Origin of the sequence: Actinoplanes subglobosus, assembly GCF_042650585.1 — a bacterium.
Lineage (GTDB): Bacteria > Actinomycetota > Actinomycetes > Mycobacteriales > Micromonosporaceae > Actinoplanes > Actinoplanes subglobosus.
The window spans coordinates 1-114,041 of record NZ_JBHSBL010000010.1 but is presented as its reverse complement, the minus strand read 5'-3'; the positions used below and the strand labels follow the sequence as shown (position 1 = coordinate 114,041).

102 protein-coding genes, 2 pseudogenes and 1 riboswitch (1 of these 105 running past the window's edge) are annotated in these 114,041 nt (G+C 71.4%); of the genes and pseudogenes, 37 read left to right on the top strand and 67 right to left on the bottom strand.

The window, feature by feature from the left end:
- Positions 1–769 carry the 5' portion of an ATP-binding protein gene (locus ACFO0C_RS10900; protein WP_378066460.1) on the bottom strand. It extends 65 nt beyond the left edge of the window, so 769 of the gene's 834 nt are visible here — the first part of the coding sequence; it begins with the start codon at positions 767–769; its stop codon lies beyond the left edge, outside the window.
- Positions 770–897: 128 nt separating this feature from the next.
- Positions 898–3,651, bottom strand: a complete 2,754-nt coding sequence (locus ACFO0C_RS10895; RefSeq protein WP_378066459.1) for a DEAD/DEAH box helicase — start codon at positions 3,649–3,651, stop codon at positions 898–900.
- Positions 3,652–3,695: 44 nt separating this feature from the next.
- On the opposite strand from ACFO0C_RS10895, the gene ACFO0C_RS10890 reads away from it, so the two are divergent.
- Entirely contained in the window at positions 3,696–4,475 is a 780-nt protein-coding gene (locus ACFO0C_RS10890) for an HAD family hydrolase (protein ID WP_378066458.1), read from the top strand.
- Here ACFO0C_RS10890 and ACFO0C_RS10885 read toward each other — a convergent pair.
- From ACFO0C_RS10885 to ACFO0C_RS10855, 7 genes are all read right to left on the bottom strand, one after another.
- Entirely contained in the window at positions 4,466–4,678 is a 213-nt protein-coding gene (locus ACFO0C_RS10885) for a hypothetical protein (RefSeq protein ID WP_378066457.1), read from the bottom strand. The two genes, ACFO0C_RS10890 and ACFO0C_RS10885, sit on opposite strands and share 10 nt — an antisense overlap.
- 41 nt (positions 4,679–4,719) lie before the next feature.
- Entirely contained in the window at positions 4,720–5,619 is a 900-nt protein-coding gene (locus ACFO0C_RS10880) for a diacylglycerol kinase family protein (protein ID WP_378066488.1), read from the bottom strand.
- Positions 5,620–5,630: 11 nt separating this feature from the next.
- Positions 5,631–6,596 (bottom strand): twin-arginine translocase subunit TatC, encoded by a 966-nt coding sequence (tatC, locus tag ACFO0C_RS10875; protein ID WP_378066456.1) that lies wholly within the window; start codon positions 6,594–6,596, stop codon positions 5,631–5,633.
- A gap of 9 nt (positions 6,597–6,605) precedes the next feature.
- Positions 6,606–6,953 carry a Sec-independent protein translocase subunit TatA gene (gene tatA, locus ACFO0C_RS10870; protein ID WP_378066455.1) on the bottom strand — a complete coding sequence of 116 codons (348 nt, stop codon included), beginning with the start codon at positions 6,951–6,953 and terminating at the stop codon, positions 6,606–6,608.
- Between the two features lie 132 nt (positions 6,954–7,085).
- The gene (locus ACFO0C_RS10865) at positions 7,086–7,328 is read right to left on the bottom strand and encodes a hypothetical protein (RefSeq protein WP_378066487.1); all 243 of its coding nucleotides are present in this window, start codon (positions 7,326–7,328) and stop codon (positions 7,086–7,088) included.
- A 16-nt stretch (positions 7,329–7,344) separates the two neighbouring features.
- The gene (locus tag ACFO0C_RS10860) at positions 7,345–8,334 is read right to left on the bottom strand and encodes a helix-turn-helix transcriptional regulator (protein WP_378066454.1); all 990 of its coding nucleotides are present in this window, start codon (positions 8,332–8,334) and stop codon (positions 7,345–7,347) included.
- Positions 8,331–9,320 (bottom strand): helix-turn-helix transcriptional regulator, encoded by a 990-nt coding sequence (locus ACFO0C_RS10855; protein ID WP_378066453.1) that lies wholly within the window; start codon positions 9,318–9,320, stop codon positions 8,331–8,333. Before ACFO0C_RS10855 ends, ACFO0C_RS10860 begins: the two co-directional genes overlap by 4 nt.
- Before the next feature lie 68 nt (positions 9,321–9,388).
- On the opposite strand from ACFO0C_RS10855, the gene ACFO0C_RS10850 reads away from it, so the two are divergent.
- Both ACFO0C_RS10850 and ACFO0C_RS10845 read left to right on the top strand, forming a co-directional pair.
- Positions 9,389–10,333: a cation diffusion facilitator family transporter gene (locus ACFO0C_RS10850; RefSeq protein ID WP_378066452.1), complete on the top strand. Its 945-nt coding sequence runs from the start codon at positions 9,389–9,391 to the stop codon at positions 10,331–10,333.
- A gap of 10 nt (positions 10,334–10,343) precedes the next feature.
- Complete coding sequence (locus ACFO0C_RS10845) at positions 10,344–11,426, top strand: DUF3866 family protein (RefSeq protein ID WP_378066451.1); 1,083 nt, start codon at positions 10,344–10,346, stop codon at positions 11,424–11,426.
- Here the strand turns inward: ACFO0C_RS10845 and ACFO0C_RS10840 are convergent.
- The 6 genes from ACFO0C_RS10840 to ACFO0C_RS10815 all read right to left on the bottom strand — a co-directional run bounded on the left by ACFO0C_RS10840 (position 11,402) and on the right by ACFO0C_RS10815 (position 17,494).
- Complete coding sequence (locus ACFO0C_RS10840; RefSeq protein WP_378066450.1) at positions 11,402–12,889, bottom strand: GGDEF domain-containing protein; 1,488 nt, start codon at positions 12,887–12,889, stop codon at positions 11,402–11,404. The genes ACFO0C_RS10845 and ACFO0C_RS10840 overlap by 25 nt on opposite strands.
- Before the next feature lie 61 nt (positions 12,890–12,950).
- Positions 12,951–13,601: an O-methyltransferase gene (locus tag ACFO0C_RS10835; protein WP_378066449.1), complete on the bottom strand. Its 651-nt coding sequence runs from the start codon at positions 13,599–13,601 to the stop codon at positions 12,951–12,953.
- A gap of 129 nt (positions 13,602–13,730) precedes the next feature.
- Positions 13,731–13,931: a hypothetical protein gene (locus ACFO0C_RS10830; RefSeq protein ID WP_378066448.1), complete on the bottom strand. Its 201-nt coding sequence runs from the start codon at positions 13,929–13,931 to the stop codon at positions 13,731–13,733.
- 21 nt (positions 13,932–13,952) lie between these two features.
- Positions 13,953–16,217, bottom strand: coding sequence for a LamG-like jellyroll fold domain-containing protein (locus tag ACFO0C_RS10825; protein WP_378066447.1), 2,265 nt, complete (start codon positions 16,215–16,217; stop codon positions 13,953–13,955).
- A 2-nt stretch (positions 16,218–16,219) separates the two neighbouring features.
- The gene (locus tag ACFO0C_RS10820) at positions 16,220–16,720 is read right to left on the bottom strand and encodes a hypothetical protein (RefSeq protein WP_378066446.1); all 501 of its coding nucleotides are present in this window, start codon (positions 16,718–16,720) and stop codon (positions 16,220–16,222) included.
- 123 nt (positions 16,721–16,843) lie between these two features.
- Positions 16,844–17,494: a helicase gene (locus ACFO0C_RS10815; RefSeq protein ID WP_378066445.1), complete on the bottom strand. Its 651-nt coding sequence runs from the start codon at positions 17,492–17,494 to the stop codon at positions 16,844–16,846.
- Positions 17,495–17,593: 99 nt separating this feature from the next.
- Here ACFO0C_RS10815 and ACFO0C_RS10810 point away from each other — a divergent pair, with 99 nt between their 5' ends.
- Positions 17,594–18,199, top strand: coding sequence for a hypothetical protein (locus tag ACFO0C_RS10810; protein WP_378066444.1), 606 nt, complete (start codon positions 17,594–17,596; stop codon positions 18,197–18,199).
- On the opposite strand, the gene pafA is transcribed toward ACFO0C_RS10810, so the two are convergent.
- From pafA to arc, 7 genes are all read right to left on the bottom strand, one after another.
- Positions 18,160–19,518: a Pup--protein ligase gene (pafA, locus tag ACFO0C_RS10805; protein WP_106320375.1), complete on the bottom strand. Its 1,359-nt coding sequence runs from the start codon at positions 19,516–19,518 to the stop codon at positions 18,160–18,162. The two genes, ACFO0C_RS10810 and pafA, sit on opposite strands and share 40 nt — an antisense overlap.
- A 111-nt stretch (positions 19,519–19,629) precedes the next feature.
- On the bottom strand, positions 19,630–20,424 hold the full coding sequence (gene prcA, locus ACFO0C_RS10800) for a proteasome subunit alpha (protein WP_378066443.1): 795 nt from the start codon (positions 20,422–20,424) through the stop codon (positions 19,630–19,632).
- A gap of 31 nt (positions 20,425–20,455) precedes the next feature.
- On the bottom strand, positions 20,456–21,295 hold the full coding sequence (prcB, locus tag ACFO0C_RS10795) for a proteasome subunit beta (RefSeq protein ID WP_378066442.1): 840 nt from the start codon (positions 21,293–21,295) through the stop codon (positions 20,456–20,458).
- Between the two features lie 143 nt (positions 21,296–21,438).
- Positions 21,439–21,654 carry a ubiquitin-like protein Pup gene (locus tag ACFO0C_RS10790; protein ID WP_360292182.1) on the bottom strand — a complete coding sequence of 72 codons (216 nt, stop codon included), beginning with the start codon at positions 21,652–21,654 and terminating at the stop codon, positions 21,439–21,441.
- Between the two features lie 102 nt (positions 21,655–21,756).
- Positions 21,757–23,274 carry a depupylase/deamidase Dop gene (dop, locus tag ACFO0C_RS10785; RefSeq protein ID WP_378066441.1) on the bottom strand — a complete coding sequence of 506 codons (1,518 nt, stop codon included), beginning with the start codon at positions 23,272–23,274 and terminating at the stop codon, positions 21,757–21,759.
- 47 nt (positions 23,275–23,321) lie between these two features.
- Entirely contained in the window at positions 23,322–24,509 is a 1,188-nt protein-coding gene (locus ACFO0C_RS10780) for an acyltransferase family protein (protein WP_378066440.1), read from the bottom strand.
- A gap of 61 nt (positions 24,510–24,570) precedes the next feature.
- On the bottom strand, positions 24,571–26,352 hold the full coding sequence (gene arc, locus ACFO0C_RS10775; RefSeq protein ID WP_378066439.1) for a proteasome ATPase: 1,782 nt from the start codon (positions 26,350–26,352) through the stop codon (positions 24,571–24,573).
- Between the two features lie 174 nt (positions 26,353–26,526).
- Between arc and ACFO0C_RS10770 the strand changes: the two genes are divergently transcribed.
- Positions 26,527–26,820 (top strand): ferredoxin, encoded by a 294-nt coding sequence (locus ACFO0C_RS10770; protein ID WP_378066438.1) that lies wholly within the window; start codon positions 26,527–26,529, stop codon positions 26,818–26,820.
- Positions 26,821–26,823: 3 nt separating this feature from the next.
- On the opposite strand, the gene ACFO0C_RS10765 is transcribed toward ACFO0C_RS10770, so the two are convergent.
- From ACFO0C_RS10765 to ACFO0C_RS10755, 3 genes are all read right to left on the bottom strand, one after another.
- The gene (locus tag ACFO0C_RS10765) at positions 26,824–27,414 is read right to left on the bottom strand and encodes a hypothetical protein (RefSeq protein ID WP_093611934.1); all 591 of its coding nucleotides are present in this window, start codon (positions 27,412–27,414) and stop codon (positions 26,824–26,826) included.
- 113 nt (positions 27,415–27,527) lie between these two features.
- A complete protein-coding gene (locus ACFO0C_RS10760) occupies positions 27,528–28,463 on the bottom strand; it encodes a tRNA (adenine-N1)-methyltransferase (RefSeq protein WP_378066437.1) in 936 nt (311 codons plus the stop codon).
- Between the two features lie 21 nt (positions 28,464–28,484).
- Entirely contained in the window at positions 28,485–29,576 is a 1,092-nt protein-coding gene (locus ACFO0C_RS10755; RefSeq protein WP_378066486.1) for a site-2 protease family protein, read from the bottom strand.
- 506 nt (positions 29,577–30,082) lie between these two features.
- On the opposite strand from ACFO0C_RS10755, the pseudogene ACFO0C_RS49030 reads away from it, so the two are divergent.
- The 3 genes and pseudogenes from ACFO0C_RS49030 to ACFO0C_RS10740 form a co-directional block, all read left to right on the top strand.
- A pseudogene (locus ACFO0C_RS49030) lies at positions 30,083–30,367 on the top strand (RecB family exonuclease); the annotation flags it as partial.
- Between the two features lie 447 nt (positions 30,368–30,814).
- Positions 30,815–31,495: pseudogene (locus ACFO0C_RS10745) on the top strand (RecB family exonuclease); the annotation flags it as partial.
- Positions 31,496–32,001: 506 nt separating this feature from the next.
- On the top strand, positions 32,002–32,967 hold the full coding sequence (locus ACFO0C_RS10740) for a LuxR C-terminal-related transcriptional regulator (protein WP_378066436.1): 966 nt from the start codon (positions 32,002–32,004) through the stop codon (positions 32,965–32,967).
- Between the two features lie 222 nt (positions 32,968–33,189).
- Here the strand turns inward: ACFO0C_RS10740 and ACFO0C_RS10735 are convergent, their stop codons facing one another.
- The 4 genes from ACFO0C_RS10735 to ACFO0C_RS10720 form a co-directional block, all read right to left on the bottom strand.
- Positions 33,190–33,984: a DUF4097 family beta strand repeat-containing protein gene (locus tag ACFO0C_RS10735; protein ID WP_378066435.1), complete on the bottom strand. Its 795-nt coding sequence runs from the start codon at positions 33,982–33,984 to the stop codon at positions 33,190–33,192.
- A 113-nt stretch (positions 33,985–34,097) separates the two neighbouring features.
- On the bottom strand, positions 34,098–34,574 hold the full coding sequence (locus ACFO0C_RS10730; RefSeq protein ID WP_378066434.1) for a hypothetical protein: 477 nt from the start codon (positions 34,572–34,574) through the stop codon (positions 34,098–34,100).
- Between the two features lie 26 nt (positions 34,575–34,600).
- Complete coding sequence (locus ACFO0C_RS10725) at positions 34,601–35,254, bottom strand: HAD family hydrolase (RefSeq protein WP_378066485.1); 654 nt, start codon at positions 35,252–35,254, stop codon at positions 34,601–34,603.
- Positions 35,255–35,323: 69 nt separating this feature from the next.
- The gene (locus ACFO0C_RS10720) at positions 35,324–36,028 is read right to left on the bottom strand and encodes a neutral zinc metallopeptidase (protein WP_378066433.1); all 705 of its coding nucleotides are present in this window, start codon (positions 36,026–36,028) and stop codon (positions 35,324–35,326) included.
- Positions 36,029–36,225: 197 nt separating this feature from the next.
- Between ACFO0C_RS10720 and ACFO0C_RS10715 the strand changes: the two genes are divergently transcribed.
- Both ACFO0C_RS10715 and ACFO0C_RS10710 read left to right on the top strand, forming a co-directional pair.
- Positions 36,226–36,993, top strand: a complete 768-nt coding sequence (locus ACFO0C_RS10715) for an ABC transporter ATP-binding protein (protein ID WP_378066432.1) — start codon at positions 36,226–36,228, stop codon at positions 36,991–36,993.
- A complete protein-coding gene (locus ACFO0C_RS10710) occupies positions 36,993–39,527 on the top strand; it encodes an ABC transporter permease (protein ID WP_378066431.1) in 2,535 nt (844 codons plus the stop codon). The genes ACFO0C_RS10715 and ACFO0C_RS10710 overlap by 1 nt, the downstream gene beginning before the upstream one ends.
- 447 nt (positions 39,528–39,974) lie before the next feature.
- On the opposite strand, the gene ACFO0C_RS10705 is transcribed toward ACFO0C_RS10710, so the two are convergent.
- The 3 genes from ACFO0C_RS10705 to ACFO0C_RS10695 form a co-directional block, all read right to left on the bottom strand.
- Positions 39,975–40,415 (bottom strand): SRPBCC family protein, encoded by a 441-nt coding sequence (locus ACFO0C_RS10705; protein WP_378066430.1) that lies wholly within the window; start codon positions 40,413–40,415, stop codon positions 39,975–39,977.
- Positions 40,412–40,741, bottom strand: a complete 330-nt coding sequence (locus tag ACFO0C_RS10700) for an ArsR/SmtB family transcription factor (RefSeq protein WP_378066429.1) — start codon at positions 40,739–40,741, stop codon at positions 40,412–40,414. Before ACFO0C_RS10700 ends, ACFO0C_RS10705 begins: the two co-directional genes overlap by 4 nt.
- Positions 40,742–40,804: 63 nt before the next feature.
- Entirely contained in the window at positions 40,805–41,359 is a 555-nt protein-coding gene (locus tag ACFO0C_RS10695) for a hypothetical protein (protein WP_378066428.1), read from the bottom strand.
- Positions 41,360–41,483: 124 nt separating this feature from the next.
- Between ACFO0C_RS10695 and ACFO0C_RS10690 the strand changes: the two genes are divergently transcribed.
- Positions 41,484–42,353 carry a PAC2 family protein gene (locus ACFO0C_RS10690; protein ID WP_317792165.1) on the top strand — a complete coding sequence of 290 codons (870 nt, stop codon included), beginning with the start codon at positions 41,484–41,486 and terminating at the stop codon, positions 42,351–42,353.
- A 60-nt stretch (positions 42,354–42,413) separates the two neighbouring features.
- Here ACFO0C_RS10690 and ACFO0C_RS10685 read toward each other — a convergent pair whose 3' ends face one another.
- From ACFO0C_RS10685 to ACFO0C_RS10675, 3 genes are all read right to left on the bottom strand, one after another.
- Positions 42,414–42,605 (bottom strand): DUF397 domain-containing protein, encoded by a 192-nt coding sequence (locus ACFO0C_RS10685; protein WP_378066427.1) that lies wholly within the window; start codon positions 42,603–42,605, stop codon positions 42,414–42,416.
- 27 nt (positions 42,606–42,632) lie between these two features.
- The gene (locus ACFO0C_RS10680) at positions 42,633–43,505 is read right to left on the bottom strand and encodes a helix-turn-helix domain-containing protein (protein WP_378066426.1); all 873 of its coding nucleotides are present in this window, start codon (positions 43,503–43,505) and stop codon (positions 42,633–42,635) included.
- A 160-nt stretch (positions 43,506–43,665) separates the two neighbouring features.
- Entirely contained in the window at positions 43,666–44,082 is a 417-nt protein-coding gene (locus ACFO0C_RS10675; RefSeq protein WP_378066425.1) for a DUF6232 family protein, read from the bottom strand.
- 297 nt (positions 44,083–44,379) lie between these two features.
- On the opposite strand from ACFO0C_RS10675, the gene ACFO0C_RS10670 reads away from it, so the two are divergent.
- Positions 44,380–45,171, top strand: coding sequence for a GntR family transcriptional regulator (locus tag ACFO0C_RS10670; RefSeq protein ID WP_378066424.1), 792 nt, complete (start codon positions 44,380–44,382; stop codon positions 45,169–45,171).
- A gap of 31 nt (positions 45,172–45,202) precedes the next feature.
- On the opposite strand, the gene ACFO0C_RS10665 is transcribed toward ACFO0C_RS10670, so the two are convergent.
- Positions 45,203–46,633 (bottom strand): alpha/beta fold hydrolase, encoded by a 1,431-nt coding sequence (locus tag ACFO0C_RS10665; RefSeq protein ID WP_378066423.1) that lies wholly within the window; start codon positions 46,631–46,633, stop codon positions 45,203–45,205.
- A 110-nt stretch (positions 46,634–46,743) separates the two neighbouring features.
- On the opposite strand from ACFO0C_RS10665, the gene ACFO0C_RS10660 reads away from it, so the two are divergent.
- Entirely contained in the window at positions 46,744–47,931 is a 1,188-nt protein-coding gene (locus ACFO0C_RS10660; protein ID WP_378066422.1) for a sensor histidine kinase, read from the top strand.
- A 371-nt stretch (positions 47,932–48,302) separates the two neighbouring features.
- Entirely contained in the window at positions 48,303–48,965 is a 663-nt protein-coding gene (locus ACFO0C_RS10655) for a response regulator (protein WP_378066421.1), read from the top strand.
- 269 nt (positions 48,966–49,234) lie between these two features.
- On the opposite strand, the gene ACFO0C_RS10650 is transcribed toward ACFO0C_RS10655, so the two are convergent.
- The 6 genes from ACFO0C_RS10650 to ACFO0C_RS10625 form a co-directional block, all read right to left on the bottom strand.
- Positions 49,235–49,516, bottom strand: coding sequence for a hypothetical protein (locus ACFO0C_RS10650; protein ID WP_378066420.1), 282 nt, complete (start codon positions 49,514–49,516; stop codon positions 49,235–49,237).
- Positions 49,517–49,727: 211 nt separating this feature from the next.
- Positions 49,728–50,972 (bottom strand): cysteine--1-D-myo-inosityl 2-amino-2-deoxy-alpha-D-glucopyranoside ligase, encoded by a 1,245-nt coding sequence (gene mshC / locus ACFO0C_RS10645; RefSeq protein WP_378066419.1) that lies wholly within the window; start codon positions 50,970–50,972, stop codon positions 49,728–49,730.
- Positions 50,973–51,079: 107 nt separating this feature from the next.
- Positions 51,080–51,895, bottom strand: a complete 816-nt coding sequence (locus ACFO0C_RS10640; RefSeq protein ID WP_378066418.1) for an SCO1664 family protein — start codon at positions 51,893–51,895, stop codon at positions 51,080–51,082.
- A complete protein-coding gene (locus tag ACFO0C_RS10635; RefSeq protein ID WP_378066417.1) occupies positions 51,892–52,491 on the bottom strand; it encodes a DUF3090 domain-containing protein in 600 nt (199 codons plus the stop codon). Before ACFO0C_RS10635 ends, ACFO0C_RS10640 begins: the two co-directional genes overlap by 4 nt.
- Positions 52,492–52,600: 109 nt before the next feature.
- Positions 52,601–53,293: an MSMEG_4193 family putative phosphomutase gene (locus ACFO0C_RS10630; RefSeq protein ID WP_378066416.1), complete on the bottom strand. Its 693-nt coding sequence runs from the start codon at positions 53,291–53,293 to the stop codon at positions 52,601–52,603.
- Positions 53,293–54,345: an LLM class F420-dependent oxidoreductase gene (locus ACFO0C_RS10625; RefSeq protein ID WP_378066484.1), complete on the bottom strand. Its 1,053-nt coding sequence runs from the start codon at positions 54,343–54,345 to the stop codon at positions 53,293–53,295. The genes ACFO0C_RS10630 and ACFO0C_RS10625 overlap by 1 nt, the downstream gene beginning before the upstream one ends.
- Before the next feature lie 139 nt (positions 54,346–54,484).
- Here ACFO0C_RS10625 and ACFO0C_RS10620 point away from each other — a divergent pair, with 139 nt between their 5' ends.
- Both ACFO0C_RS10620 and ACFO0C_RS10615 read left to right on the top strand, forming a co-directional pair.
- Complete coding sequence (locus ACFO0C_RS10620) at positions 54,485–55,483, top strand: aldo/keto reductase (RefSeq protein ID WP_378066415.1); 999 nt, start codon at positions 54,485–54,487, stop codon at positions 55,481–55,483.
- Positions 55,484–55,577: 94 nt separating this feature from the next.
- Positions 55,578–55,769: a DUF5703 family protein gene (locus ACFO0C_RS10615; RefSeq protein WP_378066414.1), complete on the top strand. Its 192-nt coding sequence runs from the start codon at positions 55,578–55,580 to the stop codon at positions 55,767–55,769.
- Between the two features lie 46 nt (positions 55,770–55,815).
- On the opposite strand, the gene ACFO0C_RS10610 is transcribed toward ACFO0C_RS10615, so the two are convergent.
- Together ACFO0C_RS10610 and ACFO0C_RS10605 are read right to left on the bottom strand one after the other, a co-directional pair.
- Positions 55,816–56,496, bottom strand: a complete 681-nt coding sequence (locus tag ACFO0C_RS10610; protein WP_378066413.1) for a hypothetical protein — start codon at positions 56,494–56,496, stop codon at positions 55,816–55,818.
- 22 nt (positions 56,497–56,518) lie between these two features.
- Positions 56,519–57,826: a M20/M25/M40 family metallo-hydrolase gene (locus tag ACFO0C_RS10605; RefSeq protein ID WP_378066412.1), complete on the bottom strand. Its 1,308-nt coding sequence runs from the start codon at positions 57,824–57,826 to the stop codon at positions 56,519–56,521.
- Positions 57,827–57,915: 89 nt separating this feature from the next.
- Between ACFO0C_RS10605 and ACFO0C_RS10600 the strand changes: the two genes are divergently transcribed.
- Positions 57,916–58,488 (top strand): hemerythrin domain-containing protein, encoded by a 573-nt coding sequence (locus ACFO0C_RS10600; protein ID WP_378066483.1) that lies wholly within the window; start codon positions 57,916–57,918, stop codon positions 58,486–58,488.
- Between the two features lie 125 nt (positions 58,489–58,613).
- Positions 58,614–59,594, top strand: coding sequence for a LysR family transcriptional regulator (locus tag ACFO0C_RS10595; protein ID WP_378066411.1), 981 nt, complete (start codon positions 58,614–58,616; stop codon positions 59,592–59,594).
- Positions 59,595–59,650: 56 nt separating this feature from the next.
- Here the strand turns inward: ACFO0C_RS10595 and ACFO0C_RS10590 are convergent, their stop codons facing one another.
- Positions 59,651–62,194, bottom strand: a complete 2,544-nt coding sequence (locus tag ACFO0C_RS10590) for an ATP-dependent Clp protease ATP-binding subunit (protein WP_378066410.1) — start codon at positions 62,192–62,194, stop codon at positions 59,651–59,653.
- A gap of 156 nt (positions 62,195–62,350) precedes the next feature.
- Here ACFO0C_RS10590 and ACFO0C_RS10585 point away from each other — a divergent pair, with 156 nt between their 5' ends.
- The 5 genes from ACFO0C_RS10585 to ACFO0C_RS10565 all read left to right on the top strand — a co-directional run bounded on the left by ACFO0C_RS10585 (position 62,351) and on the right by ACFO0C_RS10565 (position 68,141).
- Positions 62,351–62,806, top strand: coding sequence for a hypothetical protein (locus tag ACFO0C_RS10585; RefSeq protein WP_378066409.1), 456 nt, complete (start codon positions 62,351–62,353; stop codon positions 62,804–62,806).
- A 289-nt stretch (positions 62,807–63,095) separates the two neighbouring features.
- Positions 63,096–63,356 (top strand): hypothetical protein, encoded by a 261-nt coding sequence (locus ACFO0C_RS10580; RefSeq protein WP_378066408.1) that lies wholly within the window; start codon positions 63,096–63,098, stop codon positions 63,354–63,356.
- Positions 63,357–63,360: 4 nt separating this feature from the next.
- Complete coding sequence (locus ACFO0C_RS10575; RefSeq protein WP_378066407.1) at positions 63,361–64,281, top strand: hypothetical protein; 921 nt, start codon at positions 63,361–63,363, stop codon at positions 64,279–64,281.
- Between the two features lie 594 nt (positions 64,282–64,875).
- Positions 64,876–67,428: an FtsK/SpoIIIE domain-containing protein gene (locus tag ACFO0C_RS10570; RefSeq protein ID WP_378066482.1), complete on the top strand. Its 2,553-nt coding sequence runs from the start codon at positions 64,876–64,878 to the stop codon at positions 67,426–67,428.
- A complete protein-coding gene (locus tag ACFO0C_RS10565) occupies positions 67,425–68,141 on the top strand; it encodes a hypothetical protein (RefSeq protein WP_378066406.1) in 717 nt (238 codons plus the stop codon). Before ACFO0C_RS10570 ends, ACFO0C_RS10565 begins: the two co-directional genes overlap by 4 nt.
- A 26-nt stretch (positions 68,142–68,167) precedes the next feature.
- Here ACFO0C_RS10565 and ACFO0C_RS10560 read toward each other — a convergent pair whose 3' ends face one another.
- From ACFO0C_RS10560 to secA2, 5 genes are all read right to left on the bottom strand, one after another.
- On the bottom strand, positions 68,168–68,332 hold the full coding sequence (locus ACFO0C_RS10560) for a hypothetical protein (protein ID WP_378066405.1): 165 nt from the start codon (positions 68,330–68,332) through the stop codon (positions 68,168–68,170).
- 194 nt (positions 68,333–68,526) lie between these two features.
- Positions 68,527–68,949 carry a TraR/DksA family transcriptional regulator gene (locus ACFO0C_RS10555; RefSeq protein WP_378066404.1) on the bottom strand — a complete coding sequence of 141 codons (423 nt, stop codon included), beginning with the start codon at positions 68,947–68,949 and terminating at the stop codon, positions 68,527–68,529.
- Positions 68,950–69,147: 198 nt separating this feature from the next.
- Entirely contained in the window at positions 69,148–69,780 is a 633-nt protein-coding gene (locus ACFO0C_RS10550; RefSeq protein WP_378066403.1) for a uridine kinase, read from the bottom strand.
- 3 nt (positions 69,781–69,783) lie between these two features.
- Complete coding sequence (locus ACFO0C_RS10545; RefSeq protein ID WP_378066402.1) at positions 69,784–70,356, bottom strand: winged helix-turn-helix domain-containing protein; 573 nt, start codon at positions 70,354–70,356, stop codon at positions 69,784–69,786.
- A gap of 276 nt (positions 70,357–70,632) precedes the next feature.
- Positions 70,633–72,924 (bottom strand): accessory Sec system translocase SecA2, encoded by a 2,292-nt coding sequence (secA2, locus tag ACFO0C_RS10540; protein ID WP_378066401.1) that lies wholly within the window; start codon positions 72,922–72,924, stop codon positions 70,633–70,635.
- A 191-nt stretch (positions 72,925–73,115) separates the two neighbouring features.
- Between secA2 and ACFO0C_RS10535 the strand changes: the two genes are divergently transcribed.
- The 3 genes from ACFO0C_RS10535 to ACFO0C_RS10525 are packed head-to-tail and all read left to right on the top strand — an operon-like array spanning position 73,116 to position 76,536.
- The gene (locus ACFO0C_RS10535) at positions 73,116–73,862 is read left to right on the top strand and encodes an ATP-binding protein (protein ID WP_378066400.1); all 747 of its coding nucleotides are present in this window, start codon (positions 73,116–73,118) and stop codon (positions 73,860–73,862) included.
- Between the two features lie 53 nt (positions 73,863–73,915).
- Positions 73,916–75,754, top strand: a complete 1,839-nt coding sequence (locus tag ACFO0C_RS10530) for a CheR family methyltransferase (RefSeq protein WP_378066399.1) — start codon at positions 73,916–73,918, stop codon at positions 75,752–75,754.
- A 53-nt stretch (positions 75,755–75,807) separates the two neighbouring features.
- Positions 75,808–76,536, top strand: a complete 729-nt coding sequence (locus ACFO0C_RS10525) for an ATP-binding protein (protein WP_378066398.1) — start codon at positions 75,808–75,810, stop codon at positions 76,534–76,536.
- A 52-nt stretch (positions 76,537–76,588) separates the two neighbouring features.
- Here the strand turns inward: ACFO0C_RS10525 and ACFO0C_RS10520 are convergent, their stop codons facing one another.
- Both ACFO0C_RS10520 and ACFO0C_RS10515 read right to left on the bottom strand, forming a co-directional pair.
- Positions 76,589–77,725, bottom strand: coding sequence for a SigB/SigF/SigG family RNA polymerase sigma factor (locus ACFO0C_RS10520; protein WP_378066397.1), 1,137 nt, complete (start codon positions 77,723–77,725; stop codon positions 76,589–76,591).
- A 978-nt stretch (positions 77,726–78,703) separates the two neighbouring features.
- Positions 78,704–79,714 carry a hypothetical protein gene (locus tag ACFO0C_RS10515; RefSeq protein ID WP_378066396.1) on the bottom strand — a complete coding sequence of 337 codons (1,011 nt, stop codon included), beginning with the start codon at positions 79,712–79,714 and terminating at the stop codon, positions 78,704–78,706.
- A 2,810-nt stretch (positions 79,715–82,524) separates the two neighbouring features.
- On the opposite strand from ACFO0C_RS10515, the gene ACFO0C_RS10510 reads away from it, so the two are divergent.
- Both ACFO0C_RS10510 and ACFO0C_RS10505 read left to right on the top strand, forming a co-directional pair.
- A complete protein-coding gene (locus tag ACFO0C_RS10510) occupies positions 82,525–83,046 on the top strand; it encodes a hypothetical protein (RefSeq protein ID WP_378066395.1) in 522 nt (173 codons plus the stop codon).
- Positions 83,047–83,224: 178 nt separating this feature from the next.
- Entirely contained in the window at positions 83,225–84,709 is a 1,485-nt protein-coding gene (locus tag ACFO0C_RS10505; RefSeq protein WP_378066394.1) for a glutamate--cysteine ligase, read from the top strand.
- 4 nt (positions 84,710–84,713) lie between these two features.
- On the opposite strand, the gene ACFO0C_RS10500 is transcribed toward ACFO0C_RS10505, so the two are convergent.
- From ACFO0C_RS10500 to ACFO0C_RS10465, 8 genes are all read right to left on the bottom strand, one after another.
- The gene (locus tag ACFO0C_RS10500; RefSeq protein WP_378066393.1) at positions 84,714–85,109 is read right to left on the bottom strand and encodes a cobalamin biosynthesis protein; all 396 of its coding nucleotides are present in this window, start codon (positions 85,107–85,109) and stop codon (positions 84,714–84,716) included.
- A complete protein-coding gene (locus ACFO0C_RS10495; protein WP_378066392.1) occupies positions 85,106–86,446 on the bottom strand; it encodes a cobyrinate a,c-diamide synthase in 1,341 nt (446 codons plus the stop codon). The genes ACFO0C_RS10500 and ACFO0C_RS10495 overlap by 4 nt, the downstream gene beginning before the upstream one ends.
- Positions 86,440–87,039, bottom strand: a complete 600-nt coding sequence (gene cobO / locus ACFO0C_RS10490; RefSeq protein ID WP_378066391.1) for a cob(I)yrinic acid a,c-diamide adenosyltransferase — start codon at positions 87,037–87,039, stop codon at positions 86,440–86,442. Before cobO ends, ACFO0C_RS10495 begins: the two co-directional genes overlap by 7 nt.
- A gap of 204 nt (positions 87,040–87,243) precedes the next feature.
- The gene (locus ACFO0C_RS10485) at positions 87,244–89,592 is read right to left on the bottom strand and encodes a VWA domain-containing protein (RefSeq protein ID WP_378066390.1); all 2,349 of its coding nucleotides are present in this window, start codon (positions 89,590–89,592) and stop codon (positions 87,244–87,246) included.
- Positions 89,593–89,625: 33 nt separating this feature from the next.
- Positions 89,626–89,743: riboswitch (cobalamin riboswitch) on the bottom strand.
- A 34-nt stretch (positions 89,744–89,777) separates the two neighbouring features.
- Entirely contained in the window at positions 89,778–90,611 is an 834-nt protein-coding gene (locus ACFO0C_RS10480; protein WP_378066389.1) for a hypothetical protein, read from the bottom strand.
- A complete protein-coding gene (locus ACFO0C_RS10475; RefSeq protein ID WP_378066388.1) occupies positions 90,608–91,099 on the bottom strand; it encodes a SigE family RNA polymerase sigma factor in 492 nt (163 codons plus the stop codon). Before ACFO0C_RS10475 ends, ACFO0C_RS10480 begins: the two co-directional genes overlap by 4 nt.
- Before the next feature lie 95 nt (positions 91,100–91,194).
- Positions 91,195–92,832: a gluconokinase gene (locus ACFO0C_RS10470; RefSeq protein ID WP_378066387.1), complete on the bottom strand. Its 1,638-nt coding sequence runs from the start codon at positions 92,830–92,832 to the stop codon at positions 91,195–91,197.
- A 115-nt stretch (positions 92,833–92,947) separates the two neighbouring features.
- On the bottom strand, positions 92,948–94,231 hold the full coding sequence (locus tag ACFO0C_RS10465; RefSeq protein WP_378066386.1) for a citrate synthase: 1,284 nt from the start codon (positions 94,229–94,231) through the stop codon (positions 92,948–92,950).
- Positions 94,232–94,404: 173 nt separating this feature from the next.
- Between ACFO0C_RS10465 and ACFO0C_RS10460 the strand changes: the two genes are divergently transcribed.
- The gene (locus ACFO0C_RS10460) at positions 94,405–95,211 is read left to right on the top strand and encodes a universal stress protein (RefSeq protein ID WP_378066385.1); all 807 of its coding nucleotides are present in this window, start codon (positions 94,405–94,407) and stop codon (positions 95,209–95,211) included.
- 29 nt (positions 95,212–95,240) lie between these two features.
- Positions 95,241–97,580, top strand: coding sequence for a putative bifunctional diguanylate cyclase/phosphodiesterase (locus tag ACFO0C_RS10455; RefSeq protein ID WP_378066384.1), 2,340 nt, complete (start codon positions 95,241–95,243; stop codon positions 97,578–97,580).
- Positions 97,581–97,584: 4 nt separating this feature from the next.
- Here the strand turns inward: ACFO0C_RS10455 and ACFO0C_RS10450 are convergent, their stop codons facing one another.
- Entirely contained in the window at positions 97,585–98,226 is a 642-nt protein-coding gene (locus tag ACFO0C_RS10450) for a hypothetical protein (RefSeq protein WP_378066383.1), read from the bottom strand.
- Between the two features lie 83 nt (positions 98,227–98,309).
- Between ACFO0C_RS10450 and ACFO0C_RS10445 the strand changes: the two genes are divergently transcribed.
- The 4 genes from ACFO0C_RS10445 to ACFO0C_RS10430 all read left to right on the top strand — a co-directional run bounded on the left by ACFO0C_RS10445 (position 98,310) and on the right by ACFO0C_RS10430 (position 102,541).
- Positions 98,310–99,083: an exodeoxyribonuclease III gene (locus ACFO0C_RS10445; RefSeq protein ID WP_378066382.1), complete on the top strand. Its 774-nt coding sequence runs from the start codon at positions 98,310–98,312 to the stop codon at positions 99,081–99,083.
- A gap of 64 nt (positions 99,084–99,147) precedes the next feature.
- On the top strand, positions 99,148–100,797 hold the full coding sequence (locus ACFO0C_RS10440) for a PP2C family protein-serine/threonine phosphatase (protein ID WP_378066381.1): 1,650 nt from the start codon (positions 99,148–99,150) through the stop codon (positions 100,795–100,797).
- The gene (locus tag ACFO0C_RS10435) at positions 100,794–101,840 is read left to right on the top strand and encodes a cobalamin B12-binding domain-containing protein (protein WP_378066380.1); all 1,047 of its coding nucleotides are present in this window, start codon (positions 100,794–100,796) and stop codon (positions 101,838–101,840) included. Before ACFO0C_RS10440 ends, ACFO0C_RS10435 begins: the two co-directional genes overlap by 4 nt.
- A 458-nt stretch (positions 101,841–102,298) precedes the next feature.
- Positions 102,299–102,541 carry a hypothetical protein gene (locus tag ACFO0C_RS10430; protein ID WP_378066379.1) on the top strand — a complete coding sequence of 81 codons (243 nt, stop codon included), beginning with the start codon at positions 102,299–102,301 and terminating at the stop codon, positions 102,539–102,541.
- Between the two features lie 150 nt (positions 102,542–102,691).
- On the opposite strand, the gene ACFO0C_RS10425 is transcribed toward ACFO0C_RS10430, so the two are convergent.
- The 3 genes from ACFO0C_RS10425 to hrpA all read right to left on the bottom strand — a co-directional run bounded on the left by ACFO0C_RS10425 (position 102,692) and on the right by hrpA (position 107,861).
- Complete coding sequence (locus ACFO0C_RS10425; protein ID WP_378066378.1) at positions 102,692–103,426, bottom strand: LamG-like jellyroll fold domain-containing protein; 735 nt, start codon at positions 103,424–103,426, stop codon at positions 102,692–102,694.
- Positions 103,427–103,493: 67 nt separating this feature from the next.
- A complete protein-coding gene (locus ACFO0C_RS10420) occupies positions 103,494–103,865 on the bottom strand; it encodes a DUF6401 family natural product biosynthesis protein (RefSeq protein ID WP_378066377.1) in 372 nt (123 codons plus the stop codon).
- 81 nt (positions 103,866–103,946) lie between these two features.
- The gene (gene hrpA / locus ACFO0C_RS10415; protein ID WP_378066376.1) at positions 103,947–107,861 is read right to left on the bottom strand and encodes an ATP-dependent RNA helicase HrpA; all 3,915 of its coding nucleotides are present in this window, start codon (positions 107,859–107,861) and stop codon (positions 103,947–103,949) included.
- Between the two features lie 141 nt (positions 107,862–108,002).
- Here hrpA and ACFO0C_RS10410 point away from each other — a divergent pair, with 141 nt between their 5' ends.
- Complete coding sequence (locus ACFO0C_RS10410; RefSeq protein ID WP_378066375.1) at positions 108,003–108,377, top strand: response regulator; 375 nt, start codon at positions 108,003–108,005, stop codon at positions 108,375–108,377.
- Here ACFO0C_RS10410 and ACFO0C_RS10405 read toward each other — a convergent pair.
- A complete protein-coding gene (locus tag ACFO0C_RS10405; RefSeq protein ID WP_449190918.1) occupies positions 108,374–110,716 on the bottom strand; it encodes an ATP-binding protein in 2,343 nt (780 codons plus the stop codon). The two genes, ACFO0C_RS10410 and ACFO0C_RS10405, sit on opposite strands and share 4 nt — an antisense overlap.
- 19 nt (positions 110,717–110,735) lie before the next feature.
- Positions 110,736–111,842, bottom strand: a complete 1,107-nt coding sequence (gsmA, locus tag ACFO0C_RS10400) for a sporangiospore maturation cell wall hydrolase GsmA (protein WP_378066373.1) — start codon at positions 111,840–111,842, stop codon at positions 110,736–110,738.
- 179 nt (positions 111,843–112,021) lie between these two features.
- Between gsmA and ACFO0C_RS10395 the strand changes: the two genes are divergently transcribed.
- Both ACFO0C_RS10395 and ACFO0C_RS10390 read left to right on the top strand, forming a co-directional pair.
- Entirely contained in the window at positions 112,022–112,945 is a 924-nt protein-coding gene (locus ACFO0C_RS10395; protein ID WP_378066372.1) for a phosphatase PAP2 family protein, read from the top strand.
- 233 nt (positions 112,946–113,178) lie between these two features.
- Positions 113,179–113,670: a general stress protein gene (locus tag ACFO0C_RS10390; protein ID WP_378066481.1), complete on the top strand. Its 492-nt coding sequence runs from the start codon at positions 113,179–113,181 to the stop codon at positions 113,668–113,670.
- Positions 113,671–113,760: 90 nt separating this feature from the next.
- Here the strand turns inward: ACFO0C_RS10390 and ACFO0C_RS10385 are convergent.
- Positions 113,761–114,041 (bottom strand): sigma-70 family RNA polymerase sigma factor (locus ACFO0C_RS10385; protein WP_378066371.1); only part of this gene is annotated, 281 nt, incomplete at its 5' end.

The window sequence follows — 114,041 nt, the reverse complement described above, 5'->3', positions numbered from 1 at the left end:
GGAGGGCGCCCCACGACGAGGCGGCCACGCTGACGATCCGCAGACCGAGACCGCGGTCGGACAGTGACGGCCCGAGGGGACCGGCCACGGGGGCCCGCACGCGGGGCAGCTCGGTGTCACCGTCGTAGACGGCCAGGTGCAGGGCGGCCCCGGCGCCGGTGCCGCGCGACGACACGATCACCTCGATATCGGTACCCGCATGTTCGGCCGCATTCACCACCAGCTCGGATATGACCAGCCTTGCCCGTTCACACAGATGGCCGAGGCCCCATCCGGTGCAGGCCTCGGTCACCAGTGATCGGGCCTGGAGGGCGGCCGCCGGGTCGGGGGGTAGCGCCAGGTGCATCCGGTCGGGCAGCGGGTGCTCGCCGTTGAGCGCGGCCCGGGCCTGCTGCACCGTCGCGTACAGCACCATCCAGTCCCGGGCGCCGAGCCGCCGCAGCCGGCGGGCGAGTGGCGTGTTCGCCGGCACGCAGATCGCGATGGCGACCGGCGGCGCCATGGCGGCGCCCTGCGAGCACGCGGTGAGCCACAGTGGGGCGCTCACCGCGTGCGGGTCGCGCAGGTGGTGCAGGTCGACGATCACTCCGGTGGGGTGCTCGGCCAGGCATTTGTCGAGCACGGTGCGGGCCTGCGCGGAGCGCCGCCGGTCCCAGCCGCCCCACACGGAGAGCTCGATGACCGCGGTGTCGGCGTCGATGACCGCCAGCACCGAGTCCGCCACCGCGTCACCGGACCATCCGATCAGATGCGGTGAGCCCGCACTCATGTCCCCTACTCCCGGACCTCCGTTGTCTCACGGTGCGCCGCGACACAGATGAACCGCGTCAATGCCGCCGCCGCAATTCTTGATTTCTGCGAATGACAGCGTCAACGGAGATTCACCATCCGCGACGATCAGAGAGCGCTTTGCAGGGCGAGCACCCCCCGGTTGACGGCGGCGATGGCCTTGCGCGCGGTCTCTTTCACGCTGGGTGAGGCCGCTGACGCCTCTTTGACCTGACCGAGGAGGTCGAGGACCTGCCGCGCCCAGCGGACGAAGTCCCCGGCCGGCATGTCGGCGTCGTGGTGGCCGCTGGCCAGGACCCGGGCGAGCGGTTCGCCGCGGGCCCAGCGGAACATCGGCCACACGAACCCGGGATCGGGCTCCCGGGTGAGGGACAGGCCGTGCTCGCTCTCGTCGGCGGCGATCTCGCCCCACAGCTTGGCGCAGGCGTCGACGGCGGCACTGATCGGGCCTTTCGGCACGGACGCCCGGTCGTCGCCCTCGCGGCGGGACTCGTAGAGCACCATCGACACGGCTGCGGCCAGCTCGTCCGGTGCCAGACCGTCCCACACGCCCTGGCGCAGGCACTCGGCGACCAGAAGGTCGGCCTCGGACCAGATGCGGCCGAGCATCCGGCCGGCCTCGGTCACCTCGCCGTCGCCGGAGAGGTAGCCGCGGGTGGCCAGCACCGCGCACACCTGGTCGAAGGTGCGGGCCAGCGAACCGGTCCGCCCGGCCACCTTGTCGCGCAGCGCGTCGGTGTCACGCAGCAGCCGGTGCCGGCGCTCGGCCCAGCGGGCGTGGTCCTCCCGCTCCGGGCACGCATGGCACGGGTGCTGGCGCAGCCGCACCTTGAGCAGGGCGATCTCGGCGTCCTCGCCGGGGTTGGCCCGGCTGCGGCCGTTGCGCCGGCGGTCCGGGTGGCGGTCCAGGCCGGTCGCGCTGACCTGGGCGGCGAGATCACGGCGGGCCGCCGGCGAGCGGTGGTTGAAGTTGCGCGGCACCCGCACCCGGGCCAGCACCTCCACCTCGCCGCCGAAGTCGCCGGGGCTGACCCGGCCGGCCCATCTGTCCTGGGTGAGCACCAGCGGCCGCGGCTCGCCGAACCCGGCGGCGGCCGGCTCCAGCACCACGGCCAGACCGGCACGACGGCCCTGCGGCACCCGGATCACGTCGCCGAGCCGCAGTTTCTCCAGTGCGGAGACGGCGGCCGAGCGACGCTGCTGAACCCCCTGGCGGGACAGCGCCTTCTCCCGGTCGGCGATGGCCACGCGGAGCCCGAAATACTCGTCGAAGTCGCCGTGGTGGCAGGCGGCGTCCGCCCCGTACGACTGCATGGTCTCGACGTTGCGCTGCACCTGTCGGGCCAGGCCGACCACCGAGCGGTCCGCCTGGAACTGGGCGAACGACGACTCCAGCAGCTCCCGGGATTTCTCCGCGCCGACCGTGCCGACCAGGTTGACCGCCATGTTGTACGACGGCCGGAACGACGACCGCAGCGGATAGGTCCGCGTGGAGGCGAGCCCGGCCACGTGCCGCGGGTCGACGTCGGGGCTCCACAGCACCACGGCGTGGCCCTCGACGTCGATGCCACGGCGCCCGGCCCGGCCGGTCAACTGCGTGTACTCCCCGGGGGTGAGGTCGACGTGCGCCTCGCCGTTGAACTTGACGAGTCGCTCCAGCACCACGCAGCGGGCCGGCATGTTGATGCCCAGCGCCAGTGTCTCGGTGGCGAAGACCGCCTTGACCAGGCCCTTGACGAAGCACTCCTCGACCGCCTCCTTGAAGGCGGGCAGCATGCCGGCGTGGTGGGCGGCGACACCGCGCTCGAGCCCGTCGAGCCACTCCCAGTAGCCCAGCACCGACAGGTCGTCGGACGGCAGGTGCGCCACCTTCGCCGACACGATGCGCCGGATCTCGGCCCGCTCGTCGGGGTCGGTGAGCCGCAGACCGGCGTTGAGGCACTGCTGGACGGCGGCGTCGCAGCCGGCCCGGCTGAAGATGAACAGGATCGCCGGGAGCAGCCCGGCCCGCTCCAACCGGTCGACGACCTCGGCGCGGGGTGGTGGCTGCCAGCGCTTGCCACGGCCACCGCGCCAGCCGGCGGCGGCCCGGTCGGTGAACTCCATCCGCCGGTCCATCTCACGCGTGTAGCGCAGCAGCTCGGGGTGGACGTCGTGTTTCTTCGCAGCGTCGGCGTCGTGGAACAGGTCGAACATCCGCCGGCCGACGAGCATGTGCTGCCAGAGCGGCACCGGCCGGTGCTCGCTGACGACCACCTCGGTCTCGCCGCGGACGGTGACGAGCCAGTCGGCGAACTCCTCGTAGTTGCTGACCGTCGCCGACAGCGAGACCAGCGTGACCGAGGACGGCAGGTGGATGATCACCTCCTCCCAGACCGCGCCACGGAACCGGTCGGCGAGGTAGTGCACCTCGTCCATCACCACGTAGGCCAGGTTGCGCAGCTGGTCGGAGCCCGAGTAGAGCATGTTGCGCAGCACCTCGGTGGTCATCACCACCACCGGCGCGTCGCCGTTGATCACGTTGTCGCCGGTCAGCAGACCGACCTTGTCCGCGCCGTAGCGCGCCACGAGGTCGTGGTATTTCTGATTGGACAGCGCTTTGATCGGGGTGGTGTAGAAGCACTTGCGCTCCCCCGAGCGCAGCGCCAGGTGCACCGCGAACTCGCCGACCACGGTCTTGCCTGCACCGGTCGGCGCACACACCAGCACGCCGTTGCCCCGCTCCAGGACCTCGCACGACGCACGCTGGAAGTCGTCGAGGTCGAAGCCCACGTCGAGCATGAAATCTTCGAGCGCCGGGTACGTGGCGACCTGCGCCGCCCGCCGCTTGGATGCCGAATATTTCTCGGCGGGACTCGTCATGAACACCAGGCTAGTTCGTGGGTATGACAAAACGCAGCACGGTTATGGGGCCGTCAGGGGCGGTGCGGCGGGTCGGTAAGGTGCACGACGTGCCGCATGCCTCGAATCCTCCTGCCCATCCGGTGCGCCCCGTCGAGGCCGTGCTGTTCGACTTCCACGGCACGCTGGCCCAGGTGGAGGACCCGCTGACCTGGGTTCTCGCGGCAGCGGCGGCCTGCGGGGCCACCCTCGACCGGGGCAAGGCGACCATCCTGGCCGACCGGCTGACGACAGCGGGCCGCGCCGGCGGGCCGGTTCCGCACCGGGTTCCGCCGCATCTGGCCGAGCACTGGGCCGATCGTGACCTCTACGCGCACAGCCACCGCGCCGCCTACACCGGACTGGCCGCGACCGTCCCGACCGACGTGGAGGGACTGGCCGACGCGCTCTACGAGCGGCTGCTCGTGCCGGACGGCTGGCTGCCCTACCCGGACACCGAGCCGACGCTGCGCAAGCTGCACGAGGCAGGGGTGCGGGTGGCGGTGGTCAGCAACATCGCGTTCGACGTCCGGCCGCTGTTCGCCGCGTGGGGGCTGGACGGGCTGGTCGACGCGTTCGTGCTCAGTTACGAGGTCGGGCGGATCAAACCGGACCCGGCGATCTTCTGGCGTGCCTGCGGCATGCTCGGCGTCGACGCGGAGCGGGCGCTGATGGTCGGCGACAGCCCGGCCGACGCGGGGGCGGTCAAGGCCGGCTGCACGGCGTACATCGTGCCGGCCGCCGACGCCGGTAAGCCGAACGGCCTGTCCGCGGTCCTGTCGCTCGCGCTGACAAATCAGGCGTAACGGTCCAGGACGGTCCCGCGACGACCCTTCTTCGCCGCGGTCGCGGCGATTGCGGCCGGCGACTCGGCCGGGTTGTTGACGGCGGCGTCGGCCATCGCCTTGAAGGCCTCCTTGGCGCTGCCCAGCATCGTGGAAGCGCTGCCCAGCATCGTCGAGGCGTTGCCGAGGAACGAGTTGCCGCGGGTGCCGATCGAGTTCGTCATGCCCTACAGTTCGGCCCGCCCACGAGAATCTGACGCCCCGGTCACCGGAGCAACCGGACCGCACCCGGCACACATCTCACCTCGATCGGGAGCGGGCCGAGCCGCTCGCCGTCGGCGTACGAGATGATGCCCTCGGCCTCGATGCGCACCTCGCGCGCCCGGGTCACGGTGACCCGCGGATCACGCACGTGGGTGCCGTGGCGCAGCCGCGGCTTGAGCCGCATCATGTCGAGCCGGCCCAGCGGCAGCGCGAAGAGCACGTCGAGCAGTCCGTCGGCCGGGTCGGCGTCCGGCAGCATCCGCATCCCGCCGCCGTAACTCGCGCAGTTACCCACCGCGACGATCTCGGAGGTGAGGACGTGGGCCTCGCCGTCCAGCGTCACCGTGTAGGGCCGGGCCCGCAGCCGGGCCAGCTCCAGCAGGATCGCCAGGTCGTAACGGCGCGGCCCGCGGGGCCGGCGCATCCGGTTGGCCCGCTCGTTGACCAGCGCGTCGAATCCGGCGGCCAGGACCGCACAGAACCAGCGTCGCTCACCGTGGTCGTCCAGGGTCCGGGCGAGATCGAACCGATGGTCACGGCCGTCCCGCAACGCCGCGGCGATCCCCTCCGCGGCCTTCAACGGATCATGCGGTACGCCCACCGCGCTCGCGAAGTCGTTGCCGGTCCCGGCCGGCACCACCCCGAACCCGACGTCGAGCCCGGCGACGGATTGCAGGGCCCGGTGCACCGTGCCGTCCCCACCGACCGCGACGACGGCGGCGGCCCCGTCGGCGACAGCGGTGTGACAGGCCTCGTCGGCCTCGATCCCACTACCCGCGGTGAGGATCCGCACGGGCCGCCCAGCCGTCCCGAGCGCCTCGAGGACCCCCGGAAGCAGACCGCGGTACCGGCCCTTCCCCGCCGAGGGATTGGCCAGCACCGCGATGAAATCGTTCACGATCCCGAATTAGATCAGGTCATGTCGTCGAATCTGCGCTCGATCGACTGCGGTTTCTCCACCGGGGTGGGTGCGTCGATCGGGGTGGGCGACGCGATCGGGTCAGAGGCGCCGACCGGCACCCGTTCCTCGGGCAACTCGGAGATGGCGTCGTCGTCGAGCCCGGCGTAGATCTCCTTGCCGCGGCCCTTGCGCTTGTCGTTGAGGAACGCCACCCCGACGGCGATGAAGTACAGCAACGTCAGGCAGGCGGCCAGCAGGGTCATGCCGAACGGCCCGGGGTCGGGGGTGGCGATCGCGGCGAACGCGAACGACAGGAAGACCACGGTCCGCCACCAGCTGAGCAGCCGCGCCGCGGTGACCACGCCGGTGAAGTTGAGCATCAGCAGGACCAGCGGGAACTCGAACGCCGCCCCGAAGATCATGATCATGCTGGTGACGAAGCCGGTGTACGCCGTGACCTCGAGCTGCGTCGTCTCGCCGAGGACACCGGCGGTCATGATGAATTCGAGGCTGTGCTTCACCACGAAGTAGGCCAGCGTCGCACCGCCCATGAACAGGGGGGCGGCGATGGCGACGAACACATATGCCCATTTGCGCTCGTGCCGGTGCAGGCCGGGCGCGATGAACGCCCAGAGCTGATAGAGCCAGACCGGGGCGCCGACGATCAGACCGACCCAGAGCGCGATCTTCAGCTTCAGGATCAGCTGGTCGGCCACACCCAAGGTCAGCCAGTTGCACTTGCCCTGACCGACCGCCCCCATCGTCCATGACGTGTCGAGGCCACAGTAGGGAGCGGCGAGCAGATCGAAGACCCACTCAGCGAGGATGAAACCGACGACCAGGCCGACCACGATGCCGAGCGACGCGAAGAACAGCCGGTTACGGAGCTCCCGGACGTGCTCGATGAGCGTCATGGAGCCGTCGGAAGCCTGCTGGAACTTGCTCGGTCCCTTTTTCTTACGCAGGCTCAGTGCCATCGGCCCGGGTCAGCGGTCGTTGGTGCGGTGCTGCACCGGGTCGACGTAGGGCTGAGCCGGCGGCGGCTGGTAACCCTGCGGCGCCTGCTGGTAACCGGCCGGCGGCGGGGGCGCCTGCTGGTAGCCCGGCTGCTGGTAGGGCTGCTGGACCTCACCCTGCAACGGCGTGCGGCTGTGCTGGGGCTCCGCCTTCTCCGCGACGTTGTTGTCGTCGTCGACGAGGCCCTTGGTCTCCGCCTTGATGATCCGCAGCGAGCGGCCGAGGGACCGCGCGGCGTCCGGCAACCGCTTCGCGCCGAAGAGCAGGATCAGCACAACAACGAGGACGATGATGTGCCATGGCTTGAGGGCGCCCATGGGATGACTCCAGTCGGTCGGATCAGTTTGCGGGGTCCATCGTACGTGTGGATCCTGACGATTTTGCCGTGCGGATCCCTCAGGTTTCTTATGATCTTGGTAAGCCCAGGACAACAGGGCGGTAACTGCCCGTCACCTGCCGCGGCCCGCCTTGATCTGCTCGACCTTCTCCTGCGCACGCTCGGCCCGCTCCTGGAGGCCCTGCACGGTCGCCTGCAACCGCTCGGCGCTCTCCTGAAGCGTCAGCGCCTCGTCACGACGCTTCTCCAGCTTGCCCGCGGCCCTGCGCAGTGCCGGTAGCCGGCCCAGCACCCGCGACGCGGCGAAGATCAGGACGAGCAGCGCGATCACCACCACGGCGATCCAGACCCACATCAGCACGCGGCCCACCCTATCGGCCCGTGACCGGACCGGCTCCCAGGCCGGTCGGCGCGGCGTACTGATCGAGGGCGGTCGCGGCCTGCGCCCGGATCCGGTCGAGCAGCTCCGGCGGGCCGATCACGGTGACGTCGCGGCCCTGCCCGGTGAGAAAGCGCTGCGCCCAGCCGAGATCGGTGACCCGCATCGTGACCAGCCACTCGGTGCTGTCCTTGACCACCTGCTCGACCGGGTAGTACTCGGTGATCCACCGGCCGCCGCGGCCGACGCGGAGCGTGACCAGCGGCAGCTCGGGGCCGGGCCGGAAGACGCCGCCGGTCACGTCGTGCGGCACCGCCTCGACCGGCGGCGCGGACGGCTCGTCCAGCTCGGTGAACCCGTCGATCCGGTCGATCCGGAACAGCCGGGTCGCCTCGGCCCGCCGGCACCACGCCTCCAGATAGTTGAAGCCGCCGACCATCAGCATCCGCATCGGGTCGATGATCCGGTCGGTGGTCTCGTCGCGGGCCGCGGTGTAGTAGGTGAGCCGCAGCGCGTGCCCGGAGTCGACGGCGGTGCGGACCGCGGCCAGCTTCTTCTGGTTCGCCGGGAGCCGCACCGCGACCGGGGCGTCGGCCAGGTCACCGGCCGCACTCTCGATCTTGGCGAGGGCCCGCTCGATGGCGTCCCTGGTGCCGATGCCGGGTGTCTCGGCGAGCATCCGCAGCGCCACCACCAGGGCCAGCGCCTCGTCCGGGTTGAGGCGCAGCGGCTTGTCCATGCCGGCGTCGTGGCTGATCGTCACGTGGTCGCCGTCGATGGCCATGTCGATCAGGTCGCCGGGGCCGTAACCGGGCAGCCCGCACACCCAGAGCAGCTCCAGGTCCTCCCGCAGCTGCTTGTCGGTGACACCCAGGTCGGCGGCCGCCTCGGAGATCAGGATGCCGGGCCGGGCCAGCAGGTACGGCACCAGGTTGAGCAGGCGCCCGAGCCGGTCGCCGGAGGGGGTCCGCACCGTGCTCATGCGGTCACCGCCGGGACCTCGTGCCGGGTGATGAGCTCCTTCAGGTGCTGGATGACCGCGTCCCGCAGCTCGGGCGGTCCGTCGGCGCGGGCGTCCGGACCGTACCCCGCGATGCGGGAGGCCAGCCAGTCGACGTCGCCGTAGACGATGGTCAGCCGGTCGCCGTCGGCACCGGGGGTGATGTCGGCGGCGAGACGGCGCAGCCCGGCGGCCCGGCCGTGGCGGACCGTCACGGTGGCCCGGCCGTTGCGGGCGATCGGGCCGGACGAGCGGGCGACGTGGCTGATCAGGTCGGCGCCGGCCGGCGGTTCGAAGGCGTCACCGCGGCCGGTGGCGCGCACGTCGCCGACGATGCGGGACAGCCGGAAGCAGCGGGTGGCGTCGCGGTCGCGGTCGTGACCCACCACGTACCACCGGCCGCGCCAGCAGACCACGCCCCACGGCTCGAGGCGGCGGGTGCTGGGCTCGTCGACCTCGGGCACCCGGTACTTGAAGGTGACCGCGCGGCGCTCCCGGGCGGCCGAGGTGAGCGGGCCGAACGCCGGGTCGACGGTGACCACCGGCTCCACCCCGAGCGTGGCCTGCGGGTCGACCTCGACCCCGGCGGCGCGGAGTTTGGCCAGGCCGGACGACGCGGCGGCAGCGAGCCCGGCGTGCTGCCACAATCGGGCGGCGATCCCGACGGCCGCGGCCTCGTCCGGTTCGAGAAGGATGTCGGGCAACGCGTACTCCCGCTGCGCGATCCGGTATCCGGGCTCCTGGTCGAAGATGCTGGCCGTCCCGGTCTCCAGCGGCACGCCCAGGTCACGCAGCTCGGCCTTGTCCCGCTCGAACTTCCGCTGGAACGCCTCGTGATCGCGTGGGTCGGACGGGTCGTGCTCGTAACCGGGCACGGTCGCGGCGATCTGCGCGGCGGTGAGGAACCGTCGCGTGGACAGGAGGCAGATGACCAGGTTTACCAGGCGCTCGGTACGAGTGCGCGACACGGCCGCAACGCTAGCAGGCCCTCCGGGGCGACGGTTATCCGTCACTGTGCCGGGGGAAGACCACCCTCGTGAGCACCCCTGAGACCCCCGAGTCCGAGAGCGTCGGCACCGTCCTGGTGGCCGGCGCCGCCAATCTGGCCATCGCGGTGGCGAAGCTGGTCGCCGGCCTGATCTCCGGCTCGGCGGCGATGCTGTCCGAGGCGGCGCACTCGCTGGCCGACACCGTCACCGAGGTCTTCCTCTACGTGGCACTGCGGCGGGGCACCAGACCGGCCGACAAGGAACACCCGTTCGGGTACGGCAAGGAAAGCTGGATCTGGGCGTTCATCGCCGCGATCTTCATGTTCGTCGCCGGGGCCGGGTTCTCCATCTACCACGGCGTCATGACCATCATCGAGGGTGAGCACACCGGGAACTACGTGGCGTCGTACATCGTGCTGGCGGTGGCGTTCGTGGCCGAGAGCGTGTCGTTCGCCAAGGCGCTGAAGCAGGTGCGCGGGGCGGCCCGGCGGTGGGACACCACGCTCGGCGGCTATCTGCGGCACACCTCGGACACCACGGTGAAGGCGGTCTTCTTCGAGGACCTCGCGGCGCTGACCGGTCTGGTGCTGGCCGCCGCGGGCATCGGCCTGGCCCAGGTCACCGGCTCGGAGACGTGGGACGGCGTGGCGTCCATCCTGATCGGCCTGCTGTTGCTGGTGGTGGCCGTGGTGCTGGGGCACAGCAACGCGTCGCTGCTGGTCGGGCAGGCGGTGCCGCAGCGGATGCACGATCGGATCGCGGCGGACCTGGCCGGGATCGACGTGGTGACATCGGTCCCGACGCTGCTCACCATGCGGCTCGGGCCGGGCGGCATCCTGGTCGCCGCGAAGGTCGACTTCGTCGACGACGTGCCGGCCGGCGCGATCGAGACCGCGTGTGACGAGGCGGAACGGCGGCTGCGCGAGACGTTCCCGGAGATCCGCTACGTGTTCCTGGACCCGACCAGGGAGGGAGCGGGCCGGAGCGGATAGGGTCGCGGCCATGGTGCGATGGCGGTCCGGGACGGTCCAGGCGGTGCGGCGGAGCTGGCACGGCGCCGTCGAGCTGGACGTGGTCACCGCCGACGGGCCGGTGCGCGCGCTGGCGTACCCCGATCTGGTCGGTCTCCCCGAGCCCGGCGACCGGGTGCTTCTCAACGTCGGCGCGCTGGTGATGGGCCTGGGCACCGGCGGTTACGCGCTGGTGGTGGCGATCCCGGACCGGCTGCCCGCCGACCCGGCCGACGACGGTGCCACCCGCGACGCCGGGCATCTGGTGAAGGCGCGGTACACGCCGCTGCAGCCGATCCGGCTCGGTGTCGACGAGGAGGCGTCACCCCATCGGGCGGTTATGGCCGCCGCCGAGTCGATCGACGGCATGCCGGTGGTGACGGCCGACCTGCATTCGGCTCTGCCGGCGATCCTGGCCGGGATCCACGCCGACCGGCCGGGCGCCCGGGTGGCCCATCTGATGACCGACGGCGGCGCGCTGCCGGCCTGGTTCTCCCGCACGCTCGACGGGCTGCGTGACCACCTGGCCGGGACGATCACCACCGGGCAGGCGTTCGGCGGCGATCTGGAGGCGAGCACCGTGCACACCGGGCTGCTGGCGTCCCGGCACGTGCTGCACGCCGACGTGACCATCGTGGCGCAGGGGCCGGGCAATCTGGGGACCGGCACGACCTGGGGTTTCTCCGGGGTGGCGCTGGGTGAGGCGGTCAACGCGATCGCGGTGCTGGGCGGACGGCCGGTGGGCTCGCTGCGGATCTCCGACGGCGACGGCCGTGACCGGCACCGCGGGGTGTCACATCACAGCCTCACGGCGTACGGGAGAGTCGCTCTCGTCCCCGCCGACCTGCCGGTGCCGGACCGCCTGCCGCAACCGCTCGGTGCCGAGGTCGACGCCGCGCTCGCGCCGCTGACCGCGAGACACCGCATCGTCCGCGTGCCCGTCGGCGGGCTGGACGAGGCGCTGCGCCGGTGCCCGGTGCCGCTGTCGACGATGGGCCGCAAGCTGGACCAGGACCACGCCTACTTCCTGGCGGCGGCGGCCGGTGGGCGTCACGCCGCGGCGCTGCTGGGCTGACCGGAGGCGGCGACCTCGACCCGGTTGCGCCCGGCCGCCTTGGCCGCGTAAAGCGCCGCGTCGGCCCGTTTGAGCAGCTCGTCGGAGGTTTCGACACCGTCCCAGACGGCCAGCCCGGCGGAGAAGGTCTGCCCGAGCGGGGTGGCCTCCAACGCCCGGTCCATGGCCCGGAGTCCGTCGCCGACGTCGGCGGCGGGCAGCAGCACGACGAACTCCTCGCCGCCGAACCGGGCGATCACGTCGACGTCGCGCAACGCCGAGTGCCACGCCGCGCTGGCCGCCTTGAGCAGCTGGTCGCCGGCCGGGTGGCCGTGGGTGTCGTTGTACTGCTTGAACCGGTCGAGGTCGAGGATGGCGACGGCGACCGGCTCGCTGTTGCGGCGGGCGCGTTCCAGGGCGCGCGGCAGTTCGTCGTTCCAGGCGCGCCGGTTGGGCAGGCCGGTGAGTTCGTCGGAGCGGGCCAGTTCGCGGACCCGGTCGGACTGGCGTTCGACGTGCCGGATGAGCAGCGCCATCCGGGCGACGACCAGCAGGAACAGGACCGCGGAGCAGGCCGCGATGCTCCAGCCGTCCTCCACCTGACCGGTGGCGGTCTGCGCGGCCAGCACGGCCGGGGCGATCAGCGAGGCGCCGGCGAGCAGCGCGAGCAGGCCCTTGCCGAGCCCGGCCGGGCGCGCGTCGGCGGGTGCCGCCACCTCGCGGGCGCCGCGGTGCAGGCAGGCGACGCCGAACAGCACGAACGCCACGAGGAACACCGATTCGAGTGCGGTGCTGAACCACCGCAGGCCGATCAGCGCCTCGCCGGTCTCGCCCATGTTGTCGAGCACCACCCAGGCGCTGTCGCCGATCAGGAAAGCCGTCAGGGAGCCGGTGATCCACCAGAACGGGGCGCCCCGGCTGCCGCCGCTGCGCAGCAGGCGGGTGGTCATGGCGATCAGCAGGAGGTCACCGATCGGGTACGCCACCTGCGTCGCGTGCGCCATCCGGTCCATCGGGTCGCCGAGGTTCACCGGCGAGATCACGTACACCCAGGCGAGCAGGCCGAACCCGGTGGTGATGGTGGCCGCGTCGACGAGCGCCGCCCAGTCGGAGCGCCGGTCGCGGCGCCGGATCAGGACGGCCAGGCCGCCCGCGCACGCCGGGTAGAGGCCGAGGAAGAACGGGTCGGCCGGGGTGGGCAGGTCGATCAGCCCGTACCAGGCCTCGGCGACGTGGGCGACGGCGATGCCGGTGGAGTTGCTGAACACGCCGGCCGCGAACAGCCACCACGGCAGCCGTTCCGGCCGGGGCAGCCGGTGGGCGCCGGCGAGCAGGGCGGCGACACCGGCCCAGCCGACGCCGACCTGCCAGGCGGTCCGCCACCACAGGTGGTCCGGGAGGAACTGGTACGCGGTGATGGCGAGAGCCGCCACCACCGCGAAGACCGTCGCGGGCCGTCCGGCCCGCACCCGCTGTTCCGACACACTCCCAGGAGACGGCACGACGGGGACGTCCCGGGTGACAGGCCGGGTGCGGCCGGGTTGTTCAGTCCCGGCGGCGGATCAGGGTGACGCCGTCCCGGACCGGGAGCATGACCGATTCGACCCGCTCGTCGGTGACGATCCGGTCGTTGAGGCCGGCCACCGCCCGGTCCGCGTCGTCGCTCGGGTCGAGGACCCGGCCACCGCGCAGCACGTTGTCGAAGACCATCAGGCCGCCCGGCCGCAGGCGGGGCACCAGCGCGTCGTAGTAGTCCGGATAGCCGGTCTTGTCGGCGTCGACGAACGCGAAGTCGATCACCGGGTCGGCCGGGAGGGCCCGCAGCGTGGCGAGCGCCGGCGCGATCCGCAGCTCGATCCGGTCGGTCAGCCCGGCCCGCTGCCAGTAGTCACGCGCCACCGACGTCCACTCCTCGGAGACGTCGCAGGCCAGCAGGCGCCCGCCCGGCCGCAGACCGCGGGCGATGCAGATCGACGAGTAGCCGGTGAAGGTGCCCACCTCGACCGCGTTGGTGGCGCCGGTGAGCCGGACGAGCATGGTCAGCAGGGCGCCCTCGTCGTGCGAGACCTGCATGCCGGCGGCGCCCGGCGGGAATTTCGCCCAGGTCTCGGCGGCCAGGTCGCGCAGCACCTCATCGGCGGGCGTGCAATGGGTGAGCAGGTAGTCGCCGACGGCGGGATCGATGATGTCAGCCATACCGGACAGCTTTCCGCAAACCCGGCGCCCGCGTCGGCCCGCGGTGTGCGACGGGCGTCACGGCAGGCGTTTCCGATAAACCCGGCGATGGTACGGCCACACATGCCACCGGCTGTCGAGGAGGCGTCCTCAGGCTCGGAGGATCAGATAGGCCCAGCCGGCCACGAAGAGGACGAGGACCACGGCGAGCACCCAGGTGGGAATCCGGTGGCCGCCCTCGCGATTCTGCTGGATCTCGGCCCGGATCTTCTCCCGCCGGCGGTCCAGCCGGTTCAGGCGGACCTCGGCCTCGGTGCGTTCGGTGGGTTCGGGCAGGTCAGGTGTCGTCATAGCGGGGCCAGCGTAGCCTGCTCAGTAATTGGCGTACACCCGCCACAGGTTCTCCTGGTCGGTGAGCTGCCGGCTGTAGGCGGCGAGTTCGTCGACGGTCCCGGTGAGGTAGGGGTTCGGTGGTTCGGACGGCCAGCCGCCCGGCGGGAGCAGCGGCTGCCCGCCCCACCGCCAGTAACCGGTCGTGGACGCCGAGGTGGTGACCGCGGTGTCGACCACCCGGACCCCGTCGACGTAGAGCTTGAGCCCGCCGGCGCCGACGCTGCCCATCACGTGGTGCCAGGCGCCGTCGCTGACCGTCGCGGCGCTGACCACGGTGACCGGGACGCCGCCGCTGATCACCCCGAACCGGGCCTTGCCCGCGGTGTCGACGTAGAGCAGCCGGTCGGCCGAGGCGCCGGCCAGCCCGCTGCTCGTGTCGGCGAACCCGGCGAGTACGCCACGGTCGCCGGCCGCCACCCGGACCAGGCACTCCACGGTGAACGCGGACGGCGCCGCGGTGGCCGAGTACCTACCGTTCCAGCCGTTGGCGACGCCGCCGAACGCGATCGCCGTCGAGCCGGCGTGACCGGTCTTGGTGGTGCCGTCCAGGCCGCCGAACTCCTCCACGGCCGCGCCGCCCAGCAACGGCGTGAGGGTGGCGGTGACCAGGGCGTACCCGTTGAAGATCCGGAGGTCGTCGATCTGGCCCTGCCAGCCGGCCACGGTGGCGCCGCCGGTGAGACGCCGGCCGATCTGCACCGCCCCGGACGACGCCCATCCGGTGGTGTGCGCGGTCGCGGTGCCGGAGGAGCGGCCGTTGACGTAGAGCCGGATCTCACTGCCGGACTCGTAGACGCCGGCCACATGCGTCCACTGGTTGAGCACCACGGAGTTCGCGGCGCTGTACGTGACCGACGGGGTGGCCGCCGCCGAGTCGCTGGGCCAGAACCGCATCGCCCACCGGTTCTGGGCCTGGTCGTAGCCGATGGTGAAAGCCGTGGTGTTGGTGCCGTTCTGGGAGATGATCGTCCGGTCGGTGCTGTTGCTGGTCAGTTTCACCCAGGCCCCGGCGGAGAAGCTGCCGTTCGTGGCGACCTGCCCGGCGGGGCCCTGGAGATATCCGTTCGCGCCGGCTGCCGGGATGCTCAGGCTGTTGCCGGTCCGGCCGGTGGCCAGGGCGGCGGCCGAACCGAGGGTGACACCGGTCGTGGAGCGGGCGGTGACGGTGCCGCCGCCGGTGCTGGACGCGCTGCCCGTCCAGCCGGGCGTGCCGGACGCCTCGTCGAAGGCCCAGCGGCTGGTGGCGCGTACCGGAAGCATGGCGACCTCGGCCGCCGACAGCGCCCGCCGCCAGGTCCGCGCCTCCCCGATGATCATGCCGGTGCCGGTGTCGCGGCCTCCGTAGGAGGACCAGGCGCCGGCGATCCGGTAGCGCCCGAAGCCGATGTTGCGGCCGGTCGCGGCGTTGACCGGGATGGTGTGCGTGGCCGTCGCCGCCGCGGTGCCGTTGACGTAGAGCGTCATCGTCCCGGTGCCGGCGTTGAACACCCCGGTCACCAGTGCCCACGTGTTGCTCACCGCGGTCGGTCCGTAGACGGTGTCCCAGCCGGTGACACCGGTCAGGGTGCTCGGGTCCTTGGCCATCGTGAAGGTCCAGCACGGCGGCGCCGCGCAGTTGGTGCTGTGGTCGGCGACCAGGGCGACGTCGCTGCGCGGGTAGGAACTGTTCGTCAGGTGGGCGACGGCCGCTCTCGTCCCGCTCGCCGTCGGCGCGGTGTCGCCCAGGTTGGCCCACACCGAGACGGTGAAACCGCGGTCGGCGCGGAACGGTGACAGCACCGACGACAGTGCAGCCTGGGCGAACGTCGGGTTGGACGAGGCGCCCAGCATGTACGCCCCGCCGGTCGGCCCCGGGCTCGCGGTGATCGTCATGCCGCTGCCGGTGTGCTGGCCGGTGTTGGTGGCCCCCGATGCGTCGGCGAACGTGGTGGCCCCGCTGCCGTCGTCCATCCGCCACCACATCGACGACCCGTTGGTCGGGGTGGCATACGTGCCGTTCTGCCCGCTGCCCGACGAGTCGGCGGCCGTCGACGTGACCGAGCTGGACTGCAGGTCCTCGCCGCGGTGGTAGAAGACCGGTCCGCCGTCGGTGACGATCTGCGGCACGCCGGGGAAGTTCGCCGACGCCGCCACGGTCGCGGGCACCGACACGGCCGCCGTCCACGCTCCCCCGGCCGGGATCCACAGCCACGGCCCGGCCGCCAGCAGTATTCCGGCCAGCACCACGAGCAGGGCCCGGCGCACGGTCAGCTCCGGGCTTCCCAGACGGCGGTGAACGTGCTGCTCAAACCGGCCGCGGTGTCGTCGCTGGGCAGCAGTAGCTCGAACCGCCAGGCCCGGGAGGCGTTCTGGGTCGCCGACCACGCACCGTCCCCGCTGGTCCAGTCGGTGTGCGCGGCCAGGTAGGTGTCCAGTGTCGACGTGCCGGACGCGTTGTACAACGCGGTGCCGGAGCTGAAGTCGCCGCAGTCGGTCTGCGTGCCGGTGCCGTAGTGGACACGGGCGATCAGTTTGGCGGCGAGACCACCGGTGACGGTCGTGAAGTACATCCGGACCGCAGCCGGCACCGACCCGGTGTACTCGGTGATCACGCACGTGACCGGGTTGCTGCCGGGGATCGCTCCGGTGACCGCGAAGACCTGGTTGCCGGGCGCGGACGCGGTGATCGCGACGGTCCCGGCGGTCAGGCTGTTGAGCTCCGAGGACGTGGTCATCACGTACGCGGCGTCGACCATCGGCAGCTGCATCCCAGCCACCGCCGCGAGCACCAGGGCGTGAGGCCACTTTCCTCTCGCCATACCGTTCCGTTCGTCCACTACGGCAGCGGCGTGAGCGACCCGGGCGGACCTGGCCCGCCCGGGTCACATCGGTCAGTTGACCTGGGCCTCCCAGGTGAACGTGGCCGTCGCGTTCTGACCGGACGAGGCGTTGCCGGTGCCCGCCGGGAGCAACCAGGAGACCCGGTACCAGGCGGTGTCGTTGCCGGTCACCGTCCACTCGGTGCCGGAGGCGGCGTTGTAGGTGGCGGGGAAGCCACTGAGGGCGCCACCGGCGAGGGTGCCGGCGGTGTTGTAGACGTTGGCGGCATGGACGTAGTTGGTGCAGGACGAGTCGTCGGCCGTGCCCCGGTCCACCCGGGCCACCAGCGCGCCCTGCAGGGTGGCGTTGCCGCCGAGGGTCGCGTACATCCGGATCCGTGCCGCGCTGCCGGTGTAGTCGACCCGCACACAACGCTGCTCGCCGGTGTAGACGTTGTCCGGCGCGAAACCGTTGAGCGGGATCGTGGTGTCGGTGCTGTCCGGCCGGATGTTGGTGACGGTCCAGTTCACGCCACCGGTCATCGTGTTGGTGATGTTGGTGACCGACCCGGACGTCCACGAGTTGGCCGCACTGTTCGTCGTGGCCGAGTAGGCGGCCTGCGACGACTGCCAGACCAGCAACGATCCGAGGAGGATGCTCAGCGGCACCGCCAGGCCAGTCACGCGGCGACGGCGACGGCGCCCGTCGGCTGTCTCGGTCATGTCTTGTCTCCTTGTGGGTACCGATGAATCCGGAGACCAGGATCGGTAACAGTAAAGAGACTGTTAGCAATCGTCATAGGTGACACAGGAGTGGCCCCGATGGACCAGGTGAGATGGTCGGAGGAACGGGCCTGGGCACGGCTCGTCGTCATCCTCGCGGCCCGGATCACCATCGGCACCGCCGTCGTGGGCGTGCTCTGGTCGATCATCCCGGTCGCTTTCGGATGGACCAGTGTGGTCGTGACATCCGGCTCGATGGGGCCACGCATCCGGGCCGGGGACGTGGCGATCGCCAGCCCCGCCACCGGTGCCGAGATGATGCCCGGGCAGCCGGTGCTGGCCGACAACCCGGTGCGCCCCGGCACGATGCTGCTGCACCGGGTCATCCGCCGCAACCCGGACGGCACGCTGGTCACCAAGGGGGACGCCAACCCGACGGAGGACTCCACGCCGGTGGCGCCGGGTGCCGTCGAGGGACGGCCGCGGCTGCTGGTGCGCTGGATCGGACTACCCGTTTACTGGCAGGGTGTGGGCGAGCACCGCAAGGTCGCGCTGACGCTCGTCGCGGGCCTGGTGCTCACGATCATCGCGACCCGGCGCACCGACGACGAACTGGACGAGGGTCCGCCCCCGGCGCCGCACGGGCACCGGAGGCGGACCCTCGCTCACATGCTGGCGATCAGGCGCTCCACCCGCTCGTCGTAGGCACGGAACGGGTCCTTGCACAGGACCGTGCGCTGCGCCTGGTCGTTGAGCTTCAGATGCACCCAGTCGACGGTGAAGTCACGCCGCTTCTCCTGGGCGTGCTTGATGAACTCGCCCCGCAGCCGGGCCCGGGTGGTCTGCGGCGGGGTCTCCTTGGCCTCGAAGATCTGCAGGTCGTTGGCGATCCGGTCGACCGTCTTGCGCTTCTCCATCAGGGCGTAGAGGCCGCGGCCCCGGCGCACGTCGTGGTAGGCGAGGTCGAGCTGGGCGATCCGCGGGTGCGACATCGGGATCTCGTGCTTGGCCTGGTAGCGCTCGATCAACTTGTACTTCGACACCCAGTCGATCTCGCGGGCCACCGGGTCGAGATTCTCCGACTCGATCGCGTTGAGGACCCGGCCCCACAGCTCGACGACCCGCTTCGCGACCGGATCGCCGCCGCGGCGCTCGACGAACTCGGTGGCCTTCGCCAGGTACTCCTGCTGGATCTCCAGCGCGGAGACCTCCTTGTTGTTCGCCAGGCGGATCTTGCGGCGCCCGGTGACGTCATGGCTGACCTCGCGGATCGCCCGGATCGGGTTCTCCAATGTCAGGTCGCGCATCACCACGCCGGCCTCGATCATGCGCAGCACGATGTCGGCGCTGCCCACCTTGAGCAGGGTGGTGACCTCGTTCATGTTCGAGTCGCCGACGATCACGTGCAGGCGCCGGTAACGCTCGGCGTCGGCATGCGGCTCGTCACGGGTGTTGATGATCGGCCGGGACCGGGTCGTCGCGCTGGAGACGCCCTCCCAGATGTGCTCGGCGCGCTGCGACAGGCAGAACACCGCGCCGCGGGGCGTCTGGAGCACCTTGCCGGCGCCGCAGATCAACTGGCGGGTGACCAGGAACGGGATGAGCACGTCGGCGAGCCGGCCGAACTCCCCGTGGCGGCTCACCAGGTAGTTCTCGTGGCAGCCGTACGAGTTGCCGGCGGAGTCGGTGTTGTTCTTGAAGAGGTAGATCTCGCCCGCGATGCCCTCGTCGTGCAGACGCTTCTCCGCGTCGACGAGAAGGCCCTCCAGGATCCGCTCCCCGGCCCGGTCGTGAGCGACCAGATCGGTGACGGAGTCGCACTCGGGCGTCGCGTACTCAGGGTGGGAACCGACATCGAGGTAGAGGCGGGCACCGTTGCGGAGGAACACGTTGCTGCTGCGTCCCCAGGAGACCACTCGGCGGAACAGGTAGCGGGCCACCTCGTCCGGCGACAGCCGCCGCTGCCCCCGATAGGTGCACGTGACTCCGTACTCGGTCTCGAGGCCGAAAATTCGCCGTTCCATGTCAGAACACTACCGGCAGAAACCGGTTCAGCGGCACCCACAACCGGCCCTTTCCATGATTGCGGGGCGTGGTCGTCATGACCACGCCCCGCAACCGTCACGGAAATCGCCCTACTCGGTGTCCTCCGAGGCGGCCGACTCGGTCGGCTTGCCCTCGGCCGGGGCGGGCGGGGCCGCGTCGACCTCACCCAGATCCGCCTCCGACACCGCCTCGTGACCCAGGAGCGTGGTCAGAGCGGCACCGGAGATCCGCCGGAACGCACGGCCCGTCCGCCGGCGGTCCAGCACGGCCACCTCGAGCTGCTTGTCGGTCAGCTGACGGGCCTGGCCGTTCTCGCCGCCGACGCTGCCCAGCGCCTCCGACGCCAGGGCCAGCGCCACGGTCAGCTCGGCCGTCGCGTCGTGCCGGTCGCGCAGCACGTTGCCGATCGCCTCGGCCTGGCCGCCCATCGCCATGAAGCCCGGTTCGTCCATGACCGAGCCGTCGTAGGTGATCCGGTACAGCTCGTCCGATTCCGGGGAGGCACCGACCTGCGCGACGCAGATCTCCACCTCGTACGGCTTCTGCGTCTCCGAGAAGATCGCACCGAGCGTCTGCGTGTAGGTGTTGGCCAGTGCCCGGCCGGTCACGTCACGCCGGTCGTAGCTCAGGCCGACCATGTCGGCCATCCGCACACCGCCGCGCCGCAACGCCTCGAACTCGTTGTAGCGGCCCACCGCGGCGAACGCGATCTTGTCGTAGATCTCGCTGATCTTGCGGAGGGTGGTGATGTTCTCGGCGACGAGCAGGATGCCGCCCTCGTAGGTGAGCACCACGGCCGACCGGCCGCGGGCGATGCCCTTGCGGGCATACTCCGAACGGTCCCGCTGAACCTGCTCGGGTGATGCGTAGAACTGCATGGCCACGGGTGGCTACCTCTCTTCCTCGAAGTGCGGGTCAGCCGCCCGGGTTCTCGTTACGCCCCGCGACGACCCGCTCGGCCACCGCGGTGATCTCGTCGTCACTCAGCCGGTGCGTGCCGGCCGCCGTAGCGGTCATCACCACCGGGTAGATCTTGCGGATGACGTCCGGCCCGCCGGTCGCGGTGTCGTCGTCGGCCGCGTCGTACAGCGCCTCGACCGCCAGGGTGATCGCGTCCTCGGTGCTCACACCCGCCCGGTAGCGCTTCTTCAGCGCCGCCTTGGCGAACAGCGAACCCGACCCGATCGCCTCGTAGCCGGTCTCCTCGTAGATGCCGCCGGCCACGTCGAAGCTCCAGATCCGGCCGGGACCCACACCCTCGGCCGGCGCCAGGTCGAAACCGGCGAACAGCGGCACCACGGCCAGGCCCTGCATGGCCGCGCCCAGGTTGCCACGCACCATCGCGGCCAGGCGGTTCGCCTTGCCGTCGAGGGAGAGCATGGCGCCCTCGATCTTCTCGTAGTGCTCCAGCTCGACCTGGAACAGGCGGATCAGCTCGATGCCGATACCGGCCGTGCCGGCGATGCCGATCAACGAGTAGGCGTCGGCCGGGTGGACCTTCTTGATGTCCCGGCTCGCGATCAGGTTCCCCATGGTCGCCCGGCGGTCACCGGCCATCACCACACCGTCGGTCGTCGCGATCGCGACGATCGTGGTGCCGTGCGGCGCGATGTCGGCGGACAGGCCCGGCGGGAGCGGCCGGCGGCCCGGAAGCAGCTCCGGGGCGGCCTGACTCAGGAACTGCGTGAAGGAGGACGTCGAAGTGCTGGTGAAGAAATCCGGTAGACGCCCGGATGGATCAAAGCCCGTCGCCACGTGGTTCCTTTCAGGTACGTGCAGTTGAAGCACACTATCCCGCCGGAGCCCGCGGGGGCGCTCAACATCATCGACATGTCTTGGGGAAATGGCGGACGCCGCCGAAACGGCGGCGCCCGGTCATTCGAAAACGGACAAAGCCCTCACTGGCCGCCCTTTTGGACATAGCCTCGGACGAACTCCTCAGCGTTCTCCTCCAGGACGGAGTCGATCTCGTCCAGGAGGTCGTCGACGTCCTCGGTGATCTCGGCGTGCCGTTCCGCTACCTCGGGATTGGCCTCGACGGTGACGTCCTCGATCTCCTGGTCGCTGGAGCCCTTACTGCTCTGCGACTGACCACCTGTGTCTCGGGTTGCCATGGATGTCCCCCTTCTCAGCCGTCCCCGAAGTCCTGCAACATCGGGTTGGGAAAAACCTACCTCGCACCTGTGACGAAACGGCCCGCCGGAACGGGTGTTTTATTACCGGCTCGTGATCACTTCGAGCAGATCCTTCGCACTCTCGCAGGTGTCGAAGAGCGCGCCGACATGCTTTTTCGTGCCGCGTTCCGGCTCCATCATGGGCACCCGGACCAGCGATTCCCGGCCGACGTCGAAGATCACCGAGTCCCAGCTGGCGGCGACCACCTCGGAGGCGTACTGCGCGAGGCAGCGGCCCCGGAAGTAGGCCCGGGTGTCGTCCGGCGGCTCGTACATCGCGCGCTGCGTCTCGTCCGGGTCGAGCAGGGTCTTCATCGACCCGCGCGCCACCAGGCGGTGGTAGAGGCCCTTCTCCGGCCGCACGTCCGAGTACTGGAGGTCGACGAGCTGGAGTTTCGGCGAGGACCAGCCCAGGTTCTCCCGCTCCCGGTAACCCTCCAGCAGCCGCAGCTTGGCCACCCAGTCGAGACTGTCGGAGAGCAGCATCGGGTCGCGGCCGAGCTTGTCGAGCGCGTCCTCCCAGCGGTCCAGCACGTCGGCGGTCTGCTCGTCCACGTCCGCGCCGAGCCGGTCGTCGACGAACTGCCGGGCCCGCTCGAAATACGCCCACTGCAGATCCAGCGCGGTGAGCCGGCGGCCGTCGCGCAGCCGCATCAGGTGCTTGAGCGACGGGTCGTGACTGACCGCCTTGAGCTCGCTCACCGGGTCGGCGATGCCGAGCTCGCCGGTGAACACCTTCTCCTCGATCATGTTGAGGATCAGGGCGGTCGTCCCGACCTTGAGGTAGGTGGAGATCTCGGACAGGTTCGCGTCGCCGATGATCACGTGGAGGCGGCGGTACTTGTCGGCGTCGGCGTGCGGCTCGTCACGGGTGTTGATGATCGGCCGCTTGAGGGTCGTCTCCAGGCCCACCTCGACCTCGAAGAAGTCGGCACGCGAGGAGATCTGGAAACCGGCGCCGCTGCCGTCCTGGCCGATGCCGACGCGACCGGCGCCGCAGAAGATCTGCCGGGTCACGAAGAACGGCGTGAGGTGGGCGACGATGTCGGCGAAGGCGGTCTGCCGGCGCATCAGGTAGTTCTCGTGCGCCCCGTACGACGCGCCCTTGTTGTCGGTGTTGTTCTTGTAGAGCTGAATGCGGTGCGTGCCCGGGATCGTCGCAGCGCGGCGGGAGGCCTCGGCCATCACGCGCTCGCCGGCCTTGTCCCACTTGACGATGTCGAGCGGGTTGGTGACCTCGGGCGTGCTGTACTCCGGGTGGGCGTGATCGACGTAGAGGCGGGCGCCGTTGGTCAGTATCACGTTGGCCAGGCCCAGGTCCTCGTCGGCGAGAGCCTCGGCCGGGTCGTAGGCGGCGCCGGAGTAGGTGAAGCCGCGGGCGTCGCGCAGAGGCGACTCCTCCTCGTAATCCCAGCGGGCGCGGCCTTTGCTGCTGAGCTCGGGGCGGGCGCCGTAGGCGTTGACCACCTGGGAGGACGTGACCATCGGATTGGCACCGGGCTGGCCGGGAACCGAAATGCCGTACTCGACCTCGGTCCCCATAATCCGTCGAACGCTCATGCGACCACCCTGTCCGCCACGAAGCTGCGCCTGCTCATGTATCGAGCCTAGACGCTCTCGTATCGCTTTCCGAAGCTCCCCGTACGCGCGTCCGTACCTTCCGTGGCGAGTTTGATCACGATGTCCCGCCGCGCGAAGGCCTGTGCCGGCCGCTCGATCCACCGATGACCTGCCCAGGCCACTGCCAGCGCACCGACGGTGAACGCGACCGCGGTGATCAACGGGTCCCGGGTGGTCCAGCGGACCACCGCGAGGACCGGGATGTGAAGCAGATAGAGCGAATAGCTGATCGCGCCGAGCCGGACGAGGGCGCCCGGGACCCACCGGTCCCGCAGGAGGAAGGCGATCGCGAACGTCGCCGCGACCGCGACCGCCACACTCGGCGCGGTCCGCATCGCCACCCCCGCGGCGACCAGCGCGAGAACGGCGACCGCGGCCGGGCGCGAGGTCTCCCGGTGCTGTGCCCGGTAGATCACCGTCCCGGCGAACATCACCGCGAGCATCTGCGTGGCCTGCCCCGACGACGCGCTGGTCACCTGGTCGGTGGCATGCCCGTTGACCAGCGGCAGGACGATCGCGGCGAGCCCGGCGGTCCCGGCCGCCAGACCGAGACTCTTCTTCCCGAGGTACGCCCACAGCACCGCCCCCAGGAGCACCGCCGCCACCACCGCGGTGATCCGGCGGCCGGCCGGGCTCCCGCCGAGCAGATCGCCGGGCGGGCCGGCCGCCGCCACCACGGTGAGCCCGGCCGCCCACCAGGCACTGTCGCGGTGCCGGCCCCACACGAAGAGCCCGGCCACCACGAGGTAGAAGACCATCTCGAAGGAGAGCGTCCAGAACGGCCGGAGCACGCCTCTGGTGCCGATCAGGTCCTGCAGCATGGTCATGTGCCCGAGGACGCTCGCCGTGGTCTCAACGGCCAGCTGATCGGGCATCCGGACGATCCCGGCCGCGGCCAGACCGATCGTGACCAGGACGGCGAACAGGTACGCCGGGTAGATCCGCAGCAGGCGGCCGGTCCAGAACCGCCGCAGGTCACCGTGCCGCTCCAGGGACATCGGGATGACGTAGCCGCTGACCAGGAAGAACAGCAGCACGCCGTACTTCCCGAGGTCGATGACCTCGAAGATCCGCAGATGCAGCTCCCGGCCCAGGACGACCGGGGCGACGTGGAAGACGGCGACGACGGCAGCGGCCCAGCCACGGAGGGCGTCGAGCCAGGCCAGACGGGTCATACGGGGTTGAACGAGGCCGGGGCCGGAGGGAAACCCCTCCGGCCCCGGTCGTGGTACGTCCTTACAGGTACTGGCCGGTGTTGGACGCGGTCTCGATGGACCGGCCGGCCTCGGCACCCTTGCCACCGGAGACGAGCGTGCGGATGTAGACGATCCGCTCACCCTTCTTGCCGGAGATCCGGGCCCAGTCGTCCGGGTTCGTCGTGTTCGGCAGGTCCTCGTTCTCCCGGAACTCGTCGACGCAGCTGTCGAGCAGGTGCTGCAGACGGAGACCCTTCTTGCCGGAGGTGAGGAACTCCTTGATCGCCATCTTCTTGCCACGGTCGACGATGTTCTGGATCATCGCGCCGGAGTTGAAGTCCTTGAAGTACAGGACCTCCTTGTCACCGTTGGCGTAGGTGACCTCCAGGAAGCGGTTCTCCTCCGTCTCCGTGTACATCCGCAGCACGACCGCCTCGATCATCGCGGCGACCGTCGCGTCCCGGTTACCGCCGTGCTCGGTGAGGTCGTCCCCACTGAGCGGCAGCTCCGACAGGATGTACTTGGCGAAGATGTCCTTCGCCGCCTCGGCGTCCGGGCGCTCGATCTTGATCTTCACGTCGAGCCGGCCGGGGCGCAGGATGGCCGGGTCGATCATGTCCTCCCGGTTGGAGGCGCCGATCACGATCACGTTCTCCAGGCCCTCGACACCGTCGATCTCGCTGAGGAGCTGGGGAACGATGGTGTTCTCCACGTCACTGGAGACACCCGAGCCACGGGTCCGGAAGATCGAGTCCATCTCGTCGAAGAACACGATCACCGGGGTGCCCTCGCCCGCCTTCTCACGAGCCCGCTGGAAGACCAGGCGGATGTGCCGCTCGGTCTCACCCACGTACTTGTTGAGCAGCTCCGGGCCCTTGATGTTGAGGAAGTAGCTGGTGTGCTTCTCCTCGCCACGCCGCTCGGCGATCTTCTTGGCCAGCGAGTTGGCCACCGCCTTGGCGATCAGGGTCTTGCCACAGCCGGGCGGGCCGTAGAGCAGGATGCCCTTCGGCGGGCGCAGCTGGTGCTCCCGGAACAGGTCGGCGTGCAGGAACGGCAGCTCGACCGCGTCGCGGATCTGCTCGATCTGGGAGTGCAGGCCACCGATGTCGCTGTAGTCGACGTCGGGCACCTCCTCCAGGACGAGCTCCTCGACCTCGCTCTTCGGGATCCGCTCGTAGGCATACGCCGAGCGGGGCTCGATCATGAGCGAGTCACCGGCGCGCAGCTTGTCGATGTCGAGCGAGTCGGCGAGGAACACGATGCGCTCCTCGTCGGCGTGCGACATCACCAGCGCCCGGTCGCGGGGGCCGCCGGACGGGTTGTCCAGCACCTCCTTGAGCGAGACGACCTCGCCGGTGCGCTCGAACCCGAACGCGTCGACGACGTTGAGAGCATCGTTCAGCAGGACTTCCTGTCCCCGCTGGAGCTCGTCGGCGGCGAGCGACGGCGAAACCGCCACCCGCAGCTTGCGACCGCCGGTGAACACGTCCACCGTGCCGTCCTCGTGCGCCGCCAGGAAAACGCCGTAGCCGCTGGGCGGCTGGGCGAGCCGGTCAATCTCTTCCTTGAGAGTGACGATCTGGGCTCTGGCTTCCTTGAGAGTCGCCACGAGCCGCTCATTGTTCTCTGTCACTCGGGAGAGCTGCGCCTGCGTCGCCGCGAGCCGTTCCTCGAGCTGCCGGACGTGTCGGGGGCTCTCGGTCAACTTCCGCCGAACCAGGGCGAGTTCTTCCTGCAGAAACGCGACCTGACTGGAGAGATCGTTGACTTCCTTCTCCGCTCGCGCGGCGCGGGAGTCCGCTTCGTCGCTACGTGCCACGTCCCACCTCCCCGGGGGGCTTGAACGTCTTGGGTTAACACTAGCCGTTGCGAAGCGGTTTTCGACCCATGCAACACCCTCGTCACCGACTCTTGATCGATTGGTGCGACCGCGGCTGAGCCGGTCGGACATAGTTCGGGTACCGTCGGCCCGGACGGGTTGCGGGAGGTAGATGTGTCAGCCGACACTGATGAGCTGCGGGTCTGGATCGATCAGGATCTCTGTACCGGTGACGGACTCTGCGTTCAGTACGCCCCGGAAGTGTTCGAACTGGACATCGACGGCCTCGCCTATGTAAAAGACCACTCCGGCGAGTTGCTCCAGGCCCCGGGCGTGCGCACCGACGTCCCGCGGCAGCTGTTGCTCGAGGTCATCGACTCGGCCAAGGAGTGCCCCGGCGACTGCATCCACGTCGAACGGGCCGCCGACGGTGTGCCCGTCGCCGGCCCGCTGAGTGAATCGGACTGAATGTCAGAGGGTGGGACGGCCGACCAGTGAGGCGACCACCCGGGAGAACTCCTCGAGCCGCGCGATCTGACCGGCCCCGCCGTCGTCGAGCGTCTTGCCGAAACGCAGCGCGTCGTGCCGCAGCGGCGCCCGGCCCTCGTCCTCACCCACGCCGGGCGGCGGCACCGCGTCGTCAACCGAGCTCAGCAGCAGGTAGACGTCGATGCTGTCGACCCGGGCCTGCCCGTTGGGCGTCCGGGTGAGCCGCCGCCGGCAGCCCACCTCGGTCACCGTCGACAGCGGCACCACCCGCAACGACGACGTCATCGCGCCGACCGGGCCGTCACCGGGCGCCACGTCCTCGCCGTGCCACAGGACCAGGCGGCTGCCGTCACAGACGACGACCTCCTGCCACACCCCGTTCACCTCGTTGACGAAACGCTCCAGGGTGAAACACAGCACCTGCGCGCCCCGCAGGACCCCGAAGAGCGCCTCCAGGGCCACCTCGGGGTCACGCAGGTAGGCGCGGGCCGCCGAATCCAGGTCCGGGTAGGGCGACCAGTCCGGGAAGACCGCCGGCATCTCGTTGCTGCCGCCGAACGGCGGGGAGCTCATCGCGCCGCCTCCGACGCACTCCGACGTCGCCCGCTCGCGAGCTCGCTCAACGCGCCCACTCCTGTCCTCCCGAGGCCTGGCCCCAAGAACCTACCGGATTCCAGATACGACGGTCACTCCCCCGCTGCTTCCACGGCCTGAGCCGCCAGCGCCGCCTGGGTGGCCTTGCGGATCGCGTACGCCTCCGCGCCCTTGCTCGGTTTGCGCCGGCGCGGCGGCGCCGTGACACCCGGGGCCAGCTTGCGGGCCGACACCAGGAAAGCGGTGTGCGCGATCATCCGGTGGTCCGGCCGGACCGCGAGCCCGTCGGCGTGCCAGTCGCGGACCAGCGACTCCCAGGCCCGCGGCTCGGTCCAGCCGCCCCGCTCGCGCAGCGCCTCGACCAGCTCCGACAGCTGCGGGGTGGTCGCCACGTAGCCGATGAACACGCCACCGGGGATCAGCGACTTCTCGACCATGTCGAGCGCCTCCCACGGGGTCAGCATGTCCAGGATGATCCGGTCGAAACCGGTGATGTCGTTGCCCGCCACGTCACCGTTGTGCAGGTGCCACGCCGGGTGCGGCCCGCCGAAGAACGCCTCCACGTTCTTCCGGGCGATCGCCGCGAAGTCGTCGCGCAGCTCGTAGCTGTGCACCTCACCGGAACTGCCGACGGCCCGCAGCAGCGAACAGGTCAGCGCGCCCGAGCCGGCACCCGCCTCCAGCACCTTCGCACCGGGGAAGACGTCACCCATCGCGACGATCTGCGCCGCGTCCTTCGGGTAGATCACCTGCGCGCCACGCGGCATCGACAGCACGTAGTCCGACAGCAGCGGGCGCAGCGCCAGGTAGGCGGTGCCGCTAGCCGCGGTGATCACGCTGCCGTCGGGCAGGCCGATCAGCTCGTCGTGCGACATCGCGCCGCGGTGCGTGTGGAACGCCTTACCGGGCTCCAGCACGATCGTGTGCATCCGGCCCTTCGGGTCGGTGAGCTGGACGCGGTCGCCCGCCCGGAACGGCCCGCGGTGCGCGGGGACGTCGTCGACGGCGGGGGCTGGGGTTGTGGTCACTGCTCTTCTCTCAGGAGGTCGCTAATTTCGGCTCGGGCGCCGGGGTTCCAGCACGGCGGCCACGTCGGCGACCCGCAGGACGCCCACGACATCCTCGCCTGCGGTCACCAGGTACTGCGCGCCAGGGTGGGCCTGCAGCGCCCGGACCACCTGCTCACCGGTCAGCCCGAGCGGCAGCGTGGTCAGCGCGTCACGGGACCGGGCCACACTCTCCACGCTCACCCAGGGCCGCCGGTCGACCGGAACCCGCTCGGCGGCCACCGGGTCGACCAGTGCCGTGAGGCTACCCGCCGAGTCGGTGACGGCCAGCACCACGTCCGGCCGGGGATCCTCGGCCCGCCGCCGCTGCGCCTCACCCAGCGGCGTCCCGGCCGGGACCCCCAGCAGCGGCCGGACCAGCGCACCGAGGTCCACCAGCGGGAACCGCCCGGTCATCCGCCCCAGACGGATCGACTGGCCGGCGCCCTGCCACAGGGTCAGCACCACCAGCAGCACGAAGACCAGCCCCAGACCGGTCACGATGTCGAGCCGGAACAGCAGCACCGCCACCGCCGCCGTCAGCACCGCCAGGGCCCGGCCCGACCAGCCGGCCGCCACGGTCGCCCGGTTACGGTCCTTCAGCACCGCCCACAGCAGCGCACGCAACGCCCGGCCACCGTCCAGCGGCAGCCCCGGCAACACGTTGAAGAACGCCACCAGCACGTTGCTCAGCGCCAGCTGAAAGGCGATCTGCCCGGCCAGCGTGTGGTTCGGCAGCACCACGGCGGCGGCCGTCGCCACCCCGCCGAGCAGCAGCGACACCGCCGGGCCGGCCAGCGACACCAGCGCGTCCACCCGCGGAGCCGGCGCGTCCCGGTCCATCTCCGTCCAGCCGCTGAGCAGCTCGAGAGTGATCCGGCGCACGCCGATGCCGAACCGGCGGGCGGTCAGCGCGTGCCCCAGCTCGTGCAACAGCACCGAGCCCAGCAGACAGGCCACAAAACCCATGCCGACGAGGTACGCCCAGGGCTGCTCGAGGTCGAGCTCGGAGCGGGCGTAGTTGCCGTAGACCACGGTGACCAGCACCGCGAGCAGCAGCATCGACCCGTTCGCGTGCACCGGGATGCCCGCCACGTGCCCCACCGGCCGCCCGCCCCCGGGCGGCGGCCCCGGAGGTGTCCCGCCCCGCGGCCCCTGCGCTGCTCGGCTCTGCTCCACGCGATCGATGCTACGGACACGCCCGCGCGGGACCCACCCCGCGTTTTTCGTCGTACCCCTGGCCTAGCCTCTTTGACATGACGGCGCTCTCTCCCATGGCGGCCCAGCCGGTGTCACCGACCCCGCAGCCGGTCCCCTCGCAGCCGGTCTCCCCGGAGGCCGCCTCTCCAGATTCGGTCTCCCCCGATCCGGTCTCCCCTTCGCCCGTCTCCGCATCACCCGTCTCCGGGCCACCCACCTCCGGATCACCCGTCTCCGGATCACCCGTCTCCGGATCACCCGTCTCCGGATCACCCGTCTCCGGATCAGCCACCTCCGGACCACTCGTCTCCGGATCACCCACCTCTGCTGGGCCCGTCGGCCCGGCCACGGATCAGGCGTCCGGCCGGGCCCGGCGCCCGGAGACCCCGTCCGGGCCGTCGTTGTCGCCCTCCCGTGCGGCCGACTTCAAGACCTGCCCGCTGCTGTTCCGCTTCCGGACGGTCGACAAGCTGCCCGAGACCCCGTCGGCTGATCAGATCCGCGGCACCCTGGTCCACGCCGTCCTGGAGCGCCTGTTCGACCTGCCCGCCGCCGACCGCACTCCGGAGGCCGCCGCGGCGCTGGTGACCCCGGCGTGGGAGCGCCTGGTCGCGGAGGAGCCCGAGGCTGCGTCCATCTTCGCCACCGACCCACCAGCCAGGGGCCGCCCGGCCCGCACCTCCACCTCCACCTCAGCCTCCGCCACGCCTCCCTCCGCTGCTTCCGCCACGCCTCCCTCCGCTGCTTCCGCCACGCCTCCCTCCGCTGCTTCCGCCGCGGTTCCCGCCGCTGCTTCCGCCGCGGTTGCCGCCGGTCCTTCCACTGCTTCCGCCGCGGTTGCCGCCGGTCCTTCCACTGCTTCCGCCGCGGTTGCCGCCGGTCCTTCCGCTGCTTCCGCTGCGGTTCCCGCTGCTTCCTCCGCTGCGGTTCCTACTGCTTCCTCCGCTGCGGTTCCCACTGCTTCCTCCGCCGCGGATCCCGCCGGTCCTTCCGCTGCTTCCGCCGCGGTTCCCGATGCTTCCTCCGCCGCTCCTTCCGCAGCCGTTCCCAGCGGTCCTTCCCCCGCTCCCTCCGCAGCTTCTTCCTCGCACCAGGCTTCCGCCGGCCAGGGTGAGGCCGCCGGGTTGATGCGTGATCCGGCCGCGGTCGAGGCCGAGATCGACGCGACCGGCCAGGCCGCGCTGATCGACTTGCCGGACGGCGCCGCCGAGGCTGCCCGGCTCGCCGCTTTCCTGGCCGGCGCCCGTGACCTGCTCGCCGGCTACTTCGCGGTCGAGGACCCCCGCCGCCTCCAGCCGGCCGAGCGGGAGACGCTGATCTCCACGACGATCGGTGAGGACCTGCTGCTACGCGGCTACATCGACCGCCTGGACGTCTCTCCCGCCGGTGACCTGCGGGTGGTCGACTACAAGACCGGCGGTGCCCCACGCGAGGCATTCGAGGGCCGGGCACTGTTCCAGCTGAAGTTCTACGCCCTGGTCCTGTGGCGCGCCCGGGGAGTGGTCCCCCGGGCCCTGCGCCTGCTCTATCTGAAGGACGCCGAGGCCCTCGACTACAGCCCCGATGCCGGCGAGCTGGAGCGTTTCGAGCGCACCCTGATCGCCCTTTCCACGGCGATCGAGCGCGCCAAGCGCGACCGCGACTTCCGCCCCAAGCCGAGCCGTCTCTGCGGTTGGTGCAGCCACCAGTCCCTCTGCCCCGAGTTCGGCGGCACCCCGCCCCCGTTCCCGGAGCTGCCCGTCCTCGGCGCTTCCGCCGCCGACACGGAGCCCGACCGGGTGGGCGCCCTTCTCCGGGACGATCCGCTTGGCTGACTACGGCCCGCCGTCGACACCCCCACCCCGAACCGGGTGTGCACCTCACTCCGGGCGGATCCACCCGGTTGACCCCGGCCTGTCCTCAACCGTTCCGACCGCGTGGCCCCGCCCCTCCGCGACTCCGCCCGCCGGCCCCAGCCTGCCCTCCGCGACTCCGCCCGCCGGCCCCAGCCTGCCCTCCGCGACTCCGCCCGCCGGCCCCAGCCTGCCCTTCGCGACTCCGTCCGGCCGGCCGCAGCCTGCCCTCGGCGACTCCGCTCCCACCACCGAACCCGACTGCATGGGCTCCCTCCTCCGTGACGCCCTTCCCGGCTTCCCCAGGTCCGCGCCCGACGCCCCCGCTACCGACCGCGGCCGTCTGCACGCCCCTCCCGGAACAAGCCCTTCGGCCAGCAGCGGCGATCCCGCCTCCGCAACCCAGTGGGCACACTTCTCCCTCACGGCTTCCTCGGCCGGCCCGCCCCGGCTCTCCACGATCTCGTGGTGGCGGAGGTGACGAGGTGGTGAGCGGGCCGCTGCGCGTCCTCCTCGCGGACGCCGCTCCTCTGCACAGGGCCGGGCTGCGCACGGTGCTCACCGGCAGCACACCGATCGCCACCAACAGCACACCGCTCCCCGCCGGCAGGACACCGCTCCCCACCAACAGCACACCGCTCCCCGCCGGCGGCACACCGATCGCCACCAACAGCACACCGCTCCCCGCCGGCAGGACACCGCTTCCCACCAACAGCACACCGCTCCCCGCCGGCGGCACATCGCTCCCCGCTGGCAAAACGCCGCTCCTTGCCGGTCAAACGCCACTCCCCGCCGGTAGCTCGCCAACCCGGGCCAGCCGCGGGACGGCCTCGACCGATGATCATGGCTGGGCGGGCGGCCAGCGGGAGATCGTCATCGCCGGAGAGGCCGGTGACGGGGTGGAGGCGGTCGACTTGGCCCGCCGGCTGCTGCCGGACGTTCTGATCGCCGACGTGGCTCTGCCCCGCCAGGACGGCCTCGCCGTGGCCCGGGCGATCACCGAGGCCCGGCTCGCGGTGCGGGTACTCATCCTGACCAGCCGAGACACCGACGAGGAGGTGTTCGCCGCCATCGCCGCCGGAGCCGCCGGCTACCTCTGCAAGGAGGCTCCCCAGGCGGAGCTGGTGGCCGCCGTCCACGCCGTGGCCGACGGCGGCGCGGTCATCACCCCGCAGGTCCTCGCCCGGATGCTGACCCGGATGGCCGGAGCGATGCCGCCCGACTCCGGGGAATCCGTCGCGGCCAGGCTGTCCCCACTGACCGGCCGCGAACGGGAGGTCCTGGTCCACGTGGCCCGCGGCCGCAACAACGGCGAGATCGCCGCGATCCTCGGCGTCAGCGAGACGACGGTGAAGACCCACGTCGGCCACGTGCTCACCAAACTCCGGCTCCGGGACCGTACCCAGGCCGTGATCCTCGCCTATGAGACCGGTCTCATCCGCCCCGGCATGTGACAGCGACGGTGAGATCACACGTAGGCGTTGCGTGTGATCTCGTCACCGTCGAGAGTGCGGCCACTGTCGTTCGGCCGGGCTGATCTCGGCCGCCGGTAACCGGTGCGCCCGGACCCCGCATGGCCGGTATCGGCCTGAGCCATCACCGAGGACCCGGTCTCCGAAAGCTCTCTGACCACAAAAGCCGAAACGGCAGGAAGGGCCGGGCAGCGGAAAGGCCGCTCAGGCCGCCCGCTGGATGTGGATGTCACCCGAGGCGGTGCGGACCTTCAGTTCGAGGGTGGCGCCGGTGGGTGCCGCCTCAGCCCCGGGCGCGGCCAAGCCGTTCACGTTGCGTCCGGAGGACGTGTTCAGGTCGAGCCAGACGCCGGTTCCGGGGGCCACGCCGACACGGACGTCACCGGAGGACGTCCGGATCTTGGCCTGCCCCTGGCTCAACCGGCCGACTTCGATCTCGCCGCTGGCCGTGGTGGCTTCCAGGGAGGCGCCGGCAGATCCGAGCCGGATGTCACCGCTCGACGTGCCGGCTGTGACGTCACCGATGACGTCACCGATCCTCAGGTGTCCGGAACTGGTCTTGAGTTCCACCGCCCCACCCGCCCGGCGGAGGGTGAGGTGACCGCTGGCGGTGGTGATGTGGGCGTCCCCGTCGACGGTCTCCACCTCGGAGTCGCCGGAGGAGAGTCGCAGGTCCACCCGGGCGTAGCGGCCGGCGGCACGAACCCTCGCGGCGGCGCTGCGACCGGTCAGTGTGCTGCCTTCCGGGACCTTGATGCTGATGGCGAGGCTGTGCCCGCGACGCCACAGGCTGCCGCGCCGCTCGGGGACGTGCACCACGAGGGTGTCGCCCTCCAGTGCCACTTTGACCTCGGCGGCCAGGTCACGGGCGGCGCTGCTGTCACGGATCGGGCTGACCTCGACCTGGATCGTCTCGTTCTGCCCGGCTTCGACGTCGACCCGGCCGCTGAGGGCACGGAGCGAGACGGTCACGGGTTCGGTGCGCGCGTACTCGTACATCTGGGATCTCTCCTCGATCGACGAAGGTGCGGGATCAGCAGAAGCGGTGCGGAAGCGGTGCGGAAGCGGTGCGGAAGCGGTGCGGAAGCGGTGCGGATCTCCCGCAGAGGGGATCAGGCCTGGAAGAAGCCGGTGACCCGGCGCCCGGACGGCCCGCCGCCGGGACCGGTGACGGCACCCGTGACGGCACCGGTGATCGCCCGGACCAGCCAGGCGTTGACCGAGACCCCCTCGGCCGCCGCGGTCTGCTCGACGTGGGTCTTGAGGCTCTCCGGCATACGGAGCGTGAGCCGGGCAAGATCACCGCCGGCGTCGGGAACAACGGCCGGCGGCGGTGACGTCGGTGTGACAGCACCGGTGACGACGAGGTCGGCGTCACGGCCGCGCAGCCGGACCTCGACGACGGGCCCGCTGAGCCGGGTGGTGATCTCGGCGGCCGCGTCGGACAGGGCTTCCAGCAGGGCCAGCCGGGCGGAGGACTCGAGGGCGCCGCTGAGCAGGTCGGCGGCGCGGACGGTCTCCGGACCGGCGGGGGCGGCGACGGCCGCCAGGTCGGCGCGAAGCCCTTCGAGGTACGGCGTCAGGTCCATGACACCACTATGACGTCATGAAGACGTCATCCACAAGAGGAAGGGAGCGGAAACAGCGCCGCCAGATGTGCCACATCCACCCCGGCCAGCGTCGGGCGCAGATGGACACCGTCGACCGGCTCCAGCGCCAGCTCGGCCGGCACCGCCAGCACCACCGCACCGGCCGCCAGAGCGCTGGCCACCCCGCTGGGCGAGTCCTCGATCGCCACGCACGACGCGATCGGGACGCCGAGCAGGCCGGCCGCCGTCCGATACGGCTCCGGGTCCGGTTTGGGCCGCAGCACCTCGTCGCCGCAGACGATGACGTCGAAGTTCTCCGGCCCGAGCGTCTTGAGGGCCACCTCGACCAGGCGACGCCCGGTCGACGTCACGAGTGCCACCGGGAGGCCGGCCGCCCGGACCGCGTGCAGCAGCTCCATCGCTCCGGGCCGCCACACCAGCCCGCCGGCGAACAGCTCCTGGACCCGCACGGTCAGCCACTCCACGTCGGGAGCCTCGGGGCGGCCCGGCAGCCCCAGATCGTCGCGGAAGATCTCCATGCTGCGCGCCATGCTGGTCCCGACCATGGCGAGGCGGGCGGCGTCGGAGAGGACGCCACCGGCCACGACGGCGAGCTCGGCCAGGGCGACGCCCCAGAGCCGCTCACTGTCGACCAGCGTCCCGTCCATGTCGAAGAGCACAGCGGCAGGAGTCACCGGGCCATTCTGGTTCGCCGCCCTGCGCCCTGCCGAGTGGATGTGACGGCGCCCTCAGAGACCGCACGGCTCCAGCGACTCCTCGTAGCCGTTGGCGAACGACTGGAACCGCTGCTGGGGTGACCCGTGCGAGCCGGGTGCGAACCAGGGCTGGTCGGGGTCGTCGCCCACCGCGTCGAGCCCGTCGGCCAGTTCCTGGGTGTCGGTGTCATCCATGGTCAGGTTCTTCGCCCGGACCTGGTCACCGATGTAGGCGCCGGCCATGCAGTCGGCCTGGAGTTCCTGCTCGATGGTGAACTCCTTGCGGATGCCGAGCCGGGCCTGGACGGCATGCGCGTACTCGTGGCCGAGCAGGTAGTAGACGAACGCGTCACCGAGCTGCTGGAACGCGGCGAACGCCCAGTTCACGTCGTAGGCGATGAAGTCACCAACCGAGCAGTAGACGGCGTTGTTCCGCGGCAGCGGCTGCCCGGCGCAGTCCACCTCGCCGTCCCGCTCGTACGGAATGATCTCGGAGACCGGCTGGAAGTCGGCGCCGAGCCGCTGTGACCAGTAGTGCTCGGCGACGCTCTGGGCGGCCTGCATGTCCCGGGCGAACTCCTCCGGCGTGTCGGTCCCCTCAGGGCCGAGATCGGCACTGCCGGTGGCCTTCGGCGTGGTGCGTGGCCCGGGGAGCGACGACGGCTCCTGCACAGGCATGCAACCGGCGGTGAGCAGTAGGGACAGAAGGGCCAGGAGCGTGGCGGGCCGAGAGCGCATGCGGTCCTCCTCCGACGGGACTACCACGTTAGACCGAATCCACCAACATCAACGTTCTCAGGGAAGTCCCTGAGAACTTCCTAAGTGCCCTCCTCAGGGATTTCTCCGCGTCGGCCTCACCCGCCGGGCGGACGCCACACGCCCGGCGCGCGGCAACACTGGGCCGGACGGAATTCGGGACCACAGGGGGAGACACGGTGGCAGCGACGAATGCCGGCGGGCCGGTGGCGGCGCGCGCGGACAGCATCTGGAAGGTCTACGGCTCGGGCGAGGCCCGGGTGGCGGCGCTGCGGGGGGTCAGCGCCGAGTTCGGCCGGGGCCGGTTCACCGCCATCATGGGGCCGTCCGGCAGTGGGAAGTCGACGTTGATGCACTGCCTGGCCGGTCTCGACACTGTCGACGAGGGCACGGTCCACATCGGCGGCACCGAGATCAGCACCCTCGGCGACAAGGCGCTGACCCGCCTCCGCCGGGACCGGATCGGGTTCATCTTCCAGCAGTTCAACCTGCTGCCGACGCTGAGCGCCGCGGAGAACATCCGGCTGCCGCTCGACATCGCCGGCCGCAAGGCCGACCCACAGTGGTGGGACACGGTGATCGGCACCGTCGGGCTGAGGGATCGGCTCGCTCACCGGCCGAGCCAGCTCTCCGGCGGCCAGCAGCAGCGGGTCGCGTGCGCCCGGGCGCTGATGGGCCGCCCCGACGTGATCTTCGCCGACGAGCCGACCGGCAACCTGGACTCGCGATCCGGCGCCGAGGTGCTGGCGTTCCTGCGGTCCAGCGTCCGCGAGCACGGGCAGACGATCGTCATGGTCACCCACGACCCGGTGGCGGCGAGCTACGCCGACCGGGTGGTCTTCCTGGCCGACGGGTCGATCGTGGACGAGCTGGCCGATCCGACCGCCGACACGGTGCTCGACACGATGAAGCGCCTGGACACCCCGTCCGACTCGGTGATGCTCTGATGCTCCGCGCGACACTGAAGAGTCTGCTCGCCCGGAAACTGCGGCTGGTCCTGTCCGGCCTCGCGGTGATCCTGGGCGTGATGTTCGTGTCCGGCGCGCTGGTGCTCACCGACACGCTCAACCGCACCTTCGACTCGATCTTCTCCGACGTCTACGCCGCGACCGACGTCTCGGTCACCGCGAAACCCAAGGTCGAGGTCGCCGAGATGGACGGCGAGGAGGTCTCCCCGCCGCTTCCGGCGTCCGTCGTGGAGACGATCAAGACCCAGGCGGGGGTACGGTCGGCAACCGGCCGTGTCGACGCCGACGGCGCCCGCGTGATCGGTACCGACGGCAAGGTGCTCACCTCGTTCGGGCCGCCCCGGATCGGCTCCAACTGGACCGGCACGGACGAGATGATGGAGATCCGTTCCGGCCGTGGCCCCGAGTCGCCCGACGAGATCGCGATGAACGCGACGACCGCGAAACTGGCCGGCTACGCCGTCGGCGACCGTGTGCCCGTCCTCACCCAGCAGCCGAAACGTGAGTTCACCCTGGTCGGCATCTGGGGTTACACCGGCGGGCGGGACAGCATCAGCGGTGTGCAGGAGGTCGCGTTCACCACGCCGGTGGCGCAGGAGCTGATGCTCGGGGAGAAGGACGTGTTCACCTCGGTGACGGTCGCCGCCGCCGACGGGGTCACCCCGGCTCAGCTGCGGGACACTCTCGCCCCGGTGGTCGGTGGAGCCTATGACGTGAAGACCGGCGACCAGTTGTCCGCCGAGAGCTCGGCCGATCTGAAGGAGGGCATGGGCTTCTTCAACCAGATCCTGCTGGGGTTCGCCGGGATCGCGCTGTTCGTCGGCATCTTCCTGATCCTCAACACGTTCTCGATCGTGGTCGCCCAGCGCACCCGCGAGCTGGCGCTGCTGCGCGCCATCGGCGCCTCCCGCCGCCAGGTGATCAACTCGGTGCTGGTGGAGGCCGTGGTGGTCGGCGTGATCGCCTCGGTTCTCGGCCTGCTCGCCGGTGTCGGCGCGGGCGCCGGGCTGGGTGCGCTGTTCAGCTCCATGAGCGGCGGGATGGATCTCGCCCCGATCGGTGTGCCGCTGTCCGCGGTGATCAGCTCGTTCACCGTCGGGATCCTGGTCACCGTGGTCGCCGCGGTGATGCCGGCGCTGCGTGCGTCGCGGATCGCCCCGGTTGCCGCGATGCAGGATGTAGCCACTCCGGACCGCCCGCTCACCAGGCTCACCGTCGCCGGGACGGTGGTGACCGCGGCCGGCGCGGCGGCCCTGGGCACGGGGTTGTTCGTGGCGAACGGGAACACCGCCCTCTACCTGATCCTTGGCGGGGTGCTCGTCACGTTCATCGGTGTCGCTCTGCTCACGCCGCTGATCAGCCGTCCGGTGGTGGCGTTGCTCGGCCGGCTGTTCTCCTGGTCCGTGCCGGGCCGGCTGGGCCGCCTCAACTCGGGGCGCAACCCGCGCCGCACCGCGATCACGGCGGCCGCCCTGATGGTCGGCATCGCTCTGGTCACCGGCGTGACAGTGGTGATGGATTCGGCGAAGAGCAGCCTCAAGGCCGAGGCCGCGCGCATCCTGAAGGCCCAGATCATGATCAGTGGTGATCAGGGTGGGCCGCGTCCGCCGACCTACGATCCGGCCGTCCTCGACAAGGCCGCCGCGATCCCGGGCGTGCGGGCGGCCGCCGGTCTCTACAACGACCTGGTGGCGATCGGCGACGACCGGTCCTACGTGGCCGCGACCGAGGACCTGTCCCGGCTGGCCGAGTCCTACGGCACGACGGCTCCGGCACTCGGCGCCGACCAGATCGCGGTGAGCGAGCCCGAGGCGAAGGAGCAGGGCTGGCAGGTCGGGTCGCGGGTGCCGATCCAGACGTCCCGCGGTGAGGCCCGCACCTACACCGTCGCCCTGCTCTTCCCGGAGAACGCGCTGCCCGGCAGCATCATCCTGCCGGCCGCGGCGATCAAGGGCTTCGGCATCAGCCAGCCGGTCCTCGGCTTCATCCGCCTCGACGACGGTGTCGCGGTGTCGGCGGTGCTGCCCCAGGTGAAGGCGCTGGTCGCGGACAGTCCCGAGGTGTCGGCCACCGACCAGCAGACCTTCGTCGACAGTCAGGCGGCGGTCTTCGACCAGATCATCACGATGATCCAGATCCTGCTGGGCCTGGCCATCCTGATCGCCGTCCTCGGCGTGATCAACACGCTGGCCCTGTCCGTCCTGGAGCGCACCCGCGAACTGGGCCTGCTCCGCGCCGTCGGCCTGGGCCGCGCCCAGACCATGCGCATGATCACCGTCGAGGCCGTCGTCATCGCGGTGTTCGGCGCTCTCCTCGGCGTGACGGTGGGCGCCGGCATGGGCAGCGCGGTTGCCCGGGCCCTGAAGGACGACGGCATCACCCAGATCGTCCTGCCCTGGGACCGGATGGCCACCTACCTGGCCCTGGCCGCCCTGGTCGGCGTGATCGCGGCGGTGGTGCCCGCCATCCGGGCGGCCCGCCTCAACGTCCTGAACGCCATCGCCCACGACTGACCCCCTACCTCAACGCGCTACCTCAACGCGCCGACAGGTCGAGCCCGCCGGTCCACCGGCCGGCGGGCTCGACCTACTCCAGGCAGGCCCTCGACCCACTCCAACTCCAGGCAGGCCCTCGACCCACTCCAACTCCAGGCAGGCCCTCGACCCACTCCAACTCCAGGCAGGCCCTCGACCCACTCCAACTCCAGGCAGGCCTTCGACCCACTCCAGGCAGGCCACAGCCGGCCACAACATGCTGGCAGCCGCAGAACGGCACGCAACGCCCGCCGCCCGCGCGGGTGGTGCGAGGTGCCTGGCCGGACTGGTCGACGGCTCGTGGTCTGACGGTGGGCGTCGCATTCAGCCCGGCGGTCGCGGTGGAGGCCGGGAGTGGGCAGCCCCGTCGCGGTGTAGCTGACGGGAGTCGTGGTTCGGCGGGGCCGGGTGGCCGTACCGAACAGGTCAGGAAAGGATTTTGTCGAGCTTGGTGAAGCTCGAGCCCCAACCCTCGCGCGCGCCGTCGGCCATCTCGGTGGGGAAGGGACTCTGCGTGAGGACGAGGCGCGTGCGGCCACCCTCCTCCTCGTGGAACTCGATGGTCAGGCGCAGCTTGTCGGCGCCGAAGTCGGGGATGTGGCTGACGTCCTCCTCGCCGACGAGCAGCTCGTTCTCGACGACCTCTACGAAGGTGGCGTTGACCGGCGACGACATCGACGGGTCGTCGTCGTTGACCATGGTGAAGACCTGCTTGCCGCCGGGGCGCGCGTCGATGTCGACGGTGTCGCGGGGCACCGACCAGCCGACCGGGCCGAACCAGGCGGCGAGCTGATCGGGGTCGGTGAACGCCCGGTACACCAGGTGGCGCGGGGCGTCGAAGATGCGGGTGATGACGAGATCGGTCACTTGTCGTCCTCCTGAAGGCGCTTGAGATGGGCGTCGAGGCGGGTGAAGTTGTCGTCCCAGAAGCGGCGGTAACGCTCCATCCACGCGGTGGCCTCGCGCAACGGCGCCGCCTCGAGACGGCTGGACCGCCACTGCGCGGAACGGCTGCGCGAGATCAGGCCGGCGGTCTCCAGCACCTTCAGGTGGCGGGAGATCGCGGGAAGGCTGATGTCGAACGGCTCGGCGAGCTCGGTCACGGTGGCCTCGCCCTCGGCGAGGCGAGCCAGGATGGCGCGGCGCGTGGGGTCGGCCAGCGCCGCGAAGATCACGCTGAGCCGGTCGGACACGGCACTTAACCCCCTCGTTAATTAACGGATAGGTTAAGAACCTAACGGTGTCGACGACGCCTGTCAAACCTTGCTGGGGACCCGGCGGTGCAGCTCGGCGAGGAGGACCTCCGGCCCGGGTGACATCAGACCCACATCGATGACGTACGCGAATTCGCCGCCCCGCCGCCGGACACGAGGCGGGCCACCCTTCCCGGGGAGTTCGGAGGCGTAGTCCTCGGCGATCGGGACGATGACGAGCTCGGTGAACGGGCCACGGCCGTGCAGGGCCACGGCGGCGATGCCGGACCAGGGCAGATGGATCGGGCGGCGGCCGGTGGCGGCGAAGTCGAGCCCGTGCACCGACGTGTGCAGCCAGCCGAGGCGCCGCCAGACCAGCAGCATCAGGCCGGCCGCGACCACCGCGGGAACGATGAGCGTGAACTCGGCGAAGATGACGATGTCAGCGGGGCGCGGACGATAACCGGCGGCCGCCCGGATACCCAACGTGATCAGGAGCATCGGCAACCAGGCCGCGGCCAGGACCCAGAGCGCGGTCACGTAGAACATGCCGCGCGCCTGGAAGAAGCTGACGGTGTCGTCGGTGGGTCCGAGAACCTGATCCACATGATCGGCCATATGCCGATTATGCCCGTATAAATGCGACTTGGTGGGTGGTATCGACGATGAGCCTGATCGATGCCTCAGGTGGCCCGGCGCGGCCGCCGGGTAGGTTCCCGCACCCGCACGTAGGCTGTGTTCCATGACTGAGTTCGACGGCCTTCCGCTGCTCCGCTCCCCCGTGGCCATCGCCGCCTTCGAGGGGTGGAACGATGCCGCGGACGCTTCCACCGCGGCCGTGGAACACCTCGAGCAGGTCTGGGAAGCCCGCGAGGTCACCAGCATCGATCCCGAGGACTTCTACGACTTCCAGGTCAGCCGGCCCACCATCACCATGGCCGAGGGCGAGACGCGGAAGATCGAATGGCCCACCACCCGGTTCACCGTGGCCAGCCCGCCCGGCTCCGACCGTGACGTCGTGCTGATCCGCGGCATCGAGCCGAGCATGCGGTGGCGCACCTTCTGCGAGAACGTGCTGGAGATCTGCCACAGCCTCGAGGTCAACCGGATCGTGCTGCTCGGGGCACTGCTGGCCGACGTGCCCTACACGCGGCCCCTGCCGATCAGCGGCACCGCCAGCGACCGCGACACCGCCGAGAAGTACAAGGTCGTGCCCACCCGGTACGACGGCCCGACCGGCATCGTCGGCGTCCTGCAGGAGGCGGCCACCCGCGCCGAGCTGGACGCCCTGTCGTTCTGGGTGCACGTGCCGCACTACGCCAACAACCCACCCTGCCCCAAGGCGACGCTGTCACTGCTCAGCCGCATCGAGGACGTCCTCGACCTGCCGGTGCCGATGGCCGACCTGGCCGAGCAGGCCGACGAGTGGGAGAAACGGGTCCGCGCCGCGGCCGAGCAGGACGCCGAGCTCGGGGAGTACGTGCGGGAGCTGGAGGAGCGGGTCGGCGACGCCGGGATCCAGCCACTGACCGGCGACGAGATCGCCAGCGAGTTCGAGAAGTACCTGCGGCGTCGCGGCGGTTCGGCGGGCCCGACGGCCGGTTCCTGGTGAGAGACACGGATGGGGCGCTCCCAGCGGAGCACCCCATCCGGCAGAGCCGAGTCCTCAGCCTCAGGCGGACTTCCCGATAGCGATCACCCGCTGCTGGAAGCCTTCCCATTCCGAATAGGTGAAGACCACTGGCGGCAGATCCGGATTCTTGCCGTCCCGCAGTCTGATGGTGCCGTCGATCTGTGCGATCTCCACACATGATCCAGTAGCGCAGAAGGTGCTTCGGCGCCACGCCGTTGTGGTGTCTCTCATCTCAACCTCTCTGAGCGGAACCCAGGACTACCTGTCCTGATCTTGGCCGAACCTCCTCGCGATCCGTGCCCTGAGATCAAGAACCCGAGCCATGACAAGGGTCCTGCTCGCCTCCTCGTCAAGCGCACGGTGCCAGAAGCGTTCGAAAACGTCACGGTGGTAACGGACCTCGGTGGTGTCCTCGACGATCTCGTCGTGCAGATATGTCTCCCGGTACAGCACCGCATCGTCGGGCTCCCCGCTCATGTCGAGCACGACGAAAGCCCCGAAAGTCCCCATCAGCGCACCGCTGTCCATCGGCAGGATGCGAATGTGCACGTTCGGCCGCCGCCCGACCTCGGCGAGATCCGCGAACTGATCAGCCGTGGTCGCCGCATCCCCGACCAGGCGCCACAAGGCTGACTCATCCAGCAACAACAGATACTCCGGCGCGGTCTCCCGCTCGACCATCCGCTCCCGGCGCGTCAACCGGACGTCACGGAGAACGTCACGTACATCCTCGGTGAGCACTCGGTCGAACCACGCCAGAGTCGCGTCAACCATCGCCGACGTCTGCAGGTGCCCGGGCACCATGGTCGACTGATACTCACGGATCGTGACGGCCGCCTGCTCGAACTGCACCAGCTGCAACAGACCCGAAGGAAGATGATCGCGATGCTCGGACGCGGTCGTGTAGCGCTCGCGGCGGGCGACCCGCGCCTCCTCCATCAGCTCGGCGATCCGGGCCTGGTCGCCGAGCTGATAGATGTCGACAAGAACGGCGCGCAGATCGGTGGGCGAGATGGTGACCTCGCCCAGCTCGATGCGCTGCACCTTGGAGAGTGACCAGCCCAGTTTCTTGGCGACTTCGCTCTGACTGAGACCGGTGCGTTCCCGGGCCGCGCGCAACGCCAGCCGCACCCGCCGTCGCGAAACTGCGGGAAGGTCGTCACGCGCAGCCGACATTCAGCCCCCACTAGACCATCAAAAGCCGCTAATCGCCCTTGACTGCGACGATGCAGAGTGCGGTATTGCTCAGAGCCCGCCGAAATATACCGCAGGCCGCATGGCGGTCACCCGGTCAGTCCTCCCCGTATTCCAGAGATCGCACCAGACCACGGCAGAACTCGGAGAACTCCTTCTCGTCGCGTGACGAGAAGATCTCCACGACGGCACCCCGGTAGCCGGCTCGCAGCTGCCACCAGCGATCCCGGCGGGGTCGCAGGCAGACCACCGCCCCGGCACCCAGCGCCATGGCGACGACCACGGTGAGCAGCATCGACGCGGGACCCACCACGGGCACCGCGATCACCGCCGCCACCAGCGCCGACACTCCGGCGACATGCCGTCCCGCGTCGTCCGGACCGGGCTCGAACCGGACGATGTGGACGTCCCTCATCTCGGCCACCCTGAACAGCCGGCGGTGCTCCCTGGACACCTCGACGACATGGTGCGTGATGACGGCGCGTGGACCTCGGTAGAAGACCGGCAATTCCATCCCTCCCCTCGGCTTGCAAGCCGGAGGAGGACTGCATGAAGATAGCGGCTGACACGGCTCTCCTCCTCCATGGACGAGAGGCCTGGGCGGCGGCCAGCGGCTAACTGGTCGCCGCCTCTTTGTGTGACCCCACATCCCTTAACGTCAATTCAGTATGGGGCCAACCACCCCTGTCCGCCAGGTGCCTAGGAGCCGTATAGCTGATAGGCGAATTCATTCACGACTCCTCACGCGTGTCGGCTCGCTGACCTCACACTTCCTGGCGCATCCTAGGAACCTAGCTGGAAGGAGCCGGTCATGAGCATCAATCCGGGCGCCGCCGAGTTCCCGCATCGGCAGATCGCGGCCCAGCTGCGGGAACGCATCCGCCGCGGCGACTGGCAGCCGGGCGAACGGCTGCCGTCCATCCCCGCCATGGCGGAGATGTTCGGCGTCGCCAAACAGACCGTGCAACGCACCGTCGATCAGCTGCGGGTCGAGGGCATCCTGATCACCAAACCCGGCTCCGGTACGTACGTCCGCGGCACCCGGCGCCGGCTGAACCGTCTCTCCCGCGGCCGGTACGGCGCGCACCGCGGCTACCACGCCGACCTGGCCGCCCGGTACCGGCAGCAGCTCACCGGCGTCGGCCGGGAGGCGGCACCGCCCGAGGTGGCCGACGCCTTCGGTGTCCGCGACGGCACCGAGATGCTGGTCCGCCGGCATGTGGTGCGCACCGACGACGCCACTGTCGAGCTCGGCGCCTCGTGGTTCCGGGTGACCGACGCCAGCGGCACCTCACTCGAGCGTCTCGAAGCCTTCGGACGGCCGCTCTACCAGGAGGCGGAGGAGGTGCTGGGACGCCGTTACACCTCGGCGACCGACACCATCAGCGCCCGGCAGCCGAGCCGGGAGGAGGCCGAGATCCTCCAGATCCGGCCGGACACCCCCGTGCTGCATCTGCTACATGTCGCTTTCGACGAGACCCGCAAGCCGATCGAGGTGGCGCAGGCGACCTGGCCGGGACCGATGACCACGCTCACCGAGGAGTACCGGATCCCGGGGCCGGCACCGGACCCCGACCCGGACCCCGGAATGGCCCTGGCCTAGCTGTTCCGTGCGGACGGCCGGACCGCGGTGGTCATGCGGGCACCAGTGCGGCCAGCGTGGCGACGAAACGGTCCGGCTCCTCGGCCATCGGGCGGTGGCCCGCCTCGGGGAAGGTGATCAGCCGCTTGTCCGGGGACCCGAGCGCCGCATACCAGGCGGCGAACGGGACGGCCAGGCCCCGCATCTCCCGGCCGCCCTGGACGAACCAGGCCGGGATCGGCAGGGCCGGCACGTCGCGGCGCAGGTCCACGTCCTGCAGACGGGGGTAGAGGGCCTCCCAGCTGTCCAGCATCGTCGTCATGAAGTGCGCTTTCTGGAGCAGCGTGTACTCCGGGACGTCCAGGTCGATCGGCGGGGCGGGCAGCCCGTACGCCTCGGTGGCGTGGAGCAGGAACGGCTCGTAGTCGTAGGCGTGCGGCCAGGGTGGCGGGCCCTGCCTTTCGAGCCGCTCCACCACATCGGTACGGCCGCCGGCCCGGGCCCAGGCCAGCACGTCGGCGTAGAACAGCCGGTCCGACTCGCGCAGGTCCACGGCCTGACCGGTGCCGATGTAGGCGCGGAACCACTCCGGACGCCGTTGTGCGGCCAGGATCGCCGGGATCGAGCCGCCGGAGTGGCCGAGCAGGACGACCCGCTCCGTGCCGAACCGTTCCCGCAGGTGGCCGGTGACGGTGAGGATGTCGGTGACCTCGCTGTCGAGGGTGAGCGGCGCGCCGCGGCCCAGCGCGCCCGCCGACGCTCCCCCACCGCGCCGGTCCATCGTCGCCACCACGAAGTGATCCTCCAGACCGGACAGCCGGAGGCGCATGGTCCCGGTGTCCGAGCCGCCGGGTGGGCCCGGCACATACAGCAGCACCGGCAGGGCCGGGGAGCGGCCGCGGATCATCACGGCGAGGTCGCCGGCGCGGCTCAGCTCGGCGATCCCTCCGGGCACGGCGGGGGTACGGGCGGGCACGGCCACCGCCACCGCGAGCCCGGTGGCCAGCACCGTGGCCAGACCGGCGACCGCACGGCCGGTGAACCGGCGGAACCTGCTCCGGGCCGGACGGCGATGACCGAAGGCGGCACCGATCGCCATCGGGAGCAGCGAGAACAGGGCGTGCACACCGCGGCCGGTGACCAGGACGAGGATGCCGATCGGCGTCGCGTGCGGCAGATCCACGGACGGGCCGGCCACCGCCGTCCTGGTCAGTTCGAGCGCCGCACCGTACAGCAGAGGGGTTGTCAGGATCGCCCACCGGGAGCGCGCCGCCCACCCGGCCAGGACGCCGACGCCGGCGCTGATCACGACCGACCAGAGCGCCTCCGCGCCGGTCAGCGGGCCTCGTGGCGTCCACAGTGCGGCGATCACACCCCAGGCGACGGCGGGCAGAACCAGGGCAGCGATGCGGGCCGGCGTCAGGCGGGTCGGAGTCCGGCGCGTCGGCGTCAGACGGGTCGGCGTGATGCGGGTCGGCGTCATGCCGGGAAGCATCCGCCCCGGGCGTGCCCGTCCGCTGCGGCCGAAGGCATCGACCAAACACCTACTTTGGTAGGTGTCAGAAATACTTTGGTCAGACCTACTGTTGCCGCATGTTCTTCGCGCTCCTGGTGCCCGACCCCGGCTCACGCCGGGCGTTGGCGCGGGACCGGCTCGCCGATACCGTCGCCATCGTCCTCGCATTGACCTACGGGTCGGTGATGATGCTGCTCGGCGACGCCACCCGCCCAGGCGCGCCACTCCGGTGGCAGGCTGATCTGGCGTCGGGCGTCCTCTGCGCCGCCGCGCTGCTCGCCCGCCGCCGTCATCCGCTGGGCGTAGCGGTCGCGCTGCTGCCGTTCGGGGCGGTCTCCGTGACCGCCACCGGTCCGATCATCGTCGCGCTGTTCACGCTGGCCATCCGCCGGCGGCCACCGGTCCTGCTGCTGCTCGGCGCGGTCAACGTCGGCACCGGCGGGGTCTACTTCCTGTTGCACGAGGATCCCTCCTACGGGATCTGGATGGACCTGCTGGTGCGCACGGTGATCACTGCCGCCGCGGTGGGCTGGGGGCTGTTCGTGCAGGCCTACCGGCGGCTGACCACCTCGCTGCGTGAGCATGCGGCGAGGTTGGAAGCGGAGCAGGCGCTCCTCGAGGAGAAGGCCAGGCTGACCGAGCGCGCCCGCATCGCCCGGGAGACACACGACGTCCTGGCCCACCGGATGTCCCTGATCAGCCTGCATGCCGGAGCTTTGGAGGTGCGTGCCTCGGTCTCTCCCGAGGAGCTGTCGATCGCCGCCGGGGCGATCCGCAGCAGCGCTCACGACGCCCTCGAGGAGTTACGTTCGGTGATCGGCGTGCCGAGCGCCCGGCCGGAGCCTCCGCAGCCCGGCCTCGCCGACATGCCCGACCTGATCAGCAGTGCCCGCGCCGCCGGCATGGCGGTCGAGTACGTCAACGGCGTCCCGGCCGACGGCCCGCCGGCGCAGCTCGGCCGCACGGCCTATCGCATCGTCCAGGAGGGCCTGACCAACGCCCGCAAACACGGATCGGGTCCGGCCGCTTCGGTGCTCCTGGCAGGCGAGGCCGGCCAGGCGTTGCACATCACGATCATCAACCCGCTCTCCGGTGCGGCCGGAGCGGACCCGCCGAGCGACGGTTCCGGCGGTGGTCGCGGCCTGCTCGGCATCAGCGAACGGGTCGCGCTGGCCGGCGGCCGTGTCAGCCACGGTCCCGCGCAGGATTCGTTCCACCTCGAGGCGGAGCTGCCATGGCCGGCTGTCGGGTTGCCGGCCCGATGACCGGCTCGCCATCAGGCCTCGACGGGCCACGCCGCGGCCGGCCGACGGATGTCACCCGGGTCGCCGCTGCCGGGCGCCCAGCCGGCAGCGGCCGGGCGGCGGAACCCGACAGACGTGACAGCCGGGCGGCCGAGCCCACCCGACACAGCGACCGCGCGGCCGAGCCCAACCGGCCTGACGGCCAGGCGGCCGAGCCCAACCGACACAGCGACCCACCGGCCAAGCCCAACCGGCCTGACGACCGGGCGGCCGAGCCCAACCGACACAGCGACCCAGCGGCCAAGCCCAGACGACACTGCGACCGGGCGGCCGAGCCCGACCGGCCTGGCGACCGGGCGGCAGAATCCAACCGGCCTGGTAGTGACGGGGTGGTGGATGAGCGGCCGATCCGGCTGGCGATCGTGGACGATGATCCGCTCGTGCGGGCGGGGCTACGGATCCTGGTCGGCGGGTCGCCGGACATCGAGGTGGTGGCGGAGGCCGGGGATGGTGCTGAGGCCGTCGTGGTGGCTGATGCACATTGGCCGGACGTCATTCTCATGGACATCCGGATGCCGCGGGTCGACGGGCTGGCCGCCACCCGGCGGATACGTCAGCGGGACGCTGCGCCGCAGGTCATCGTGCTGACCACGTTCGACGCGGATGAGTATGTGCTCGAAGCGCTACGGGGCGGGGCCAGCGGGTTCCTGCTCAAGGACACGCCGCCGCGGGAGATCCTGGCGGCTGTCCGGTCGGTCGCGGCCGGTGCGGGGACCCTCTCCCCCGCGGTGATCCGTCGTCTCATCGATCACGTCGCCGATCCGGAGGCGGGGACGCGGCGGGAGCAGGCTCGCCGGCGGTTGTCCGCACTCACCGACCGGGAACGCGAGGTCGCCGTCCTGGTCGGCCGCGGTCACTCCAATGCCGGCGTCGCCGCCGAGTTGTCCATGAGCCTGCCGACGGCCAAGGGGCACGTGTCACGGTTGCTGAGCAAGCTCGATCTGAACAATCGCGTGCAGATCGCCCTGCTGGTTCACGATGCCGAGATGCTCTGATCACCCACCCACCCGACCGGCCCGGCATGGCTTTCCGTGACCGGCGGACCTGGAACTCGTCTGAGGCGACGGCCTAAAAGGGCTGGGCGATACCTGCGGGAGCGGTGGGCGTTCTCATCGGAGGGACCGGTGTGGGGGAGCCTCGGGCCGGCGGGGAACGACGGGAGGAGACCGTGGACACGACTGAAGCCCGGGGCACCGGATGGCGCCTCGGGCATCAGTCGTTCATGGTGTCAGGCCTGCTTCAGGCCCGGCCAGACCCGATTTCCTCAGAGGATGTCGATCGGGCTGTCGATGAGGCCGACGTTGAGCAGGCCGTTCTGGCTGATGGACTTGTTCGAGTAGTAGTTGTCGCCGTGACGGTGGCCGTGGCCGTAGTCGTAGCCATAGCTGTAGCCGCCGACCGGGACGACGACCGGACGAACGTATTCGTAGCTCGCGATGACGACATCACCCGGGCACGGGCGGCCGCCGGCCTGGGCGGGAGCGGCCATGGCGACAGCGGCGCCGGTGGCCAGGAAGATTCCGCCGAGGTACAGAGCGCGACGCATGATGGTTCCTTTCAACGGTTGGTTGCTTGGGGAAAGTCTGGACCCCAAGAGTCCTTTTCGCGGGTATTTAGACGAAGAAAACGCTATCTTTCATCATTTCGTGGTTTCGCACCAAAAATCTTGTGAACGGCGCTAGGGTCGCGCGGCCCGCTCTGTCCTCAATGCAGAAAACCCCCACCCGGAGAACCGGGTGGGGGCACTGTGGACGTTTTTACAAACGCACACCCAGCAGCGCGTTCACCGTCCGCACCAACAACTCGGGCGCCTCGGTGTCGTCGCCGGTGCCGGACAGGGCCGCGTCCGCCCAGGCGTCCACAACCGCCAGCGCCGCCGGCGTGTCGAGATCGGCGGCCAGCGCCTCGCGCACCGCGCCGAGCAGACCCGTCCCCGACGGGCCGGACGTCAGAGCCGCCGCCTCGCGCCAGCGGGCCAGCCGCTGCTGACCGGCCTTCAGCACGTCATCGGTCCAGTCGCGGTCGGTGCGGTAGTGGCCGGAGAGCAGGCCGAGCCGCACCGCCATCGGGTCCACGCCGTCGCCCCGCAGACGCGACACGAACACCAGGTTGCCGCGCGACTTCGACATCTTCTCGCCGTCCAGCCCGATCATGCCGGCGTGCACGTAGTGGGCGGCGAACGGCTCGGCACCGGTCAGGACCTCGGCATGGGCGGCCGAACACTCGTGATGCGGGTAGAGCAGGTCACTGCCGCCGCCCTGCACGTCGATCGTGTCGCCGAGCAGGTTCAACGCGATGGTGGCGCACTCGATGTGCCAGCCGGGACGGCCGGGGCCGAGGCTCGCGCCGTCCCACACCGGTTCGCCCTCGCGGGCGCCCCGCCACAGCAGCGGGTCGAGCGGGTCACGCTTGCCCGCACGATCGGGGTCGCCGCCACGCTCCGCGGACAGGACGCGCATCTCCTCACGGGACAGGTGCGACTCGTACCCGAACCGCGGCGCTGCCGTCAGGTCGAAGTAGACGTCACCGGTGCCGTCGCCGAGCTGGTAGGCCGCGCCGCGCCGCACCAGGTCCTCGACGTGGGTGACGATCGACGGGATGGACTCCACGGCGCCGACGTAGTGGGCCGGCGGGATGATCCGCAGCGCCTCCATGTCCTCACGGAACAGGGCGGTCTCGCGCATCGCCAGGACGATCCAGTCCTCGCCGTCACGCTCGGCGCGCTCCAGCAACGGGTCGTCGATGTCGGTCACGTTCTGCACGTAGCGGACGTCCAGCCCCTGGTCCCGCCACATCCGGTTGACCAGGTCGAACGTGATCATCGTGGCGGCGTGGCCGAGGTGGGTCGCATCGTACGGCGTGATGCCGCAGACATACATCGAAGCGCTGCCGGACGGGGTGCTGGGCTGCACCGACGCCCGCGCCGTGTCGAAGAGCCGCAGCGGGCCACGCCCCGGCGTGTCCGGGAGGGCAGGTACGTCGTGACCGGTCCAAGCATCCATGCTCGGAGCCTAAACGGCACCTCTGCGGCTTATCCCCGGGCGTGAGCTAAACCTCTAGATCGGCGGGCAGGGAATAGCCGGCCAGTCGGCCGGCGGCAGCTGAACCTCTAGATCGGCGGCCAGGGAATAGCCGGCCAGTCGGTCGGCGGCTGCGGGAATCGGGCGGCCCGCAGCAGCCGTTTCACCCGGAGCCCGACATGCTGCACCTCGGAGATGGTGAGGTGCTCCTCCAGCTCGGCGCCGAGCGGGCCGGCCAGCTGCTCCCGCAGCCGGGTCAGGGTCTCGCACGCGTCCGCCGGCAGCGGCCGGCCGGTCCAGCCCCAGAGAACGGTGCGCAACTTGTTCTCCACGTGGAAGCTGACGCCGTGGTCGACGCCGTGCACACCGCCGGTCGCCGGGTAGAGGACGTGCCCACCCTTACGGTCCGCGTTGTTGATGACCGCGTCGAAGACGGCCAGACGGGCCAGCCGTGGGTCGTCGGCGTGCGCCAGCGCGTAGGCGTCACCGTCGTCGTCGCGGGCCGCGGCCACCGGGAACCAGCCGGACGGCACGTCGTAGGCCGGGACGAAACCGATCAGCGCGCCCACCTGGTCGGGCTCGTCGATCCAGAGCTGCAGGGCGCCCGGCCCGAGCGGGCCGTCCCGCAGGATCGTCGGGGGCACCACATCCCACCCCGTGGCGCGGGACACCAGGTAGGCCGACACCTCACGCCCGGCGAGAGTGCCGTCCGGGAAGTCCCACAGCGGGCGCTCGCCGCGGACCGGCTTGTAGACACAGCGCCGGGTCAGCCCGTCGAGGGTGATCTCGGCGCGGAGGGTCGTGTTGGAGGCGGCGGCCAGCCGGCCCTCGATCTCGATGTGCCCCCGCTCGAGCAGCGCGAGAGCGTCGGCCTCGGCCAGCACGTGCGTGGGCTCCGCCGTCACCGGTGATAGCCGTTGTGCCGGGGACAGAGGTGACCGGCCGGGTCGAGCGGCTGGCCGCAGAGCGGGCACGGCGGGCGGCCGGCGGCCACCACGCGACGGGCCCGGTCGATGAACGCGCGGGTCGCCTCGGGGGTCAGTCGCACCCGCAGCCGGTCGAGGTCGTCGTCGGGCTCGTCGTCCTCGTCCTCGTCGGTGTCGTCGTCGTCCTCCTCGTCGCCGAGGGACTCACCGATCAGGTCGGGCTCCGGCTCGCCGGCCTCGATCGCCTCGATCACGACCGTGCTGGTGTCGACGTCGAAGGCCAGGCCCAGTGTGCCGACCCGGAACTCCTCGTCGACCGGGCTGTCGAGGGGCTCGTTGTCGTGCAGGGTCAGCAGCGGCTCCTCGGGAAGCGAGACGCCGAACCGCTTGTTCGCCTCGAGCAGAAGCTCCTCGAGCTTCTCGGCGAGCAGTGACACCTGGACCTTCTCCAGCGCCACGCTGATCACCCGGCCGCCACCGCGGGCCTGGAGATAGAAAGTACGGTCCCCCGGCTCGCCCACCGTCCCGGCGACGAACCGCTCCGGCGGCTCGAAGGCATGCACTTGGTGGGTCATGCCGACAACCCTAACCATCCAAGCGGACGAGCGCGCGGGCCAAGGTGCCGGGTTCGCCGAGGGCGCAAAGGGGCACACGCTGCGGCGATGCGGCGATCACGGAGCGTCGTCAGACACCGCCTCCGGCGCCACCGCCCACCGCCGCGTCACTGTCCGCGGCCTTCTCCCGGCCGTCCGATTTCGGTGGTACGAGCGACGCCAGCTCACCCGTCTCGTTGACCCGCACCACGAACGGGCGACCCGGCGTGTACCGGATGACAGTGATCGATGCCGGATCCGCCACGATCCGCTGGAACTGGTCCAGGTGCAACCCGAGCGCGTCGGCCACGATGGCCTTGATCACATCGCCGTGGCTGCAGGCCAGCCAGATGGCCTCCGGCCCGTGCTCCTCGGTCACCCGGGCGTCCCAGGACCGGACCGCCGCGACCGCGCGCGCCGACATCGCCGCCATCGCCTCGCCGTTCGGGAAGACGGCGGCGCTCGGGTGGTGCTGGACGACCGGCCAGAGCGGCTCCTTGGCCAGCTCCTTGAGCGGGCGGCCCTCCCAGTCGCCGTACCCGCACTCGATCAGCCCGTCCTCCAGAACCGGCTCCGTCCCCGGGACGGCCAGCTCCAGCGTCTGCCGGCAGCGGATCAACGGGCTGCTGACCACGGCGGCCAGCGGCAGCTCCTTCAGCCGCAGCCCGGCCCGGACGGCCTGGTCACGGCCGGTGTCGTCGAGCTCGACCGGCTGCCGGCCGGCCAGCCCGCCGGACGCGTTCGCGGTGGTCCGGCCGTGCCGGAGCAGAAGAACGGTGGCCACTAGCTCGCCACACCCGCCTCGTCGAACGCCTCCGCGACGATCCGCAGCGTGTCCAGCCCGCCCTTCAGGTCACCGACATACGGACTGATCGACAGGGTCCCGACACCGGCCGCGGCGTACTCCCGGATGCGCCTGATCACCTGCTCACGCGTACCGATGATGGAGGTCCGCTCGATGAAGTCCCGCGGCACCGCCGCGGCCGCCTCGGCCGGCCGCCGGCTCAGATAGAGGTCCTGGACCAGTCTCGCCTCGTCGGCGTAGCCCATCCGGACGGCGATGCCGTTGTAGAAGTTCTGCTCGCGGCTGCCCATGCCGCCCACATAGAGCGCGGCGTACGGCCGGACGACGTCGGCGCACGCGTCCAGGTCGTCGCCGATCACCACCGGCACCGAGGCGACCACGTCGAACCCGGTCAGGTCCTTTCCGCTCCTCGCCCGGCCGGTGGCGATGTGCGCCAGCTGCTCGGCCGCCGCGTCCGGAGCGAGGAAGATGCCCAGCCAGCCGTCGGCGATCTCACCGGCCAGCTCCAGGTTCTTCGGGCCGACGGCGGCCAGGTAGACCGGGATGTCCGAACGCAGCGGGCGGAACCCGAGCTTCAGCGCCTTCCCGGCGCCACCGGGCAGCGGCAGCTGGTGGTACTCACCCTGGTACGACACGGGTTCGCGGGCCAGCGCCAGCCTCACCACGTCGACGTACTCCCTCGTACGCGCGAGGGGTTTGGCGAAACGCACACCGTGCCACCCCTCGGAGACCTGGGGCCCGGAGACGCCGAGGCCCAGCCGGAATCGGCCGCCGGAGAGCGTGTCGAGGGTGGCCGCGGTCATCGCGGTCATCGCCGGCGTGCGCGCCGGGATCTGCATCACCGCCGCGCCGAGGTCGATCCGCTCGGTCTGGCCGGCCATCCAGCCCAGCATGCTGACCGTGTCCGATCCGTACGCCTCGGCCGCCCAGAGGACGGAATAGCCGAGGCGGTCCGCCTCCCGGGCCATCGCGAGGTGATCGGCGGGTGTGCTCCACGCCGCCTGGTATCCGAGGCTGAGTCCGAGCCGCACGACGGTGCCCTTCCGCAGATCATGAGCTGTCAACGGCAAGCCTACTGATCCGTTCCATGACCGTTTCGGTCCGGTAACCGACCCACCCGGCTGAGGTCGTGGCATTTCGCTGAACAGGGAGTCTGAATAAGGTTCACTCATGCATCAGCGACCGCTCGGCCGAAGCGGGCTAGCGGTTTCGCGGCTCGCCCTCGGCACCATGACCTGGGGACGGGACACCGACCCCGACGACGCGGCGGACCAGCTGAAGATCTTCCTCGAGGGCGGCGGGACACTCATCGACACCGCCGACGTGTACGGCGACGGCGACGCCGAGGCGGTGATCGGCTCCCTGCTCGACCACCTGGTGCCCCGTGACGAGATCGTCATCGCCACCAAGGCCGGGCTCACCCCGCACCGGTACCGCCCGCGCGACGCCTCCCGCGGCAACCTGCTGCGGTCACTGGACGCGTCGCTGCGGCGGCTCGGCACCGACTACGTCGACCTGTGGCAGGTCCACGGCTACGACGCACAGACCCCGTTCGAGGAGACCCTCGCCGCGCTCGACCAGGCGGTCGCCAGCGGCCGGGTCCGCTACGTCGGGGTGTCCAACTTCGCGGCCTGGCAGACCGCACGGGCCGCCACCTGGCAGTCGGCGTACCCCGGCCGCGCCCCGATCGTCGCCGCCCAGATGGAGTACTCGCTGCTCGAACGCGGTATCGAACGGGAGATACTGCCGGCCGCCGCGGCCCTCGGCTTCGGGGTGCTGGCCTGGTCGCCGCTGGGCCGGGGCGTGCTCACCGGCAAGTACCGCAACGGGCGGCCGCTCGACTCGCGGGCCGCCTCCGAGCACATGGCGTCGTTCGTCCAGGCCTACCTGGAGCCACGCAGCTCCAGCATCGTCGAGGCGCTGGTCACCGCGGCCGCCGGGCTGGGCGTGTCACCGCTGGAGGTGGCGCTGGCCTGGATCCGCGACCGGCCCGGCATCTCGTCGGTGATCCTCGGGGCCCGCACGTCCGGGCAGTTGCAGGGGGCGTTGCGCAGCGAGCAGCTCACCCTGCCGGCGGAGATCGCGTTCGCCCTGGACGACGTGTCGGCGGTCGAGGTCGGCTATCCGGAGCGCGAGGGGGTCGGCTACCCCGACACCTACTTCGGCTGAGCAGTTCGCCTGAGCAGCCCAAATCCTCTACGGAGTGAATAAGCACTGGTCACAGGGCTTGTCCACGGTCGCGCTGGAAGAGCATATTGGTCGGATGGACTACGAATATGCGCCGCTCCGGTTGCCTTCGAATGTCGATCGTCTGACCGCGGCGGCGCAGCTCGCCATTCAGGCCGAGTTCTCCGGGTGGGAGCTGGCCCGTGTCCAGCTCTTCGCCGACGGCACGCGGAAGGTCATGCTCCGCCGCCGCCTCCAGCCGAACCCCCAGCCCGGCCTCAGCTACTGAGAAGGCCCGCCCGCAACCGCGGACGGGCCTTTCGCAACCGCGCCGGTCAGTGGCTGTGGCCGGCGTGGTCGTGGTGGTCGTGGTCGTCCTCGTCCGGCAGGAACGGGTGCTCGTCGAGACGGCCGACCAGCACGTCGGTCTCGACCGGGGCGAACGGGCCGGAGCCGTCGGCGTCGTCGAAGGCCTCCAGGTCGAGGGGCTCGGCGACCTCGGTCACCGTGAGCAGGCCGTCGAGCGGCTCCAGCTCGGGCACGTCCAGCGACGCGAGTGAGCCGTCGCCGGCCTGCAGCAGCTCCAGCACCGCCTCGCCGACCGACTCGACGGGGCCGGCGTCCTCGTCCTCCGGGACCGAGCTGCGGCGGGCGGTCTCGGCGACCCGCAGCAGGGCGGACACGCTGGGCACCCGGTAGTCACGGCGCTGCCGCACCGAGACGACCTGCGGGTACGGGTCGGCGCCGGCCGCGCCACCGGCCTCGGTCAGCTGACCGAAACGGCGGTCCGCCTCGTCCGGGTCGATCGACTCGACGTCCCACGGCGTCACCTCGCCGAAGGCGTCGAGCAGCTGCTCGTCGTATGCGAACGAGGCGTTGTTGAGGTCGACGTACGCCTGCCAGACGTCGTCGTCGTCGATGCGGCCGGCAGCCGCCTTGACGGCCGCGAGGTGCGCCCGCGCCGCCTCGATCACCCGGTCGAGGGCGACGTCGAGCTCGGCGTTCTGGTCAGTCATGGGATTGGGGGTCCTTCCGAATTCAGCTGTTGCGGAGCAAGCGGTCGAGCACACGCACGCCGAACTTTAGTCCCTCCACCGGAACTCGCTCGTCGATGCCGTGGAAGAGCGCACTGAAGTTGAGATCCGGGGGGAGGCGCAGCGGCGCGAAGCCGAAGCACCGGATGCCGAGGGTGGAGAAGGCCTTGGCGTCGGTGCCACCGGACATCAGGTACGGCACGGTACGCGCCCCGGGGTCCTCGGCACGCAGCGCGGCCCCCATCGCGTCGACCAGATCACCGTCGAAGGAGGTCTCGACGGCCGACTGCTGGTGCACGTGCTCGATCTCGATGTCCGGCCCGATCACCTCGCGCAGCTCGCGCAGGAACGCGTCGGCGTGCCCGGGCAGGGTGCGGCAGTCGATGGTGGCCGACGCCTTGCCGGGGATGACGTTGTCCTTGTAGCCGGCGGCGAGACGGGTCGGGTTGGCGGTGTTGCGCAGGGTGGCGCCGATCAGGTTGGCGATCGGGCCCAGCTTGGACACCGCGAGCTCCGGCTCGGCCGGGTCGAGCTCGATCTCGAGGGCCTCGCTGACCTGCTCCAGGAAGGACCGCACGGTCGGGGTGAGGACGGTCGGGAAGCGGTGCCGGCCGACCCGGGCGACGGCCTCGGCCAGCGTCGTGACCGCGTTGTCGTCGTGGATGAAGGAGCCGTGGCCGGGCCGGCCGGTGGCGTGCAGCCGCAGCCAGTCGAGCCCCTTCTCGGCGGTCTGGACGAGATAAAGGCGAAGATCGTCGTTGATGGTGTACGAATACCCGCCGACCTCGCCGATCGCCTCCGTGCAGCCGTCGAACGCGTCGGGATGGTTCTGCACCAGCCACTGGGAGCCGTACTCCATGCCGGCCTCCTCGTCGGCGGTGTACGCCAGGACGATGTCGCGCGGCGGGACGTAGCCGGTGCGCCGCCACTCGCGGACCACGGCCAGCACCATCGCGTCGAAGTCCTTCATGTCGACGGCGCCCCGGCCCCACAGGTAGCCGTCCTTGATCTCGCCGCCGAACGGGTCGACCGACCACTCGCTCGCGTCGGCCGGGACGACGTCGAGGTGGCCGTGGACGAGGAGGGCGCCGCGGGACGGGTCGGCGCCGGGGATCCGGGCTATCAGATTGGCCCGGGTCGGCGCGGACTCCAGGAGACGGGTCTCGACGCCGACCTCGGCCAGGCGCTCGGCGACGTACTCGGCGGCGGCCCGCTCCCCCACGGTGGTCCGCGGGTCGCCGGTGTTGGTGGTGTCGATGCGGAGCAGGTCGCGGCACAGATCCACGACCTCGCTCTCGGCGGTGTTCTCCATCCGCCATTCCTACCAGCCGGATGTAAAGGACGGTGTGGGGCGGGGTTTGATCGCTTGGCCCCGCGGGGTACCTCCGGGCCGTGTCTGACGTGAATCTTCCCCCGCTGCCGCCGACCGGCGGCGAGATCCCTGGGCGCAGCATCGTCGATGTGGTCGCCGCCCAGCACCGTGAGCTGCTCGGCCTGACCGAGCGGCTGTCCGAGTCCCCGGAGAACCGGGATGTGGCGTCGGTCCTGGTGGCCACGCTGTCCCGGCACCTGGCCGCCGAGGAGCAGTATCTGTACCCCGCGGTCCGGACGGCCGTGCCGGGCGGCGAGGAGATCGCCGACCGGGAGCTGGCCGAGGATCAGGCGATCCTGGAGCGGCTGCGTGATCTGGAGCGCACCGGCGACGGGCGTGACGATCTGGCCGAGGCGGTCCGCCGGCACGTGGCCGCCGACGCCGAGGAGCTCCTGCCGCTCCTGGAGCAGATGGTGCCGTCGGAGGATCTGGTCCGGCTGGGCAATCGCTTCGAGACGGCCGAGGAGGCGGCGCCGACCCGTCCGCACCCGGGCACACCGTCCACACCGCCGTGGAACAAGGTGGTGGATCCGCTGGTCGGGGTGGCCGACAAGATTCGTGACGTGATCAGCTCGCGTGCCACTTACGTACGCGATCTGTAACTAAAGACAGGTTACGGCCTGTAAGTGCCGAACGTCCTGTTCGTTCATACGTTTGTCACAGGTTGCCGATCATTCCACGGCTTGTGCACTAGCGTTCGATCCCTTTCTAGTCCTAACGTCACGCTATGAACCTCGAGCTGCGGCATCTGAAGGTGGTCTGCGCCATCGCGGAGACCGGCAGCGTGACCAAGGCCGCGTCACAACTCGGCCTTGCCCAGCCTGCACTCACCGCCCAACTTCAGCGGATAGAGCGCACACTGGGTGGCCCGCTGTTCGACCGTGACCGCCGGGGCGCGCGCCCAACCGCCCTGGGAGAACTGGTGCTCTCCCGCGCCAGAGTGCTGCTGCCCGCGATGAAGGGCCTGCAGGACGAAGCGGCCCGGCTCGCTGCCGGCGGCGAAGACGACACGATGAGCAGGTACCGGATCGGCGCGGTCGGCGGACCCGTCGTCGCCCATCTGGTGCACCGCCTGTCGGCTGCCCAGCCGGAGGCGCAGATCTCCACCCACGCGTCCTACTACATCTCCGAGCTGTCCGGCATGGTGATGGCCGGCAAGCTGGACTACGCCCAGGTCGGCGTCTGCGGCGACGCGCTGCCGTCGGCCGAGTACGGGCTGGTCTGGCAGACCATCGGGATGGACGCCGTCTGTGTGCTGCTGCCCGACGACCACCCGCAGGCCAAGAACCTGTCGGTCGATCTGGCGGAGCTGGCCGACGAGCAGTGGGTGGCCGGCGCCGGTGACGGCTGTTTCGGCGACTGCTTCGCCGCGGCCTGCGCCCGGGCCGGTTTCGCGCCACGCCGGGTCCTGGAGTCGGACGTGCGCAACTGTGTCGACATGGTCGAGCTGGGCCTGGCCATCGGCCTGTGCCAGCCCACGTTCCGCCCACCGGCGGGGCTGACCAGCCGGCCGTTGCGGGGCGCCCCGCTGCGCTGGCGCCTGGTCCTCGGCTGGCACCCCGACTCACCCGCCTCCCGCAGCGCGCCCAAGCTGATGGACCACGCGCAGGAGGCGTACCAGGAGATTTTGGCCCGCAACGAGCACTACACGCAGTGGATGCAGAGCCTCCCCGGCGCCGGTGGCAACAGCCACCTGGCCGCAGCCTGATTCTCGCGGAGGGGGTGCCACCGCACCCCCTCCACAAAAAGACCCTCCACGGGGGATCACCGCGCCGCGGCGGTCATCTCCACGTCGAAGACCAGCGCGCCGTCGCGGGCGTCGACCCGGACCGTCCGGCCCGGCGCCAGATCGGCGGCGAGCAGCATCGTGGACAGCCGGTTGTCCAGCTCCCGCTGAATGGTCCGGCGCAGTGGCCGCGCGCCGAACTCGGGCTGGTAACCCCGCTCGGCCAGCCAGTCCACCGCGGCCGCGGTGATGTCCAGCGTGACGTCCTGGGCGTGCAGCCGGCGGCGGGTCTCCTCCAGCATCATCTCGGTGATCCGGTGCAGCTGGTCGTCCTCCAGCTGCCGGAAGATGATGATCTCGTCGATCCGGTTGATGAACTCGGGCCGCAGCTGCTCCTTGAGCCGCCGGTCGAGCCGGTCGCGCAGTTCCTCCCCTGGTGAGCGCCCGTTCTCCGAGCCGGCGAAGCCGACGCTGCGGGTGCTGCCGTTGATCAGGTCGGAGCCGAGGTTGCTCGTCATGATCAGCACCGTGTTCCGGAAGCTGACCGTGCGGCCCTGGCTGTCGGTGAGCCGCCCGTCGTCGAGCACCTGGAGCAGCATGTTGAAGACGTCCGGGTGGGCCTTCTCGATCTCGTCGAGCAGCACCACGCTGTACGGCCGCCGCCGCACCGCCTCGGTGAGCTGCCCCGCCTCGTCGTAACCGACGTAGCCGGGCGGCGCCCCGACCAGCCGGGACACGGTGTGCCGCTCCTGGAACTCGCTCATGTCGAGCCGGATCATCCGGTCCGGCTCGCCGAACAGCGCCTCCGCCAGCGACCGGGCCAGCTCGGTCTTGCCGACACCGGTCGGGCCGAGGAACAGGAAGCTGCCGACCGGCCGGTCCGGGTCACCGAGCCCGGCCCGGGACCGGCGCACCGCCTCGGCGACCGCGGTCACCGCGTCCTCCTGGCCGACCACGTGCCCGTGCAGGTTCTGTTCGAGCCGCAGCAGACGGTCCCGCTCGGCCTCGGTGAGCTGGGCGACCGGGATGCCGGTGGACCGGGACACCACCTCGGCGATCTCCTGCTCGGTCACCTGCGGCACCCCGTCGGCGCCGGAACCGGGGCCGGCCAGCTGCACCCGCAACGCGTTGATCTCGTCCCGCAGCGCCGACGCCTGCTCGTAGTGCTCGGCGGCGACCGCCTGGTCACGGTCACGGGACAGCTGCTCGAGCCGCCGCTCCCGCTCGCGCCGGTTGGCGTCCGGGGTCTTGGTGCGCAGCCGGACCCGCGCGCCGGCCTGGTCGATCAGGTCGATCGCCTTGTCCGGCAGGTACCGGTCGGTGATGTAGCGATCGGACAGGACCGCCGCCGCGTCCAGTGCCGCGTCGGTGATCCGTACCTGATGATGGGCCTCGTAGTTGTCGCGGAGCCCGCGCAGGATCGCCACCGTGTCCTCGACGCTGGGCTCGCCGACCAGGACCGGCTGGAACCGCCGGGCCAGGGCCGCGTCCTTCTCGATGTGCTTGCGGTACTCGTCGAGGGTGGTCGCGCCGATCACCCGCAGCTGCCCGCGGGCCAGCGCCGGCTTGAGCATGTTGCCGGCGTCCAGACCGCCGCCCTCGCCGCCACCGCCCGCGCCGACCAGGGTGTGGATCTCGTCGAGGAAGACGATCAGGCCGTCACCGGACGCCTTGATCTCCTCGATCACCTTCTTCAGGCGCTCCTCGAAGTCGCCGCGGTACTTGGTGCCGGCCACCAGGCCGGCCAGGTCCAGCTGGACGACCCGCTTGTCCTGCAGGGTGAGCGGCACCTCGCCGTCCACGATGCGCTGCGCCAGGCCCTCGACCACGGCGGTCTTGCCGACACCGGCCTCGCCGATCAGCACCGGGTTGTTCTTGGTGCGCCGGGACAGGATCTCCACGGCCTGCTCGATCTCGTCGGCGCGCCCGATCACCGGGTCGATCTCGCCGCGCCGCGCCGACTCGGTCAGGTCCACGCCGAACTGCTCCAGCGTCGGTGTGGGCGCGGCGTTCGGCCGGGGGCCACCCTGCCCGCCCGCGCTCGGCTTGGGCAGCTCGCTGTGGTGCGGGATGCTGCGCGGGTCGACGATGCGCCCGGCCAGCAGGCGGCCGGCCGCCGAGTCGGTGTTCATGCCGAGGGCCATCAGGATGTGCTCCGGCCCGATGTAGGAGGCGCCGACCGCACGGGAGATCTGCAGGCTGTCCAGCAGCGCGCGCTTGGCGGCCGGGGTCAGCGCGATGCTCTCCGGGAGGTCCGGGGAGGCCGCCTCGGGACGGCCCAGCTCGGTCAGCAACCGGTCCGGGTCGGCACCGGCACGCCGTACCGTCTGCTGCATCGACTCCTGCTGGAGCACCGCCCACAGCAGGTGGTCCGTGTCGAGGTCGGCCAGTGGCCGGTCGCCGCCGGCGACCTCCGCGGCGCGGCGCGCCGCGTCCGCGAGCACCTGACGGGCGTCGTTGCTCATGTACCTCGCGATGTCGAAACGCTGCGCCTGGCGGCGCGGCTCGGCCGCACCGAAGAAGCGCGCGAACAGGTCGTCCCACTGGCCGGGCCCCGCCGGCCCGAACGATCCGATGCTCATCTGTCTCTCTTCTCCTGGTACCTCGGGCCGGGCCGCCTCACAGGGCTACCCGGCCGGTTGGGCGGCAAACGCGAGCCGTCCGCGTGTCAACAGCGCGTGAAATCCCCTCACGATTCCCGGATCGCGGAAAAAGTTGACACGACTACACTCAACTTCATGGCCGTGCCCTCCGATCCACCCTCTCTCACGCCGCTCTTCCAGGAGCCGGAACAGCCCGAGCCGGTCCCGCCGTCCTCCACCCTTCCGCTGGTCGTCGTCGACGGCGCCAACGTCGTCGGCTCGGTTCCGGACGGCTGGTGGCGCGACCGGGCGGGTGCCGCGGCCCGACTCCGCGACAGCCTGGCGGCGGTTCCCGCCTCCGGCGTCCCCGGCGTCCCCGGGCCGGTCGAGGTGGTCCTGGTGGTCGAGGGCCGGGCCCGCGACATCCCCGAGACCCCCGGCGGCGTGCGCGTCGAGCGGGCGTCCGGCTCCGGCGACGACAAGATCGTTGATCTGGTACGGGCGACCGCCGCCAGCCGGCGCACCGTCGTCGTCACCGCCGACCGCGGCCTCCGCGATCGCGTCACCACGCTGGGCGCCGAGGTCCGCGGCCCGTCCGCGGTCCCCCGCTGACCCGTCGCACCCTCCGGCGCGCGGGGCGTGCCCCGCCGGGCTGACCCCCGGCGGAGGGCGTGTCGGGCCCCTGGGCGGTGACGCCGGGCGGCCCCGGGGGGCCCGGCTGATCCACTGTGGATCTCGGTCGGATAGGATCCCACCAGGGCGATCTTCGGTACCGACGGGGAAATCGGTGTCGTGCCGGGCCTGGCAGGCTCTGATAAAACGGGGCAGGCGAGGACGGCCGGGCGGGAACCGGACGCTAGGCTGGAGACGCAACGTAGACCCCGTCCAGGAGGCTGCCCGGGTGGCCAGTGTCGCCGAACTCAGAGCTGCCGTGGAGGCCGCGCTTCAGCAGGTCACCGAGGGACAGCAGGCGATACAGGCGGCGCGGGAGAAGATCGGCGAGGCGCAGCAGAGTCTCGCCGCCGCCCTCGACGGCAGCGCCAGTGACGCCGTCGGTGCCGCGCACGCCTCGCTGTCCCAGGCCGACCAGCAGCTCGAGGATTCGATGAGCGCGACCCTCGCGGCGGTCGAGCAGGCCCACACCTACACGGCGAACCTCTGACGCGATGTCGCTGCTCCAGGAACTCGGCGCCCAGCTCCGCGCCGCCTCCGACGACCTGCCCACCGGGCTGGTCGCCGCGGCGATGGACAAGCTGCGCAGCGCCACCGACCTGCTCCGGTGGGTCCAGGAGGAGTCGAGCAAGGATCTCGGCGTGCAGCGGCTCGGCCACGCCACCGAGCACGCCGAGACTGCCGCGGCGGCGCTGCGGGCCACCCAGGACGCGATCGAGACCTATCTCGCGGTGCTCGGCCTGTCCGGGACACCCGGTGCCGCGCCGGGCCAGGAGTGGCGCACCGAGATGCGCCGCGAGGAGCGGCCGGAGCGGGAGCAGCGCCCCGGCGAGCCGCCGCGCGAGCAGGTGGAGAGCCTCGGTCCGTGGTGGCAGAAACGGGTGGCGGAGCTGACCGGGGAGTCCCCGCCGGGTGGTCCGGACGGTGCCGAGATGGGCGAGCCGGCCGACCCGTCGGACCTGCTGCGCCGGATCGCCGCCGGCGTCCGCGCCGGTGACCGGGCCCGGCTGGGCCGCGAGCTGCACGCGGTCAACGCCTCGACCGGCCTGGGCCTGTCCGCGGTGACCCCGCAGGTGCTGCACCGGCTGGCCGGCGACCTACTTGGCCACGAGCCCCGCCCGGAGGACGTGCCGCGCCTGCGGACGGCCGCCGAGGGCCGGGTCAAGGCGCTGCTGCCCGGTACCGCACCCGACGTGCTGGAGACCCTGCTGGACCGGATCTGCCGCGTCCCCCCGCGCCAGCAGCAGGAGAAACGCGGCGACCGCCCGGCCGGGCACCCCGCCGACACGGCGGTCACGGCGAGCGTGCTGACCGGCGTCCTGCTGGCCCGGCTGGGCCGCGACGCGGGCTCCCTCGACCCGGACGCCCCGGAGCCGGTGCGGCCCCGCGGCGAGACCGCGGAGGACCGCCGATGAGCCGCCGCGCCCCCGGCCCCGCCGGCACGGCCCCGTGCCGGGACCGGAAGGGGACGCCGATGAGCCGCCGCACCCCAGAGCCCGCCGGCACGGCCCCGCGCCGGGGCCGGGGAGGGCCGCCCCTGAAGCGCGGCATCCGGGGCCCTGCCGGTGCGGTGGCTCTTCGCTGTCCGGGTTCGGCCGGGCCCGCACGGGTCTCCGGCCGAGGCCGGGGTTCGATGGCAACTGCGACGATGCCGGCGGGTCATGGCTGAATCCACCAAGAACCGGGTCATGGAGATCCGGGCCGGGCTGTCGCACGCGCTGGGCGCCGCGCAGATCGCACTGGCGCGGGCACGGGAGGCGCGGGAGGCGGCCGAGGCGCGGTACGAGCGGATGGTCGCCGCGGCGACGGCCCGCCGGCGGAAGCTGGCCGCGGCCCGGGACGAGCGGATCCACGAGATCGACTCGTGGCACGACACCGAGCTGGCGGCGCTGGCCGGCGCGGCGGCGGGCGCGGCCGACCGGGCGGCACCCGGCGCGGCCGGCGAGCCGTGGCACAGCTGGGAGCCGACACCCCTGGAGCGGGCCGCCGAGCTGCGAGTCGGCCGGCTCATGCTGCCCGAGGCGCCGCTGCCGGCTCCGGCACGCGCCGAGCGGCCCGCCGACCGCGACAGCGGTGGCCGCGACAACAGCGGCCGTGACGACAGCGGCCGGGGTTCCGGTGAGCGGGGCGGCGGCCGGGCCGCGGGCGGGCGGGACAGCTGGGGCGGTGGCGCCTGGGCCGGGGCGCCCGGTGAGGTGACCGAGGCGTGGGCCGGGCCGGACAGTGAGCCGCCGGAGAGCGCGGGCGCGGCCGGCCGGGCGGCCGGGCCGGTCGTCGACGAGGCGACGCCCGAGGTGCCGGCCCTGGTGCGGTTGCTCGACCACGGGCACATCGTGGTCGAGGGCGACCGGCGGGCCGGTGACGACGTCGTGGCCGGGCTGCTGCTGCGGGCGCTCGGCACGAGTGTGCCCGGACAGGTGCAGATCATCGGGTACGACCCGGAGAACCTCGGTGGCGGCCTGGCCGGGTTCGCGCCGCTGGCGACGGCGGGAGTGCTCACCTTCGTCGGGCCGGGCGATCTGGACAAGCTGCTCGACGAGCTGGTCGGGCACGTGCGGCGGATCAACGAGACGGTGCTGGCCGGCGAGTTCACCTCGGTGCGGGAGCTGCACGCGGCGACGAAACGGCGGCCGGAGCCGTGGCGGGTGGCGGTGCTGCTCGGGGGCGGGGAGCTGTCCCGTCATCAGCGCGGCCAGCTGGACCGGCTGCTGCGGACCGGTGCGGCGTGCGGGGTGCACCTGGTGATCCGGGGGCAGCCGGTGGAGCCGGGGCCGGGGATCGAGTTCGTCGTGGCGGCACCGGGTGAGGACGCCCGCATCGAGAGTGCGGGTGCTCTGCCCGTACGGCTGGATCCCGCTCCGACGTCTCTGCTGATGACCGCGACGTGCCGGCAGATCGCCGAGGCGGTGGCCGCCGGGCCGGCGCCGGTGGCGCTGGACAGCCTCCTGCCGGAGGCGGGGGCCGAGTGGCGGGAGAGTTCCGCGGCCGGGTTGACCGCGCCGCTCGGCGACAGCCCGCAGGGCCCGCGCGTGCAGGTGACGTTGAGTGACTATCCACCCCATGCGTTGATCGCGGGGCCGTCCGGGACCGGCAAGACGAACTTCATCTACGCCTGGATGGGAGCGCTTTCCGCCCGCTACTCCCCCGACGAGTTGGCTTTCTACCTGCTCGACTTCAAGGAGGGGGTGTCGTTCGCCCGGTTCGCGCCGGGCCGGCGGGACCCGAGCTGGCTGCCGCACGTCCGGCTGGTCGGTGTCAACGTGAACACGGACCGTGAGTTCGGGTTGGCGCTGCTGCGGTTCCTGAGCGCCGAGCTGAAGCGCCGGGCCGACGCCGCGAAACAGCACGAGGTGACGAACCTGGCCGAGCTGCGCGCCGAGGACCCGGAGGGGGCCTGGCCGCGGATCGTGGCGGTGGTCGACGAGTTCCAGGTGCTGCTGGCCGGTCGGGACGCGGTCACCACCGAGGCCGTGGACCTGCTGGAGGACCTGGCCCGCCGCGGCCGGTCGCAGGGCATCCACCTGGTGCTGGCCAGCCAGGACGTGTCCGGCATCGAGGCGCTGTGGGGCCGGCCCGCGCTGGTCGCCCAGTTCAGTCTGCGGATCGCGCTGCCCCGGGCCCGCCGGGTGCTGGCCGAGACGAACCCGGCCGCCGACTCGCTGCCCCGCTATCACGCGGTCGTCAACGCCGACTCGGGCGCGCCGGAGGCGAACCGGATCGTCCGGGTGCCGGCCGCCGGTGACCGGGAGCAGTGGAGTTCGCTGCAGCACCGGTTGTGGCGGCGGCGCCCGCCGGAGCTGGGTCCGCCGCGGCTGTTCGACGGTGACGTGGTGCCCCGGCTCGCGGACAGCCCCGACTACCGGGACCTGCGGGTCGGTGACTCGACGACGGCACCGGTGATGCTGCTGGGGCAGACGATCGACGTGGCGGCGCGGTCGGCGCTGACCGTGCTGCGGCGGGCGCCCGGGCGCAACCTCGCGGTGCTGGGCACCCGGACCGACGAGGCGTGCGCGATCCTGGCGACGGCGGGCCGCTCGCTGGCCGCGCAGTTCACCCCGGCGGGCGCCCGGTTCTCGGTGGTCTGCCTGGACACCGACGCCCGGGCGGCGGCGGAGGCCCTGCACGCCCGGATCCCGGGGTCCGGCTTCTACCTGCCGGACGACGTGTACTGGCTGCTGGAGGACGCCGCGGCGGAGGCCACGGCGTCGTGGCCGGCCGACCGGCCGCACTTCATCATGATCTACGCGGCGGACGCGCTGCCCGGTGGCAAGGAGGCGGCCGACCAGTTGCGGACCGTGCTACGGCAGGGGCCGGAGCGGCGGCTGCACGTGCTGGGCTGGTGGCGCGGTGCCGGACTGCTGCGCGACACGCTCGGCGGGCACGCGGCGCGGACCGATCCGATCGGGGCGTGGGTGGCGCTGGACGTGCACGGCAGCGAACTCTCGCCCTACTACCCCGGCCAGGGTGCGCCGAACTGGTACCCACGGCCGTGGCGTGCCCTGCATTTCGACCGCTCGGTGCACCGCGGCGCCGAGGTGATCATCCCCTACGGAACAGCATGAGCGAACTGCAACCGGCCGACTTCGAGCGCGCCGACTACCGTACCGTCCTCCGGCGGCTGACCAGCCTGGACGAGAAGGCGACCGGCCTGCGTACGGAGGCGCGCCGCTGGTATGCCGACCGGGTGGCCGCCGCCGACGTCGCCGTCCAGGAGGCCGCCGGCCGGCTGGAGTCGGCCCAGCGGTCGGTCCGCGCCGCCCAGCGCGGCCTGGAGGAGGTCGACGCGCGGGCGGCTGGTCTGTGGTCGGACTTCGTGCACCGGGTCGGCCCGGCGGCCGAACGGTTCGGCCGCACCCTGCCGCCGGCGAGCATCCCCCGGCAGCGCGGCGACGAGAACGCCGACCGAGATGCCGCCGACTATCTGAACGAGGTGGAGAACCGGGTGCGGTACACCCCGCCGGCCCGGCCGATCACCCTCGGCACGAAGATCCTCTTCGGCATGCTGGGGCTGGCCGGCGGGCTGCTCGGCGTGATCGGCAATCTGATGGTCCGGCGGACCGGCGCGGCCGCCGGCGGGGACTGGCAGCAGGCGGCGCCAGTGGTGGCGCTGCTGGTGATGCTGCTCTTCCCGGTGCTGGCGGTGGTGACGGCGAAACTGATCGCCGACCGCCGGGACGCCCCGCTGGACACCTCGGCGGTCGTCACGGTGCTGGCCACCGGACTGGTCACGGCGGGGCTGCTCTTCACCGCGGTGCTGGTGGCCCAGCCCACCTGACCGGTGGCCGTTGATCAGTGGGGGCTTCAGTGGGAACTGAGGTCCCGCAGACGCCGGGCCTCCTCCTCCAGGGCGGCGGGGACGCCGGGGCCGGTGTCGCCGCCGCCATGGGCCTCGTCGTACTCGTAGTCGCCGCCGGTGGCCGCCTCGGCGATCTCGGATTCGCGGTCGTCGTCCGCTGCATCGGTCATGGAACCGGTTTTACCCTGCGACGGCCGGGGAATACCCGGGATCCCGGATTCGCCACCCCCGCCGAATTCTCCGCGTGCTGTCGCCGGCCGCCGATGGATAAACAATTGTTCAGTAATGAATGTGGCGCGCGTCTCCGACTCGCGCCGGAATAGCGATTACCGGGCCCGTCCGGCGAGGCGGGCCCGGACGCCCGTCAGCTGGCCCGGCGCTCGCGCACCTGCTTGCAGTTGACGCACGTGGTCGCTGACGGGAACACCTCGAGCCGCTCCACCGGGATCGGGTTGGAACAGCCCTCGCAGTTGCCGTAGGTGCCCTCGTCGAGGCGCTGGATCGCATGCTCCGCCTGCGTGCGCCGGTCCAGCAACGTTCTCAGCAGCGAGCTCGCGGCATCGCGCTCGGCCGTCTTCGACCCGCTGTCGGCCTGGTCGTCACCGGCGGCGTCGCCGATCTCGACCAGCCTCAACCGCGTGTTCTGGGCGACGGCCTCCTCGTACTCACGGTCGAGCTCCTCGAACCGGCCCTGGAGGATCACCCGGATCTGGTCGAACTCCTCGGCCGAGCGCCCCTTGGCCGTGCTCGCGCCCTTACCCGCAACAACCGCTCCGTTGACGAGCATGCAGTCCCCCTGCCCTTCACTCTGCCCCGACCGGTGGCCATCGCCGGGTCACCCTCGTCCCGGCCGGCTCGGCATGTGGAGCCGGACGATACCCACCGCCGGAGATCCCAAACGGGACCCCCGCAAAAAAGTAACCGGAGCATAACTGTCGGTGTTCGAATCCGCCACGGACTCGGCACGCGGGTCTTGTGCCGAGCGTCACGGACCGGTCACGACGAGCGCCGGACGGCGTGGGTCATCGAGACGAACGACCACGTCAGCAAGGGTTTCGGGAGCGACCTCGCCGGCATAGCGCCGGTAGGCCGGCAGGGTCCAGGCGAGATCCACCGGCGTCCGGCGGGCGAGAGCGGCCGGAGTCAGCTCAAGGTGGACGGAAAAGTCGAACGGCAGCCCGGAACCGAGCAGCAGAGGGCCACTGACCAGCACGATCGCGCCGGGCGGCAACTCACTGTACGGCGCCCGCGCGGCCCGGTCGACGGAGGCGTCCCAGAGCCGCTGGAGGATGCGCCCCGAGCCATCCGGACCCGCCGGGGACAGAACCTCACGGATCAGCCCGGCCTCGTCGAACCAACCGGTGTAGAAAGAGTCCGGATTGGTCCGCCCGAACTCGAGTCGCAGCGACGCCGGGCGAAGGAAATCGCTGGTGTCGACACGTATCGCGGGGCGGCCACGGACCCGCAGCGGGTCGACGAGGGCATCCGCCAGGCGGCCCGGATCGGCCGCGTCGGCGCCGTCCACGGCCACCCGCAGCCGGCTGTCGGATTCCCGACTCGCCAGCCGGTCGGCGAGGTCGTCGACGAGAAGAGGAAAGGAGACCGGTCGAACCCGCATGGATCAATCGTGCGGCAGGAGACTGATCCGGGCGTCGTCGGCCAGCCGGTAGCCCACCCCGTAGACGGTGGTGATGAGCGGCAGGTGCCCGCCGAGCTTGAGCCGCAGACGGCGGACGTGGACGTCCACGGTGCGCTCCCCGGCCCGCTCGTAGCCCCACACGGCCGCCAGGAGCTGGCCCCGGGTGAAGACCCGGCGCGGGCGCTCGGCGAGGTACTGCAGGAGGTCGAACTCCAGGCGCGTCAGCGGCAGCGCCTCGCCGTCCAGCAGCGCCTGGCGGGACGAGGTGAGCAGACGCACCTCCGGACCGTCCAGGACCCTCTCGGCGGCCTCCGCGGCCGCCTCCGGCTCCGGCTCGGCGGCCGGGGCCTGCTCGACCGTGACCGTCCCCCGGCTCAGCTCGACCAGCTCCCGGACCGCGGCGAGCAGGCGGTGCGCCTGTGGCGACACCACGTCCCCGGTGAGCGGGATGGCGAGCGTCACGGTCAGCGCGGGCTCGGCGGCCCGGCGGCCGGAACTCCGGCCGGGCCCGGCGGATCGACGATCGGCACGCGGCGACAATGCGCTGACCGGCATTGATTCATCCCCCAGAATTTGCTGCATCAAGCGAATACGATTATTCACTCTACGTAAAGGCCCGAACGATATTTCCGGCCCGCGGGTGAGCGGGTCAAGTCGCCAACCACAGTGTGGGAAACACGTTCCATATTGTCGAGCGCACCTCTAATTCATTCCGGGAACGCTTTCTGTCAGCCTCATTAAGCATTGCCGAACGTCATGGGCCGGAGACGACAACCGGGGGTGCCGCCGTCAAGGCGACACCCCCGGTGGGAACGAATTTCAGGTGTGAGTTCAGCCGCCCGACGTGAGGCGACGGCCGACGGCCGCGATGAGGCGGTCCAGCTCGGAACCGAACGGATTGTCGTGCACCAGGTAGGTCCAGGTGGCGCTGGGCCGGACGATCTCGGCACGCTCCGGCTCCCAGCCGTCGGTGAGGTCGACCTCCTCGAAGGTCGCGATCGTCTTGGCCTCGACCTGGGTGAGCAGCTCCTGGAAGGCCGGGACGGCCGACCGGTGGAACTCGTCCAGCGGGTCCAGCTTGCCCAGGGCACGCAGGTGCACGCCCTCCCGGACCTCCGACAGGTAGGCCAGGTGCTCGGCCCACAGCCGGTCCAGGTGGTAGAGGGCGATCGCGCGGGCCGCGTCGGACAGCACGTCCTCGTCGGTCTCCTTCGCCTTCTCCTCGGACTTCTCCAGCAGCATGATCGCCGCGACCTCGGAGGTCAGCAGCCGCTCCCGGCGCTCGGCCAGCAGCAGCCGCTGCTGCTCGGTCACCACGCTGTACCGCCAGGTGTTCTTGTGGATCTCGTGGTTGACGCCCTCGGCGACGCGCTGGGCGTGCTCCACCGCGTACTCCACCTGGGGGTCGTGCACGACACCGTCGATGTCCATCCGCGGCGAGGCCGGGATGATGTCGCCGGCGTGCCGGTGGACCAGCTCGTCCTCGAGGCTGACGAAGAACACCGAGCGGCCCGGGTCGCCCTGCCGGCCGGCACGGCCACGCAGCTGGTCGTCGACGCGGCGGCTGTCGTGCCGGCCGGAGCCGATCACGTAGAGGCCACCGAGCTCGACCACGGCGTCGCGGTCCTTCTCGTCGCTGCCACCGAGGCGGATGTCGACACCACGGCCGGCCATCTGGGTGGAGACGGTGACCGCGCCGAGCGCGCCCGCCTCCGCGATGATCGAGGCCTCCTCGGCGTCGTTCTTCGCGTTCAGCACGTTGGACGGCACACCCGCGTCGGCGAGCTGCTGGGCCAGGCGCTCGGACGCCTTCACGTCCAGGGTGCCGATCAGCACCGGCCGGCCCGACTCGTGGGCGATCTTGATCTCCTCGACCAGCGCCTCGTCGCGCATGTCGTGCGCCGAGTAGATCCGGTCGACGTCGTCCTCACGGATGTTCGGCGTGTTCGACGGGATGACCGCGACCTCGAGCTTGAAGTACTCCCGGAGCTGCTCGCCGACGTGCACCGCGGTCGCCGTCATGCCGCAGACCGTCTTGTAGAGCGCGATGAACGCCTGCACCGTGATGGTGTCCAGCACCTCGCCCTCGGCGGTGGCCGACAGGCCCTCCTTGGCCTCCACGGCCGCCTGCAGACCGTCCGGCCAGCGGCGGCGCTGGGCGACCCGGCCCCGCATCTCGTCGATCAGCTCGACACCGCCGTTACGGACGATGTAGTCCACGTCGCGGCGCAGCAGGGCGTGCGCGTGCAGCGCCACGTTGACCGCCGACAGGTGCTCGACCTGGTCGTCGGCGTAGAGGTCGATGCCGCCGAGCTGCTCCTCGACGTTCTTCAGACCGTCCTCGGTGAAGGCCACCGAGCGGCCGTCCTCGGCCACCTCGTAGTCCTTGCCCTTGCGCAGCGTGCGCATCAGCTCGGCGGCCTCGTGCACCGGGTCGCTCTCGACCGCGGTGCTGCCGGCCAGGACCATCGGCACCCGGGCCTCGTCGATCAGGATCGAGTCGGCCTCGTCGACGATGCACGTGGCCAGGTCGCGCTGGACCCGGTCGGCGACGTCGGTGACCAGCTGGTCGCGCAGGTAGTCGAAGCCGGCCTCGCTCACCGAGACGTAGGTGATGTCGGCGGCGTAGGCCTCGCGGCGCTCCTCCGGCGTCATCGTCTCGGTCACCGAGGCGACGGTCAGGCCGACCAGCGTGTAGATCGGCTCCATCCACTCGGCGTCGCGCTTGGCCAGGTAGTCGTTGACGGTGAGGACGTGCACCGGGCCGTTGCCGAGGCGGGTGTGCCCGTACGCCGCGACGGCGGCGGTGAGCGTCTTGCCCTCACCGGTGGCCATCTCGGCGACCCGCTTGTCGAGCAGGGCCATGGCGCCGAGGAGCTGCACATCGTACGGCCGCTGGTTGATCGCTCTCCGGGCCGCCTCGCGGCCGATGGCGCAGATCTCGACATAGTCGGTCGCCTCGCGCGCGGCGTCGGTCAGGGCCTCGTCCTCCAGCTGCTGGAGAGCCTCCTCGCGCGCCTCGATCGCACCGAGCCGCTTCGACAACGGGCCGAGGTCCACCGTCGTGCCCGGACGCTGGAGAAACTTGCGGAACCGGCTCTTCAGCCGCTGAGACACACCCATGGCGCGCAACGGTACTGCATTTTGCCCGATCTCAGGCGACGGACTCCCGGCGGACCGTCAGAAGGTGATGACAGCGTGTGTGATCGGTCCGCCGCCGTGATCGGCCGGAGCGACGTTTGCCCCGGCCGGGGGCCGGGCACCAGTGACCCTGACGTCCGCCGGACGTCGCGCGGACCAGCGGAGGGAGGCGCATGCCCAGCCAGCTCGTCTGCCGGCCGGAGCGGGATCTCCCGGTGGCCGTCCTGCGGGTCAGCGGCACCCTGGACCGGCAGACCGACGGGGCACTCGGTGCCGCGGTGCGCCGCAGCCTCGCCGTCCAGCCGGCCATGCTGCTCCTCGACGTCGCCCGATTATCCGTCGCCGACCCGGTGGCCCTGACCGGGCTGGGTGCCGAGGTCTGCCGGGCGGAGGCGTTCCCGGCGGTCCCGATCGTGGTGTGCGGCGCCGGCCCGCGCACGCTGGACGTGCTGGCCGCCGACCGGGCCTGCGCCGGGCTGCGCTACGCCGACGACTGCGACAAGGCGCTGGCCGAGGCCCTCGCCGAGGTCGAGGCCGACGGTCACGGCCACACGCTGCGGGTCCGGCTGCGGCCGGTCCCGGAGTCCTGCCGCCAGGTGCGGCAGCTGGTCACCCAGGCGTGCTCGGCCTGGCAGCACGCCGACGTCGCGGCCACCGCCACACTGGTGGCCACCGAGCTGGTGGCGAACGTGGTCCGGCACGCGCACACCACGATGGAGTTCACCCTGGGGCTGCGCGACGGGCGGCTCACCATGGCGGTCCGCGACAAGAGCCGCCTGATGCCCCGGACCCTCGACCCGGCCGTCACCGACGCCGGTGGCCGCGGGTTGCGACTGGTCCACGACCTCACCGACGCGTGGGGGGTGCTGCCGGTGACCGACGGCAAGGTGGTGTGGAGTCAGCTCACCACCATGAGCTGACGGCCCGTCTCGGTGCCACGGTCCCGGGCTGACGTGCGGTAGCGTTCCGGTTCGTGCACGAGACCGACCCGCACTTCGAAGCCCTCCTTGTATACCTCAAGGAGTCACGGGGCTTCGATTTCACCGGCTACAAACGGTCCAGCCTCATGCGGCGGGTCAACCGGCGGATGACCCAGGTCGACGCGGCCGGCTACCCGGACTACCTCGACTACCTCCAGGTCCATCCGGACGAGTTCACCGCGCTCTTCAACACCATCCTGATCAATGTCACGGCCTTCTTCCGGGACACCGACGCCTGGGACTACCTGCGGGCCGAGGTGCTGGAGCCGATGATGGCGACGAAGCCCGCCGACGCGATGATCCGGATCTGGTCGGCCGGGTGCGCGTCCGGCGAGGAGGCGTACACGCTGGCCATGGTGCTGGCCGAGATGCTCGGCATCGACCAGTTCAAGGACCGGGTCAAGATCTACGCCACGGACGTGGACGAGGAGCAGCTCAACGAGGCCCGCCAGGCGTCGTACGGTGAGCGCGAGGTCCAGGACCTGGCACCGGAGCTGGTCGAGCGCTACTTCGAGCAGGTCAACGGCCGGTTCACGTTCCGCAAGGACCTGCGCCGCTCGGTCATCTTCGGCCGCAACGACCTGGTGCAGGACGCGCCGATCTCCCGGATAGACCTGCTGACCTGCCGCAACACGCTGATGTACTTCAACGCCGAGACGCAGGCGAAGATCCTCGGCCGGTTCCACTTCGCCCTCGCCGAGACCGGTGTGCTGTTCCTCGGCAAGGCGGAGATGCTGCTCAGCCACAGCAGCCTGTTCACACCGATCGACCTGAAACGGCGGGTGTTCCGGCGCGTCCCCCGGCTGTACGCGCCACCCGGTGTGGTCTTCGCCGACCCGCCGCCGGCCGGCACGGGCGGTGTCACCGGTCTCGACGAGCTGCGCAACGAGGCGTTCGCGTCCAGCCCGCTGGCCCAGCTGGCCCTCACCTCCGACGGCCTGGTCGCGCTCTCCAACCGGCATCTGGAGAAGATGTTCGGGGTGTCCTCGCGCGACATCGGCCGGCCGTTCCGCGACCTCGACCTGTCCTACCGCCCGGTCGAGCTGCGCCGCTACATCGAGCAGGCCCAGCTGGAGCGCCGCACCCTGCGGGTCACCGACGTCGAGTACCACCGTAGCACCGAAGTCACCCACCTGGTGGTGCAGATCAGCCCGCTCAGCGGCGCCGACGGCAGCCTCCTGGGCGTCAACCTGATCTTCCACGACGTCACCGCGGCCCGGCGCCTCCAGGACGACCTGGAGCACGCCAACCAGCAGCTCGAGGCGGCCTACGAGGAGCTCCAGTCGACCAACGAGGAACTGGAGACGACCAACGAGGAACTCCAGTCCACGGTCGAGGAACTGGAGACCACGAACGAGGAACTCCAGTCCACCAACGAGGAACTGGAGACGATGAACGAGGAACTGCAGTCCACCAACGACGAGCTGCAGAGCATCAACGACCAGCTGCGGGTCAGCACCAGCCGGCTGGACGAGGCGAACGCCTTCCTCGAGACGGTGCTGACCAGCCTCCAGGCCGGCGTCGCCGTCGTCGACCCCGACCTGCGCATCCGCATGTGGAACCGGCACGCCGAGGACCTGTGGGGGCTGCGGTCCGGCGAGGTCATCGGCCAGCACTTCCTCAACCTCGACATCGGTCTGCCCATCGACCAGGTGCGCCCGCTGCTGCGTGGCGCCCTCGGTCCCACCGGCCGGTCCGGCGAGGTCAAGCTCGACGCGGTCAACCGCCGGGGCCGGGCCATCACCGTACGGGTGGCATGTACCCCCCTGCGCAGCCGTGACGGTGGTCCCGGCGGGGGCGACGGGGCCATCATCGTGATGGAGACGGCCTGACGTTTACCACAGCCCCCGCGGGGAAACCCGCCTCAGGTCGGAAGGGCGATGCCATGACGGTCCGGTGCGAGGTGAACGGCGACGGCTCCAGCCTGGTCGCCGCGTTGTCGGGCGGGCTCCGGCTGGCCGACGGGAGCGCGATCCGCGAGCATCTGCTCAAATGCCTCGCTGAGCAGCCCGATGCGCTTCTCATCGATCTGTCCGCGATGACCGTCGACCAGCCGCTCGCCCTCTCCATCTTCAAGGTCGTGCTCCGGCAGGCCGCCCGCTGGCCCGGTACACCGATCCTGTTCTGCGCGCCCTGCCCCCGCACCCGGCGGCTGCTGTCCACCGCGGCCAACCACCGGCTGCCGCTCTACCCCAGCGTCGAGGCGGCACTCACCCACCTGCACGATCAGCGCCGCACCGTGCCGTCGATCAGCGAGGAACTACTCCCGGTCGCCGGCTCCACCCGGCACGCCCGCGACATCGCCACCGAGGTCTGCGTGCGCTGGGAGCTGTCCGACCTGATCGCGCCGGCCAGCCTGATCGTCACCGAGCTCGTCGCCAACGTCGTCGACCACGCGCGCACGATGATGACCCTGCGCCTGTCGCTGCGGGAGCGCTACCTCAACATCGCCGTCCGCGACGGGTCACCGCAGCCACCCGCGCCGGCGCTCGGCATGCCCCTCGAAGCCGCCAGCGGGCGCGGGCTGCTCCTGGTGAACGAACTCGCGTACAGCTGGGGGTATCTGCCGTCGACCACCGGGAAGGTCGTCTGGGCCGCATTGCGCCGCGTCTGAGGCCTCTTCCCGGCCCTGAGGTCCCTCTTCCCCCGGCGGTCGCGGCCCGCGGTCAGGCCCGGCGCAACACGCCGGCCAGGCCCGACACTGCCAGGATCCTTGCGACGTACGGCTGAGCGCCCGTCACGCCGAACTCGACCCGTGCCGCCGCGGCCGCACGCACCGCGTCCAGCAGAACGGCCACGCCGGCCGCGTCCACCAACGGGACAGCCGACAGATCCACCTGCACCGCCGGCACACCCTTACCGCCGATCGCGTGCCGCAGACCGATCCGCAGCCGCTCCGCGGTGTCCCGGTCGACCTCGCCACGCACCCGCACCACCAGGGTGTCGCCCTCACGCACCACCGACACCTGCATGCCCGGCCGGGAACCCCGCGTCTCACCCTCCCAGTGCGGCGGGTCGTCGGTGAACATCGCCTCACGCAGCCACGTCAGTGCCCGGCTCAGCAGGCGCGACACATGCATCTGCGAGATGCCCAGCTCGTCGGCGATCTCCGCCTGCGTCCGGTTGCCGTAGAACCGCATCGCCAGCATCCGGCGCTCCCGGGGCGGCATCCGCAACAGCAGATCCGTGACGGTCAGCTTGTCGGTCACCGCCTCCAGATCGGCGTCGACACCACCCAGCAGATCACCGAACTCGGTGGCCCCGTCGTCGGCGACCGGCGCGTTCAGCGAAGCCGGCGAATAACCCGCGGCCGACTCCACCGCCTCCAGCACGGCCGCCTCGGTCACCCCTAGACGATCGGCCAGCTCCCCCGTCGTCGGGGTCCGGGCCAGCATCGTCGTCAGCAGCATCGAGGCGTGACCGACCTCCAGGCTCAGATCCTGCACCCGGCGCGGCACGTGCACGCCCCAGGTGCGGTCCCGGAAGTGGCGCTTCAACTCGCCGGAGATGGTGATCACCGCGTACGCCGTGAACGAGCCGCGCTCCGGATCGTACCGATCGACGGCTTTGACCAGTCCCAGACGGGCGACCTGCTCGAGATCCTCCAGATACTCGCCCCGGCCGCGATAACGGCGGGCGAGCCGCCCGGCGAACGGCAGACAGAAATGGACCAGCCGCTCCCGCGACGCCTCCGCCTCCGCGGGCGCGGCGCCCTCCCGGCGTTCCGCATAGGCCAGCGCGGCCGCGTCGAGATCCTCCAGTGTGCTGTCGGCCGTTTCGCCGGCCTGACCTCGCGAGGGCATGTCACCCCTTCCGGAAGCGGTCCGGGACACTACCGGCTGATCCGGCCGACGCCCCACCATCAGAAGCTACTGCCCGTTTCACCCTCACCCCAAACCCCTCCGTCGCCGCCGACACCGGCCGCCGGGCGTCACGGTGACGGGCGTTCCCGCCGTCGCCGCGCATCCGACCAGGGCCGACCCGGTCGTCGGAGGCCCCTCTCAGCTTCCCCTACGGATGACCGGAACTACCGGAAAGGTGGCCGGCTTCAGCCCATCGCGCGACACGGACCCACCGGTCCCGCCGCATACGCCGTCGTTCCCGCCGTCCGCTCCGCGTCCATCCCCGGCCGTTCGGACCCGCTCGGCCGCTCAGACCTCAGCCGCCCTGACCCGCTCGGTCGCTCTCCCGGTCACCCGGCGCGGCTCGGCGCCGTCCTCCCGTTCGGCCGGCCCCGGCCCCGGCGAGCGGCTGCCTCGCGGAACAAGGACACGAGCACACCATCGATGAACGGATGTGCTCGTCTTCGCAATCACGGTGGTGAGGTCGCACGATCCGGTTTGTGTGTGCGTGACCATCGTTATGGCGATGGCCACGCACACGATCGCGCTTTGTGTGCGTTCACCGTCGTACCTGGCTTCAGGCCGGGAAAGACGGTTCGGGGTCGGGGTCCGGTTCGGGGACGGCGTCGATTCTCGACCTCAGAAGTCGTCGCCGAGTGGGCACTGGGACGAATCGGTGCCACCACTGCCGGCCGATCCCCGAGGGTGCGAGAGAAATCGGCACGAAGGTCACGCGGCCGACCGCTCCGGTGCGCAAAGAATGGGAGCGTGAACAACCACCCACGCCTCTCCGGACGAAACAGTTCGTTCAGGCATCGAAACGCCGATCAGCAACGGACCATCGACGTAACGGTGGACCGTCGGCGTGGGTGGTGGGTCGACTGCCCTTGGTCGCGATGACTGAAATCGTGAGTTGTGATCTTGGGTGAGGCGGGTGGCCTACTGATGGGGGCGGCGTGGGAGGCCGCTGGGGGCCCTCGACGGGTCGTCCAGGGCTTCCGGGACGTCCGGCTGGGCGGGACGGGTCACGCCCGGCCCGGAGCGGGCGGGTAGTCCCGACGGGGCGTTTCCGTCGTCTGCCGGAGCGCCGTCGGGGGCGGCAACCGGCGCGGCCTGGCTCTCGGCCATCGGTAGCCGGGCATTGTGCTGACCCATGTCTGGGGCCTGCAACGGCGAGCGGGACGGGCCCTGCGGAGCGGCGTTGTGCTGACCCATGTCGGGAGCCTGCAACGGACGCGGCCCGTTCTGCTGACCCATGTCCGGCGCCTGCAGCGGACGCGGCGCATTGTGCTGACCCATGTCCGGCGCCTGCAGCGGGCGCGGGGCGTTGTGCTGACCCATGTCGGGAGCCTGCAGCGGGCGCGGGGCGTTGTGCTGACCCATGTCGGGAGCCTGCAGCGGGCGCGGGGCGTTGTGCTGACCCATGTCCGGCGCCTGCAGCGGCGCATGGGCGCCCTGCTGGCCTGGGGCCGGAGCCTGGCGCGGGGCGTTGTGCTGGCCCATGTCGGGAGCCTGTAGCGGCGAATGCGGAGCGGTCTGGGACGGGGCGGCCTCCGCTTGCGGGATGGCGCCCGCGTGCTGACCCATGTCCGGGGCCTGCAACGGTGCGCTCTGCGGCGGGTTGTAGGACTGCTGCGGGAACGACTCGCTGCCGGATGGGGCCGGCATCGACGGCGACGGGAAGGTTCCCGTCTGGTCCGGCTGGCCGGGCGCCGGGAACGCGGAAATGCCGACCGCGCCGGGCTCGGGTGCCGAATCGGGCGTGGGTGGCATGCCGGGTGTCGGTGGCATACCGGGCTCAGGTGACATACCGGGCGCCGGCCGACCGGCGGGGCGCGCCGAACGGGTGAAACGGGGTGCGTCCAGTGGGCTGTTCTGCTGGCTGTAGAGCGGGGGCCTCCGCATGAGTTCGTCCACGTCGTCGGAGAGCGCGGCGCTCGGGGGCGGCATGGCGCCGAACCCGCCCGTGCCCTGAGTGGCGGGCGACGGCCCCCCGGGGCCGGGTGTCACCGGAACGGCGGGCATGCCGCTCGTCGGGGAGTTCGGGGCCTGCGCGTCCTCTCCACCGAACCGGCCTCCGAACACGCCGCTTCCGGCGTCGATGCCGGGCACAGCGGCAGGAGCCGCCCCACCCGGGAAGGGGCCGCTCGGCGCTCCCGGCCCGACCCCGCCCTGGCCGAAACCGCCCTGTCCAGGATCGCCTTGACCGAATCCGCCCTGCCCGAAACCGCCTTGGCCAGGCCCACCTTCGCCGGATGCGCCTTGGCCTGAAGGGCCCGGGCCGAAGCCACCGGAACCTGATGCCGACGGATCGAAGCGGCCTTGGCCCGACGTTCCTTGACCGAAACCGCCGAGACCTGACGGGCCCTCGCCGTAGGCTTCCTGACCCGCTGCCCCGGACCCGAAACCGCCCTGGGTTCCCGGCCCGTAACCACCGGGGCCCGGTACCGCCTGGCCGAAACCGCCGGCGCCCGGGACTCCCGGTCCCCCACCGCCTGGACCAGCGGGACCTCGGCCGAAACCGCCCTCGCCGGGCATGCCGTATGCGGAGCCGGACTCGGCCGGGCCGTTCGATGAGCCCGGACCGAAATCGCTGTGACGGTACCCGCCCTCAGCGGATCCGGCCTGGTCGGCGCCTCCCCACGGGGATGAGCCCGGACCGGAACCGCCCTGACCGGCGGCCTCGTGGCGGAAACCTCCGGCGGCCGGACCGGCCTGGCCCGCGCCACCCCAGCCCTGCGGTGCCTGCCCGAAACCGCCCTCCTGGCCCGGAGTGGTGCGGAACCTGTCCTGGACCACAGCGTCCTGGCCCGTCCAGCTCTGGCCGGAGGCGCCCACAGCAGGTCCGCCCTCCCCAACCGGCATGGCCGGGCCGAAACCGGGTTCGGCTGCGGGGTTTCCGGGGGGCGTCATGCCGGCATGGCCGAACGGGGGCCGGATTCCGGGAGCGTCGTGGCCCTGCCCGCCGTCGGCCGGAGTGGATCCCTCCGAGGCGGTTCCGCCGGGGTAACGGCCGCCCGGGTAGGGACCGCCCCGCTGACCCGCGGGGTCGCCGCCCGGGAAACCGCTGAAGCCTGGAGCCTCACCGCCCGCCGGCGGGAACGACTCGGGAACCGCGCCGGCACCCGGGGCGCCACCGGGTGACGGGGCGCCGGCACCCGGATACGGGGCAGGACCTGACGGTGTGGCGCCGGCAGGCGAACCCGCGCCGGGGAACGGCCCGGAGCCGGGAAGCGAACCCGCGCCGGGGAACGGCCCGGAGCCGGGGAAGGAACCCGCGCCGGGTGCCGGAGCACTGCCCGGGACCTGGGCCGTACCGAACGCCGGAGCGGCTTCCGAGGTGGCATCCGGGGCCGAGGCTGATCCGGAGAACGGCGGGTGGGAACCGTCAGCGCCGGGGACGGACAGTCCGGCGCGGCTGGCCAGGCCGGACCGGGGCTGGGCGGGGCCGGGGAAACCCGGTGCCGGACCGGGGCCACCGGTGGGTGACGTGTCGGCGGGGCCCGTCTGCGGCGTACCGGATGGGCGTGCGGATGCCGAGCCGGGCGCGCCGAGACCGAACGGGCCTGCCGGGACCCCCGGTGGGTTGCCGCCGGCCAGGCCGGAAGCCGCGTGGCTCGCACCGGGAACGGAGAGGCCCGCGTTGCCCGCCGGTGGTTCCTCGGCGATCAGCCACGGTGGGCGGGAGCCCTCGGCCGGTCCGGAACCGCTCGCCTGCCAGGCGCCGGTCGCCTCGGTCGCCCAACTCGGCGCGGACGGGTCGGCGTCGGGGGAACGCAAGCCGGACGATTCGGGTGGTGGCCAGGCTCGGCCGCCCTCGCCCGCCGGGGACGGCCAGTCGTCGGAGGCGTCGGACGGTGGAGGAGGCATCGACCCGGGCGCGGTGTCCCTGCCGGCCGGAAACTCGGCTGGAAACGCGGCTGGAAAGGCTGCGGGAGAGGCGGCAGGATCGGCGGTCCCGCCCGGGATTCCCGGGGTGGCGCCGCCGAGACCGGCAGCGGCCGCACCGAATCCGCCGGCAGCCGCACCGAAAGGCGGATCGAGGGTGTCGAAGGGAGCCGAGAGTGGATCGACGCCGGACGACGGAGCCAGACCAGGACCGGACGGCGAAGCCGGATCCGGACCGGAAGGCGGAGCGAGACCGGGGCCGCGAGGCGAAGCCGGGTTAGCACCGGGAGAATCATTACCAGCAGGTGTTTCACCATATGAGGACTCCTCGACCACCCAGGGCGGTGGTGTGGGCGTTGCGGGTGGCATGAGGCCGGCCCCCGGGTCGGACCAGGCAGGGCGGGTCGCGGCGACGAGGCCGGAGGCTTCGGCGAGGCCGGCGGCGGCGAGGACCTCGGCGGCGGCCTGGGCGGTACGGCAGGGCAGCGGCTCACCGCAGGCGGGGCATTCGGTGATCCCGTCGTGCGGGCCGAGTCCTCCGCCGTGTGCCTCGACCATCTTGGTCGCGGTACGGGCCAGCACGCTCTCCGGTTTGACGTAGGTCGATGCCATCGCCTTGTCTCCCCCATCCCCGCCTGTCCACCTGCCGGGACGACACGTTGGTCCCGCCGGTTGTCTCGGCTCCGCTCCAGTTCACCCCTTCGGGGGTACCCGGAGGGTGGATTTCCCCAGATCAGTGCAGATCCGGGGGCGGGTGAGCGGAAATCGGGACGGGCTGCCGGAACAGGCGGTATGAGTGAGAGGAAATTCACTCACGGTATTGAGCCGTGTTCGCTCCGTAGCATGAAGGCACTTCCAGGAGGTGACCCCCCATGGACGACACCGAGCTGCATCGCGAGCGGATCCTCCGGCACGTCAGCCCGATCATCACCGGCCGTTTCGTCGGCTTCCAGACGTCCTACACCCGTGAGGTGCGCATCGGCCGGCCGGTCGCCCTCGCCGTCTTCCTGCTCGCCGGCATCGCCCAGATGATCGGCTCGTTACTGCGGATGAGCCCGGCCCGGCGCACGCTGAAGGAGCTGCGCAAGGGCCCGGAGTTCCTGGTGACGCCGGTCCGGCTGCGGGACGACCTGGGCCAGACCTACGAGATCGAGATGCACGGGCAGCTGCCGCAGTCGGCACTGCACCGCGGTGACCTGGTGCAGGTGCGCACCGAGCCGCAGCCCGATCCGACCCTGCCGGTACGACTCCTGCAGGTCGTCAATCTGACGACGATGCAGCCGCTCACGCCGCGCATCCCGACCCAGTGGTCGCACATGGGCCCGGCCCTGCTGATCCAGGCGGCGCTGGGTGTGACGATCTTCGGCCTGGTGATGGCCGTCTGGCTGGGATGAATCCCGGCCCCGCGGGGTACGAACACCGCCCATGAAAGATCGTTTGGACATCTGGCGAGAATGGACGGTCGGCACCGGGCGCTCTGCCATCGACAGCGGTCATCATGACGGAGGGGGATGGCGGCTACGGCGCCGCGCAGTCTCCTGGCGTCTCTGACGGCTCGAAAGGTGGTGCGCGGTGGGCGAGAAAGTCGACCAGACCAATTTCACCCGCGAGGACCGGACCCGCTACCGGCAGAAGATCCGCCGTAGCCTCGACGTGTTCGCAACGATGCTGCGTGAGGCACGATTCGAGTTCGAACGTCCACTGACCGGCATGGAGATCGAGCTCAACCTGATCGACGACAACGCCGATCCGGCGATGCGCAACGCCGAGGTGCTCGGTGCGATCGCCGACCCGGATTTCCAGACGGAGCTGGGACAGTTCAACATCGAGATCAACCTGCCGCCCCGGCGGCTGGCCGGCGACGACTTCGCCGAACTGGAGCGCGGTCTGCGGTCCAGCCTCAACCAGGCGGAACGGCGTGCCCGGGCGGCCGGCGCGCACATGGTGACGATCGGCATCCTGCCGACCCTGCGGCGCGAGCACCTCACCGGCGAGGCGCTCACCGTGAACCCGCGGTACCAGCTGCTCAACGAGCAGATCTTCGCCGCCCGGGGCGAGGACCTGGACATCCGCATCGACGGGGTGGACCGGCTGGCCGTCACCACCGACACCATCGCGCCGGAGGCGGCGTGCACGAGCACCCAGTTCCATCTGCAGGTGAGTCCGGCGCAGTTCGCCTCCTACTGGAACGCCTCGCAGATCGTCGCCGGCATCCAGGTCGCGCTGGGCGCCAACTCTCCCCTGCTCTTCGGCCGGGAGTTGTGGCGGGAGACCCGGATCCCGCTGTTCGAGCAGGCCACCGACACCCGGTCGGAGGAGATAAGAGCCCAGGGGGTACGCCCACGCGTCTGGTTCGGCGAGCGCTGGATCACCAGTGTCTTCGACCTGTTCGAGGAGAACGTCAGGTATTTCCCGGCACTCCTGCCGATCTGTGACATCCACGATCCGGCCGAGATCCTGGAGCGTGGCGAGATCCCGGAGCTGAGCGAGCTGCGCCTGCACAACGGCACGGTGTACCGGTGGAACCGGCCCATCTACGCGGTCGTCAACGGGCGGCCGCACCTGCGGGTGGAGAACCGGGTGATGCCGGCCGGGCCGACGGTCGCCGACACGATCGCCAACGCCGCCTTCTACTACGGGCTGGCGCGCACGATCGCCGAGGCGGAGCGGCCACTCTGGACGCAGATGAGTTTCAAGGCGGCCGAGGAGAACTTCCACAACTGTGCCCGGCACGGCATCGACGCCACCGTCTTCTGGCCCGGGCACGGCACACTGCCGGTCACCGAGCTGGTGCTGCGGTGGCTGCTGCCGCAGGCGTCGGCCGGTCTCGACCTGTGGGGTGTCGCCCCGGCCCAGCGGGACCGGCTGCTCGGCATCATCGAGCAACGGTGCCTGCGTCACCGCAACGGGGCGTCGTGGCAGGTGGAGACGTTGCACGCCCTGGAGAGCCAGGGGTACGACCGGGACCGCGCCCTGCACGAGATGGTGCGCCGCTACCTGCCGCTGATGCACGACAACATCCCCGTGCACGAGTGGCCGGCCGCGCCGAAGGTCTGACCGTTCACTGCCCGGCCCGGCCCGCCCGGGCCGGGTCGGGCCGGTTCATCGCGAGGGCCACCGTCACCCCGTCCCGGGCGGTCTTGGGCAGGATCAGCACGGATCCGGGCCCGGCGGCCAGCAGCGCCGCCGCCTCGGCCACACCCGGGGTGCCGGTCGCGGCCGCCACCAGGGCGCTCGGGTTCGGCACCGGGCAGGCCGCCAGCTCCGCCGCGGAGAACCCGGCCAGCCGCCACCCGAACTCCTCGGCCAGATCCCGGAACCGCCGCTCGGCGGCCAGCCGGTCCAGGGTCGCGAGCACCCCGACGTCGGCGGGCCGGACACCGGCCCCGGCCAGCGCGACGCGAACCGGGCCGGCCAGCGCGACCCCGCCGCGGGCGCCCAGGCCCAGCGCGATCACCGTGCGGCCGCGGCGACCAGGTTACGGGCCAGGGACGGCACCCCCGCCCAGTGCAGGTGCAGGTAGGACGCGTGCACCGAACCGGTCGCGAACCCCTCCGGGTCGGCGCCGCGCCACGCCCAAGCCGCACCCGCCGCCGGGGACAGCAGCAGGCCCGACCGCGGGTGCACGGTGGTGCGGTGGAACTCGTGGCCGGTGACACGGGTCCCGGCCGGGGCGAGCGGGCTGTCCGACAGGGCCACCGCGTCCCGGTAGCCGAGGGTCAGCGACGGCGTCATCACCGCCTCGGCGTCGAGCACACCGCACATCGGCCGGCCGTCGAGGGTCCGGCACAGCCAGAGCAGCCCGGCGCACTCGGCGGCGATCACACCGCCGAACCTCGCCACGTCGGCACGCAGTTCCACGTTCTCGGAGAGGGCCGCGGCGTGCACCTCGGGGAAACCGCCGCCGACCACGATCGCGCGGGTCCCCGGCGGCAGCGACCGGTCGTGCAACGGGTCGAACGGGACGACCGTCGCGCCCGCCCCGGTCAGCAGTTCGGTCGTCTCGGCGTACGAGAAGGAGAAAGCCGGACCACCGGCGACCGCGACGACCGGACCACCCGGCACCGGGTCCGCGCTGATCGGGGTCCACGGCGTCGCCGTGAAAGGTGCCGCCGACCGGGCCACCGCGACCACCGCGTCCAGATCGACCGACGCCGCGATCAGATCGGCCATGGCCTCGACCGAGGCAAGCGCCTCGGCCCGGCGTTCGGCCGCCGGCACCAGCCCGAGGTGACGCGACGGCGCGGCGACCGCGTCGGCCCGCCGCAGCGCGCCCAGCACCGGGGTGCCGACCTCCTCGCAGGCGTCCCGCAGGATCTGCTCGTGCCGGTCCGAACCGACCCGGTTGAGGATCACCCCGGCCATCCGCACGTTGCCGAAACTGCGGAACCCGTGCACCAGCGCCGCGATCGACCGGCCCTGCGCCGCCGCGTCCACCACCATGATCACCGGAGCGTCGAGAAGGCCCGCGACCTGCGCGGTCGACCCGCTCTCCCCGGCACCGGTCCGCCCGTCGTAGAGCCCCATGACGCCCTCGACGATCGCCAGGTCGGCGCCCGCCGACCCGTGCGCGAACAGCGGCCCGACCAGGTGCTCACCCACCATCACCGGGTCCAGGTTGCGACCCGGCCGGCCGGCGGCGAGCGCGTGATAGCCCGGGTCGATGTAGTCCGGCCCCACCTTGAACGGCGCCACCCGCGTCCCGCGCCGCGCGAACGCCGCCAGCAGCCCGGTGGCGACGGTCGTCTTACCGTGCCCGCTGGCCGGAGCCGCGATGACGATCCGGTTCACCATTCAATGCCCTGCTGTCCCTTGCGGCCCGCGTCCATCGGGTGCTTCACCTTGGTCATCTCGGTCACCAGGTCGGCGGCCGCGATCAGATCCGGGTGCGCGTCCCGGCCGGTGATCACCACGTGCTGGGTGCCCGGCCGGTTCGCCAGGGTCTCGACCACGTCGGCGACGTCCACCCAGCCCCACTTCATCGGATAGGTGAACTCGTCCAGCACGTAGAACTTGAACGTCTCGGCGGCCAGGTCCCGCTTGATCTGCGCCCAGCCCTCGGCGGCCTCCACGGCGTGGTCGCGCTCGGTGCCGGCCCGCTGGATCCAGGACCAGCCCTCACCCATCTTGTGCCAGGTGACGGGGGCCCCACCGGCCCCGCCGAGAGCCTTGAGCGCGGCCTCCTCGCCCACCTTCCACTTCTCCGACTTCACGAACTGGAACACGCCGATCGGCCAGCCCGCGCTCCACGCCCGCAGCGCCATCCCGAACGCGGCCGTCGACTTCCCCTTGCCGGGCCCGGTGTGCACGGCGAACACCGCCTGCCGCCGACGCTGGCGTGTCGTCAGCCCGTCCTGGGGCACACTGGTCACTTTCCCTTGCGGCACAAAAACCTCCCTTTCCGGTACGGCCACCGCTCCCGCCGAAGCCGAAGCCGTCCCGCCTCTTCCGGCACACGGGCTCGGCGCGGCTCACGCCCCTCACCCTCCACCCCCCAGCCGGCCTCGGACCCCACCCCACGTGGTGACCTACGGTCCGATCCGCGCCCCACGGTCCGGTTCACGCCGCGAGTTGCCACGTGATGGGCCGGGTCAAGCGGCCCGGCGGTAGGCACGATCGCCGGGGGACGCCACGGCCGAGACGCCGTCGCGGCCGGTGACCGGGGCCGGGGTCCGGCGGACGGTGGCGGCTTCGAGCTGGTCGAGGGGCATGACGTCGGCGTTCAGGGCGGCGGCCAGCCTGCGGGCCAGGCCCAGACGGATCGGCCCGGACTCGCAGTCGACGACCACACTCGCCACGCCGGAGAACATCGGCGCCAGGCGCAACGGGTCCGGGCCACTCGTCGCCCGGCCGTCGGTGACGATGATCAGCAGCGGCCGGCGGCGAGGGTCGCGGCGGCGCTCGGTGGCGATCGTGGCGGCGGCCGCCCGCAGGCCGGCGGCCAGCGGGGTGCGACCGCCGGTCCGCAACGCGGCCAGACGCTGCACGCCGACCTCGTGACTGGAGGTGGGCGGCAGCACCACATCGGCGTCGGCGCCCCGGAACGTGATCATCCCGATCCGGTCGCGCCGCTGGTAGGCGTCCCGCAGCAGCGACAGCACCGCCGTCTTGACGAGTGTCATCCGCTTGCGGGCGGCCATCGATCCCGAGGCGTCCACGACGAACAGCACCAGGTTCGCCTCGCGCCCGACATGAACCGACTCCCGCAGGTCGCGCGGCAACACCCGCAGCGCCCGCGCCGGCGAGGCACTCCCCCGCGCCACAGCAGTCCCGCCGCCGGCGAGCACCGCGCGGTCGGGAGCGACACGATCGAGACCGGCGCCACCAACCGCGACACGATCGAGAGCGGCGCCGTCAACCGCAACACGGTCGAGAGCGGCTCGGTCGAGAGCGGCTCGGTCGAGAGCGGCTCGGTCGAGAGCGGCTCGGAGGGTGGCGAAGAGGTGTGGGGCGCCGGAGAGTTTGCCCTGTGGGGGGCGGCTTCCGACTACGCGGCCGCGGCGGGCGAAAGCCGGGGAACGGCGACCGGCGTGGCCGCCCTCGCCTCGGGCGGAGATGCGCAGCGTGCGCGGGCGGTAGGCGGTGCCCGCGGCGGCTACCGCGCCGGACGGGCGCGCGTCACCGGGCGGCTGCGAGTCGTCGGAGGAGGAGGAAGAAGAAGAAGAGGGCGGCGACTGCGGCGGGGCGTCGGCGAGGCCCGGGGCCGGCGGGGGCGGCGTGGCGGAGTCGCCGTGTGGGGGCCGGCTGTCGTCCGTACCGCTGGAGGGGTGGGAAGGTCCGCCGCCGTCTCGCGGGCCGTCACCACCGTCGGGTCCGTCAGGACCGTCGGGATCCGGATCGTCCTCGTCCTCGTCCTCGTCCTCGTCGTCGGAGGAGGAGGAGGAGGAGGAGGAGGAGGAGGCAGCGGCGCGGTCCTCTTCGGCCTGGCGTTCGGCCTCGGCCAGGGCCTCGTCGAGTTTCTGCTCGTCGGTGCCGGGTGGGTCGAGCGGATCGGTGCGCCGGCGGTGCGGGAGGGCGAGCCGGGCCGCGTCGGCGACGTCGCCGGCGGTGACCCGGTCGCGGCCGTGCCAGGCGGCGAGGGCGACAGCGCATCGGGCCACGACGATGTCGGCACGCATGCCGTCGACACCGTAGGCGAGGCAGACCCGGGCGATGCGGTCGAGTTCGGCGTCGGGCAGCCGGACGGACGGCAGCACGGCGCGGGCCGCGGCGATCCGGGCCGCGTACTCACGCTCGTGCTCGTCGAACCGGGCGGCGAACGCGACGGGATCGGCCTCGTAGGCGAGCCGCCGCCGGACCACCTCGGCCCGCTGGGTCGCGTCGCGCGGCGCGGCGACCGTGACGACCAGGCCGAACCGGTCGACGAGCTGAGGGCGGGGCTCGCCCTCCTCCGGGTTCATGGTGCCGACGAGCAGGAACCGGGCGGCGTGTTTGACCGACACGCCGTCGCGCTCGACGTGGGCGCGGCCCATCGCGGCGGCGTCGAGGAGCAGGTCGACGAGGTGATCGGGGAGCAGGTTGACCTCATCGACGTAGAGCACCCCGCGGTGGGCGGCGGCGAGCAGGCCCGGCTCGTACGCCTTGACGCCGTCGCTGAGCGCCCGCTGGAGGTCGAGGGTGCCGACGACCCGGTCCTCGGTGGCGCCGACCGGCAGCTCGACGAGGCTGGCGGCCCGCGCCGCCGACGGCCCGCCGGGTGTGTGCGGGCCGTCGGGGCAGCCGGGGTCGGGCGCTGCCGGGTCGCAGGCGAACCGGCAGCCGTGCACAACCTCCACCTGCGGCAACAGGCCGGCCAGGGCGCGGACCACGGTGCTCTTGGCGGTGCCTTTCTCGCCTCGGACGAGCACGCCGCCGACGGCCGGTGACACCGAGGTCAGCAGCAGGGCGAGGCGCAGGTCGTCGAGGCCCACCACGGCCGAGAACGGGTACGGAGTCGTCACCAGGATCCCTTCCGGCGGGTGTCCACGCCCGCGCGTCGGTTGTCACGAGCGGCCGGAGTTCCTGGCTCCCGGAAATGGTGTCCGGTCACAGTGGCGGGACCGTCCCGGATTCGCACCGGGTTCCTCCGCTACCGCTCGCCGGTCACTCTTTCCTACCGGCCGGTGACCCGTCAACGCGGGGTCCGTCACGGCAGGATGCGCGCCGCCAGGGTCGTCGCGATGCCGTCGAGCTGGCCGGGTGTGAGCGGTGTCTCCTTCTGGGCCGGGCTGCCCGCGAAGAGGTTGAAGGTCTGCATCTGCAGGACGCGCCCGTCGGCCAGTTCGATGACGACGTAGTGGGTCAGCATGCGCTGGTTCGGGTGGTAGGTGGTGTACGCGATCCGCCGGTCGCCCTGGGTGCACGAGCGCTGCCACTCGTTCGGCTCGCAGGTGACCGCCCGTTCCCGCATCAGCCGGTAGTTGTCCTTGAACTTCTGCTGCTTGCGGCACTCGGCGTCGGTCAGGTCGGTGCACGGTTCGAAGGAGAGGATCTCCACGCTCAGCTCGCCGGTACGGCCGCCGGCCTCGATACCCTGCGCCCCCCAGAAGACCTGCTGGGTGGGGACGCCGGACCCGCGGAAGGCGAAGTTCGGCGGCTGCCCGTCGGGCGCCGGACCCGCGTCGGTACCCTCCAGCCGGAGCCAGTGGGCGTCCGGCGCGACGTCGCGGACCGCCTCACCGAGGGCGGACCGCAGCCGGCGCGCGGTCGCCTCGGCTGACTCCTGACCGTCCGCGACCAGGCGGAACCCGTCCGGCACGGTGGAGGCCGACACCTCCGGGGTGGGCGGCATCGCGAGCGGTACGCGCGGCGGCTCCGGGATCAGCAGCGTTCCGGCGGCGGCGACGGCCACGATCACGGCGGCGACCCCGCCGAGTCGCAGGCCGGTCCGGCGGCGTCTCTCCCGCCGGATGATCGCGGGAACGTCGACGGTGCTGGCCGGGGCGTCCGCGACGAGCTCGTCGAAGAGATGCTTGCTCACGATGGCCTTCCTTCGGCGAGGAATCCGCCGCGCAGCGTCTGGAGGCCACGGGCGCTCTGGCTCTTCACGGTGCCGACGGAGATGTCCAGGATCTCGGCGGTCTGCTCGGCCGAGTAGTCGAAGTAGAACCGCAGGATCAGCACGGCCCGCTGGCGTGGCCCGAGCGACGCGAGCAGCGCGGCCAGGGAGGTGCGGTCGGTGACCCGGTCGACGGCGTCGACCGGGTGGTCGGGCAGGATCTCGGCGGCACGCTCGGCGCGCCGCCAGGGGCGGCGTCGCTCGCTCAGCCAGGTCCGGGTCAGGACCTTCTGGGCGTACGCGTCCGGGTTGGCGGCCGCACGCACGTCCCGCCAGTGCCGGTACAGCTTGGCCACGGTCATCGACACGATGTCGTCGGCGGTGTGCCAGTCGGAGCACATCAGGAAGGCGGACCGTCGCCACCGTTCCATCCGCTGCTCCGCGAACTCGCGGAACTCATGGTCGTCCACTCGGGACAAGGTGTTCCCTCCGGTGGGCGAGAGGCAGTGTCACGCGTACGACGCCGCACCCGCCGGACAGGGTTGCACGATCCCGGCCGGGAAGATCAGCTACCGACCGCCTTCTCGGTACCGGGGAGGGGTTCGGGGGCGAGGCTGTCGAGTTCGGCGACGATGTCGAGGACGGCCAGGGCGGATTTCTCCACCAGGGGACGCAGCCGCCGGTAGAGGTCGGCGTCCTCCGGGTCGGGGCGGGTCGGCCGGCCGGTCGGGACGAGGGCGGCGGCACGGTCCAGGTCGGGCAGCTCGCCGAGGGCGTGCCGGGCGAGCAGGCAGGCGCCCAGTGCGGTGCCCTCGGGCACGTCGGCGACGGTCACCGGCAGGTCGAGGGCCGACGCGAGCACGCTCACCCACAGTGGTGAGGCGGCGGCTCCGCCGGTGGCCCGGATCTCGGTGAGCGGGCAGCCCTCGGCGTCGAACGAGTCGCGGACCAGGGCGAGCTGCTGGCAGACACCCTCGACGGCGGCGCGGACCAGGTGCGGGCGGCCGTGCTCTCGGCGCAGACCGAGGTAGCCACCACGGAGCCCGGGCCGCCACCAGGGGGCACGCTCGCCGAGCAGGTAGGGCAGGCAGAGCAGGCCCTCACTGCCGGCGGTGATCCCGGCGGCCTCCTCCAGCAGCCGCGCGTCCCGGTCATCGGCATCCTCACCCGAGCCCGAGCCCGAGCCCGAGCCCGAGCCGGAGCCCGAGCCCGAGCCGGAGCCCGAGCCGGAGCCGGAGCCGGAACCCGAACCGGAGCCGGCGTCGGGGAAGAACGCCTGGCCGGCCCAGCGGACCACCGAGCCGGCGTTGTTGACCGCGCCACCGATCACCCAGCGGTCCTCGGTGAGGGCGTAGCAGAACAGGCGGCCGGCCTCGTCGCCGGTCGGGCGGCCGACGACGGTACGCAGCGCGCCGCTGGTGCCGAGCGACACCGCCCCGACACCGGGCGGGGTGGCGCCGACCCCGAGGTTGGCCAGCGGCCCGTCGGCGGCGCCGATGATCAGCGGGACGTCGCGGGGCAGTCCCGCCGCGGCGGCGACGTCGGCGTGCAGTCGCAGCGCGTGGGTGGTGGGCACGACCTCGGCGAGCTGCTCCGGGCGGATCCCGGCCAGGCCCAGCGCCTCGTCGTCCCAGCGCCGGGAGTGGATGTCGTAGAGGCCGGTCCCGGAGGCGATCGACAGGTCGACGAGGAACGGCCCACCGGTGAGCGCCGCGACGACCAGCTCCTTGACGCCACCCCAGCGAGCGGTGGCCCGCAGCGTGCCCGGATCGTCCTCGGCCCACCAGGCGAGTTTGGTGAGCGGGGACATCGGGTGCACGGGGGTGCCGGTGCGGGCCTGCAGGCGGCGGCCGCGGCCGTCGGCGGCGATCCGCTCGCTCTGGGCGCCGGACCGGTTGTCGGCCCAGGTCACCACCGGGCCCAGCGGCTTGCCGCCGGCGTCCATCGGCACCAGCGCGTGCAGGAACGAGCTGAGACCGATCGCGATCACCCGGTCACCGTTGTCGCGGCAGTCGGCGGCGACGTCGGTGAGCACCTTGACCGCGGCGTCGGTCAGTGCCGCCGGGTCGAGCTCGGCACGGCCCGGACCGGGGACCGACAGCGGGTAGTGGACGCTGGTCAGGGCGCGGATCTCACCGCCGGGACCGGCTGCTATCCCCTTGGTCGAGGTGGTCCCGGTGTCGATACCGATCACGACGTCCATGCGTGTCCTCCCGCCGTACCGAGACGTGTGCGAAGCCTTTCATGCCCGGCGGGGCCGAAACGTGAACGCCCCACCGGTGGGAAACCGGCGGGGCGTTCACGGACGTGCCGATGGATCAGCGCTGCTCGACCGGGACGAAATCCCGGACCGGCGACCCGGTGTAGATCTGCCGCGGGCGGCCGATCTTGTTGGCCGGGTCGACCATCATCTCGCGGTACTGCGCGATCCAGCCGGGCAGCCGACCGATAGCGAACAGCACCGTGAACATGTCGGTCGGGAAATTCATGGCCTTGTAGATCAGGCCGGTGTAGAAATCGACGTTCGGGTACAGCTTGCGGGAGATGAAGTACTCGTCGGAGAGCGCGATCTCCTCGAGCTTGAACGCGATCTCCAGCAGCGGATCGGGCTTGTCGAGAGTCGACAGCATCTCCTGGGCCGCCTTCTTCACGATGGCGGCGCGCGGGTCGTAATTCTTGTAGACCCGGTGGCCGAAGCCCATGAGCTTGACGCCTTTTTCCTTGTTCTTCACGCGAGTGACGAACGAGTTGACGTCTCCGCCGTCCTTGCGGATCTGCTCGAGCATCTCGAGGACGGCCGCGTTGGCACCACCGTGCAGCGGGCCCGAGAGGGCGCCGATGCCGGCCGAGATGGAGGCGAACAGGTTGGCCTGCGAGGAGCCGACCAGGCGCACCGACGAGGTCGAGCAGTTCTGCTCGTGGTCGGCGTGCAGGATGAACAGCATGTCCAGGATCTTCGCGACCTTGGGGTCGACGTGGTACTGGACGGTCGGCAGGCCGAACGTCAGGCGCAGGAAGTTCTCGACGTAGTCCAGCGAGTTGTCCGGGTACGGCAGCGGGTGGCCGATGGACTTCTTGTACGTGTACGCCGCGATCGTCGGAAGTTTCGCCATCAGGCGGATTGCGGAGATATCGACCTGCTCGGAGTCGAGCGGGTCGAGCGCGTCCTGGTAGAACGTGGACAGCGCGGTGACCGCCGACGACAGCACCGACATCGGGTGCGCGTTGCGCGGGAAGCTGGAGAAGAAGGTGCGCATCTCCTCCTGCAGCAGCGTGTGCACCCGGATCTTGTCCGCGAAGTCCTGCAGCTGCGCGGCGGTGGGCAGCTCCCCGTTCATCAGGAGGTAGGAGACCTCCAGGAAGGTGCTCTTCTCGGCGAGCTGCTCGATCGGGTACCCGCGGTACCGCAGGATGCCCTGGTCACCGTCGATGTAAGTGATCGCCGACTTGGTCGACGCGGTGTTCACGAAACCCTGATCGAGGGTTACGTAACCGGTCTCCTTCAGCAGAGCACTGACGTCGATGCCGCCCGGACCGTCGACGGCCTTCGTGACCGCCATCGACAACTGACCACCAGGGTGGTCGAGCTTGACATCCGTCATGTATTTCCCTCACTTCACCGGCAGATGTCCCAAGGATTTTGCCGTTCACCGTAAACCCTCAACCTGAATGGGTCATCAGGTGGCCACCTGTTGAGGCATTGGTCACCAGTACGTATGGGTCGTTGCGCCATAGACAATGGTCGGTATATTGCGACTTCGTTACGGGAGGGCCCATGCAGATCCCGAGTCAGGGACCCGTCGTCGTGGGGATCGGCGACCCGGTGACCGACGCGGCCGCGGTCCGCCTAGCCGCGCGGGAGGCGTGCTCCCGCGGACGGGTGTTGCAGGTGGTGCACGCTTTCACCGGGCCCGGCGACGCCGGCTGGGGCCCGGCCCGGCGGAGTGCCTCGCATCTGGTCGAGGAGGCGGTCTCCGCAGCTCAGCGTTCCACACCCGGGGTCGACGCGCGGCCGCAACTGGTGGATGGCCCTCCCGGGCGGGTACTTCTGCGCCTGAGCAGGGGCGCCGTCCTGGTGGTCGTGGGCGGCCCGCTGGTCGAGGTGGTGGCGCGGGCCTGGTGCCCGGTGGCGGTGGCCCGGGCCCAGCGGACCCCGTCCGGGCCGGTGGTGGCGGCCGTCGACGGTTCGCCCTACGCCGCGCTGGCGCTGCGGTTCGCGGTGGAGGCGGCCGGGCGGCGGGGCGGGATCGCGCACGCGGTGCACGTCACCGGGCCCGGACGGGAGGCCGACGGGGAGCGGGTGCTCGATGAGGCGGTGGCGCGGGCGGGCGCGGTGGCCGTACACCGCAGGGTCCTGATCGGTCCGGCCGGGACCACGCTGGTCCGCATGTCGCGCCGGGCCGGTCTCCTCGTGCTCGGCCCGCGGGGGCCGAACGCGGCCGGGAGGCTCGGCACGGTCGCCGAGGAGGTGCTGCGCCGGGCGGCCGGTCCGGCGGTCTTCGTGCACGGTGCGCGCCGACCGGCAGGTTTCGTGAAGCCCGGTGACGCGGTGCCCGTATTGCTACCGTTGACGCATACATAGGTCTTCGGGCTGTACGGGAGGAATGCCCGGTGCGATCGGTACTCCCGCCGGGAATCGCCCGCCGGCTCTGGCAGATCCTGGCCGTGATCGGGATCATCGCCACGGGTCTCTACACACTCTTCCCGTCCTCGGCGATCGCTGACGCGTCGTTCGCCCTGCTGGCCATCCTCGTCATGGCCGCCTGCGTGATCGGTCCGCTGCGCTGGGGTGCCGAACCGCCGGAGGCCTGGCGGTCGATGGCCGCCGCCGCGATCCTGTTCATGGTCGGCGTGCTGATCCGGCCGACGGTCACCGAGATGGCCATGCCCTGGCCGCTGCTCGCCGACATCGCCTCGTTCAGCGGCTACCTCCTGCTCGGCGCGTTCGTGCTGATCCTCCTGCACCGGCGAGGCAGTCTCGACCGGCACGCCGCGCTGGACGGCCTGACCGTCTGCATGTCCGCCGGCGTCGCGAGCGCCCTGCTCCTGGCCCTGCCCGCCGCCGAGGTCCCCGGCCGGGAGCCGCTGCTCTCGGTCATCCAGGGCATGTATCCGCTGTTCGACGTGATGGTCGTGCTGCTGATGGTGAACCTCACCTTCACCGCGAAGCACTGGCCGGTCAGCCTGATCGGGCTGCTCGTCATGATGACCGGCATCTTCATCGGCGACCTGGCCTACGCGATCGAGGGCACCGACGGCAAGGTGTACGCGTCACCGCTGCTCAACGTGCCGTTCATGCTCGCCTACACCGCTCTCGGGGTGGCCGCGCTGCACCCGTCGGTGGTGGACATGGGCCGGGCCGCGAAACTGCCCGCCCAGGCCTGGTCGTGGCCACGCCTGTCGCTGCTGCTGCCGGCCCTGGCCGTGCCGTTCGCCCTGCTGCCGACCCACGTCTCGGCGTCGACCACCGCCCGGGTCCTGATCGCCCTGGCCGGCGCGCTGTCGGTGGTGCTGCTGCTGGTCCGGGCCATCTCCGCGGTCCGCGCCCAGGTCGCCGCCCAGTTGCGCTCGGAGCACCAGGCCACCCACGACCCGCTGACCGGGCTGCCCAACCGGCAGTCCATGTCGTCGGAGGTGGCGCGCCTCGTCACGGTCGTCGACCCGGAGGGCCACGACCGGGTCTGGGTCTACATGCTCGACCTGGACGGCTTCAAGTGGGTCAACGACTCGTGGGGTCACGACACCGGTGACCAGCTGGTCATCGAGGTGGGACGGCGGCTGCGGGCGGCCGTCCCGATCGCCATCCCGGTCGCCCGGGTCGGCGGCGACGAGTTCCTGCTCGCCTTCATCGGTGAGAAGGGCGGGGCGCTGCGCCTGGTCGACGACATCCGCGGCTGCTTCTCCCGGCCGTTCCCGGTCCGCGACCACGACGTGGTGATCAGCGCGTCGATCGGCATCTCGCACGCGGCCGCCGATCCGGTGAACGCCGCGGTCACCGCCGAGGCGCTGATGCGCGACGCCGACACCGCGATGTACCGGGCCAAGGGCGAGGGCCCGGGCCGGTCCACCATCTTCGACACCAGCATGCACGCCCAGGTCCGCGAACGGATCGAGCTGGAGGTGGCGTTGCGGCAGGCGCTCGCCGACGAGCAGTTGTACGTGGCCTACCAGCCCCTGGTGCGCCTGGACACCGGTGTCCCGCTCGGCGCCGAGGCGCTGGTCCGCTGGGTGCACCCGGAGCGCGGGCCGATCCCGCCGATGACGTTCATCCCGATCGCCGAGGACGCCGGCCTGATCAACGCGATCGGCACCTGGGTGCGCAAGGAGGCACTGCGCCAGCTCGGCGTGTGGCGTTCGGAGGGCAGTGTCAGCGAGGACTTCTACCTGTCGATCAACGTGTCGCCGCGCCAGCTGTCCGACCCGGAACTGCCGCTGATCGTCTCCGGCGAGATGCTGCGGTACGGCGTACCCGCGCACTGCGTGGCCCTGGAGATGACCGAGTCGGTGATGGTGGACGGCTCCAGCGTCACCTCGCGGGTCCTCTTCGAACTGCGCGAACTCGGGGTGAAGCTGCTCGTCGACGACTTCGGCACGGGTTTCTCGGCCCTGGGCTACCTCCGTCGTTTCCCGGTCACCGGCGTCAAGATCGACCGCTCGTTCGTGACCGGCCTCGGTGTCAACCACGAGGACGACGAGATCGTCCGCGCGGTCGTCGCGATGAGCCACGCCCTCGGGCTCTCGGTGATCGCCGAGGGAGTCGAGACACCGCTGCAGCGGGAGGCGCTGTGGGCGGTCGGGGTGGTCAACGGCCAGGGCTGGCTCTGGGGCGCCGCGGTGCCGGCCGATGAGTTCGCGCAGCGCTGGCGGGACGCGATCATCCAGTCGGCGGAGGCCCCGGCGATCGCCGCGGACCCGGCCGCGGGCCGGCGGCACCGCCGCCGGCCGCAGTGAGGTCTCAGACCCGGGCGACGCGACGGTCCGAGCCACCGTCCGGACGGCCCCGGTTGTAGCCGGAACGCCGCTCCTCCCGCCGGAACGGGGCGTCGCTCTTCGGGAACTCGTACATCCAGAACGACTGGGCGTCCAGCCTGGTCGGTTGCGCCCGGCCGGCCTCGGCGGCCCGGCTCAGGATCACCGCGATCATCCGGGGCAGCTGGTGGCGTTCCTCGTTGAACGAGCAGATGTCGAAGAACACCTTGCCGTCCACCTCGCCGATCGGGGCGTACATGGCCCGCTGCAGCGCGACGAAGACACCCTGGCCCCGATGGCCCAGCGCGGAACCGGCGAACAGGCAGTAGAACAGGCGGCGCTGCTCGTACAGCTCGGGGAAGTGGTATTGGAAGTAGTCCGCCGAGATCAGCGGGATCGACTCCAGTTCGTTGGTCAGCGTGCCCATGCCGATCACCGCGCCGTCCTCGTCGTCCAGCGCCACGTATTTGCCGATCCGTTTGTCGGCCATCACCTCGTCGAACTCGCTCCGGTACATCAGATGCCGGTTGATCGCGAGAAACCGCAGGTCACTGAAGCAGTCCTTGTAGAACTCCCAGGACTCGTCGAGCAGCTCGGCCGGCAGCTCGGGCATGATCTCCAAGCGCATGTCGCCCCCTCTCGCAGACAAACCTTCCAGGGACCCCGGCCCCGTGCGGGCAACTCCGGCAATTCACCGGGTAGAAAGCGGGTATGCGCTTCGCGACCTGGAACGTCAACTCGGTCAAGGCCCGGCTGCCCCGCCTGCTCGACTGGCTGGCCGGCACCGCCCCCGACGTCGTGTGCCTGCAGGAGACCAAGGTCGCCGCGGACGGCTTCCCGGAGAAGGAGGTCGCCGAGCTGGGATACGGGACGGCCGCGTACGGCCAGGGCCGCTGGAACGGTGTGGCGATCCTCTCCCGGATCGGCCTCGACGACGTGCGCCACGGATTCGCCGGGGAACCCGGGTACCCCGGTCCGGAGGCGCGGGCCGTCAGCGCCCGGTGCGGCGGGATCCGTTTCATGTCGGTGTACGTGCCGAACGGCCGCACCCCGGAGGACCCGCACTACACCTACAAGCTCCAGTGGCTGGCCGCCCTCCGCGACGCCCTGGTCCCCGACCTGGCGGCCGGCCCGCTGGTGGTGGCCGGCGACTACAACGTGGCCCCCACCGACGCCGATGTGTGGGACGTCACGGTCTTCGCCGGATCCACCCACGTGACGCCGCCGGAACGGGCCGCCCTCGCCGCGATCCGGGACATCGGGCTCGCCGACGTGCCGGCACGGCCGCTCAAGGGCGACCACCCCTTCACCTACTGGGACTATCGCGCGGGGATGTTCCACCAGAACAAGGGCATGCGCATCGATCTGGTCTACGGCAGCGCCGAGGTGGCCGGGCGGGTGTCCGACGCGTACGTCGACCGCGAGGCCCGCAAGGGCAAAGGCCCCTCCGACCACGCCCCGATCGTGGTTGATCTGACCGACTGAAAACGAATGCACGTAGGCTGGGGTCGATCCTGACGAATCGGCGGGTGAAGGACAGGAGGCAGCGATGTCAGCACGGACCCCGGCGGTCGCTCCGGCACCCGCCCTGCTCACCGCCGTTTTCGAGGCCGCCTCCGAGCCCATGGTGCTCTGTGCCGCGGCCGGCGACGTGGTGGTGATGGCCAACGCGGCGGCCCGCCGTCTGCTCCCCGCCGCCCGGCCCGGCGACGCCCTCCCCGCGCCGCTGCCCGCCGGTGGCGCCGACTCGTTCCAGGCCGACCACGACGGCCGCCGGCTGTACGGGATGCGCCGCCGTGTCGACGGCGACCACTACGCGTGGTTCCTGCGGGACCGGACCGAGTCGGCCGCGCTGGAGGTGGAGCGGTCACGGACGGCGTTCCTGGCCGAGGCCGGCCGCCGGCTGTCCGCCTCGCTGCACGTGCGCCGCTGCGTCCGGACCACCGTGGAGCTCGCCGCCGCACACCTGGCCGAGGCCGCCATGGTGGTCCTGCCCCCGCGCCGGCGGCAGAGCGACTGGATCCGGTTGCTGCCCGGCCGGCCCGCCGAGGAGGGCACCCTCCGCGAGCCGACCCTCGGCGAGGTGCCCGGCCTGCTGGAGGCGCTCGGCGGGTTCCCGCCCATCCCGAGCCGCTGGCTCGACCCCGGGCAGGCCCCGCCGTGGCTGGTGCCGGCCGGGTTCGGTCCGGTCGGCGCGCTGCTGGTGATCCCGCTGCCCGGCACCGCCGAACCGGCCGGTGCCCTGATCCTGGCCCGCTGCGGCCCCGGCGCCACGTTCACCGCCGAGGACGAGGGGCTGGCCCGGGTGTTCGCGGCCCGCGCCGGTGCGGCGATCGCCGCGGCCATGCTCTACCGCGAGCAGGTCGACACCACGACCGTGCTGCAGGCCGACCTGCTGCCGCCGGAGCTGCCCCGGCCCGACGGTTTCGAGCTGGCCGGCTCCTACCAGCCGGCCGGCGACGGGATGCGGATCGGCGGCGACTTCTACGACGTGTTCGGCCCGTCCGGCGGTGCCACCGACACCGTCATCGCGCTCGGCGACGTCTGCGGCACCGGCCCCGAGGCCGCGGTCCTCACCGGCAAGATCCGCCAGACGCTGCGGGCGCTGCGCCTGGTGCGGACCGAGCCGGCGGCCATGCTCACCGTGCTCAACGAGGCGCTGCTGCAGTCGGCCCGGCAGCCCCGGTTCGTCACCATGGTGGTCGGTTCGGTGACCCGCGCCGACCACGGCCGGGTCCGGCTCGAGCTGGCCAGCGGCGGCCATCCCGCCCCGCTGGTGCTGCGCGCCGACGGCCGGGTCGAGGAGGTCCCGACCAGCGGCACCCTGATCGGCGTGCTCCCGAGGACGGTGGTGCGGCCCGCCTCGGCCGAGCTGGCCCCCGGCGAGTTGTGCCTGCTCTACAGCGACGGCCTGACCGAGGCGCGGGGCGGCCCGGCCGGCACCGAGCAGTTCGGCGAGGACCGCCTGCACCAGGCACTCGCCGAGTGCCGCGGCATGCCGGCGGCGGCGACCCTCGACCGGATCCGGCAGCTCGTCTCCGACTGGGTGCACGGCGGCGGCTCCGACGACATCGCGATGCTCGCGGTCCGCGCCCCGGCCCGCACCCCGCTCAGCCTGCGCGGCGGCGGCGCCCCCACCACGTCGCCGTATGTGATCGCCGCCCGCCGAGGCGACCGCCGCCCCCGGAGCCGCCCGTGATCGCGCCCGGAGCGACCCTCACTCCGATCACGCCGCGTGTCGCCGACACCTACCTCGAACTGGTCTCCGACGGTGACGAACACGGCGCCGTCGGCCTGGTCTCCGCGCTCCTCGACGACGGCGTCCCCGCCCAGCGGATCATCGTCGACCTGATCGGTGGCGCCCAGCGGCGCGTCGGCGAGCTCTGGGCCGCCAACCAGTGGTCGGTCGCCCGCGAGCACGCCGCCACCGCCGTCGGCGAACGGGCCCTGGCCGCCGTCGCCGCGCGCACCCTCCGCCAGCCGCACCGCGGCCGGATCGCCCTGGCCTGCGTCGACGGCGAGTGGCACGGCCTGCCCGCCCGGATGTTCGCCGAGCTCCTGCGCCTGGACGGCTGGCGTGTCGACTTCCTCGGCGCCAGTGTCCCGGGCCGCCACCTGATCGTCCACCTGCACCAGACCGGCCCGGACGCGGTCGCCCTGAGCTGCTCGATCCCGACCCGTCTGCCGCGGGCGCACGCCGCGATCACCGCCTGCCGCGCCGCGGGCCTGCCGGTGATCGCCGGCGGCCGGGGTTTCGGTCCCGGCGGCCGCTACGCCGAGCGGCTCGGTGCCCAGGCCTGGGCCGCGACCGGCGAGGACGCCGTGGCCCGGCTCGCCACCGACTGGCCCCCGCGCAACGTCACGGACCTGCCTCTTCCCGACGACGAGTCCTTCCTCGGCGACGAGGAGTACACGCATCTGGTCCGCTGCCGCCCCCAGCTGATCGCGACCGCGATGGACCGCCTGCCGATCGCGTATCCGCCGGCAGCCGACTACGACCACGCCCAGCTCGACGCCACCACCGAGGACATGGGCCACATCGCCGACTTCCTCGCGGCCGCCCTCTACCTGGCCGAGCCGGACATCTTCCTGGACTTCACCTCCTGGACCGCCGGGGTCCTGGCCGCCCGCAACGTCCCGGCCACCGCCCTGAGTCTCGGCCTGAGCCTCATCCGCGACCAGCTCGTCGACTTCCCGGCCGCCACCGCGATGCTCTCCGCGGCCTTGGACGAACTTCCCTGAGGGGTACGGCCACACCTCCCCCGACCGCACCACACCGTCCCGGAGCTCCCTCGCGACGTCCGCGTCCCCTCCGGACCGCAACGCCACCGCCGGGCTGAGGGCGGCCCCTCCCGCCCGTACCGAATAAATGGGTGGTGGCCCACGGGAGGCCGGATTACCGTGGGCGCCATGCTGTGATGCCTTCCCGACCGCCGCCTGCCGCCCGCCGATTCTCGTGCCGGGGCCGCGGGCCGCGTTGTCTCCGTTCGCCGAGCCCGGCCGGAGTGGGTTGATCCACGCGTTTCTCCGTTCCGGGTTCCGGCATGTCCGGGCGGTGTCGCATCGCCCGGGCCCACGGCCGGGGTCTCCTGGACAGACGACCGTCCGGCCGTCGCCGAATCGCGCATTCACCCTGGCCACGCACCGTGTCGCGTGGTCGTTTCCGGTTCCCCTGAGGGAGCCGCGGAGGAGGTCGCCCTATGCCTGCCAAACCGTTTTCCGTGCACGTGAACCTCGACGAGATCGCCCAGCAGGACATCGCCGCGGCGCTGCGCCCGGCCACCGGCAAGGGTGGCGCCGACGATCAGCAGGACGGCCCGGCCACGACGCACCACGGCGCCCGGGATGCCCGCCAGGCGGCCCGGGACCGTTCCGGCCGTGATCACGCCGGGCGGGCCGGCAACGCTTCCGGCGGCCGCTCCTACGCGTTCCGCCGCAGCTGATCCGGCACCCGGCCGGGAGATGATCGATGCCCGGCACCGCATGGCGCGGTGCCGGGCATCGGCATGAGAGTAGCCGCGGCCCGGGGTCCGGACCGCGGCACAGGAGCGAACCGGGAACGCGCCGCGGGAAGAGCCGGGCGTGGGGACGTCTCAGCCCAGCTGGACGTAGATGTCGTCGAGCTGCCCGTGGTACATGTCGCTGTCCTTGGCGAAGTTGGGCCCGCCGACGCGCAGCGGCATGGTGTTGTCGACGGCGACGGTCGCCGGGAGGGTGACGCGGCCGCCGGCGACGCCGTCGACGGAGACGGCCAGGGTGGTGCCGGTGCGCTCGCAGACGATGCGGTGCCAGTTGCCGTCGGCGACCGGGCGCGCGGACAGGGCGGAGAACGTCTGCCCGGTGCTGCGGGCGACCATGACGCACTGCGCACGCCCGGTGCGGCCGGTGACCTGCATCTTCCACTGGCTCTCGGCGTTGGCGACGCCCTTCTGCATGACGTTGGCGTTGCCGCTGAGCTGGGCGGTGGTGAGCCGGACGCTGGCCGCCCACTTGAAGTTGCGGACGCCGGGGTCGAGGTCGGCGTCGTCGGGCGCTTCGAGGAGCGCCTTGGCGCAGGTCGGTGCCGTGCTGGCGCAGACGCCGGGGAACGACGCGTACCGGTTGGTGCCTTCGGTGGTGATGGAGACCTGGCCGTTGGCGGCGCCGCGGATGGTGAGGGCGGCGCCGCGCCCGGAGAGGTCGGAGATCTTGCCATCGGTCGCGCCACCGTCGAAGTTGTAGCGGGCGACCAGGGCCGGAGCGATCGGGTCGTCGGACGCGTTCGCGGGCGCGCCGAGCAGGGGCAGGGTGAGGAGTGCGGTCAGGGCCGAGAGCCTGCGAAGTTTCATGAGAGAAACATGCCGTATTGGGCGTTTTGGTGCATAAAGTGCCTGAAAATGTAGATCTAACGGGTCATCAGAGCAGACCCTCGGTCTCCGCGATCAGGCAGACCGCGACCAGGCGCAGCAGCGGGAACCCGGCCGCCAGCCACTCCGCGCCGGACATCGGGGCGAAACCGGGCTCCGGCAGCGGGCGGCCCATCCGGACGGCACCGGCCGCCAGGGACCGGGCGTAGGCCGCGAGCCCCTCGGCGTCGGCCACCCGGCCGGCACCGTGGAGGGCGTCCCGGACCGCGGCGGCATGCTGGTCGAGACGGGCGAGGAGGGCCGGCTCGGCGAACGCGGCGGTGAGTCCGTCGACCCCGACCCGGGCCATCATCTCGTCGAGGTAGGCGCCGGCGGGGCGGACGGCGGAAACGGCGGCGAACGGGGCGGCGAAGTTCGTCATGCCGAGAAACCTAATGGCCGCCGTCCGGCCACGACAGAGGCGTGACCGAACGGCACCGAGGGCGCACCGACCTGCAACCGGCTACAGCGGAAGAGCGTCCATCGCCTTGAATATCCGCTTGTCAGAGACGGTGTACGCGGTCCCGAGAGCCTGCGCGAAGTAGTTGATCCGCAGCTCCTCGATCATCCAACGGATCTCGCGCAATCCCTCCTCGGCGGGACCGTTCGCGGGTGCCGAGTTCCTCAGTTCGCGGTACTCCGCCTCGATCTCGTGAATCTGTGTGGTCAACTGACGGTCCCGGCCCAGGCTGCCGCCGAGCCGGTCCAGCCGGTGCACGATGCCGCGCAGATAACGGGGCATCTGGTGCAGCTGCCGCCAGCCGGTCTCGGTGACGAAGCCGGGGTGGACCAGGCCCTTGAGCTGCTGGCGGATGTCGGCCAGAGCGGGCAGCATCGACGGGTCCCGCAGCGACTTGAGGCGCTGCTCCACGTCGTACGCCGTGGACAGCACCGCCTGCACCTGGGTGACCAGGTTGGCGACGGCGTCGACGAGATCCTGCCGCACGGTGTCCCGCAGCGACGCGAACTCGACCGACGACCACACCGGCCCCCCGGCCTCGGCGACGAGCCGGTCCACGGCCGCGCCCGCGCAGTCGTCGAGCAGATCCGCGATCGACCTGTACGGGTTGGCCCGCGACAGTTCGAGCTTGGCCCGGTTGTCGAGCCGGCCCTGCAGGAACCGGGCCGCCGGCGGCAGCGTGAGCAGCAGCAGCCGCCGTGTCCCGGCGACCATCGCGACCCGCTGGGACGCCTCGTCCTCGAACACCCGGATCGCCACACTGTCGCCCTCGTCGACGAGCGCCGGCCACACGTTGACCTGGTAGCCGCCACGCACCTGGGCGACCCGCCGGGGCAGCACGCCGAAGTCGTTGGCGGTGATGCCGCGCCGCTCCAGGTTGCCGGCCGCCTTCGAGATGGTGGCCTGCACCTTGGGCGCCAGCTGCCGGCGCAGCACGTCGAGGTCGCGGCCCTCGCCGACGGTCTCGCCTGCGTCGTTGACCACCCGGAAGTTGACCCGCAGATGGTCCGGCACCTGGTCGGGCCGCCAGGCGTCCCGCGGGACGACGGTACCGGTGAGCCGCCGCAGCTCGTTGCCGATGGCGTCGGGCAGCGGACCGCGCCGCGCCGGAACCCGGTCGAGGACGGCCTCGGCCCAGTCCGGCACCGGCACGAAGCTGGTGCGCAGATGCTTGGGCAGGGCCCGGATCAGCCCGATCACGACATCCTTGCGGAAGCCGGGCACCGACCAGCCGAAGTCGTCCGCGTCGATCTTGTTGAGGAGTTCGAGCGGGACGGTCGCGGTCACGCCGTCGGACGGGGTGTTGGGCTCGAACGTGTAGGACAGCGACATCCGCACGCCGTTGCTGATCCACGCGTCCGGGAAAGCCTGCGGATCGACGGTGTCCCGGCCCGAGTTGACCAGGTCGTCACGGGTGAAGGTGAGCAGATCCGGATTTTCGTGCCGGGCTTTCTTCCACCACCCGTCGAAATGCCGCGCCGACACCACCTCGGCCGGGATCCGCGCGTCGTAGAGGGCGTAAACGGTCTCGTCGTCGACGGCGATGTCCCGCCGGCGGGCGCGGTTCTCGGTTTCGGTGATCCGTTCGAGGAGCCGTTTGTTCTCACTGAAGAACTTGTGGTGGGTCTCCCAGTCGCCCTCGACGAGCGCGTGCCGGATGAAGAGTTCCCGGGAGACGACCGGATCGACCCGCCCGTATCCGACACGGCGCCGCGGAACGATCGGCAAACCGTACAGCGTGACCTTCTCGAACGCCATGACGGCGCCCATCTTCCGGTCCCAGTGCGGTTCGCTGTAACTGTGCTTGACCAGGTGCGGAGCGAGTTTCTCGGCCCATTCCGGCTCGATCCGCGCATTGACCCGGCCCCACAGCCGGCTGGTCTCCACCAGTTCGGCCGACATCACCCAGCGCGGCTGGCGCTTGAACAACGCCGAACCGGGGAACACCGCGAACTTGGCACCACGGGCGCCGATGTATTCGCGTTTCTCCTGATCCTTCATGCCGATGTGGCTGAGCAGACCCGCGAGCAGTGCGGTGTGCACCGGTTGTGACGCGACGCCCGCCTCCCAGTTCTCCGTCAAGGACAGATCGAGGGTACGGGCGACCTGCTTCAGCTGCGAGTAGATGTCCTGCCACTCCCGGACCCGCAGATAGTTCAGGAATTCGCTGCGGCACAGCCGGCGGAACTGGTTGCCGGAGAGCTCCTGCTGTTTCTCCCGCAGATAGCGCCACAGGTTGAGATAGCTGAAGAAGTCCGATTCCTTGTCGACGAACCGCGCATGCTTCTCGTCGGCCTGCTGCTGTTTCTCGGCGGGCCGCTCCCGTGGGTCCTGGATCGACAGGGCCGCCGCGATGACCATCACCTCGGCCGTGCACTCCTGCCGGTCGCCCTCGATGACCATGCGGGCCAGCCGCGGGTCGACGGGGAGCTGGGCGAGCTGGCGGCCCATCGGGGTGAGCTTGCGGTCGTCGAGGGCGCCGAGCTCCTCCAGGAGCTTGACGCCGTCGGTGATGTTGCGCCGGTCCGGCGGGTCGATGAACGGGAACCTCTGCAGGTCGCCGAGCCCCAGGTTGGTCATCTGCAGGATGACGCTGGCCAGGTTGGTGCGCAGGATCTCCGGCTCGGTGAACTCGGGGCGCTGCTCGAAGTCCTCCTCCGAGTAGAGCCGGATGCAGATGCCGTCGGAGGTGCGCCCGCAGCGGCCCTTGCGCTGGTTGGCGCTGGCCTGCGAGACCGGCTCGATCGGCAGTCGCTGCACCTTGAGCCGGTGGCTGTAACGGCTGATCCGGGCCGAGCCGGGGTCGATCACATACTTGATGCCGGGCACCGTCAGCGAGGTCTCGGCGACGTTGGTGGCGAGCACGATCCGCCGCTCGCTGTGCCGTTCGAAGACCCGGTGCTGCTCGGCGGCACTGAGGCGGCCGTAGAGCGGGACCACCTCCGTACCCCGCAGATTCTTCTTGTTCAGTGCGTCGGCGGTGTCGCGGATCTCCCGCTCGCCGGAGAGGAAGACCAGGATGTCGCCGTCGGTGGGGAACTCGTCGACGGCGGCCGCGATCCCGTCGACCTGGTCGATCGGCTCCTCACGGATCTCGTCGTCCTCGAGCACCGTGGTGGTCAGCAGCGGCCGGTAGCGCACCTCGACCGGATAGGTCCGGCCGGACACCTCGATCACCGGCGCCGGTTTGCCCGACGCGTCGGCGAAGTGCGACGCGAACCGCTCGGTCTCGATCGTCGCCGACGTGATGACCAGCTTGAGGTCGGGCCGTTTCGGCAGCAGCTCACGCAGGTAGCCGAGGATGAAGTCGATGTTGAGGCTGCGCTCGTGCGCCTCGTCGATGATCAGCGTGTCGTACCGGTGCAGCATCCGGTCGTTCTGGATCTCGGCCAGCAGGATGCCGTCGGTCATCACCTTGACCATGGTGTCGTCGCTCACCTGATCGGTGAACCGCACCTTGTAACCGACCGTCGAGCCGAGCGGCCGGTCCAGCTCCTCGGCGATCCGCTCCGCCACCGTGCGCGCCGCGATCCGACGCGGCTGGGTGTGCCCGATCTGGCCGCGGATGCCGCGCCCCAGCTCCATGCAGATCTTCGGGATCTGGGTGGTCTTGCCGGACCCGGTCTCACCGGCGACCACGACCACCTGGTGGTCACGGATCGCGGCGGCGATGTCGTCCCGGCGGGCGCTGACCGGCAGACTCTGCGGATACGTGATGCGCGGCACCGACGCGATCCGGCTCTCCAGCCGCAGGCGGGCCCGCTCGGTCTCGGCGGTGATCTCGGCGAGCGCCGCGGACCGGGCGTCGTCGTCACGGATGCGCCTGGTCCCGTCGAGACGGCGCTGGAGCCGCCGCTGGTCACGGGGAAGCAGCTCGGAGATCTGGGCGCGCAGGGTGGCGACAGGCGTTATCGACATGGCGGGCCAAGGATAGGCGCAAGTGGCCGGAAACGCCTGGTGATTAACGCCGCCCCGTGTCCCGCGGGGACCATCTCTCGATATATCGGATGACGTCGTGACGGATGGCGTCGCACGCATGCGAGAAGAACGGGGCCGACAGTGATCGTAGTCGCGGAGGATCACGACGACATCCGGTACGTGCTCAAACGCTCCCTGGAACGGGCCGGGCACCGGGTCGTGGCCGCGGCCGACGGGCGGACCGCGCTGGCGGCCATCCGGGAGCACCAGCCCGACCTGGTCGTCACCGACGTCGACATGCCGAACATGACCGGCCTGGACCTGTGCCGGGCGATCCGGGCCGACGACACCCTGCGGCACATCCCGATCGTGGTGGCCAGCGGCTCACTGATGCCCGGCGACAGCCGGGCCGAGGACGCCGGCGCCTCGGCCACGCTGCTCAAACCGTTCGTCCCGGCCCAGTTGCTGGCGCTGGTCACCCGGCTCCTGCCGCCCCGGGTGACCTCCGAGAGCTAGTTGTCCCGGCGCTCGGGGACGGGGGCGCGGAGCCGGCCGGGTGCGGGATCACCGGCCGGCACCGGGCCGGGCGGCATGGCGAGCCCGGGCAGGCGCGCCGCCTCCATCAGGGCGGCCCGTTCGGCCAGGGCACGTTCCAGGGCCTCGCGGACGGCCTCGTCGTCCTGGGGGGCTCCGGAGTCGGTACCGGTCATGTCACTGTCCTCCGTGGTCTCGGCGGCGGGGAGGGTGAACCAGAAACGCGTACCCCCGCCGGGGTTGTCGGTGATGCCGATCTCGCCGCCGTGGCGCTTGACGATGCGCTGGCAGATGGTGAGGCCGAGGCCGGTCCCGGCGTAGCCGGCGGCCGCCTCGGTCCGGTGGAAGGTCTCGAAGACGTGGGGTTTGTCGGCGTCCGGGATGCCGATGCCGGAATCGGCGACCTCGATCCGCACCCAGCCCGGCCCGGCCGGCCCGCCGGTCACCGCGACCCGGGGCACGGTGCCCGCACGGACGTACTTGATCGCGTTGCCGATCAGGTTGTCCAGGACGTGCCGCAGCATCCCCGGGTCGGCACGCACCGGCGGCAGCGGTTCCAGCGACCACCGCGGTGGCGTCTGGTCGGTTCCGAGCCCGGTGGTCCGTTCGTCGATGATCTCCCGGATCATCAGCGCCGGGTCGACGGTGACCTCCCGCAGCGGGGCGTCGCGTGCCGTGCTGTAGGCGAGCAGCGTCTCGATCAGCGCGTCCATCCGGTCGACGGCCCGGACGATCCGGCGCAGCCCGTCGCGGACGTCGGCGGACTCCGGCCATCCGTCCGGCACGTCCTCCAGGACGAGTTCGGCGTGGCCGCGGATCAGCGCGAGCGGTGACTTGAGGTCGTGCGCCACCACGCCCGCGAAGATCGACAGGTCGGACTCGTAGCGGCGCAGGTCGGTGATGTCCCGGCAGACCGCGACCGCACCGTGCTCGCCGGCGCTCGGGTCCAGGGGCCGTCCGTCGATGCTGAGCAGCACACCTTCGGGCTTGGCCGGGTTGCGGATGACCACCTCCACGCCGTCGGTGGACTCGCCGCCCAGGGCCCGGATCAGCGGCATCTCCTCCAGCGGGAACGGGGTCCGGCCGTCCGGGCGGTAGGCCCCGTAGTGCTCCTGCCAGTCCTCGGGCCCGTCCGGCCGTTGCGCGATGCCGAGCAGCCGCCGCGCCGCCGGGTTCTCCAGCAGCACGGCCCCCCGCGAGTCGACCACGATGACGCCGTCGCTGATGGTCACCATGATCGCGCCGAGCAGTTCGGCCTGGCGGCGGCTGCCGGCCTCGGCCTCGCGCAGGCTGGCGGTGGCCGCCTCGACCTGCGAGCGGGCCCGGGCCCGGCCGGTCGCCAGCACGTGGACCAGCCAGGCCAGCAGCGCGGTGAGGGCCAGCCCGCCGCCCAGGGCGACGGCCGGCAGGTACCACCCGGCACCGGCCAGCTGCCGGGAGTCGCCGTGGGTCTCCAGGATCCACTCCTGGTCCGGGCCCACCTCGACGGTTCCGGTGCGGCTGAGGTCCCGGTCGCCCTTCCCGGTCCACTCGGCGACGGTGTGCCGGGTCTGGTCGGCGTCGACCGAGATGAGCTCGCCGGAGATCTGCCCGAGCGGGCTGAGGATCCGGTCGAGGAAGGTGCCACCGCGCAGGCCGGAGGCGACCCAGCCGAGGAACCGCGGAGTGTTCTCCCGGGTCCACACCGGCGCGGCGAAGATGAAGGACTCCTGTTGCTCGGCGACCGGTCTCTGCCGGTCACGCATCAGGACGTAGGCGTCGGACACGGTCAGCCGGTGCGTGTCCCGGGCGGTGCGCAGGGTCGTCGCCAGCGGTTCGATCGCGCCACCGTCGGCGCCGGAGCGCATGCCCTGCTCGTTCTCGTCGAGCTTGCGGACGAAGACACCGAAGAAGTGCTCGTCGACGGACGGGTCGGGACGAAACGTCAGGCCCAGGGAGCCACGGTCGCGCCACAGCCGCTGGGTCCGCTCCAGCTCGGCGGTGGGCACCGCGACGACGAACGCCACCGGTGCCGCCCCGATCAGGTCGGCGTCGACCAGCGGCTCGGTCGCGACGTCGAAGTCCTCCCAGGTCAGTTCGGGGTCGTTGACGATCCCGGCGGCCAGGGTCTCGATCAGCCCGCGGTAGCGCTGGGTCTCGGTGCGGATCGCGGCCAGCGCCGTCTCGTGCCGCTTGGTCATCTCCTTGGCGGCGGCGTCCTGCTGCGCCGAGTAGAGGCCGGCGGCGGTCAGGACGGTGGCGACGAGGCCGACCAGCAGAACGGAGACGGAGAGCAGCGGACCGGTGGCCCGCCGCGCTCCGTGCTCCCGTTGCTCCACCATAAGGAGCGTAAGCCGCGAACTACTTCCAGGTGTCGTACCGGTACAAGTCGTAGTTCGTCATGATCTTAGTAATCTTGTCGTAGTAGTTGGGGTCGGTGGCGTACCCGGCCTTCCACACCGCCATGATGAACTTGTTGGCGTCCTTCGTGTGGGCGAAGGCCGGCGCGTACCGCTTGTTGTTGCGCAGGAAGTGGCCGTGGTCGCGGAACGACCGGCCCATCGACGCGTACGTGCGGAAGGCGTCCGACGTCGCGAAACACTTGCCGGCCTTGTCACACTCGGTGGTCTCGTAGACGTGGCAGCCGTTGGCGTGCGGGCCGTAGTTGCCGTTCTGGCACTTGATGCCGAAGTAGTTGCGGTCCACCGCGGACAGGCCGCTGCGGCCCCAGCCCGACTCCAGGATCGCCTGGGCGATGGTCACCGAGGCCGGTACGCCGTACTCCCGCCAGCCCTGCTGGGCGCCCGGCACGGCGGACGCGATGAACTGCGCCGGCGTCTGTGCCGGAACCGTCGGGGCGGGAGCGGGCGTGGCCGGCGGGCAGGCCTTCACCGTGCCGGAGACCACGTAGGCGTGCGACACGTACCGCCCGTCGCTCAGCCGGTCCCACAGCGTGGTGGTGCGCACCGTGCCCTTGACCTTGGCACCGGCCACCGCGCAGACGATCTTCACGGTCGAGCCGTCGGCGGCCTTGCGGACGACCGCGTGCAGCGTCGACGGGCCGGTCCGCACGTTGACCGCGCCGTCGCTGGTCCGGATCCGGCCGGTCACGTGGACCGGCGAGCCGACCGACGTGACGCAGGCCGGGATGGCCGCCGACGTGCGCACGTAGGCGTGTGACACGTACCGCCCGTTGGTCAGCCGGTCCCACTGGTCGGTGGTGCGGACCTTCCCGGTGACCTTCTGCCCGGTGACGGCGCAGTCGACGGCGACCTTCCGGCCGTCGGCGAGCGTGCCCACCACGGCCGCGCTCCAGCTCGGTCCCGAGCGCACCTTGAGCTCGCTGTTCACGTCGATCGTCGCGGAGATCCCGGCAGCCTGGGCGGCTGCGGGTGAACCGGCAAGCCCGGCCCCGGCGGCGAGCACCAGCAGCGCGCCGGTGAGCAGTCGTCGGGTGGTGTGCCCCATGAAGACGTCCCCTTCGTTCCGGCAGAGCCGGATGTATCCGTCGGCATCGGATACGAAGGTCCGTCCCGGGCGTTGCGCCCACCGGGCCCGATCGGGTGCGCGCACGTTGCGGCGTGCTTGGAAATCGGCCCGACGGGGAAAGGCGGTGTCCGCATCGTCAGTACGCCAGGAGGTCCGAGATGACGGCCGTCGCGTCCCGCCCGGTCACCACCACCACCGCACCCGTACGCACCCCGGGCCGCACGTGGCACACCGTCAGCCCCCTGCTCGTCGCCGCGCTGGCGGCCGGTGGGGCCTACGCCGTGCACCGGCTGTTCGTCGGCACCCCGCTGGGCCAGGCCATCGACACCGCGGCACTGCGGGGCGGCGACTTCGACCATCCGCGGGTCAGCGAGGTGCTCACCCGTACCCTCGACGCCACCCGCCTCGCCTCGCTCGCACTGGTGTGCGTCCTCGCCGCGGCGTTCGGCGTGGTCCGCCGCCGCCTCGACCTGGCGCTCGCCGCGGTGTTCGTGGTGGTCGCCGCCAACCTGATCACCCAGCAGCTGAAGGCGAACCTGGACCGACCCCTGCTCGACGACTTCCCGGCGCCGAACTCGTGGCCCAGCGGCCACGCCACCGCCGCCGCGTCGGTCGCGTTCGTGCTGGTCCTGGTCTTCCCCCGGGCGCTGCGGGGGATGGTCGGCGTGGTCGGTGCCGCCTATGTGGCGATCGTCGCGGTGGCCACCGTCTGGGCCGAGTGGCACCGGCCCAGTGACGTCATCGCGGCCCTGCTGATCGTGCTGGCCTGCGGCTCACTGGCCGTCTTCGGGGTGCGCCTGGGCCGCCCCGGCCCGCAGAGCCGCATCCACCTGCCGAACCGCCTGGTCATCGTCGCCCTCGCGGTCGCCGGCGCCCTCGCCACCGCGGCCGGGGTGTTCGGCATGGCCTCGGTGGCCCTCTCCGAACGCGCCCTGCCCGACCTGGTGTCCGGGCGCTTCGCCTTCCTCACCGGCACCGCCGGCATCGTGGCCGCCACGGCCGCGACGTTCATCGTCTGGGTGCGGCTCACCGCCGCCGAACCGGCGGACCGGCCCGCAACCCCTTCCGGAGGCACCGCATGACCACCTCGCCCCACGACGCCACACCGGCACCGGCGGCCGACGACCGTACCGTCGCGATCCCGGCGAACGAGACCACCGCGCCGATCGCACCCGCCGAGTCACCGACCGCCCCGATCCCGCCGCAGCCCGGCCCCACCGGCTCGACCGCGCCGGCCGGACACGCCGTCCCGCCGGCACCGGATTTCGCGCCCGGCACCGCCGTTCCCCCTGGTCCGGCGGGCTCGGTACCGTCCCTGCCGGCCCAGACGACCGGAACCGGTCTCGCGACCGGGCCCACCGTCGTGGTCGGCACCTACCCCGACTACGCGATGGCCCAGCAGGCGGTCGATCACCTGTCGGACAACAGGTTCCCGGTGGAGCGGACGTCGATCGTCGGCACCGACCTGCGCCTGGTCGAGAACGTCCTGGGCCGCCTCACGGTCACCCGGGCGGCCGGCGCGGGCGCCGCGAGCGGCGCCTGGTTCGGTCTGCTGATCGGCCTGTTCTTCGGGATCTTCAGCGACTCCAGCTGGCTGGCCGTCCTGTTCACCACGGTGATCATCGGCGCGGTCTGGGGTGCGATCTTCGGCGCCATCGCCCATGCCGCGACCGGCGGCCGCCGCGACTTCACGTCGCGCAGCTCCCTGGTGGCCGCCACCTACGAGGTGCACGCCGCCGCCGACGTCGCCGACGAGGCCCGCACGCTCCTGATCAGCCTGAACTGGCAGGCGAGCGGCGCCAAGTGATCTCCCGGCCCGCGGACCTCTCCCGGTTCGCGGGCCGTTTCCCCACCCTCTTCCGGTACGCGCCGGGCAGCCCTCGACCGCAACCGACGCTCAGTCGGTCAGCTGGCGCCGCAGTTTGGCGAGGGCCTTGGTCAGCAGGCGGGAGACGTGCATCTGCGAGATGCCGATCTGGTCGGCGATCTGGCTCTGGGTCAGGTTGCCGTAGAAGCGGAGCGTCAGGATCTTCTGCTCGCGCGGATCGAGACTCGCCATCGCCGGCCCGAGCGCGACCCGGGTCTCGGCGATCTCGAACTCGTGGTCCTCGGCACCCAGGGTGTCGCCCAGCTCGGTGGTCCCGTCGGCGCTGATCGGCGTGGAGAGCGAGGTCGCGT

Excerpts from the sequence above, each read along its gene's own strand:
- ACFO0C_RS10615 (WP_378066414.1), top strand. The coding sequence starts at position 55,578 with ATGGACTACGAATATGCGCCGCTCCGGTTGCCTTCGAATGTCGATCGT.
- ACFO0C_RS10885 (WP_378066457.1), bottom strand. The coding sequence starts at position 4,678 with ATGACGAACTCGATCGGCACCCGCGGCAACTCGTTCCTCGGCAACGCC.
- ACFO0C_RS10555 (WP_378066404.1), bottom strand. The coding sequence starts at position 68,949 with ATGCTCGTCAACGGAGCGGTTGTTGCGGGTAAGGGCGCGAGCACGGCC.
- ACFO0C_RS10595 (WP_378066411.1), top strand. The coding sequence starts at position 58,614 with ATGAACCTCGAGCTGCGGCATCTGAAGGTGGTCTGCGCCATCGCGGAG.
- ACFO0C_RS10815 (WP_378066445.1), bottom strand. The coding sequence starts at position 17,494 with ATGACCGAGACAGCCGACGGGCGCCGTCGCCGTCGCCGCGTGACTGGC.
- ACFO0C_RS10590 (WP_378066410.1), bottom strand. The coding sequence starts at position 62,194 with ATGAGCATCGGATCGTTCGGGCCGGCGGGGCCCGGCCAGTGGGACGAC.
- dop (WP_378066441.1), bottom strand. The coding sequence starts at position 23,274 with ATGAGCGTTCGACGGATTATGGGGACCGAGGTCGAGTACGGCATTTCG.
- gsmA (WP_378066373.1), bottom strand. The coding sequence starts at position 111,842 with ATGGGGCACACCACCCGACGACTGCTCACCGGCGCGCTGCTGGTGCTC.
- hrpA (WP_378066376.1), bottom strand. The coding sequence starts at position 107,861 with ATGTCGATAACGCCTGTCGCCACCCTGCGCGCCCAGATCTCCGAGCTG.
- ACFO0C_RS10695 (WP_378066428.1), bottom strand. The coding sequence starts at position 41,359 with ATGGCCGATCATGTGGATCAGGTTCTCGGACCCACCGACGACACCGTC.
- ACFO0C_RS10515 (WP_378066396.1), bottom strand. The coding sequence starts at position 79,714 with ATGCCGCCCCCGAGCGCCGCGCTCTCCGACGACGTGGACGAACTCATG.
- ACFO0C_RS10605 (WP_378066412.1), bottom strand. The coding sequence starts at position 57,826 with ATGGAGAACACCGCCGAGAGCGAGGTCGTGGATCTGTGCCGCGACCTG.
- ACFO0C_RS10575 (WP_378066407.1), top strand. The coding sequence starts at position 63,361 with ATGTCGCTGCTCCAGGAACTCGGCGCCCAGCTCCGCGCCGCCTCCGAC.
- ACFO0C_RS10710 (WP_378066431.1), top strand. The coding sequence starts at position 36,993 with ATGCTCCGCGCGACACTGAAGAGTCTGCTCGCCCGGAAACTGCGGCTG.
- ACFO0C_RS10445 (WP_378066382.1), top strand. The coding sequence starts at position 98,310 with ATGCGCTTCGCGACCTGGAACGTCAACTCGGTCAAGGCCCGGCTGCCC.
- ACFO0C_RS10650 (WP_378066420.1), bottom strand. The coding sequence starts at position 49,516 with ATGCGTCGCGCTCTGTACCTCGGCGGAATCTTCCTGGCCACCGGCGCC.
- ACFO0C_RS10510 (WP_378066395.1), top strand. The coding sequence starts at position 82,525 with ATGGACGACACCGAGCTGCATCGCGAGCGGATCCTCCGGCACGTCAGC.
- ACFO0C_RS10565 (WP_378066406.1), top strand. The coding sequence starts at position 67,425 with ATGAGCGAACTGCAACCGGCCGACTTCGAGCGCGCCGACTACCGTACC.
- ACFO0C_RS10440 (WP_378066381.1), top strand. The coding sequence starts at position 99,148 with ATGTCAGCACGGACCCCGGCGGTCGCTCCGGCACCCGCCCTGCTCACC.
- ACFO0C_RS10835 (WP_378066449.1), bottom strand. The coding sequence starts at position 13,601 with ATGGCTGACATCATCGATCCCGCCGTCGGCGACTACCTGCTCACCCAT.
- ACFO0C_RS10670 (WP_378066424.1), top strand. The coding sequence starts at position 44,380 with ATGAGCATCAATCCGGGCGCCGCCGAGTTCCCGCATCGGCAGATCGCG.
- tatC (WP_378066456.1), bottom strand. The coding sequence starts at position 6,596 with ATGGCACTGAGCCTGCGTAAGAAAAAGGGACCGAGCAAGTTCCAGCAG.
- ACFO0C_RS10610 (WP_378066413.1), bottom strand. The coding sequence starts at position 56,496 with ATGACTGACCAGAACGCCGAGCTCGACGTCGCCCTCGACCGGGTGATC.
- ACFO0C_RS10780 (WP_378066440.1), bottom strand. The coding sequence starts at position 24,509 with ATGACCCGTCTGGCCTGGCTCGACGCCCTCCGTGGCTGGGCCGCTGCC.
- ACFO0C_RS10665 (WP_378066423.1), bottom strand. The coding sequence starts at position 46,633 with ATGACGCCGACCCGCATCACGCCGACCCGTCTGACGCCGACGCGCCGG.
- ACFO0C_RS10860 (WP_378066454.1), bottom strand. The coding sequence starts at position 8,334 with ATGAGCACGGTGCGGACCCCCTCCGGCGACCGGCTCGGGCGCCTGCTC.
- ACFO0C_RS10545 (WP_378066402.1), bottom strand. The coding sequence starts at position 70,356 with ATGCCGGTCAGCGCATTGTCGCCGCGTGCCGATCGTCGATCCGCCGGG.
- ACFO0C_RS10685 (WP_378066427.1), bottom strand. The coding sequence starts at position 42,605 with ATGAGAGACACCACAACGGCGTGGCGCCGAAGCACCTTCTGCGCTACT.
- ACFO0C_RS10895 (WP_378066459.1), bottom strand. The coding sequence starts at position 3,651 with ATGACGAGTCCCGCCGAGAAATATTCGGCATCCAAGCGGCGGGCGGCG.
- ACFO0C_RS10845 (WP_378066451.1), top strand. The coding sequence starts at position 10,344 with ATGGTGCGATGGCGGTCCGGGACGGTCCAGGCGGTGCGGCGGAGCTGG.
- ACFO0C_RS10420 (WP_378066377.1), bottom strand. The coding sequence starts at position 103,865 with ATGACGAACTTCGCCGCCCCGTTCGCCGCCGTTTCCGCCGTCCGCCCC.
- ACFO0C_RS10395 (WP_378066372.1), top strand. The coding sequence starts at position 112,022 with ATGACGGCCGTCGCGTCCCGCCCGGTCACCACCACCACCGCACCCGTA.
- ACFO0C_RS10635 (WP_378066417.1), bottom strand. The coding sequence starts at position 52,491 with ATGACCCACCAAGTGCATGCCTTCGAGCCGCCGGAGCGGTTCGTCGCC.
- ACFO0C_RS10675 (WP_378066425.1), bottom strand. The coding sequence starts at position 44,082 with ATGGAATTGCCGGTCTTCTACCGAGGTCCACGCGCCGTCATCACGCAC.
- ACFO0C_RS10890 (WP_378066458.1), top strand. The coding sequence starts at position 3,696 with ATGGGGCCGTCAGGGGCGGTGCGGCGGGTCGGTAAGGTGCACGACGTG.
- ACFO0C_RS10570 (WP_378066482.1), top strand. The coding sequence starts at position 64,876 with ATGCTGCCCGAGGCGCCGCTGCCGGCTCCGGCACGCGCCGAGCGGCCC.
- ACFO0C_RS10765 (WP_093611934.1), bottom strand. The coding sequence starts at position 27,414 with ATGAGCTCCCCGCCGTTCGGCGGCAGCAACGAGATGCCGGCGGTCTTC.
- ACFO0C_RS10425 (WP_378066378.1), bottom strand. The coding sequence starts at position 103,426 with ATGAAACTTCGCAGGCTCTCGGCCCTGACCGCACTCCTCACCCTGCCC.
- ACFO0C_RS10520 (WP_378066397.1), bottom strand. The coding sequence starts at position 77,725 with ATGCCCTCGCGAGGTCAGGCCGGCGAAACGGCCGACAGCACACTGGAG.
- ACFO0C_RS10550 (WP_378066403.1), bottom strand. The coding sequence starts at position 69,780 with ATGCGGGTTCGACCGGTCTCCTTTCCTCTTCTCGTCGACGACCTCGCC.
- ACFO0C_RS10405 (WP_449190918.1), bottom strand. The coding sequence starts at position 110,716 with ATGGTGGAGCAACGGGAGCACGGAGCGCGGCGGGCCACCGGTCCGCTG.
- ACFO0C_RS10720 (WP_378066433.1), bottom strand. The coding sequence starts at position 36,028 with ATGCGCTCTCGGCCCGCCACGCTCCTGGCCCTTCTGTCCCTACTGCTC.
- mshC (WP_378066419.1), bottom strand. The coding sequence starts at position 50,972 with ATGGATGCTTGGACCGGTCACGACGTACCTGCCCTCCCGGACACGCCG.
- ACFO0C_RS10865 (WP_378066487.1), bottom strand. The coding sequence starts at position 7,328 with ATGTGGGTCTGGATCGCCGTGGTGGTGATCGCGCTGCTCGTCCTGATC.
- ACFO0C_RS10810 (WP_378066444.1), top strand. The coding sequence starts at position 17,594 with ATGGACCAGGTGAGATGGTCGGAGGAACGGGCCTGGGCACGGCTCGTC.
- ACFO0C_RS10620 (WP_378066415.1), top strand. The coding sequence starts at position 54,485 with ATGCATCAGCGACCGCTCGGCCGAAGCGGGCTAGCGGTTTCGCGGCTC.
- pafA (WP_106320375.1), bottom strand. The coding sequence starts at position 19,518 with ATGGAACGGCGAATTTTCGGCCTCGAGACCGAGTACGGAGTCACGTGC.
- ACFO0C_RS10690 (WP_317792165.1), top strand. The coding sequence starts at position 41,484 with ATGACTGAGTTCGACGGCCTTCCGCTGCTCCGCTCCCCCGTGGCCATC.
- ACFO0C_RS10430 (WP_378066379.1), top strand. The coding sequence starts at position 102,299 with ATGCCTGCCAAACCGTTTTCCGTGCACGTGAACCTCGACGAGATCGCC.
- ACFO0C_RS10460 (WP_378066385.1), top strand. The coding sequence starts at position 94,405 with ATGCAGATCCCGAGTCAGGGACCCGTCGTCGTGGGGATCGGCGACCCG.
- ACFO0C_RS10830 (WP_378066448.1), bottom strand. The coding sequence starts at position 13,931 with ATGACGACACCTGACCTGCCCGAACCCACCGAACGCACCGAGGCCGAG.
- ACFO0C_RS10585 (WP_378066409.1), top strand. The coding sequence starts at position 62,351 with ATGGCCGTGCCCTCCGATCCACCCTCTCTCACGCCGCTCTTCCAGGAG.
- ACFO0C_RS10820 (WP_378066446.1), bottom strand. The coding sequence starts at position 16,720 with ATGCAGCTGCCGATGGTCGACGCCGCGTACGTGATGACCACGTCCTCG.
- ACFO0C_RS10535 (WP_378066400.1), top strand. The coding sequence starts at position 73,116 with ATGCCCAGCCAGCTCGTCTGCCGGCCGGAGCGGGATCTCCCGGTGGCC.
- ACFO0C_RS10495 (WP_378066392.1), bottom strand. The coding sequence starts at position 86,446 with ATGGTGAACCGGATCGTCATCGCGGCTCCGGCCAGCGGGCACGGTAAG.
- secA2 (WP_378066401.1), bottom strand. The coding sequence starts at position 72,924 with ATGGGTGTGTCTCAGCGGCTGAAGAGCCGGTTCCGCAAGTTTCTCCAG.
- ACFO0C_RS10450 (WP_378066383.1), bottom strand. The coding sequence starts at position 98,226 with ATGCGCTTGGAGATCATGCCCGAGCTGCCGGCCGAGCTGCTCGACGAG.
- ACFO0C_RS10660 (WP_378066422.1), top strand. The coding sequence starts at position 46,744 with ATGTTCTTCGCGCTCCTGGTGCCCGACCCCGGCTCACGCCGGGCGTTG.
- ACFO0C_RS10465 (WP_378066386.1), bottom strand. The coding sequence starts at position 94,231 with ATGACGGATGTCAAGCTCGACCACCCTGGTGGTCAGTTGTCGATGGCG.
- ACFO0C_RS10730 (WP_378066434.1), bottom strand. The coding sequence starts at position 34,574 with ATGGACCTGACGCCGTACCTCGAAGGGCTTCGCGCCGACCTGGCGGCC.
- tatA (WP_378066455.1), bottom strand. The coding sequence starts at position 6,953 with ATGGGCGCCCTCAAGCCATGGCACATCATCGTCCTCGTTGTTGTGCTG.
- ACFO0C_RS10790 (WP_360292182.1), bottom strand. The coding sequence starts at position 21,654 with ATGGCAACCCGAGACACAGGTGGTCAGTCGCAGAGCAGTAAGGGCTCC.
- ACFO0C_RS10560 (WP_378066405.1), bottom strand. The coding sequence starts at position 68,332 with ATGACCGATGCAGCGGACGACGACCGCGAATCCGAGATCGCCGAGGCG.
- ACFO0C_RS10735 (WP_378066435.1), bottom strand. The coding sequence starts at position 33,984 with ATGTACGAGTACGCGCGCACCGAACCCGTGACCGTCTCGCTCCGTGCC.
- ACFO0C_RS10470 (WP_378066387.1), bottom strand. The coding sequence starts at position 92,832 with ATGGACGTCGTGATCGGTATCGACACCGGGACCACCTCGACCAAGGGG.
- ACFO0C_RS10525 (WP_378066398.1), top strand. The coding sequence starts at position 75,808 with ATGACGGTCCGGTGCGAGGTGAACGGCGACGGCTCCAGCCTGGTCGCC.